The sequence below is a fragment of the Acinetobacter sp. PK01 genome, from assembly GCF_022819285.1.
Taxonomy (GTDB): Bacteria; Pseudomonadota; Gammaproteobacteria; order Pseudomonadales; family Moraxellaceae; genus Acinetobacter; species Acinetobacter tandoii.
This window is the reverse complement of record NZ_CP094643.1, coordinates 3,402,615-3,517,957: the sequence shown is the minus strand read 5'-3', so window position 1 is coordinate 3,517,957 and position 115,343 is coordinate 3,402,615. Positions and strand designations below refer to the sequence as shown.

105 protein-coding genes, 7 tRNA genes, 3 rRNA genes and 1 pseudogene (2 of these 116 cut by a window edge) are annotated in these 115,343 nt (G+C 41.0%); 52 read left to right on the top strand and 64 right to left on the bottom strand.

All coding sequences use genetic code 11. The annotated features are described in order from the left end of the window. The 5 genes from MP622_RS16680 to MP622_RS16660 form a co-directional block, all read right to left on the bottom strand. Positions 1-3,530, bottom strand: the 5' portion of a protein-coding gene (locus MP622_RS16680; protein WP_243791884.1) for a DUF11 domain-containing protein. Its footprint begins 310 nt before the window's first position; only the first 3,530 of its 3,840 coding nucleotides appear in the window; its start codon is at positions 3,528-3,530; the stop codon falls past the left edge of the window. 4 nt (positions 3,531-3,534) lie between these two features. Next, on the bottom strand, positions 3,535-6,192 hold the full coding sequence (locus tag MP622_RS16675) for a hypothetical protein (RefSeq protein WP_243791882.1): 2,658 nt from the start codon (positions 6,190-6,192) through the stop codon (positions 3,535-3,537). A 15-nt stretch (positions 6,193-6,207) separates the two neighbouring features. Beyond that, entirely contained in the window at positions 6,208-8,919 is a 2,712-nt protein-coding gene (locus tag MP622_RS16670; RefSeq protein ID WP_243791880.1) for an isopeptide-forming domain-containing fimbrial protein, read from the bottom strand. A 344-nt stretch (positions 8,920-9,263) separates the two neighbouring features. Continuing rightward, positions 9,264-9,668, bottom strand: a complete 405-nt coding sequence (locus MP622_RS16665; RefSeq protein ID WP_044739020.1) for a WYL domain-containing protein — start codon at positions 9,666-9,668, stop codon at positions 9,264-9,266. 748 nt (positions 9,669-10,416) lie between these two features. Beyond that, positions 10,417-10,503: transfer RNA gene (locus tag MP622_RS16660), tRNA-Leu, on the bottom strand. Positions 10,504-10,671: 168 nt separating this feature from the next. Between MP622_RS16660 and queA the strand changes: the two genes are divergently transcribed. Genes queA through MP622_RS16645 form a run of 3 tightly spaced genes read left to right on the top strand, consistent with a single transcriptional unit; the run spans position 10,672 to position 13,367 of the window. Beyond that, positions 10,672-11,709: a tRNA preQ1(34) S-adenosylmethionine ribosyltransferase-isomerase QueA gene (gene queA / locus MP622_RS16655; RefSeq protein ID WP_243791878.1), complete on the top strand. Its 1,038-nt coding sequence runs from the start codon at positions 10,672-10,674 to the stop codon at positions 11,707-11,709. Between the two features lie 24 nt (positions 11,710-11,733). Then, positions 11,734-12,762: a hypothetical protein gene (locus MP622_RS16650; RefSeq protein WP_243791876.1), complete on the top strand. Its 1,029-nt coding sequence runs from the start codon at positions 11,734-11,736 to the stop codon at positions 12,760-12,762. A gap of 38 nt (positions 12,763-12,800) precedes the next feature. After that, entirely contained in the window at positions 12,801-13,367 is a 567-nt protein-coding gene (locus tag MP622_RS16645) for a LemA family protein (protein WP_044739023.1), read from the top strand. 56 nt (positions 13,368-13,423) lie between these two features. Here the strand turns inward: MP622_RS16645 and MP622_RS16640 are convergent, their stop codons facing one another. Beyond that, the gene (locus tag MP622_RS16640) at positions 13,424-14,350 is read right to left on the bottom strand and encodes a sensor domain-containing diguanylate cyclase (RefSeq protein ID WP_243791874.1); all 927 of its coding nucleotides are present in this window, start codon (positions 14,348-14,350) and stop codon (positions 13,424-13,426) included. Between the two features lie 288 nt (positions 14,351-14,638). Between MP622_RS16640 and tgt the strand changes: the two genes are divergently transcribed. The 4 genes from tgt to secF all read left to right on the top strand — a co-directional run bounded on the left by tgt (position 14,639) and on the right by secF (position 19,127). Then, the gene (gene tgt / locus MP622_RS16635; RefSeq protein WP_243791873.1) at positions 14,639-15,769 is read left to right on the top strand and encodes a tRNA guanosine(34) transglycosylase Tgt; all 1,131 of its coding nucleotides are present in this window, start codon (positions 14,639-14,641) and stop codon (positions 15,767-15,769) included. Between the two features lie 98 nt (positions 15,770-15,867). Beyond that, on the top strand, positions 15,868-16,197 hold the full coding sequence (yajC, locus tag MP622_RS16630) for a preprotein translocase subunit YajC (RefSeq protein WP_016166200.1): 330 nt from the start codon (positions 15,868-15,870) through the stop codon (positions 16,195-16,197). Between the two features lie 51 nt (positions 16,198-16,248). Further along, positions 16,249-18,150 carry a protein translocase subunit SecD gene (gene secD / locus MP622_RS16625; protein WP_044739026.1) on the top strand — a complete coding sequence of 634 codons (1,902 nt, stop codon included), beginning with the start codon at positions 16,249-16,251 and terminating at the stop codon, positions 18,148-18,150. A gap of 11 nt (positions 18,151-18,161) precedes the next feature. After that, positions 18,162-19,127, top strand: coding sequence for a protein translocase subunit SecF (gene secF / locus MP622_RS16620; protein ID WP_151504761.1), 966 nt, complete (start codon positions 18,162-18,164; stop codon positions 19,125-19,127). A 48-nt stretch (positions 19,128-19,175) separates the two neighbouring features. On the opposite strand, the gene MP622_RS16615 is transcribed toward secF, so the two are convergent. From MP622_RS16615 to MP622_RS16520, 20 genes are all read right to left on the bottom strand, one after another. Then, complete coding sequence (locus MP622_RS16615) at positions 19,176-19,820, bottom strand: 4'-phosphopantetheinyl transferase superfamily protein (protein WP_243791871.1); 645 nt, start codon at positions 19,818-19,820, stop codon at positions 19,176-19,178. Between the two features lie 105 nt (positions 19,821-19,925). After that, positions 19,926-21,335, bottom strand: coding sequence for a ribosome biogenesis GTPase Der (gene der / locus MP622_RS16610; protein WP_016166204.1), 1,410 nt, complete (start codon positions 21,333-21,335; stop codon positions 19,926-19,928). Positions 21,336-21,500: 165 nt separating this feature from the next. Then, entirely contained in the window at positions 21,501-22,649 is a 1,149-nt protein-coding gene (gene bamB, locus MP622_RS16605; protein ID WP_016166205.1) for an outer membrane protein assembly factor BamB, read from the bottom strand. After that, positions 22,649-23,353, bottom strand: coding sequence for a tetratricopeptide repeat protein (locus MP622_RS16600; protein WP_243791869.1), 705 nt, complete (start codon positions 23,351-23,353; stop codon positions 22,649-22,651). Before MP622_RS16600 ends, bamB begins: the two co-directional genes overlap by 1 nt. Before the next feature lie 33 nt (positions 23,354-23,386). Then, the gene (hisS, locus tag MP622_RS16595) at positions 23,387-24,682 is read right to left on the bottom strand and encodes a histidine--tRNA ligase (protein ID WP_243791867.1); all 1,296 of its coding nucleotides are present in this window, start codon (positions 24,680-24,682) and stop codon (positions 23,387-23,389) included. Continuing rightward, positions 24,679-25,794, bottom strand: a complete 1,116-nt coding sequence (gene ispG / locus MP622_RS16590; protein WP_044739032.1) for a flavodoxin-dependent (E)-4-hydroxy-3-methylbut-2-enyl-diphosphate synthase — start codon at positions 25,792-25,794, stop codon at positions 24,679-24,681. The genes hisS and ispG overlap by 4 nt, the downstream gene beginning before the upstream one ends. Before the next feature lie 20 nt (positions 25,795-25,814). Continuing rightward, positions 25,815-26,609 (bottom strand): helix-turn-helix domain-containing protein, encoded by a 795-nt coding sequence (locus tag MP622_RS16585; RefSeq protein WP_016166209.1) that lies wholly within the window; start codon positions 26,607-26,609, stop codon positions 25,815-25,817. Continuing rightward, positions 26,600-27,364 carry a type IV pilus biogenesis/stability protein PilW gene (gene pilW / locus MP622_RS16580; protein ID WP_016166210.1) on the bottom strand — a complete coding sequence of 255 codons (765 nt, stop codon included), beginning with the start codon at positions 27,362-27,364 and terminating at the stop codon, positions 26,600-26,602. Before pilW ends, MP622_RS16585 begins: the two co-directional genes overlap by 10 nt. 66 nt (positions 27,365-27,430) lie before the next feature. Continuing rightward, positions 27,431-28,666, bottom strand: coding sequence for a 23S rRNA (adenine(2503)-C(2))-methyltransferase RlmN (gene rlmN / locus MP622_RS16575; protein ID WP_243791866.1), 1,236 nt, complete (start codon positions 28,664-28,666; stop codon positions 27,431-27,433). Between the two features lie 123 nt (positions 28,667-28,789). Then, positions 28,790-29,221: a nucleoside-diphosphate kinase gene (ndk, locus tag MP622_RS16570; RefSeq protein ID WP_016166212.1), complete on the bottom strand. Its 432-nt coding sequence runs from the start codon at positions 29,219-29,221 to the stop codon at positions 28,790-28,792. Between the two features lie 126 nt (positions 29,222-29,347). Beyond that, positions 29,348-29,548 carry a Fe-S cluster assembly protein IscX gene (gene iscX, locus MP622_RS16565; RefSeq protein WP_016166213.1) on the bottom strand — a complete coding sequence of 67 codons (201 nt, stop codon included), beginning with the start codon at positions 29,546-29,548 and terminating at the stop codon, positions 29,348-29,350. 79 nt (positions 29,549-29,627) lie between these two features. After that, entirely contained in the window at positions 29,628-30,179 is a 552-nt protein-coding gene (locus MP622_RS16560; RefSeq protein WP_044739035.1) for a phosphatase PAP2 family protein, read from the bottom strand. 28 nt (positions 30,180-30,207) lie between these two features. Next, entirely contained in the window at positions 30,208-31,491 is a 1,284-nt protein-coding gene (locus MP622_RS16555) for a glycosyltransferase family 1 protein (protein ID WP_243791864.1), read from the bottom strand. A gap of 152 nt (positions 31,492-31,643) precedes the next feature. Then, positions 31,644-32,054, bottom strand: coding sequence for a hypothetical protein (locus tag MP622_RS16550; protein ID WP_016166216.1), 411 nt, complete (start codon positions 32,052-32,054; stop codon positions 31,644-31,646). Positions 32,055-32,066: 12 nt separating this feature from the next. Then, positions 32,067-34,379, bottom strand: coding sequence for a fimbria/pilus outer membrane usher protein (locus MP622_RS16545; RefSeq protein ID WP_243791863.1), 2,313 nt, complete (start codon positions 34,377-34,379; stop codon positions 32,067-32,069). A gap of 18 nt (positions 34,380-34,397) precedes the next feature. Continuing rightward, positions 34,398-35,099, bottom strand: coding sequence for a fimbria/pilus periplasmic chaperone (locus tag MP622_RS16540; RefSeq protein WP_243791861.1), 702 nt, complete (start codon positions 35,097-35,099; stop codon positions 34,398-34,400). Positions 35,100-35,168: 69 nt separating this feature from the next. Next, positions 35,169-35,687: a hypothetical protein gene (locus MP622_RS16535; RefSeq protein ID WP_243791859.1), complete on the bottom strand. Its 519-nt coding sequence runs from the start codon at positions 35,685-35,687 to the stop codon at positions 35,169-35,171. Between the two features lie 917 nt (positions 35,688-36,604). After that, positions 36,605-37,621: a ketol-acid reductoisomerase gene (ilvC, locus tag MP622_RS16530; RefSeq protein ID WP_151504753.1), complete on the bottom strand. Its 1,017-nt coding sequence runs from the start codon at positions 37,619-37,621 to the stop codon at positions 36,605-36,607. A 105-nt stretch (positions 37,622-37,726) separates the two neighbouring features. After that, complete coding sequence (ilvN, locus tag MP622_RS16525) at positions 37,727-38,218, bottom strand: acetolactate synthase small subunit (RefSeq protein ID WP_004697653.1); 492 nt, start codon at positions 38,216-38,218, stop codon at positions 37,727-37,729. Continuing rightward, on the bottom strand, positions 38,215-39,942 hold the full coding sequence (locus MP622_RS16520) for an acetolactate synthase 3 large subunit (protein ID WP_243791857.1): 1,728 nt from the start codon (positions 39,940-39,942) through the stop codon (positions 38,215-38,217). Before MP622_RS16520 ends, ilvN begins: the two co-directional genes overlap by 4 nt. 626 nt (positions 39,943-40,568) lie before the next feature. Between MP622_RS16520 and MP622_RS16515 the strand changes: the two genes are divergently transcribed. The 7 genes from MP622_RS16515 (at position 40,569) to MP622_RS16485 (ending at position 50,393) form a co-directional block, all read left to right on the top strand. Then, positions 40,569-40,970 (top strand): DUF4124 domain-containing protein, encoded by a 402-nt coding sequence (locus MP622_RS16515; RefSeq protein WP_243791855.1) that lies wholly within the window; start codon positions 40,569-40,571, stop codon positions 40,968-40,970. 121 nt (positions 40,971-41,091) lie between these two features. Further along, complete coding sequence (gene leuS / locus MP622_RS16510) at positions 41,092-43,728, top strand: leucine--tRNA ligase (RefSeq protein WP_243791853.1); 2,637 nt, start codon at positions 41,092-41,094, stop codon at positions 43,726-43,728. Positions 43,729-43,922: 194 nt separating this feature from the next. Then, positions 43,923-44,447 carry an LPS assembly lipoprotein LptE gene (gene lptE / locus MP622_RS16505; protein WP_016166224.1) on the top strand — a complete coding sequence of 175 codons (525 nt, stop codon included), beginning with the start codon at positions 43,923-43,925 and terminating at the stop codon, positions 44,445-44,447. A 5-nt stretch (positions 44,448-44,452) separates the two neighbouring features. Further along, positions 44,453-45,439, top strand: coding sequence for a DNA polymerase III subunit delta (holA, locus tag MP622_RS16500; RefSeq protein WP_243791851.1), 987 nt, complete (start codon positions 44,453-44,455; stop codon positions 45,437-45,439). A gap of 203 nt (positions 45,440-45,642) precedes the next feature. After that, on the top strand, positions 45,643-46,983 hold the full coding sequence (locus MP622_RS16495) for a MacA family efflux pump subunit (RefSeq protein WP_243791850.1): 1,341 nt from the start codon (positions 45,643-45,645) through the stop codon (positions 46,981-46,983). A 2-nt stretch (positions 46,984-46,985) separates the two neighbouring features. Beyond that, positions 46,986-48,977, top strand: a complete 1,992-nt coding sequence (locus MP622_RS16490; RefSeq protein ID WP_016166227.1) for a MacB family efflux pump subunit — start codon at positions 46,986-46,988, stop codon at positions 48,975-48,977. 9 nt (positions 48,978-48,986) lie between these two features. Next, a complete protein-coding gene (locus MP622_RS16485; protein WP_243791848.1) occupies positions 48,987-50,393 on the top strand; it encodes an efflux transporter outer membrane subunit in 1,407 nt (468 codons plus the stop codon). A 60-nt stretch (positions 50,394-50,453) separates the two neighbouring features. Here the strand turns inward: MP622_RS16485 and MP622_RS16480 are convergent, their stop codons facing one another. The 3 genes from MP622_RS16480 to orn form a co-directional block, all read right to left on the bottom strand. Next, positions 50,454-51,257 carry an enoyl-ACP reductase gene (locus MP622_RS16480; RefSeq protein WP_016166229.1) on the bottom strand — a complete coding sequence of 268 codons (804 nt, stop codon included), beginning with the start codon at positions 51,255-51,257 and terminating at the stop codon, positions 50,454-50,456. A gap of 162 nt (positions 51,258-51,419) precedes the next feature. Continuing rightward, a complete protein-coding gene (locus tag MP622_RS16475; RefSeq protein WP_044739046.1) occupies positions 51,420-52,154 on the bottom strand; it encodes a Bax inhibitor-1/YccA family protein in 735 nt (244 codons plus the stop codon). 170 nt (positions 52,155-52,324) lie between these two features. After that, entirely contained in the window at positions 52,325-52,882 is a 558-nt protein-coding gene (gene orn / locus MP622_RS16470; RefSeq protein WP_016166231.1) for an oligoribonuclease, read from the bottom strand. A gap of 124 nt (positions 52,883-53,006) precedes the next feature. On the opposite strand from orn, the gene rsgA reads away from it, so the two are divergent. The 4 genes from rsgA (at position 53,007) to secB (ending at position 55,337) form a co-directional block, all read left to right on the top strand. Beyond that, positions 53,007-54,065, top strand: a complete 1,059-nt coding sequence (gene rsgA, locus MP622_RS16465) for a ribosome small subunit-dependent GTPase A (RefSeq protein ID WP_044739047.1) — start codon at positions 53,007-53,009, stop codon at positions 54,063-54,065. A 93-nt stretch (positions 54,066-54,158) separates the two neighbouring features. Then, entirely contained in the window at positions 54,159-54,566 is a 408-nt protein-coding gene (locus tag MP622_RS16460) for a rhodanese-like domain-containing protein (RefSeq protein ID WP_016166233.1), read from the top strand. An 18-nt stretch (positions 54,567-54,584) separates the two neighbouring features. After that, on the top strand, positions 54,585-54,839 hold the full coding sequence (gene grxC / locus MP622_RS16455; RefSeq protein WP_016166234.1) for a glutaredoxin 3: 255 nt from the start codon (positions 54,585-54,587) through the stop codon (positions 54,837-54,839). 39 nt (positions 54,840-54,878) lie between these two features. Next, the gene (gene secB, locus MP622_RS16450) at positions 54,879-55,337 is read left to right on the top strand and encodes a protein-export chaperone SecB (protein WP_016166235.1); all 459 of its coding nucleotides are present in this window, start codon (positions 54,879-54,881) and stop codon (positions 55,335-55,337) included. A gap of 62 nt (positions 55,338-55,399) precedes the next feature. On the opposite strand, the gene MP622_RS16445 is transcribed toward secB, so the two are convergent. The 4 genes from MP622_RS16445 to coaBC form a co-directional block, all read right to left on the bottom strand. Continuing rightward, positions 55,400-56,014, bottom strand: coding sequence for an alpha-ketoglutarate-dependent dioxygenase AlkB (locus MP622_RS16445; RefSeq protein WP_243791846.1), 615 nt, complete (start codon positions 56,012-56,014; stop codon positions 55,400-55,402). Next, complete coding sequence (locus tag MP622_RS16440; protein WP_243791845.1) at positions 56,015-56,869, bottom strand: methylated-DNA--[protein]-cysteine S-methyltransferase; 855 nt, start codon at positions 56,867-56,869, stop codon at positions 56,015-56,017. It abuts the gene before it with no gap. 168 nt (positions 56,870-57,037) lie between these two features. Then, positions 57,038-57,418 carry a cytochrome b562 gene (locus MP622_RS16435; protein ID WP_243791843.1) on the bottom strand — a complete coding sequence of 127 codons (381 nt, stop codon included), beginning with the start codon at positions 57,416-57,418 and terminating at the stop codon, positions 57,038-57,040. Between the two features lie 150 nt (positions 57,419-57,568). Beyond that, positions 57,569-58,831, bottom strand: coding sequence for a bifunctional phosphopantothenoylcysteine decarboxylase/phosphopantothenate--cysteine ligase CoaBC (coaBC, locus tag MP622_RS16430; protein ID WP_016166239.1), 1,263 nt, complete (start codon positions 58,829-58,831; stop codon positions 57,569-57,571). A gap of 112 nt (positions 58,832-58,943) precedes the next feature. Here coaBC and radC point away from each other — a divergent pair, with 112 nt between their 5' ends. The 3 genes from radC to MP622_RS16415 all read left to right on the top strand — a co-directional run bounded on the left by radC (position 58,944) and on the right by MP622_RS16415 (position 61,337). Beyond that, positions 58,944-59,636, top strand: coding sequence for a DNA repair protein RadC (radC, locus tag MP622_RS16425; RefSeq protein WP_044739051.1), 693 nt, complete (start codon positions 58,944-58,946; stop codon positions 59,634-59,636). A gap of 75 nt (positions 59,637-59,711) precedes the next feature. Then, positions 59,712-60,623, top strand: coding sequence for a bestrophin family protein (locus MP622_RS16420; protein WP_016166241.1), 912 nt, complete (start codon positions 59,712-59,714; stop codon positions 60,621-60,623). Positions 60,624-60,713: 90 nt separating this feature from the next. Continuing rightward, positions 60,714-61,337 (top strand): glutathione S-transferase, encoded by a 624-nt coding sequence (locus MP622_RS16415; RefSeq protein WP_243791841.1) that lies wholly within the window; start codon positions 60,714-60,716, stop codon positions 61,335-61,337. A 35-nt stretch (positions 61,338-61,372) separates the two neighbouring features. On the opposite strand, the gene MP622_RS16410 is transcribed toward MP622_RS16415, so the two are convergent. Next, positions 61,373-62,224, bottom strand: a complete 852-nt coding sequence (locus MP622_RS16410) for a PHP domain-containing protein (protein ID WP_243791839.1) — start codon at positions 62,222-62,224, stop codon at positions 61,373-61,375. A 45-nt stretch (positions 62,225-62,269) separates the two neighbouring features. Here MP622_RS16410 and MP622_RS16405 point away from each other — a divergent pair, with 45 nt between their 5' ends. Genes MP622_RS16405 through mnmC form a run of 4 tightly spaced genes read left to right on the top strand, consistent with a single transcriptional unit; the run spans position 62,270 to position 65,681 of the window. Continuing rightward, positions 62,270-62,884, top strand: coding sequence for a septation protein IspZ (locus tag MP622_RS16405; protein ID WP_016166244.1), 615 nt, complete (start codon positions 62,270-62,272; stop codon positions 62,882-62,884). Between the two features lie 27 nt (positions 62,885-62,911). Further along, positions 62,912-63,214, top strand: a complete 303-nt coding sequence (locus MP622_RS16400; RefSeq protein WP_016166245.1) for a YciI family protein — start codon at positions 62,912-62,914, stop codon at positions 63,212-63,214. Between the two features lie 5 nt (positions 63,215-63,219). Then, complete coding sequence (locus MP622_RS16395; RefSeq protein WP_243791837.1) at positions 63,220-63,735, top strand: hypothetical protein; 516 nt, start codon at positions 63,220-63,222, stop codon at positions 63,733-63,735. A gap of 32 nt (positions 63,736-63,767) precedes the next feature. Then, positions 63,768-65,681: an FAD-dependent 5-carboxymethylaminomethyl-2-thiouridine(34) oxidoreductase MnmC gene (mnmC, locus tag MP622_RS16390; protein ID WP_243791835.1), complete on the top strand. Its 1,914-nt coding sequence runs from the start codon at positions 63,768-63,770 to the stop codon at positions 65,679-65,681. Positions 65,682-65,752: 71 nt separating this feature from the next. Here mnmC and MP622_RS16385 read toward each other — a convergent pair whose 3' ends face one another. Beyond that, positions 65,753-66,067, bottom strand: coding sequence for a rhodanese-like domain-containing protein (locus MP622_RS16385; RefSeq protein WP_016166248.1), 315 nt, complete (start codon positions 66,065-66,067; stop codon positions 65,753-65,755). Positions 66,068-66,158: 91 nt separating this feature from the next. Here MP622_RS16385 and MP622_RS16380 point away from each other — a divergent pair, with 91 nt between their 5' ends. Next, positions 66,159-66,647, top strand: a complete 489-nt coding sequence (locus tag MP622_RS16380; protein WP_243791833.1) for a YajQ family cyclic di-GMP-binding protein — start codon at positions 66,159-66,161, stop codon at positions 66,645-66,647. Positions 66,648-66,681: 34 nt separating this feature from the next. Continuing rightward, positions 66,682-67,179 carry a DUF4442 domain-containing protein gene (locus tag MP622_RS16375; RefSeq protein ID WP_243791831.1) on the top strand — a complete coding sequence of 166 codons (498 nt, stop codon included), beginning with the start codon at positions 66,682-66,684 and terminating at the stop codon, positions 67,177-67,179. Positions 67,180-67,227: 48 nt separating this feature from the next. Here MP622_RS16375 and MP622_RS16370 read toward each other — a convergent pair whose 3' ends face one another. From MP622_RS16370 to MP622_RS16360, 3 genes are read right to left on the bottom strand one after another with little or no spacing between them, the layout of a single operon-like run. After that, the gene (locus tag MP622_RS16370) at positions 67,228-67,650 is read right to left on the bottom strand and encodes an acyl-CoA thioesterase (RefSeq protein WP_116760535.1); all 423 of its coding nucleotides are present in this window, start codon (positions 67,648-67,650) and stop codon (positions 67,228-67,230) included. A 34-nt stretch (positions 67,651-67,684) separates the two neighbouring features. Continuing rightward, positions 67,685-68,110, bottom strand: coding sequence for a thioredoxin TrxC (gene trxC / locus MP622_RS16365; protein WP_243791829.1), 426 nt, complete (start codon positions 68,108-68,110; stop codon positions 67,685-67,687). Then, complete coding sequence (locus MP622_RS16360) at positions 68,107-69,006, bottom strand: alpha/beta hydrolase (RefSeq protein ID WP_104441440.1); 900 nt, start codon at positions 69,004-69,006, stop codon at positions 68,107-68,109. Before MP622_RS16360 ends, trxC begins: the two co-directional genes overlap by 4 nt. 124 nt (positions 69,007-69,130) lie before the next feature. Here MP622_RS16360 and MP622_RS16355 point away from each other — a divergent pair, with 124 nt between their 5' ends. After that, positions 69,131-69,466, top strand: a complete 336-nt coding sequence (locus MP622_RS16355) for a TIGR01244 family sulfur transferase (protein WP_016166254.1) — start codon at positions 69,131-69,133, stop codon at positions 69,464-69,466. Beyond that, positions 69,459-69,884: a sulfur transferase domain-containing protein gene (locus tag MP622_RS16350; protein WP_044739062.1), complete on the top strand. Its 426-nt coding sequence runs from the start codon at positions 69,459-69,461 to the stop codon at positions 69,882-69,884. The genes MP622_RS16355 and MP622_RS16350 overlap by 8 nt, the downstream gene beginning before the upstream one ends. Before the next feature lie 150 nt (positions 69,885-70,034). Here the strand turns inward: MP622_RS16350 and MP622_RS16345 are convergent, their stop codons facing one another. Next, positions 70,035-72,065, bottom strand: coding sequence for an Ig-like domain-containing protein (locus MP622_RS16345; RefSeq protein WP_243791827.1), 2,031 nt, complete (start codon positions 72,063-72,065; stop codon positions 70,035-70,037). A gap of 150 nt (positions 72,066-72,215) precedes the next feature. On the opposite strand from MP622_RS16345, the gene MP622_RS16340 reads away from it, so the two are divergent. Beyond that, complete coding sequence (locus tag MP622_RS16340) at positions 72,216-73,598, top strand: dihydrolipoyl dehydrogenase (protein ID WP_243791826.1); 1,383 nt, start codon at positions 72,216-72,218, stop codon at positions 73,596-73,598. On the opposite strand, the gene MP622_RS16335 is transcribed toward MP622_RS16340, so the two are convergent. The 9 genes from MP622_RS16335 to rlmJ all read right to left on the bottom strand — a co-directional run bounded on the left by MP622_RS16335 (position 73,588) and on the right by rlmJ (position 84,124). Continuing rightward, positions 73,588-75,183, bottom strand: coding sequence for a Na/Pi symporter (locus MP622_RS16335; RefSeq protein WP_243791824.1), 1,596 nt, complete (start codon positions 75,181-75,183; stop codon positions 73,588-73,590). The genes MP622_RS16340 and MP622_RS16335 overlap by 11 nt on opposite strands. Before the next feature lie 268 nt (positions 75,184-75,451). Continuing rightward, a 5S ribosomal RNA gene (gene rrf / locus MP622_RS16330) occupies positions 75,452-75,566 on the bottom strand. Positions 75,567-75,773: 207 nt separating this feature from the next. Next, a 23S ribosomal RNA gene (locus MP622_RS16325) occupies positions 75,774-78,665 on the bottom strand. A gap of 384 nt (positions 78,666-79,049) precedes the next feature. Further along, positions 79,050-79,125: transfer RNA gene (locus MP622_RS16320), tRNA-Ala, on the bottom strand. 48 nt (positions 79,126-79,173) lie between these two features. Continuing rightward, positions 79,174-79,250 (bottom strand) — tRNA-Ile (locus tag MP622_RS16315). Between the two features lie 61 nt (positions 79,251-79,311). Then, positions 79,312-80,848: ribosomal RNA gene (locus MP622_RS16310) — 16S ribosomal RNA — on the bottom strand. Together the 16S, 23S and 5S rRNA genes with 2 tRNA genes alongside form the textbook arrangement of a ribosomal RNA operon. A gap of 442 nt (positions 80,849-81,290) precedes the next feature. Then, positions 81,291-82,364: a DUF6670 family protein gene (locus tag MP622_RS16305; RefSeq protein ID WP_016168541.1), complete on the bottom strand. Its 1,074-nt coding sequence runs from the start codon at positions 82,362-82,364 to the stop codon at positions 81,291-81,293. A 31-nt stretch (positions 82,365-82,395) separates the two neighbouring features. After that, positions 82,396-83,220 (bottom strand): CDP-diacylglycerol--serine O-phosphatidyltransferase, encoded by an 825-nt coding sequence (gene pssA, locus MP622_RS16300; RefSeq protein ID WP_016168542.1) that lies wholly within the window; start codon positions 83,218-83,220, stop codon positions 82,396-82,398. Positions 83,221-83,266: 46 nt separating this feature from the next. Beyond that, the gene (gene rlmJ / locus MP622_RS16295; RefSeq protein ID WP_243791822.1) at positions 83,267-84,124 is read right to left on the bottom strand and encodes a 23S rRNA (adenine(2030)-N(6))-methyltransferase RlmJ; all 858 of its coding nucleotides are present in this window, start codon (positions 84,122-84,124) and stop codon (positions 83,267-83,269) included. Between the two features lie 115 nt (positions 84,125-84,239). Here rlmJ and MP622_RS16290 point away from each other — a divergent pair, with 115 nt between their 5' ends. Both MP622_RS16290 and MP622_RS16285 read left to right on the top strand, forming a co-directional pair. Beyond that, positions 84,240-84,842, top strand: a complete 603-nt coding sequence (locus tag MP622_RS16290; protein ID WP_044739153.1) for a 2OG-Fe(II) oxygenase — start codon at positions 84,240-84,242, stop codon at positions 84,840-84,842. Positions 84,843-84,901: 59 nt separating this feature from the next. After that, the gene (locus MP622_RS16285; RefSeq protein ID WP_016168545.1) at positions 84,902-85,429 is read left to right on the top strand and encodes a hypothetical protein; all 528 of its coding nucleotides are present in this window, start codon (positions 84,902-84,904) and stop codon (positions 85,427-85,429) included. An 84-nt stretch (positions 85,430-85,513) separates the two neighbouring features. Here the strand turns inward: MP622_RS16285 and MP622_RS16280 are convergent, their stop codons facing one another. The 5 genes from MP622_RS16280 to MP622_RS16260 all read right to left on the bottom strand — a co-directional run bounded on the left by MP622_RS16280 (position 85,514) and on the right by MP622_RS16260 (position 90,151). Then, a complete protein-coding gene (locus MP622_RS16280) occupies positions 85,514-85,765 on the bottom strand; it encodes a DUF2789 family protein (protein ID WP_016168546.1) in 252 nt (83 codons plus the stop codon). A gap of 145 nt (positions 85,766-85,910) precedes the next feature. Continuing rightward, positions 85,911-86,168, bottom strand: a complete 258-nt coding sequence (locus tag MP622_RS16275; RefSeq protein ID WP_026441153.1) for a DUF2789 family protein — start codon at positions 86,166-86,168, stop codon at positions 85,911-85,913. Between the two features lie 163 nt (positions 86,169-86,331). Next, entirely contained in the window at positions 86,332-87,318 is a 987-nt protein-coding gene (locus MP622_RS16270) for a malate dehydrogenase (RefSeq protein ID WP_016168548.1), read from the bottom strand. A gap of 171 nt (positions 87,319-87,489) precedes the next feature. Next, positions 87,490-88,155 carry a ribonuclease I gene (locus MP622_RS16265; protein WP_158654342.1) on the bottom strand — a complete coding sequence of 222 codons (666 nt, stop codon included), beginning with the start codon at positions 88,153-88,155 and terminating at the stop codon, positions 87,490-87,492. Positions 88,156-88,192: 37 nt separating this feature from the next. Beyond that, positions 88,193-90,151: a lytic transglycosylase domain-containing protein gene (locus tag MP622_RS16260; RefSeq protein WP_243791820.1), complete on the bottom strand. Its 1,959-nt coding sequence runs from the start codon at positions 90,149-90,151 to the stop codon at positions 88,193-88,195. Positions 90,152-90,501: 350 nt separating this feature from the next. Here MP622_RS16260 and miaB point away from each other — a divergent pair, with 350 nt between their 5' ends. The 4 genes from miaB to MP622_RS16240 all read left to right on the top strand — a co-directional run bounded on the left by miaB (position 90,502) and on the right by MP622_RS16240 (position 93,960). Then, entirely contained in the window at positions 90,502-91,959 is a 1,458-nt protein-coding gene (gene miaB / locus MP622_RS16255; RefSeq protein WP_044739151.1) for a tRNA (N6-isopentenyl adenosine(37)-C2)-methylthiotransferase MiaB, read from the top strand. Between the two features lie 39 nt (positions 91,960-91,998). Next, the gene (locus tag MP622_RS16250; RefSeq protein WP_016168552.1) at positions 91,999-93,075 is read left to right on the top strand and encodes a PhoH family protein; all 1,077 of its coding nucleotides are present in this window, start codon (positions 91,999-92,001) and stop codon (positions 93,073-93,075) included. 18 nt (positions 93,076-93,093) lie between these two features. Next, positions 93,094-93,576 (top strand): rRNA maturation RNase YbeY, encoded by a 483-nt coding sequence (ybeY, locus tag MP622_RS16245; protein ID WP_104441436.1) that lies wholly within the window; start codon positions 93,094-93,096, stop codon positions 93,574-93,576. Between the two features lie 78 nt (positions 93,577-93,654). Then, complete coding sequence (locus MP622_RS16240) at positions 93,655-93,960, top strand: antibiotic biosynthesis monooxygenase (protein ID WP_104441435.1); 306 nt, start codon at positions 93,655-93,657, stop codon at positions 93,958-93,960. Here MP622_RS16240 and MP622_RS16235 read toward each other — a convergent pair. After that, positions 93,957-94,838, bottom strand: coding sequence for a TonB family protein (locus MP622_RS16235; protein ID WP_016168555.1), 882 nt, complete (start codon positions 94,836-94,838; stop codon positions 93,957-93,959). The two genes, MP622_RS16240 and MP622_RS16235, sit on opposite strands and share 4 nt — an antisense overlap. Positions 94,839-95,067: 229 nt before the next feature. Between MP622_RS16235 and MP622_RS16230 the strand changes: the two genes are divergently transcribed. After that, positions 95,068-95,751 (top strand): hypothetical protein, encoded by a 684-nt coding sequence (locus tag MP622_RS16230; protein ID WP_104441433.1) that lies wholly within the window; start codon positions 95,068-95,070, stop codon positions 95,749-95,751. Positions 95,752-95,874: 123 nt separating this feature from the next. On the opposite strand, the gene MP622_RS17415 is transcribed toward MP622_RS16230, so the two are convergent. Then, positions 95,875-96,009: a hypothetical protein gene (locus MP622_RS17415; protein WP_279577670.1), complete on the bottom strand. Its 135-nt coding sequence runs from the start codon at positions 96,007-96,009 to the stop codon at positions 95,875-95,877. Here MP622_RS17415 and MP622_RS16225 point away from each other — a divergent pair. The 4 genes from MP622_RS16225 to MP622_RS16210 all read left to right on the top strand — a co-directional run bounded on the left by MP622_RS16225 (position 95,948) and on the right by MP622_RS16210 (position 99,248). Then, positions 95,948-96,631: a DUF3108 domain-containing protein gene (locus MP622_RS16225; protein WP_243793567.1), complete on the top strand. Its 684-nt coding sequence runs from the start codon at positions 95,948-95,950 to the stop codon at positions 96,629-96,631. The genes MP622_RS17415 and MP622_RS16225 overlap by 62 nt on opposite strands. A gap of 89 nt (positions 96,632-96,720) precedes the next feature. Then, positions 96,721-97,296 (top strand): xanthine phosphoribosyltransferase, encoded by a 576-nt coding sequence (locus MP622_RS16220; RefSeq protein WP_243791819.1) that lies wholly within the window; start codon positions 96,721-96,723, stop codon positions 97,294-97,296. A 267-nt stretch (positions 97,297-97,563) separates the two neighbouring features. Then, positions 97,564-98,628, top strand: a complete 1,065-nt coding sequence (locus MP622_RS16215; protein ID WP_243791817.1) for a sensor domain-containing diguanylate cyclase — start codon at positions 97,564-97,566, stop codon at positions 98,626-98,628. A 251-nt stretch (positions 98,629-98,879) separates the two neighbouring features. Next, complete coding sequence (locus tag MP622_RS16210) at positions 98,880-99,248, top strand: hypothetical protein (RefSeq protein ID WP_243791815.1); 369 nt, start codon at positions 98,880-98,882, stop codon at positions 99,246-99,248. 62 nt (positions 99,249-99,310) lie between these two features. On the opposite strand, the gene wrbA is transcribed toward MP622_RS16210, so the two are convergent. Continuing rightward, on the bottom strand, positions 99,311-99,913 hold the full coding sequence (gene wrbA / locus MP622_RS16205; RefSeq protein WP_016168561.1) for an NAD(P)H:quinone oxidoreductase: 603 nt from the start codon (positions 99,911-99,913) through the stop codon (positions 99,311-99,313). A 112-nt stretch (positions 99,914-100,025) separates the two neighbouring features. Here wrbA and MP622_RS16200 point away from each other — a divergent pair, with 112 nt between their 5' ends. The 4 genes from MP622_RS16200 to MP622_RS16185 all read left to right on the top strand — a co-directional run bounded on the left by MP622_RS16200 (position 100,026) and on the right by MP622_RS16185 (position 104,306). After that, a complete protein-coding gene (locus MP622_RS16200) occupies positions 100,026-101,276 on the top strand; it encodes a YihY family inner membrane protein (protein WP_243791814.1) in 1,251 nt (416 codons plus the stop codon). Between the two features lie 257 nt (positions 101,277-101,533). Continuing rightward, positions 101,534-102,697 carry a TIGR00341 family protein gene (locus tag MP622_RS16195; RefSeq protein ID WP_104441431.1) on the top strand — a complete coding sequence of 388 codons (1,164 nt, stop codon included), beginning with the start codon at positions 101,534-101,536 and terminating at the stop codon, positions 102,695-102,697. Next, positions 102,694-103,743, top strand: a complete 1,050-nt coding sequence (locus tag MP622_RS16190) for a linear amide C-N hydrolase (RefSeq protein WP_243791812.1) — start codon at positions 102,694-102,696, stop codon at positions 103,741-103,743. Before MP622_RS16195 ends, MP622_RS16190 begins: the two co-directional genes overlap by 4 nt. A gap of 77 nt (positions 103,744-103,820) precedes the next feature. Next, positions 103,821-104,306 carry a hypothetical protein gene (locus MP622_RS16185; protein WP_151504333.1) on the top strand — a complete coding sequence of 162 codons (486 nt, stop codon included), beginning with the start codon at positions 103,821-103,823 and terminating at the stop codon, positions 104,304-104,306. A gap of 64 nt (positions 104,307-104,370) precedes the next feature. Here MP622_RS16185 and MP622_RS16180 read toward each other — a convergent pair whose 3' ends face one another. Then, a complete protein-coding gene (locus tag MP622_RS16180; protein ID WP_243791810.1) occupies positions 104,371-105,306 on the bottom strand; it encodes a DMT family transporter in 936 nt (311 codons plus the stop codon). Between the two features lie 117 nt (positions 105,307-105,423). Here MP622_RS16180 and MP622_RS16175 point away from each other — a divergent pair, with 117 nt between their 5' ends. Continuing rightward, complete coding sequence (locus MP622_RS16175) at positions 105,424-106,230, top strand: helix-turn-helix transcriptional regulator (protein ID WP_243791808.1); 807 nt, start codon at positions 105,424-105,426, stop codon at positions 106,228-106,230. A gap of 44 nt (positions 106,231-106,274) precedes the next feature. Here the strand turns inward: MP622_RS16175 and MP622_RS16170 are convergent, their stop codons facing one another. From MP622_RS16170 to MP622_RS16140, 7 genes are all read right to left on the bottom strand, one after another. Further along, positions 106,275-106,919, bottom strand: coding sequence for a fumarylacetoacetate hydrolase family protein (locus MP622_RS16170; RefSeq protein WP_104441426.1), 645 nt, complete (start codon positions 106,917-106,919; stop codon positions 106,275-106,277). 34 nt (positions 106,920-106,953) lie between these two features. Beyond that, positions 106,954-107,457, bottom strand: a complete 504-nt coding sequence (locus tag MP622_RS16165) for a YcxB family protein (protein ID WP_016168569.1) — start codon at positions 107,455-107,457, stop codon at positions 106,954-106,956. Between the two features lie 211 nt (positions 107,458-107,668). Then, a tRNA-Arg gene (locus MP622_RS16160) sits at positions 107,669-107,745 on the bottom strand. A gap of 100 nt (positions 107,746-107,845) precedes the next feature. Next, positions 107,846-108,460 carry an HAD-IB family phosphatase gene (locus MP622_RS16155; RefSeq protein ID WP_243791806.1) on the bottom strand — a complete coding sequence of 205 codons (615 nt, stop codon included), beginning with the start codon at positions 108,458-108,460 and terminating at the stop codon, positions 107,846-107,848. Positions 108,461-108,532: 72 nt separating this feature from the next. Continuing rightward, positions 108,533-108,609: transfer RNA gene (locus tag MP622_RS16150), tRNA-Arg, on the bottom strand. Positions 108,610-108,657: 48 nt separating this feature from the next. Next, positions 108,658-108,734 (bottom strand) — tRNA-Arg (locus MP622_RS16145). A 14-nt stretch (positions 108,735-108,748) separates the two neighbouring features. Continuing rightward, a tRNA-Ser gene (locus MP622_RS16140) sits at positions 108,749-108,838 on the bottom strand. Positions 108,839-109,103: 265 nt separating this feature from the next. Between MP622_RS16140 and rnr the strand changes: the two genes are divergently transcribed. The 6 genes and pseudogenes from rnr to MP622_RS16110 form a co-directional block, all read left to right on the top strand. Further along, on the top strand, positions 109,104-111,542 hold the full coding sequence (gene rnr, locus MP622_RS16135) for a ribonuclease R (RefSeq protein WP_243791805.1): 2,439 nt from the start codon (positions 109,104-109,106) through the stop codon (positions 111,540-111,542). Positions 111,543-111,592: 50 nt separating this feature from the next. Then, positions 111,593-112,480 (top strand): VanW family protein, encoded by an 888-nt coding sequence (locus MP622_RS16130; RefSeq protein WP_243791803.1) that lies wholly within the window; start codon positions 111,593-111,595, stop codon positions 112,478-112,480. A gap of 40 nt (positions 112,481-112,520) precedes the next feature. Beyond that, on the top strand, positions 112,521-114,578 hold the full coding sequence (locus MP622_RS16125) for a M3 family metallopeptidase (RefSeq protein WP_243791801.1): 2,058 nt from the start codon (positions 112,521-112,523) through the stop codon (positions 114,576-114,578). A gap of 38 nt (positions 114,579-114,616) precedes the next feature. Then, positions 114,617-114,823 (top strand): YheV family putative metal-binding protein, encoded by a 207-nt coding sequence (locus tag MP622_RS16120; protein ID WP_243791800.1) that lies wholly within the window; start codon positions 114,617-114,619, stop codon positions 114,821-114,823. 16 nt (positions 114,824-114,839) lie between these two features. Continuing rightward, the gene (locus MP622_RS16115; protein ID WP_044739613.1) at positions 114,840-115,283 is read left to right on the top strand and encodes a hypothetical protein; all 444 of its coding nucleotides are present in this window, start codon (positions 114,840-114,842) and stop codon (positions 115,281-115,283) included. A 57-nt stretch (positions 115,284-115,340) separates the two neighbouring features. Further along, positions 115,341-115,343, top strand: a pseudogene (locus MP622_RS16110) (DMT family transporter); it runs 873 nt beyond the window's last position.

Sequence of the window (115,343 nt, the reverse complement as noted above, 5' to 3'; positions counted from 1 at the left end):
TTACTCATGTTTAAACCTGCTGTACCAATCGTTGTAATATCATTCACACTATTACTTTCCTTGGTCGTCGCAGTACTATAAGTCGCCTTGCCATTGACCTTGAAGCTCGCAATAAAGCGATCACCACCTTGTGCCGTGGTAGGTGAATTTACTCGCTGAATCAAACAAATTTTTTCGTTGGCTTTTAATACACGACTCGAAAGTAAACTTTCACCTTGATCCAACTGCGCATTACAGTTGCTATCGACATAAACCAAACTCTGCCAAGGCTGATTGTTTGCAGGCTGTTGCTCTTTGCTTTCCGTTAAATTCAGCACATTCATCACACTTTTCGCACTGAGCTCATGTGGATAATCAACTACATCTCCTGCCACAATGGTTTTCTGCCCATTTTGGGTTAAGACCAACTGTAACTCGGCATCACCAAACAAGAAACCCTCATAGCTGGTCACATTTGCAGCTTTAGGAATAGTAAAGAAGTCATTACTGGTGTCAGCTGTCGCTGTCACACCACTGGCTTTCGCCGAACTGACCGAATCAAAACCTGTCAAATTCCGTTGTACCAAACAAACATTACTGCGCCCAGCAAACACATCATCTAAGGTCTGTATTTTAAAATCACCATTTGCGTTGCTGGTTGTAGAGGCTAAAACAGCCTTAGTACTACAATCTTGCAGCTCAACCACACTGCTCGCAATTCCCAATTCACCTGCATCTACAATTGCGTTATACGCCTTGGAAACATCCGAAGTTGTACCACTATTGTCGTTAAACACCCTCCCTGAAAACACATAGCCCGCTTTTTTACTGTTGGTCACGCGACAAACGAGTTTAGCGGCAAATTTTACATTCGCTGCTGGTATGGTTTGGGTCATACCATTAACGCCACCCAAATTTGCAGTACTATTCCCCGAAACAGCGGCATTGGTATCTGTACACTCAATACTTTTCAGGGAATATAAAGTTGATGTTGACTCAGTAAAACTAATTGCCGTGTTTGGTGTTGCATAAGCCAATAATGAGCCTTGCTCGACAGGTGATGTACTTTTCTTTAAACGAACTGATTGTGCAGCCCCTATTACAGTCGTCACCACTTCACCACTGGTAATGGTTTCGGCATTGGCATTGCTCAAGTTTGCAAAAGAGCTGAAGTTGAAGCTGTCTGTGCCATTTTCAGACACTTTATTCATTTCAAAAGTCGGCTTAAGACAAACATTAAGTTCATTAAACCCAATTCCAATATCATCCCCCACATAAGTGCTGGTATTTGGCCGAACATTTTGGAATTCGGTCCGTACTATTTTGGCCATTGTTACTGTTGTAGGCAAAGTAATCGTAAAATTGATAGCCACTGGGTCAGTACCATACGATCCAATCGCATAATCCGTAGTGTCCACTTGCGCACCATTAAACGCCGTAAATGAAGCTCGAGTATTTGAACTTTTCGCAGGCGTGACAAGCGTGGCATAGACAACACCATCGACCATAATTTTTAAAGTTGCCCCACTGGTACTTGTTTTAGGGCTACCATTTGACCAATTTACACGTCCTTTTAACTGCAATGCACCATTTGCGCCCGTACCATACATGACTGAATTTGGCACAATAGTCGGGTTAGCCCCTGCCGTTTTTAAAGCATTATCATAAGCAGTGCTCGCATTATCGACCAAATAGGCTCTAAAAGCGGTATCTGAAACCAAATTAGCCGATTGCCCAGATAAACATTGGTTTTGTGAACTACCGCCGGTAATCGGTGAGTTTGAATTAATAATAATATCTACCGAGGAAGAATTATTGGTTAAGTTATTCTCGAAAGTTGCTGTTGTCACCGAAGCCATATTGGTTACGGAACCACTTTTATAAGCTAAACCTGTAACTGTGAATTCTAGATAATTCACATCTTTACCATTTGCAGGTAAAGTTAGTCCATTTGCACTCAAACTATTTGTTTCAGTACCATTCGCTACGCTACTTGGGCAAACAGCCGTTCCATAACTTTTACATGACCAATATAAACTGGCAATATTATTTGGAACATTATCAGCCAGCACTGCATCTGTAACACCAGCAGCACCATTATTCCAAGCTTTAATGGTGTATTTCACAACATCGCCTACATCATAGCTTGTTTTATCTGATGTTTTTGAGACTTCTAGATCAGCGGAAGCAAGCACAGTATCTTGGTCTGCTGTCGTACATGCACCTGTGGTTGAGTTAAATGAACGGGTGATGCCACCACTATTTAAAGTTGTACAACTTGCCCCTGTAGATGAGCCCAAAGTTGGCACATCCACCGTAGCAGTGTTCGTTACCGTGCTGCCTGCCGCAGCATCTACACGTGCTGTGACTAAAATTTCGTAAAATTCGCCAGAAGCCAAGCTTCCTGTATCAACAGAAGCTAAACTATTTAAAGCTGGAGCTGTGGTACATTTATTGCCTGCAGCCATACTACAAGCAACGGCTGTAGCGGTTAATCCTGTCCCAACGACATCCTTAAGTAATGTTCCTGTATAAGTATCTGGACCATTATTAGTGACACGTACTGTATAAGTGGTTGTACTGCCCGAATACACTTGAGTAGTATTATTGGTTTTTGAAACTACCAAATCACCAACCATAGAGTCAACGCTGGCCGCACTAAATACAAATGCATCTCCAGAATCCGAACTCCAGCCTAATGTACTATTCCCAGTGTAGTCAGACGCAATATAAACTTTAAATCTTAAAGTTCTTATACTATTGCTATTTTCAACTTGGACACTACCACTGGCCCCACCATTTGCTCCAGTAGCATTGTGGTTTGAATTATTATTTCCACCAGTAGTCGCGCCGTATAATGAAGCCGAGTTGGTGATGTTAAATCCATTAACACTTAAATTACGACCCGATAAGCGCCTGATTGTCGTTCCGCTTGGAGGATTGGTTAATACAAAATTCGTGGTAATACCAAATGCCGTATTCCCACCCGAACTAACAGCAACCCCACCAATACCTGAGAGATTAATAACTGGATTTTTTACATCACGGTTAAATGTCACCACAACATCACCGAAATAATAACCTAACCCACCGTTTCTTGATGATGTATTACTTCCATTTGAGCTTCCTAAAACACTCGCTTGAAGCAAAATACGTGAACCATAGTTGAGGTCAGCATCAATACCCGTCCCCATACTAGGATTTAAACGACTCGAGGTGAAATCAGAACTAATTGGACTACCCTGACCACTTAAAGGAATAAAAATAGTTGATGAGTTTGTCCCCCCAAAAACCAATCCATTTGTATATTGTTGATTTTCTAAAGAGTAAGTAACGTTCGTCTTCGGGAAATAATTTTGACTAAAAGTATTTGCCGTCGGGTTATCAGCATTAAATAAATACGTATTAGTTTGTGCAACGGTACTAGGACCAGTTGTCGAGGTATTTCCACTGGCTCCAACAATTTCTAACGTAGGCACAGCAGCAGTTACAACGGAGTTGAACATTAATCCAAAACCTAGGCTAGCTGACAGCGCAATAATGCGTTTCATAGACTTAGTTCCCCACATACTTCACCCCAAACTCTAAGCTATGGCTTTCATTACTATTTATTGCTGCAACAGAAGCTTTAATTGCACCTGTTTGCCCCAGTGCAGGCGCACTAAGCGAACCAGTTTCACAGGTTGCACAAGTCGGTGCTTTACTCATCACCATCGCTTCAGGCGTATAATCATAGAAATTAAATCGACCAATCGCAGAAGCCCCTAAATTTTTTACGGTTAATTGATACAAAACACATTGTCCAGAACCATCTGTATTGCGTGTAATCGGCAAAACATTTGAGGTATACGCACTATCCGCAACACCATCACAATTATTATCTTTGGCTTGCAATTTCGTTAAACGCACAGGTGCACGGGTAATGGTTGTAATATCAGTTGCCGTATCTAGCACTGTACCCACACTATTTTTTAGACTAATCACAGAAGTGTTCACTACACCAACCGTGTTATATGCAGTATTTTCAACTTTATTAAAAATACGAATAGGTGCTTTGCTACTTAAAATCATGCTATTGACAACAGATAAATTCTGAATCATCGGGTCTGTAGCATCTAACTGCCCATCATTATTGGCATCGTAGTAAAGTGTCGTGGTAAAACCTGTTCGATCATTGGCAACGCTTAAACTATCCGTTGCAGCCAATACAGACGTTCCCCATGGTTTTAAAATATGGCTATAAACAATACTACCGCCCGGTGCAATTTGCCCACGTAAATCAGGCTCTAAACTCACCCCACCTTGACTTGCATTTGAGTTAATCGTAATGGCGTTCTGGATCACGTCATAACCATTACTTGGTGCAGAGGTAACTAAATTAGACGATGTGACTTTAAAATAAATCGGAATTGGCTGACTTGTGCTTTGAGCATCTGCACGAATTTCTACCACGGCGCAGTAAAGCTGTGATTCATCGTCATTTAACAAACGAGTTGAAGAGATTTCTGCCCCAAGTACTGAACAATCGGTGGTAGATGTCGAAAAGTAACGAACAGAACTAATTGCTGTAGGTAATGCAACCGTCGCAAAATTATTATCGGCATCAGCGCTAAAGTTATAGGTTGTCGCTTGACCTGTATGACGCACAGTTAATGGAAACACCACTGTTTTATTGTTGACCGCAGTTAAGGTTTTCCAAGGCGAACCACCATTCGATACATTGCCATTTCCCGTACCATTTGCTGTAGTTTCGGGGCTATTGATCAAGTCCACCAAACGAGAGGCCGTACTTTGAATCAGTGAGGTCCGATCTTGCACCGTATCTGTTTTGGTACTGTCTAAGATCGATTGTGCTTTAGGAACGATATTGTAAATTGTGTTGGCTGTATCGACATAATCTACTGGGAAGGTGACCTTCACGATAATCGGAAGTTTAGCACCTGCTTCAAGCGTTCCTGTATCAATAATGCCATCATTATTGGTATCAAATAATGGGGTAACGCCATCTGCACGATAGAATTCCAGTACACTGCCTGCGGGTAAATTATGGCTATTAAAACTTAAATTAAAACGGTCAGCGACTGTTCCTGTATTCCAAACATAGTTTTCAAAGCTAACTGTAGCTCCACTACTTACCGCAGACTTGGTGAGTAAATCCACGCCACTTATGCTATTTGCATCAGCATTAATCACCACACCATAAATGGGCTTAATGGTTAATACCGCAGTATTCGACTGCGTAGTTAAATTTGCTGTGCTGGAAAGACCATCATGGTCATAGTCCATATTGGCCAAGTTGGGAATTTCACCGGGCGCAGTACGTACAACGCGAACACGGAATTCAATGTAGCCTTGTGCATTGGCTGGTACATTGGTGATTTGCGCACGAATGGTTTTACCATCGGTATCGAGATAGTAGTTGATTCCCGTCGGGTCATTACTGCCGGTCGCTGCGTTAAGTGCCTGCCCATTCCAGTTTTCATTACCAGCCACATAGGTCAACTGAGCCGTATCCAACAAGTCACTGATATTGACCACGCCACTATTATTACCATTATTGAAATAGGTTAAACGGACGGTTGCAATATCACCATTTACGACAGTTGTTTTATCAAAACTCTTGGTTAAGTTTAAAACGGCCTGATCCGTAATTCGTGAAGTATCAATATTATTTTGAGTCAGACTAGGTTGCTGTGTCGAAGTGGCTGTCAATTGAAGCTGACTAGAACTATTTACGGCTGCCGATGAAGGAATAATGGCTTTAATAATCAGTGCAACCGAATCACCAGCATTTAAGCTATATTGAGTAATGGGTGTATTACTGTCTGCAACACCATTTCGATCGGCATCCAAATAAATTTCGATATTGTTATGAGTGAAACTGCCCCCAGCAATTTGACTGCCCAACAAATTATAAAGATCGCGCTCGTTCCCAGTGTTGGTTAAAACATGATGGTAATAAACCGCCTGTCCTGGGCGTACATATTCAGTACGGTTATCCTTTAAACTCAGGTTATACACAGGAATAACGGTGGTTTGAACCAAGTTCGAACGCGCCACTTGAACCACAGTAGAGCCTTCTTCTTTATATTCGCCCACAGCCATATTACTGATAACCAAAGCATCAGCAAAAACCCAAGTCGATGCTGTTACGCTCAATAAGCCGAACATCGCCATACGTAAATTTCGAATCATTTTCTTTTCTGTAAACATTTTCCGAACCTACGTTTAAGGGTTAACACGAATAACAAAGTAGAAATTGGCTTCTTGATTTGGATCTAAACTACTCACCAAAGCTGAAACTTTCTCACCTGAAGAAAGGTCTACTCCTGTCGGCACAATCACAGGTGTCCCAACAAGGCTGGTATAGGCAGGAACAACATCATTAAACTGAACATTCTTCACCACTGAACTACCATCATTTTTCAGTGTGAGTTTATAAGCCACACATTGATTTGGTTTAACTGAAACCAACTGAGTGGTATAGCTCAAAGCTGCTAGATTACTGGTGATACAGCTACTGTTGGCTGCTTGTGTTTTAAGTAACTGTAAATGCCCTGTTGCCACTGTGGTGACATCGGTATTTTTTAAGTTATCTAAATGAATGCCATTAAAGTCAGAAATCTCGATCCAAATATCAGCTTGGCTTACTACACCTTCTGGCGCTGAAGGAGCTGCTTGAACTTTGAGTAAAAGTTGGATGTCAGTTTGAGGGAGTAAACCTGCACTACCCAAGAGCTGATTTAGACTGGTTGTGGCACTAATAATTTGGTCTGTACTATCAATTTGACCATTTTTATTAGCATCATAATAAAGACTATAAACAAAGCCATCATTTTTCAGCGGAACCACTTTAAGGTTCACTTGAGAGCCTGCATTTGCCCCTTCTGCCATATTGCCCAAATTCTTTAATGTATGCGCATAGACAATCGTACCACCAACACCCACCTGCCCCTGCTGATCATTGGTCAAGGTGAGTAAGCGTGCAACATTACTTTCAATTTGGTTCTTAATGGAGTCCGCTTGTTGATTGACAGGTGATTGAATTGCAAACCAAATCGGGATTGAAAAATTCTGTTGACTGGCATCAACATCGATCACTGCACAATATGCCTTGCTTGCGCCTGCGGCTAAGGTTCCCGTATTGGTAATCTGTTTACCGACGGTCTGACAGCTAGCATCGCCTTCATAAAATTTGACACTAAAGCCTGTTTTAGTAGTAGGCACAATATTGGCGACATCAATCGCGCTAAAAGATGCGTATAAATTATAGTTGTTGGCTTGGGTGGAATTATTCTTTGCTACCAAAGGAAAAACGGCCTTAGCTGACGCTACTTTAACCGTACGTAAAGCTTGGCCTAAGTTATCTACAACACCGACACCCAAACCTGACTGATCCGCGTTATACAAATCACTGCTGCTCGATACGACCGTTAAGGCCGTGATTTGGTTACGAATCGGGTCCGAGACTAAGTTTGAAGCAATCGAGGTTGCGACCACATCAACATTGATATGACTGACACTGCTGTTACACCCTGTAGAAGCCGATACCCCAACCTGAATTTGTTTTACCGCTGCGCTTGAAATCGAACCTGTATCGACTTTACCGTCACCATTGGTATCTGTTAGTAAAGTTTTTCCATCTTGGGTGTAAAAATTAACTTTGGCACAACTCGGTAGATTGCTTGAGCTATAACTTAAGTTATAAACATCCGTAGTATTGCCGACGTTCCAAACATAGTTATTAAAAAAAACTTCTTGCCCAGGAGTCAAGCTGGCTTGAATAACCAAGTTATCGGGACTGCTGTTAGGGTTCCCCACGTTGGTTGCTGAACTAGATTTATTATTTAAAACCACACCATAAACAGCAGCCAAATTATAGATCACGGTATTGGAGAAACTGCTTAGTTTTACCGTCATGTTATCCGTATCATATTGAACAAAACCTGCCGTGTTTGGAATTTTATTGGCGGCACCTTGCTTCACCTTGGCTTTAAAACTCAAGGTTCCTGAGCTTAGAGGGGCAACAGCAGCAATACTGGCTTCCAGACTCTTACCATCAGGTTTGAGCTGATAAGTAATTCCTGTATTCTCCGAGGCTTCCGTATCATTGGCATCTGTGAGTGCTGTAGTATTTTGATTCCAGATGGCTGAGCCCGAAACATACTCTAGAGAATCATCCAATACATCTTGCAATACGACGCGACGTGTTGCCGTTCCTGTATTTCGATAAGTCAAGGTATAGGTAATCTGATCACCGATAATTCCCTCACTTGCACTTTGCGCCTTGATCAGGGAAATCACCGCATCATCTACAACGCGAATCGTGTCTGTAACCTGCGCAGAAAGCGTAGCATTTTGCTGGCTTACAGCTTTAAGGTCTAAACTGCTCAGCTGATTAAAAGCCACCGTGGTAGGAATACTCCCCACAATCACCACGGCTAAAGATTGCCCTGCATTCAGCTCAATTGAACCGAGCAACAAATCTTCAGTATTGTCAGGTAAACCATTTTGATCGCGGTCTGCATAAACCTTAACATTGCTTAAATCAAAATTATCATTGCTACTTTGTACCAAAGACAATGTATATCGATCTGTAGTATTACCTGTGTTGGTGAGGACATGTGGAAGATTCACTGTCCCACCGATAGCCCCATATTGATTTTGATTTTGTAAAAGTGTTAGGGAATATGTTTTTTGCACCTCTAATGCCACAGGATTGGAATTAACCAACAAGACATTCCCCATCTCATCGGTATAATCCCCAGACGCAACGTTGGAAATATAGCTTCCTGGTTGAGGAAAAGCGTGACAAACACCGACCAATAATAGTGATGCTCCCCCCAATAACGCACGATGTATTCTTGTTGTCATCCCCTGCATAAAGCAAACACTCACAAAATTTACAATAAATGATAAATAAGTCACAATATTATACATAAATGTATCATTTGTTGATTATTTTGCACACGCTTTTCGATAATTTTTATAATTATTTTGATGACAAAGCATACACTTGCTCAGCTTTAGCCTAACATCTCAAAACATTGAATGGATACTTCACTCGATTAGGCGTAGAAGTACAAATAAGATGCTGAATACACCCATAAGGAATCGAAATAAATAATTTTTATCAATAACTAACTTAAAACAATTTCAGAAGACCAAACATTTCGTCCAATATTAACTGCAAAAATCAAGCAAATTTATTTTCACTTTTACAAATTAAAAATCCCGAATTGAAATAAACCATTCATATTGAAGAAATAAAAATATTTCAACGGTCACTCAAGGTGCTTGGTTAAATATTCTATGATTTCAGTTTGGTTAATTAAGCGTGAACAATGCTTAGGACATTTTAAACATTTAATTTGATCAACAGCAAAAATACGCTGTTCATTTAACAAATGACAAAGTGCTTCAACATACCAATGCTGCTTTTCTTGATATACCCGAATAACATCAATATCTCGAATAGTCATTTGACCTTTTTGATTTTGATAAAGAATTTCTAGCGTTTTACAGGGTGCGCAAACACATTCAGACTCTAAAGAAACTTGATCTTGCTCTCGTGCACTCAGTGGGCATGGTCTATCATCCACATCACAAGATTGCTTCCGCATTCTCTTACTTATCAAAACGAAACCACCAAAGAAGATAGCCGCCAGTACAGCGCCCGCAATTTCCATCTTCAAACCACACCTCGTTATCTCTTTTAAATTCTTTATCTATTTTAAACAACCTTAAAGACGGGCCAATTGTAGCAAATCCATATCATTTTATTGATTCAATTTTCGCATTAATTTTTAATCAATTTAAAAGATAGATTTATAAATAAAGATAAATTCTATAATTTTCACATATAAGTACTTATTTATATTATGTTCATAAAATTATTATTAAAGTAAATTTCACTTTTTTAATAAAAAATTTTAAACAGATGTTGTCCTTTTAAACATAACCTTTAAACTTAAATACTCCTATAAAGTATCTGATTTAAAATACAAATACCTCATAACCTATAGTTTCTTCATTGATCAATGTAATTTAATTAAATAAAGAACCATTAAATTTGAACAACCATAAATTCAAGTGCTTATTTTTATAAAATTTTTATTTATACACTACTTTTTAAGCCTAACAAATACATCTCTTTCGCCTCCGCCTTTGGACAACCTTCCCCATCAAACAGGTTGTTTTCTTTTTCTATTGGTTTCACTTTTTCAACTTAGGAAGCTGTTAGAAGCTTAATTGTTCTAGCCTTGAGATTCCATAATGAGTACCCAAACCAAATTCAGGTATTCATTTTCTGAAGTAACCACTTAAAATTTGACTTATTTAACCTTAAAGATGAAATGCAGAATTTCATGCAAGCATTTATTTTTATGCAATAAAAAAGCCCCCAAGTCTTAATATGCTTGAGGGCTTCTTAATATATGGTCCCGAGGGTCGGACTCGAACCGACACGTCATCTCTGACAGCGGATTTTGAGTCCGCCGCGTCTACCAATTTCACCACCTCGGGTAGGTGTTGATGCGTATATTAACCTGTTTAAAAAACTTGTCAACGTAAGATTCGCACATTTGGTTACTTTTAAAACAGAATGGTTTTTTTAGATTCTTATTTAACCAATTTCGACTAAAAAATGAAAAAAAGCATATACTACAGCCAGTTTTTTTAGCGAAATGTGTCATGCAACTTTCTGACTTCAATTTTGATCTTCCTGATGAGCTTATTGCTCGATATCCCTTAGACACCCGCAGTTCATCACGCTTGCTCCATTTAGATGCGCAAGGTCAATATCATGATCATCAGTTTACCGATATTCTGGATTTACTGAATGACGGCGACCTGTTGATTTTAAACGATACTAAAGTGATGAAAGCCCGTTTAAAAGGTAAACGTGCAACAGGCGGCGCAGTTGAAGTTTTAGTCGAACGTTTGCAAGATGCGCACATCGCACATTGCCACATTAAAGCCAGTAACTCACCTAAAGCGGGTGCAGAACTATTTATTGGCACTGAAGAAATTAAAGTCACCGTCCAAGGTCGCCACGAGAATTTATTTATTGTTGAATTTTCACAACCGATTCTGGATGTTTTAGACCGTTGCGGTCAGTTACCCATTCCACCCTACTTCAACCGTGAAGCAGAGGCGATAGATACTGAACGTTACCAAACCGTATTCAATGACCCCAGCAAGTTAGCCAGTGTTGCTGCACCCACCGCAAGTTTACACTTCGACCAAGCGTTACTGGAAAAACTTGAAGCTAAAGGAATTCGCAAAGCTTTCGTGACCTTACATGTGGGTGCTGGAACATTTCTGCCTGTTCGTACCGATGATATTGCCAATCATGTCATGCACAGCGAATGGTGCGATGTACCAGCACATACTGTTGAATTAATTCGTGAAACCAAAGCACGAGGGAATAAAGTCATTGCGGTTGGTACAACAGCAACACGTGCTGTGGAAAGTGCTGCCCAAGCACATGGCGGTGTACTCGATGCATGGGTCGGTGATACCCAGATTTTCATTTACCCTGGCTATGATTTTAAAGTGGTAGATCGTTTAATTACCAATTTCCATTTACCCGAATCTACGCTGTTGATGTTGGTTTCTGCATTATCGAATCGTGACAATATTATCAATGCCTACCAACATGCTGTAGCTACGCAATATCGTTTCTTTAGTTATGGCGATGCCATGCTAATTGATCGTTTTACCAGATAACAATAACAAGGAACTTCCGCCCTTATGCCGATTGATACTGTGCGACATTCGATTCATATTCGTCGTAAAAAGAATCAGGTGGTCTTCCACAATATTGCTCGGCTTTGGGACATTGGGCGTCAGGCGCAAAGCCATCAACAAATTTTAGATGGCCTGCATCCTTGGAATGCTCCTGTCACCTTGAAGTTTGAAAATACCCTACCGTGGTTGCTTGCAATTACAGGCAGTCTTTTTATGCTTGCGATTTTGATTCAACCCAGTAGTATTTGGGCTCAAACTAGCCTGTTTTGTGGCGTGTTGATGGTATTTTGGGCTTATATTTCTTATGAAGATGATGACCCCATTGAAGAGGTGATTGATTATCTCGAACAACAAACCATTGCACAAAAATATCAGTTGGCTTACCACCGCCAACCACAACATATTTCCGTTCCACTCAATCCAGTTTTATTTATTGCCCACTTAAAACGCCTGTTTCCAGTATTTGAACAAGGCTCTGTTTCCAATGATTTTCCATTATATGCAAGCACTGTTTGGACAGATGAAGAAAACAAGGACCATCAAGTACTGGTATTTCAATATCACTTTGTGAATGAAGTACGTATGACTGATAAGGATGGCAATCAGGTCAAGGTTCAAGAAATACATCGCGATTTGTGGGGCGTATTTGTTTTTGGTCTAGACATGCCAGGCCTAGCAATCAGTACTGCGAGCAAATCCTTTAGTCACCCTTATTCTTTTGCATGGCATACCAGTGATATTCAGACCAATCAGCGACTCAAATTCTATGGCACAGATGAAATGCAGATGGCTAAAACGCTGACACCAGCCATGGTGCTTCGGCTATCAGACTTTTTTGAGTACCGTTCAGGGGATTTGTTGTTTCACCCCGAGAGTGATGTCCTGTGCTATCTAGGACCACATGATTTATTCAAAATTTCGAGCAAGGCTCAGAATATCCAAAATATTTCAAGTTTACGTGGACACTTACGTACATTTAAACTACCTTATCTAGAACATTTAAAGTCTGATTTATTAGAACTTTTAAAATAACAGCGACTAAAATGTACAACCATTAAACAGGGGGCAACATGGGACTTTTTATTTTATTATTGCTCATTATTATTGGCATTGTAGCCATTATTTTTATTCGTAATAATATTGTGCGCCATCATAATGCCACTATTCGCGCTTGGTCAGATGTTACCAGCTACGAACGTCAAAAAATTAAAATTTTAGATGCGCTTGCACCCTTGGTAGAGCAATATTCAAGTTTTGAAAAAGGTACTTTAGAAAAAGTGACGGAATTGCGTCAAAACATTTTAAATTTGAATGCAAACACTGCCGATGTATCTCAGCTACAACGGATTGAGAACCTAAACAAGGAACTCATGCACAGTTTAAATGTCGTAGTTGAAAACTACCCTGAACTTAAAGCCAATGAAATTTATCTAAAAATGATGAACGAAATTGAAGAACAAAACGAAAATGTAGGGGCTGCGATTACGATTTTTAATCGCAATGTTGAACTGTTTAACAACCAAATACAGATTTTTCCCAACAATGTCATCAATACTATGACTATTGGCAAAAAAGCCATTCGACCATTTCGTGATACGGCAGCTATGCAAAATTTTGATTATCGTCCGAATTTTTAATGATTTAGCACAAAAGACAGCATTGTGAATAAATTTCACAATGCTGCTAATTCCGATTAAGACAGAAAACAAACCTGATTCCGCCCTTCAGCTTTTGCTTGATAGAGCAATTGGTCTGCCGACTGTAAAAAACTAGACACGTTTAAATAGTTTTGCCCTGCGCCATGCGTATTTACCCCAATGCTGACCGTGATATCAGCATGCTGACTTGCCATCAGATTCGGGATGGTCAAATGAGCCACTGCCTTACGGAAGCGCTCAGCAGATGAAACAGCATCTTCAAGTGTAGTTTCAGGCAAAATTACTACAAACTCTTCCCCACCAAAGCGCGCCACAAAATCATAGGCTCGACTAAACTGAGTTTTTAATAACTGTGCAACTGCAATCAAACACTGATCACCTTGCAAATGCCCAAAATCATCGTTGTATTTCTTAAAATGATCAATATCAATAAACAATATCGACAATGGTCGTTTATTGCGCTCTGCTCGCTTAAACTCGAATTCGATCCGTTCATTCAAGGCTTTGCGATTTGCCACCTGCGTCAACGGATCTTGCAGTAATAATGCTTGATTCTTTTTATTCAACTCCTCAAGTTCCAATTCCATACTTTTACGTTCTGAAATATCAAACATGAAGCCAATAATGGCAATGGTTTTATCATTTTCACGAATCACATGCACAACATCACGTATCCAGACGTATCCGCCATCTTGGGTTAAGGCGCGATAATCAGCCTCATGATCCGTACCATCATCAGAGAGTTGAATACACATACCGACCGTCTTATCACGATCATCAGGATGTATACGATCAATCCAGTCTTGTGCAGATTTCCAACTGTCTTGCGGCCACCCCAATAAACTCTCAATTTGTGGTCCAATATAACTAAATTCTTTGGTATCCCAATTAATTTGCCATGGAATGGCATTTGTAGTTTCCAATAATGTTTTATAAAATTCCCATTCTTTTAGCTCACTCATTACCCCACCCCAAGAATGCATTGTTCACATGAAGAATTAGTAGATACCAATTCCCTTTACAATATAATCACCATTTTCAGGTAAAAGAGAAACAAAACATTACACAAATAAAAATAAAGCAAAATTCTGACCAAACCAGCGTTTCACTTTCATTTTGAAATGACGAGATCAGAATTAACAGTTCAATACATCACAAAACTGGCGTTTAAGCGCAGAATCGAGGAAAATAGCTCTCTTTTTAGCTCGAACAATCAGCGAACTGTTTTTTCGCCTTGATTTGGAATTTGTATGAAGTTTGAAAAACTTGCACAATCGGGGCGTGCCCGTCGTGGTCGCTTAACGCTTGAACATGGTGTGGTTGAAACACCTGTATTTATGCCTGTCGGTACTTATGGCACAGTCAAGGGCATGTTGCCGCGTGATATTGAAGACATTCAAGCACAAATTATTTTAGGTAATACTTTCCACCTATACTTACGTCCTGGCCTAGATGTCATTGAAGCGCATGGTGGCTTACACGAGTTCATGAAGTGGAACAAACCTATTTTAACCGACTCTGGTGGCTTTCAAGTCTTCAGCCTTGGTGCTATGCGTAAAATTAAGGAAGAAGGTGTAACTTTCCGCTCTCCGATTGATGGTTCTAAAGTTTTCTTATCGCCTGAAATTTCGATGGAAATTCAAAAAACTTTAAATTCTGACATCGTCATGATTTTTGATGAATGTACGCCATATCCAGCGACGCATGAAGAAGCACAAAAGTCATTGCAACTTTCATTACGTTGGGCCAAGCGTTGTAAAACTCATCACCACGATGAATTAAACAATAAAAATGCTTTATTTGGCATTATTCAAGGCGGCATGTACGAAGACCTTCGTGAAGAATCATTAAAAGGTTTACTCGAAATTGGTTTTGATGGTTATGCCATTGGTGGTCTTTCTGTCGGTGAACCGAAAGAAGAAATGATCAAGGTGTTGGATTATCTTCCAGTTAAAATGCCTGCCGATAAACCACGTTATTTAATGGGTGTCGGCAAGCCAGAAGACATTGTTGAAGGTATTCGTCGTGGCGTAGATATGTTTGACTGCGTTATGCCAACCCGAAATGCACGAAATGGTCATTACTTTGTGACGGATGGTTTAGTTCGTATCCGCAACAGTAAATACCGTCATGATCAACAACCACTTGATCCACACTGCGATTGCTACACCTGTACCAACTTTACCCGCGCATATCTATTCCATTTAGAAAAATGCGGCGAAATGTTGGGTTCAATGTTAGGTACCATCCACAACTTACGTTACTACCAGCGCTTCACCCAAGACATTCGTGATGCACTCGATAACGGGACGTTTGATGCTTTTGTTGAAGACTTTTATCAACGTCGTGGTTTAGAAGTACCTCCTTGTCCGCAAGATTAATTCTTTCAGCATTTGCGCTGAAGAAAAAGACAAGGTAAATTGCAGAACAAGTCTATTTATTATCAAATTGATACCAGTTTATTGTTTAGGAAATTGAAATGAGCCTTTTTATTTCTACTGCTCACGCAGCAGGTGAAGCTGCACAGCAACCAAGCCTCGTAACGAACTTACTTATGATTGCGGTTTTTGTCGCAATTTTCTACTTCTTGATTTGGCGCCCTCAATCTAAACGTGCTAAAGAACACCGCTCTTTGGTCGAAAGCTTAGGTGTTGGCAGTGAAGTTGTTTTTGCTGGTGGTTTGATGGGTAAAATTACTAAAATTGAAGGTGATTTTGCAGTGGTTGAATTAAACCGTGGTGTAGAAGTAAAAATTCAACGCGCAAGTGTGATTTCAGTTCTTCCTGAAGGCACATTAAATAACCTTTAATCAAAAATAGTCGTGCACCCGCACGACTTTTTCATTTTAAGAAGAAAACAAATGCGTTACCCAGCATGGAAATATCTACTGATTCTCGTGGTTCTCGTAGTCAGTACATTATATGCCCTGCCAAGTTTGTATCCTGATGAACCTGCTGTTCAAATTTCAGGTGCCAAAGCTGGTACTCAAATTGACCAAAGCATCATACAAAAAGCAGAGCAAATTTTAAAAAGCGAAAATATTGCAACGCATGACAATAGCTTTACCAATAACGCTGCATTACTCCGTCTAGATTCATCTGAGGCTCAGTTAAAAGCCAAAGATGCTTTGCGTCGTGGTCTTGGAGATAACTACGTTGTTGCGCTGAACCTTGCACCAACTACACCTGAATGGTTGCAAAAAATTGGTGCGAAACCAATGAAACTCGGTTTGGACTTACGTGGCGGTGTTCACTTCTTGCTTGAAGTAGATATGGACAAAGCCATCAGCCAACGTATGGAAACCTCTGCAACTGATTTACGTCGTCAATTGCGTGACAATAAATTGAAATTCAATAGTCTTTCATTGAATAACAATACCATTACTTTGCAATTTGCGAACAATACAGATCGTGATGCAGTGATGGATTTCTTGCGCAGCAACAACAAAGAATATGCTCAACAAGCGATTGCATCAGATTCAGGCTCTAGCTTACGTTTAACTTATACTGATGTACGTAAGCAAGAAATTCAATCTTATGCGGTCAACCAAAACTTAACCACCCTGCGTAACCGTATTAATGAGTTAGGGGTTGCAGAAGCACTTGTACAAACCCAAGGTAGCAACCGTATTGTGGTTGAATTACCAGGTGTACAAGATACCGCTGAAGCAAAGCGTGTTTTGGGCCGTACTGCAAACTTAGAGTTCCGCCTGGTTTCTGACCAGAATGATCAATATATTGATCCATATACAGGTAAATATAATGGTCAGCCATTACCTCCAGGTACGGAAGTATTTGCTTATCAGTCACTTGATAGTGGCCGTGAATTATTACTTAACCGCAATCGTATTCTTACAGGTGAGCGTGTTCAAAATGCCTCTTCTGGCTTTAGTCAGGACACTGGCGGTGCTGAAGTAAATATTACCCTCGATAGCGCGGGTGGTAAGCTCATGGCCGATGCGACACGGAATTCTGTGGGTAAACGTATGGCGGTGTTGTTTATCGAAAATAAACAAAAAATCAGCTATGTCACAGACCCGAAAACTGGTGCACAAACTGAAGTCCGTACACCGTATGCAGAATCTGTGGTTATTAATGCCGCCACGATTCAAGCCGTACTCGGCTCACAATTCCGTATTACAGGTTTAGACTCACCACAAGAAGCAGCCGAACTGGCATTGATGTTGCGTGCAGGTGCATTAGCCGCTCCAATGTACTTTGTTGAAGAACGTGTGGTTGGTCCTAGCCTCGGTCAAGAAAACATTGATAAAGGTGTCTTATCCACCCAAATCGGTTTCTTACTGGTTGCGATCTGGATGGTGGTGTTCTTCCGTCTATTTGGTTTAATTGCCAATTTAGCCTTAGTGATCAATATTGCCATGATCCTGACCGTAATGTCTTGGATTGGCGCCTCACTATCACTTCCAGGTATTGCAGGTATCATCATTACCATTGGTATGGCGGTCGATGCCAACGTCCTCATCTGTGAACGAATACGGGAGGAAATGAAATGGGGAGCTTCTCCTAAACAAGCCATTATTGCGGGTTATGATCGAGCCTATAACACCATTTTAGACTCAAACTTAACCACCTTTATTGTCGCGTTCATTTTATTTGCAATCGGTTCAGGTCCAATCAAAAGCTTTGCAGTCACCCACATGATTGGTATTGTCTGCTCGATGTTTACCTCTATTACGGTGACGCGTGCAGTCGTACAATTGATTTATGGCAAAAAGCGTGACTTGAAGAAGTTGAGCATTTAAGGAGATCGACGATGACTGACATGACTCAACCCAAATCAAAACAATATGGTCGTCCTGACAATGAGCGTGTAATTGGCTTCATGAAGATCAGCAAACCTGCTGCCTTCGCGTCAATTATAATTACCATTGCCAGTATCTTCTTCATTGCCGTGAATGGTCTTAACTTAGGTTTGGACTTTACTGGAGGTATTTCTGCGGAAGTCACCTACGCAAAACCAGTTGATCAAGATCAAATTGTTAAATCTCTTGAAGCTACAGGCTTTGAACATGCAGTAGTCCAAACACTAGGCAGTAACACAGACGTACTCATTCGTATGCCTGTGCAAAAAGCCAGTGTTGAAGATTTGAATAACACCTTGGCTCAAGCAGTACAAGTACCGAATAACACAGCTACATTACATAAAGTCGATGCTGTCGGTGGTCAAGTCGGAAATGAACTCTATGTTCGTTCTGCGGGTGCCGTTGCACTTGCATTGATCTTGATGTTGATCTACGTAACCATTCGCTTTGAATTCAAATTGGCTGTGGGCGCAATCCTCTCCCTCTTTCACGATATTTTAGTGATTTTAGGGGTATTTGCATTCATGCAATGGCCATTTGACCTGACCACTTTGGCCGCAGTGCTTGCCGTGATTGGTTTCTCGCTCAACGATAACATCGTAGTATCAGACCGTATCCGTGAGAACTTCCGTAAAATTCGAGGTGCATCCCCTCGTGAAGTGATCGATATTGCCCTCACTGAAACTTTACGCCGAACTGTCCACACCTCCATGACCTTGTTATTGGTTGTGGTGGCGATGCTCATTATGGGCGGTGAAGGTCTACGCTGGTTCTCGGTGGCAATGTTTATCGGTGTCTTTGCAGGAACATATTCTTCAATTTATATTGCAACTGCTTATGCCCTATGGCGTGGTTTAAACCGTCAAGACTTTATTGTTCAGATTAAACCTGAGTTTGATGAGGAAGAAATTCCTTAATCCCTAAACAACAGGCTCACACTGAAGCTCATCCTCGGATGGGCTTTTTTAATGCTGAATGATTTGAATTAGTGGCCACTGGAAACCCTGACATGATGGCTCTGCCTGCCAAGCCACCGTTAACATTATTTGACCCAAATGATAATTCTGATACGCAAAGCTACCAATTTCAGGATGCTGACACATCCCCCCATGATTGATAGCATGTACATGCGTATTTAACTCTTTTAAGCTTAAACGAATACCTAAACCCGATGCTTTTAATACCGCTTCTTTGGTGGTCCAAACCTTAAACCAATATTCAGATGAATATTCTGCTTCTGCCCAACCATGCAATTCTTCAGGATGAAAAGCATGTTGTGCCAATGTCTCAAAACGCACTTGTCGGTCTAAATCTTCGACATCAATACCCAACTGCCTCACTGTATGGCTAAGTGCTAAGGCGTAATGTTTATGACTATGACTATGATTGAATGCAACTTGAGGAAATTCAGTCAAATAGGGTTTGCCATATTCGGTCTTAGAAAGATCTGTATTTTGGATTTCACGTTGCATGTGTTGTGAAAGCAACTGATTCCGAAATTGGTAGATGGCCTGTTTTTGTTGTTGTATCTTGACTTTACGCTCCAAATCCGCAGGTAGTTTGATAATCTGCTCTAAGCGGCTGACATCGATATGAATCAGTTTCGTCACATAGCTCTCCTCTTTATATACAGCCTCATTCTAAAAGAAACTACACATAAAATAAAAAGCCCAAAGTCATCTTTGGGCTTTTTGATCTTTTAAATAAACTGAAAATTAACGTTTGAATTTTTTCTCAGCTTTTTTGAACTTCTGAACATAACGACGTTTACGTGCGGCAGTACGTTCATCCACTTGAGACTTACGCCCTTCAAATGGATTTTCTGAAGTTTTAAATTCAATTTTCACTGGTGTACCTTCAAGTTTGTACACACGACGGAAAACATTTTCAAGGTAACGACGGTAATCTGCTGGCGTTTTATCAACTTTGTTACCATGAATCACAATCGTTGGTGGATTTTGCCCACCCATATGCGCATAACGCATTTTAATACGACGACCGCCCACCATTGGTGGTTGATGTGCATCCACAGCATCACTCAAAATTTGCGTGATTTTGGCAGGTGAAACTTTCAAATGTGAAGATTCATAGGCACGGTGGATAGATGGGTACATATCCCCTACACCTGTACCATGCAGTGCAGAAATTAAGTGGATTTTTGCCCAAGGAATAAAATCAAAACGACGTTCAACATCTAGCTTACATTGCTTACGATCATACTCAGACATGTTGTCCCATTTATTGATCGCAATCACCATGGCACGCCCAGCTTCTAAGGCATAACCAATCAAGTGTAAGTCTTGCTCTACAATACCTTCACGAGCATCCACCACCACGACAACCACATGTGCATCTTTCATGGCTTGTAAAGTTTTTACAATCGAGAATTTCTCGATCATTTCATCGACCTTACCTTTACGACGCACACCCGCAGTATCAATCAGCGTATATTGACGACCATCACGCTCGAAAGGGATATAAATAGAGTCACGGGTTGTACCTGGCTGGTCAAATGCCACCACACGCTCTTCACCCAACAAACGGTTGACTAGCGTTGATTTACCCACGTTCGGACGACCAATAATCGCTAAACGCAAGCCAGTGTTCTTGTCATGCTCTTCTGGGTTCTCGTCTTCAGGCACATCCTGCAACACGTCTTCCAGCATTTGCTGTACGCCACGACCATGACTTGCCGCTACTTGCAGTGGCTCACCCATACCAAGTTTATAAAATTCGACGAGTGCGGCTTCTGCGTGTACACCATCCACCTTATTTGCGACAAGGTAAACTTTTTTACCTAAAGTACGCAGCTCACGTGCAATTTGTTCATCAGAAGCCAATAGACCTGCACGCGCATCTACCACAAATACAATGATGTCAGCCTCATGAATCGCAGTTTTAGACTGCTCTGCCATGTAAGAGTCAATACCACCTTCATTTTCGCCAATACCACCTGTATCGACCACAATGAAAGATTTATTTTGATAAACAGCATCACCATATTTACGGTCGCGTGTCAGACCCGCAAAGTCAGCCACCAAAGCATCACGACTTTTAGTTATCTGGTTAAATAGGGTTGATTTTCCGACGTTCGGACGACCAATGAGCGCAATTACGGGTTTCATAGTTTAACCTTTATTCAAGATCAGCCAGTGAGACTGGTCTGAACATCAGAAAAATGGAAGATATTTAAGAATAATACTAAATAAAACACGGGGCATTGAAATTTCTCAAATACCCCGTGTTTAAAAATACGGATTTGGCTTAGTTTAACATAAGGCAGACGAAAATTAACGATTCTGCCAAACGCTAAATGTACCCTTACGTGTCGCGACTGCGAGTTGACCTTCGATAACACGCAATGTACGTACAGCACCACTGGTTTTGGCACGACCGATTAACTGACCTGAATTTGGGTCAATCAGATGTAATACGCCATCTAAATCCCCTACTACAAGGTCTTGACCAAACAGTACTGGATTACTGAGTTCACGGTTTAAAAGTTGCTCATTTTGCCACAATTGTTGACCTGTCGCCAGATCATAAGCCGTCAACTTACCGTCTGCTTGTGCTACAAAAACTTTATTGTCTGCAACTTCAGGACGTTTGGTACTGCTAGCATCTTCACTCCAAATCACTTGTTGTGAAGCCAAGTCTGTTGCAGTCACTTGCCCTTGGAAACTGGTGGTCACTAAAAGCTGACCTGCTACCACTGGATCACCATCAACATCATTTAAACGCTGAATGTCAGAACGACCATCACTCACTGCCACACGACGTTGCATACGAGGTACGCCACTGAGTACATCTAAAGCATAGACATAAGCATTTGCAGAAGACACCAATACCGTACGTGCATCGAGAGCTACAGGCGTTGAAGTCCCACGCAAGCTAAATTGTACGCTTGGTAAATCATAGCTCCAAACTTGCTGCCCAGATTCTAAATCATGCGCATAAACAGTTCCATCATTACTGACGGTCACCACACGACCAGATTGCACTAATGAAGGTGCTAGAATTGCTCCTGTTAATTGAGCAGTCCACTTTTGTTCGCCTGTGGCTTGATCTAGAGCAAACAATTGACCTTTATGATTTCCAACAATCACTAGACCATCTTTAGCTTCCACACCTGAGCTTAGACCTTGTTTAGAGACTTTTTTGCTCCAAACTTTATCTTTACCACGATAGGCGGTGACTTCACCTTTAGGGCTAGCAATGAAAATTACGCCATTATCGATGTCCAATTGCAAACGTAATGGATCTGCTTCTGAGGTCGAAGAAACACTTTCAGAAAAAACTGGCGCTAAACTTTTCGATTGTTCAAGTTTAGGTAATGGACTTGGTTTGGCATCTTCAACTTTAATTTTATTACTTGAACAGCCAACTAAAGCCAGCGTCAAAATTGTTAGTGCAAACGGTATTTTATATTTTCTATCCATTAAGACTCATCCACGTGTGTTTCTAAAATTGGGCGTTCAATTTCAGGATCATCTACTAAAACGCCAACACTTTCGAGTTTAATTTGTAAAATTTGGCGCTCTTGTTTACGCTCAATTAATGCATCCCATGCACTTTGATAAGCTTTTTTCGCATTTTCTACATCATTTTTAGCAACATATACATCACCACGCGCTTCATCAGCCGTTGCTTTGAACGCAGGGTTGGTCACTAAAGCTAAAGATTTCAATGCATCATCATATTTGTTTTGTGCAAGCTGTGCATAAGCCAAACGTAATTTTACGATTTGTGTTAAACCCTCATCTTTAACTTTAGAGTTTTCCACCTTTTTCAAAGCTTTTTCTGCACCAGCATAGTCACCCTTGTCATAAGCCAACTTTGCCATCACAAATTGAGTTTGAATGGCTTGTGCAGAATCAGGGGCATCCTTCACAATTTTATCTGCAGCTTCTGTCAACTCAGTCATTGCATTTGGATTGCCTTGTACATTACGCGCATCATCCATCAATTGTTGGACTTTTGCAGTTTGCATTTGCGATTCTGCAAGGTTTTTCTTTTGCCAATATTCCCAACCGAAAAAGGCAATCAACGCAATTAAAATCCCACTAATCATGGCCGAACCATACTTTTTAGTGAAAGACTTTAAACTCTCAAGTTGTTCTTCTTCACTCAATGATGCGCTCATTTGATTACCCTTTTCCTAAATGTTATTTAACTCTTATTTTGAAGAAAATTTTTCGATGAAGAATGGTACGACATCAGCAATTGCGACTTCGCACTGTTCCGCTGTCGCCAAAGTTTTGACCAATAGCTGCTGTGCTTCCCACTCGCGCTCACCCAAAATCAAGGCATACAATGCCCCTGACTGGTCGGCCTTTTTCATTTGGCTTTTCATTGAACCTTGTGAACCAACTTTTAAACGTAATGAACTTTGCGCTGCGTCTAACTGGTTGCGGAGTTGTTCTGCCAATACCAAAGCCTTACCTTGAGAAGCAGGATCTGCCACCAAGAAAATTTCGCAATCACGAATTGGAGTCGCATCTTCAACTTGTTCAAGTAAAAGTAATAAACGCTCCATCCCCATAGCAAAACCAACCGCAGGTACAGACTGATCTGCCTTTCCTTTAAGCTGTCCAACCAAACCATCATAGCGACCACCTGCACACACTGTACCTTGTGAGCCTAAATGTGTAGTCGTCCATTCAAATACAGTTTTGTTGTAATAATCTAAACCACGAACCAGTTTCTGATTAATCACAAACTCAACGCCTGCATCGCTTAAATACTGCTGCAAAATCGCAAAGTGCTGTAAAGTGTCTTCACCCATAAAGTCATGCAATTTCGGTGCATTTTCTAAAATAGCTTGAGTTTTTGCATCTTTAGAATCAAGGATACGTAGCGGATTGGTGGTTAAACGGCGCTGTGAGTCTTCATCCAAATCACTTTTATGCGATTCCAAGAACTCAACCAAAGCCGCACGATAAGCCGCACGCTCATCAGACTCTCCGAGAGTATTCAACTCTAACTGAACTTTGTCCGCCACACCCATGCGTTTCCATAGACGCGCCGTCATCAAAATGAGCTCAGCATCCATATCAGGAGTTGCCACACCAAAGGTTTCTACACCAAACTGGTGGAACTGACGGTAACGCCCTTTTTGTGGTTTTTCATAACGGAACATTGGTCCGACATACCACACACGCGGTGTTGCGCCACGGAGTAAATTATGCTCAAGCATGGCACGTACACAACCTGCCGTTCCTTCAGGACGCAGTGTCAAAGACTCAGGCGGATTGCCTTTATCTAAGAACGTATACATTTCTTTTTCAACGATATCCGTCGCATCACCAATCGAACGTTTGAACAAATTAGTTTGTTCAACAATAGGCAAACGGATTTGTTGATAGCCATAGGCATCCATTAACGATGCTAAATGTTGCTCTAGACGTCTCCATGCAGGTGTTTGCGTTGGAAGAATGTCATTAAAACCTTTGATTGCGACAATTGAACTCATGATGAACTACGAATGATCTCTTTAGATTTAGCTTCTTCAAGCTCTTGAACACGCTGACGAACCATTGTTTCGATTTCATCAACTAACTGGTTGGTATCAATCAGATGGCTTTTCTCGCCATTACGATACACAAGCGAACGTGGACTTGCCCCCACCACGCCAATATCAGCCTCTTTGGCTTCGCCTGGACCATTCACCTTACAACCAATGACCGATACGTCCATTGGGGTACGAATGTCTTCCAAACGCTCTTCTAAAGCTTGCATCACTGAAATCACGTTAAATTCTTGTCGTGAACAGCTTGGGCAAGCAATAAAGTTAATGCCATTTGAACGAAGGCTGAGTGATTTTAAAATATCAAAACCAATTTTAACTTCTTCTTCGGGTTCGGCTGCCAATGAAATACGCATGGTGTCACCAATGCCTTCCATGAGCAAACCACCCAATGCAATGGCTGATTTTACTGAACCCGTACGATAAATCCCAGCTTCTGTAACACCTAAATGTAATGGGTTATCAATTTGTTGAGACAGCAAACGGTAGGCATCCATGGTCAAAAACACATTCGATGCTTTCACAGAAACTTTAAACTCATGGAAATTTAAACGGTCTAAGATATCAATATGGCGCATTGCTGACTCAAGCAAAGCTTGGCCTGTCGGCTCCCCATATTTCTTTTGAATGTCTTTTTCCAATGAACCCGCATTCACGCCAATACGCATAGAAATATCATGATGACGTGCCGCAGCAACAACTTCACGAATTTTCGCTTCCGAGCCAATATTACCCGGATTAATACGCAAACAATCCGCGCCCATATCTGCCACTTTCAATGCGATTTTATAATCGAAGTGAATATCTGCTACTAAAGGCACTTGTACGCGTTTACGAATTTCACCGAAAGCTTCGGCAGCTTCCATCGAAGGCACAGAAACACGCATAATGTCAGCACCCGCATCTGCACAGCGTTGAATCTGGGCAACAGTTGCTTCGACATCACACGTTTCAGTATTGGTCATGCTTTGAATGCTGATCGGAGCATCACCTCCGACGTAAACAGAACCCACACGAATTTTGCGGGTAGTACGGCGTTGAATCGGGTTTACAATCATGATTATTTACTCTGGCACCATTAACGAGATAAACGGAATTCTGCTTTCCCATTTACCGTATATGGTGACAATGAAATCTGCTCATTGTTCAAACTTAATGACACTGCGGCTGCATCATCCAAACGGATTTGGAATGGCGCCTCACCACTTAAAGTTAAAGTACTGGCTTGACGGCCTGTGGCTAAAACTTTACCCGTCGAATCCACAATATGAACTGAGGTCGGACGATTAAAATTCAAGACCAATTGATCGCCTGAAACTGCGGTCGCACCGCCCACTGACAACACTTCAACTTCAGATTTATTTGCATCTGCCGCACTGCTTTCTGTATTCGAACCCGATGAGCCCCAGTTTTGAATCGTGCCAACAATTGCAGCCAAAATCACCAAGATAATGATGATAATGACAGATCGCTTTAACCACTTACGGTTACGCTCACTGTTTGAGCCTGGCAACTTGCCCATGATCTTGATTGGCGAATTATCCAAGGCATGATTAGGCACCATACCTGTATCATTGGCATAGATTTCATCAAAACGCTGAATCAGTGAGGTTGCATCAACATTTAAATATTTTGCATAAGTGCGATAGTAACCTTTAATGAAGGTCGCTTCTGGCAAAGACTTATATTCATCTTGCTCTAATGCAGTTAAAGTTTTTACAGGAATTTTTAAATCTGCAGCAACTTGACTTAATTCACGTTTTTGAGCAATACGTTTTTGGCGTAAGTATTCTCCAGGACGCTGGACGTTTCCTAATGCATTAGGTACTACGCTTGAACCATTCGATTGCGGTGAATTAGGATTTACTTCCATACGGCCTCAGTACTGTACTGTAATTGCAAATAACGTGTGTATTCTTGGCTATCGGGGAACAATGCTCGCATTTGATTGACTAACACTTGCATCCCCATCTGATCGCCATTGGCTCGTGCAATACGAATACCAATCCATAATGCACGCGCACTCTGATTTTTCTGCCCAACCAAACGAACAAATTGTTCATATAGCTGTGTAGCAGCAGGAATTTGTTGTCTTAAATAAAATATTTCTGACAACTCTAACATTGAAACATAAGAATTTGGATTTACTTGCAATGCTTGCTTGAATGATTTTTCAGCATTTGCTGTATCATCCAATTTTAAGTAAATACGTCCTAAATTTTCCAATGCCTTGAATCGCTGATCATAACCCAAGGTCGAACCAGCAATTGCTAATTGTTCAATCGCCTCATTATAACGTTCTACGACGTATAAATACGTACCATAGTTGTTACGAGCTTGCGCATTATTTGGATCGGCAGAAATTGCACGTTTAAAGTGTGTCTCCGCTTTTTCCATATTGGCAGGGCTACCTTCTTGCTGTAGCAACACGCCCATCATCATATTCGCCGTGGAATCTCGTGGTTCCATTTCTAATGCTTGATCAAGTGCGCGTTTTGCCGCATCTAGGTCGCCCTTACGAATATATTCCGCTGCCAATTGAGTCCGCACTTCTACTGCTTTCTCGGGGTCTTTTTTAAACCCCGGTGCCGATGAGGTGGTTGTGGTAATACAACCCACCAACGACATAGAAAGACAAAACATTGTTATACATGCAAATTTGTAGGTGGGTTTACTCAATTGACAGCCCCTTTATTATCCTTTTGAGCGCAAAATCTCATTCCGCTCAGCCACTTTTTTCTTCCACTGCTCTGCACGACGTGTACGGTCGGCCACCTGACCAACCAACTGTCCACATGCAGCATCAATATCATCACCACGTGTCTGACGAATCGTACACACAAATCCAGCGTCAGACAAAGTTTTTTGGAAAGAAATAATACGGTTACGACTTGAACGCCCGTATGGTGCGTGTGGAAATGGATTAAAGGGAATTAAATTAATTTTACTTGGTAAATTCTTTAACAATTTCAATAGCTGTTGTGCATGTTCAGGTTGATCATTCACCCCATCCAGCATCACATATTCAATGGTGACATGACGGCGTGCACTTTCATTACCATCTTTCGCCAAATAGCGCTGACATGCTGCAATTAATTGATCCAACGGATATTTTTTATTAATTGGTACCAATTCATTACGTAATTCATCATTTGGGGCATGTAATGAAATAGCCAATGCCACATCAATGTCTTGTGCCAATTGGTCAATTTTCGGCACGACACCTGAAGTTGATAGGGTCACACGACGTTTCGACATACCATAAGCAAAATCGTCGAGCATTAGCTGCATCGAACTTAATACCGCATCGTAATTGAGTAATGGTTCGCCCATACCCATCATGACAACGTTAGTCACTGTACGCTCACGCTCTGCAACAGGCACCTCTTCCATGTAGGAATAGTTTGCCATCCACAATTGACCGATAATTTCCGCAGGTGTTAAATCACGCTGGAAACCCTGTTTACCTGTAGAACAGAATGAGCAATCCAGCGCACAGCCGACTTGTGAAGAAATACACAAAGTTTTACGCGCACCTGTTTTATCTTCAGCAGGAATAAGTACAGTTTCAACCAATGAGCCAGCACCATCACCCACACGAAACACCCATTTACGTGTGCCATCTTTAGAATAATTACGGTGTACGACTTCGGGCGCTTTAATTTCACATACGCGCTCTAATTTTTCACGCAACTTGCCTGAAATGTTAGTCATTTCAGCAAAATCGGTCACGAAATATTGATGGATCCACTTCATTACCTGTCCTGCACGGAATTTCTTTTCGCCCATCGCTTCAAAGAATTGTTCCAGCTCAGCACGTGACATGCCCAGTAAATTCACTTTTTCCACAGAAGGTTGCTGTGTTGGAGTGGACAAAGGTTGTTGCGATTCATCAGAAGTTGCAGATGAAACGACCACTTCAGTACTCATGTGTAATTACCTAAACCATGTCGAAGATAGAAGGAGATTGCTCAATATTCAAGCAAATAAATTTAAAGGGAATAAAAAAACCAGATAAGCAGTATAACACTTATCTGGTTTGAAGTGTCTCGATTAACGAGTGCGCGGGCAAACTTCAGTTTGAGCGAAGAAGTAGTTTACTTCGCGATCAGCAGATGCAACTGAGTCAGAACCGTGAGCAGCGTTTTCATCGATGCTTACAGCGAAGTCAGCACGGATTGTACCTGGAGCAGCTTCTTTAGGGTTAGTAGCGCCTAAGATTTCACGGTGAGCAAGAACTGCATTTTCACCTTCAAGAACAGATACAACAACTGGACCAGAAGTCATGAACGCAACTAAGTCAGCAAAGAAACCACGTTCTTTGTGTTCTGCGTAGAAACCTTCAGCTTCAGCTTGAGAAAGGTGTTTCATTTTAGTCGCAACGATTTTAAGACCAGCTTTTTCGAAACGAGCAAAGATGTCACCAATGTGGTTTTTAGCTACTGCATCTGGTTTAACGATAGATAAAGTACGTTCAATAGCCATGATCGGCTCCTTAAGTCAAATTAGACGTGAAAATTTTGCCGCATTATACCGAATAATGTGCAATTATCAGCTTTTGTAATGTAAAAAAACTGGATTTTTTCGATACACTGTTGGAAAAGTGCTGAATTAGCTAGCTTCGTCAATCCAAGCCATTTGAATTGCTTCAAGTAAACCTTCAGTCGACTTATTCGGATCGTCTTCAAAATCAGGCAAAGCGCATACCCACGCGTGTAAATCGGTAAAACGAATCCATTGCGGGTCAACATCTGGATGTGCTTCATATAATTCAATCGCGATATCCATGGTATCGGTCCAACGTAAACCCATGACTGTTCCTAATCTATGCTATGACAGTGCTACTTTAACAAAATTTAGGATTTCTGAAAAACAACTCAATCGATTCAATCTACAACAACACGTTAAACATTGGTGCACAGGCAATGATAACTGCCGCAACACTAGCCCCAATGACAGCCCCCACAGCAACATCACTTGGATAGTGCAGGCCAAGTACCATACGTGACAATACAACCAATACGGTAAAGGGCAACATCAAAACCAATAAGATGGGCTGAACATAACCAATCACCGCACTCGCCATCACTGCATGTAAGGTATGCCCTGAGGGAAAACTAAAATGATCTAAAGGACGTTCACAAAGGCGAATGACTTGATGCACCTGATAAGGTCGTGGGCGCACTGTTTTAGTTTTGAGAATTTTATAAATAGCCGTACCCAATAAAGAACCTAAAATCAGATACACCATTTGTAAGCTGTAAGACAAACCTTGCAACATCCAAAGGCTCATCAACATAGCGTACCAAAAAATACCATCACCTAAACGGCTTATCAGTTTAAAAAAATGTGCTACACGTTCTGAATGAGAAAAATGGTTCAGATATAAACAGCCTTTTAAGTCGAGATCGAGTATTTTTATTTTTGCATTCTTAAAATTCATAATTTCTCTCCTCAAGCTTTTATTTTGCTTATGCGATCATTCGGGTTTCCTTTGCCACGTGATATAGGGCTTGTTCTAGTTGATTCACAGGATGATTCCATCCCATTTCCATCACTTTAAGTCGGGCACTTTGTCCCATGCTGTTGAGTATGTTTGGACGGGGTAAACACTGCATTTGCGATGAAAAACTATTTACATCACCCAACGTGCTTAACCATCCCGTATTGCCATGCTCGATGTGAGCATGTGCACATGCATAATTATAAGCCACCACAGGCAAACCACTAGCCATCGCTTCCAAAACAACGTTACCAAAAGTTTCCACTTGACTGGCAAATACAAAAACATCTGCACTTGCATAAACACTAGCAAGATTCTTACCAGTTAAGCTTCCTGTAAAAATCACACCATGTGCTTTACCTAAATTTTCCAAGCGTTGACGGTCCGGCCCATCGCCAGTGATCACCAATTTATAATGTTTTTCACCACGTTGCAGCATACATATATAGTTACGAATCAATACATCGATTTCTTTCTCTGGCGATAACCGTCCCACGTAAAGCATAACAGTTGTATTGCTATCCGCCCCCCAAATGCACCGATATGCTTCAGAGCGGTAAAGAGGAGAAAATTGCTGAATATCCACCCCGCGTCCAACAACAACCAACGGACATTTAATACCAAATTGCTTTAATGCTTTTTCGGTATCTTTGCTCGGAACACAAGTCAGTTGAGTATTGTTATGAAACCAACGTAAATAATGCTGTATCGGTTTTATTAAAAATGCCAAATCAAAGAAGCGACTAAAATCCTGAAAAGGTGAGTGAAAACCACTCGATACAGGAATATCTCGACTTTTGGCAGCATGCAAGGCTGTAAGCCCTAATGGTCCTTCTGTCACGACATGTACCACATTCGGCATGAACTCATCCAGAGCATTAGCAACCTTCAAAAACTGTGGCCAACCAAATTGCAAGCTTGGATATTTAGGAATACTTTGGGCAGTAACCAAACATTCTTTGTTCGGAATAAAGTCTGTACATGATTGAGTCTGACTGGGACGAATCAGCAAGATTTTATGCCCCTGCTTTTGCAACCCTTTACAAAGCTGCATCAGAGATAAAGCCACTCCATTGACTTCTGGAGGCCATGTTTCTGTGACGATTGCAATTTTTAAACGTGGACGAACCAGATCTTTTAAAACACTTATTTCTTCTACGCTGTTTTTGTTTTTTTGTAATTTGAAATAAAACTTAAAGCTGTCTGGAAAATCTTGTTGTTTTAGCAGGCCCACAGTGGATATGTAAGACATATAACACCTATTGCTTGATTTTCTTCTAGCTTAGATGTCTTTGTTTACAGTTTGATGATTGTTGTTTGACATTCCCGTGAAATTCAAAAGGGAGGTAACATTTACCTCCCTTTTGTTGATCATTTACAAAACCTAAAAGCTTTACAACGAAATTAAAAATCCACATTAACATAGATTCGGTCACGATAAACTCCTGCAGGAACGCTATATAAAGGATTTTCTTCGAGTTGAGCTGAAATTATATACTTCTGATTAGTTCCTGCTTTTTGTCTCATTTGAACCCCCCATAGATTTTCACTCGCACCTCGAATATTCATTTGGGTTTTGACTTTATAGGGTCCATTCGATACATAACTTGACCCACTCGCATTTAATAAGTTCTGACTTCGGAATGAAATCGAATAACTGCGATCACAGGAAACGTTAAAAGATGTAGCAGTCTGACTATGATAGTAGTTTGCTAATTTCATTTCAGGGGCAGAAAAACCACTAACCGAACATCCTGCCGCATAAACCGCACTACAACTCATAGAAATTAAGCAAGCTAAAAAAATTGGTTTCATACCAACCTCCTATTACTTACAAACTAAATTGATGACTTGTGCATCATTGCTATTATCAATTTGAGTCTGCGAAATACTGAAAGATGTATTACAAGTTTTTCCCTCCTGCATTGCTAGTTTTAGATCATATTTTACTGGTTTTGAAAGATACAAATAAACTAAACCATTACTATCAATAAAGTAACTTTCATCCTCATTACCATTAAGTTTTACAACTGTCCCAACAGGAAAATTCTTATTATTTGAATCTTTTAAATTAACTACAAATTTCTTGGTTTTTGCAACTTTGAAATCTAGAATATACCCCCTTTGATTTAATGCACTTAATTTCTGTACTGGCTGATCAAAGGTATAATCCAAAGGTAACTGATTTTGATCATAAGAAATATCATAATTAATATAAGGAATAATATCATGTACAAAAAGATATCCTTTGTCATTTGTTTTACCAACAACTGACAATGACCTTAATACATCTACATCTTTCATACCATCGATATTAACCAAGGCAAAAGCATTATCCACATATTTTGTTGCTGACAACTTATTACCTAAAAGAACTGTTGCTCCACGATATTGAGCTTGAGTTACTTTATTATTTGTATATTCATCATAAGATGCTCTAAAATCACCAATATTAGTTTTATACAAACCATAACCATGATAATTAAATTTACTATCAATATTTGAAACAGCAACTGAGTAATCCAGACCATTTTGCAACAAGCTATTTTTAGAATAACTTAATACCGTCTCACCATTATCTGTACTATGTTCTAAATCAATATTTCCTCGAGTATCCCAATTATAACTAAAAACTATGTTAAAACTATCATCACCATCTTCAAAGTTTTTAAAATAATTCAAACTTGTGTATAAATTTTTAGTCAATATTTTTTGAACACCTACGTTTATAATTTTACTGTCTACAGACTCAAAGCCCTCAACTTTATAGTTTTTATTGTCAACATAACTTAAATTAAAACCATCAACAAATCCGAGATTAGAGAAATTTATATATGCAAGGTTAGATATCTTGGTATTAAAATCATACTCATCAAAACCTAGCTGTTGAAACTTTTCAGTGTAATAACGAGTGTTTAAACCAAAAGACCAGGTTCCAAAATTTCTACTCACAGAGGCTGAAGCAGCATGTCCAATGTCTCCATTATAATCACTCACTGCATATGCTGTATCAAGTAAAGCAAACTTACTTACACCTTGAGTCCACATAAAGCTGATATTGCTTACATCTTTTGAGTAGGTTGCATCAAATCCTAAGGTTGTACTTGCAGCAACCCCACGACGGAAAAATACTTTTGAAAAAAAATCACGATAATCACTATCATCCTCATCGTAGTTATATCTTAGCTTACCTAAAGAAACATCATATTCATTTAAACCCACACGCAATAATTGACTACTAATATAAATAGGAAAACTCTGTACCGTTTGATTTCCCAAAATATCTTGTACAACAACTCTCGCTTCACCAGCTTGATCAATTGTCGCTCCTGTTTGTAAAGAATAATTACCTGGGGTTATCGACTGTTTATACAAGTTTACGCCATTAATATATAAATCTACTGTTGAGGGTAATGCAGCACTTCCTTGTAAAGTTGGCATATTCCAATATACAAAATCTGGACGATCTGTATAGTTTGTACCAAAACTGATCCCCCCATATCGGAATGAGTTTGTTAATGAGTTATAAACACTTGTGTTATCACCGATTCTTAATTTTAAATATTTTTCAGGAAACTCTAGTTCAAACAATGAACTGACACGTAAAAACTGCTTTTGCCCCTCATCTGGAGAGTCTTTATACAAAATTGCATTATTCAATAACCAGTAGTCTTTAAAAATACCAATTTCTGAATAGGCATTAAAGTCATTTGAAAAATCATCTTTAGAATAAAAGAAATCATAATTAATGAACCCCCCAAAATTTGCTCTTGCTGGGGTAACAACTACGCTCTCATAATTATTATCTTTAAAATAAGATGCAGGTAAGTCAATTTTAATTACCTGAAGTGCATCATCTTTTTGAAATTTTATATCGGAACCACGCATTAAACAGAAACCATCTTGATCATGGTTCTTTACAAATTTGGAAGGATCAACACCTAATTCATTTAATGTTTTACATTCTATATATTCACCATCCTTAGTGACTAATAGTACTGTTTCAATATTTCTATCTACACCATTTAACCAAACATTTACAATTAGTGCCCCTGCATCCGTTTCTGCTAATGAATCAACATTTGCTTGCGCAATCCCAACTGCACTAAAAAAAACAAGAACAACTCTAAAACATTTCATAGAATCACCCTCAGAGATTTAATATTCCAATAAATCTCCATCTTTATCAGTTTTAATTTTCACTTTTATTTTATCATTTGGTTTCTTTGATAATTCACCTAAATCAAATGTATATTTTTGTCCAACAAGCAAATATCGATTAAAGCTTTTCTGTAATAATTCCTTATTCTGGCTATCTACCAATCGAATATCTGTAATTTGTACATGTGATTTTGCAATATTTTGAATATCGACCATCATATTATTATTTATCGTTTTAAGTTTCACATCTAGATTAGTTTTATCTTGTTTACCTACAAATAAAGGTAATGAAAAGTTAAACTGAAAATTTATCGCCTCATCATCTGCGACGGGAGTAACTTCATTAAAAATAACACGCCAGGTTTTTTCACGGTCTAGTTCATTAGCTGTAAATGGTTGACTAAAACCAACACGAACAATTTGTTTACTTTCTGGCTTTAACTCAAAAATCTTAGGATTAAATAAAATGTTCTTTTCTTCTTCAAGAACATCTTCTCCTTTTTCATTTTGACTCCATTTCACAGCAGACAACTCAAAAATTTTAGAACGATCAAAATCAGAACTTTCCACGATTACCGTGGTACTTCTCTGCTGCTTATTTTTATCACCTAAATAAAGTTGTACTGGTGTAAACTTGATTCCCGCAAATAAAATATTACTTAAGCTACTTAAAATTAAGAATAAAATTATTTTTCTCATATTTATTCCCTTTTAAAATTATTATAGTGGTGCATGTTACGCACATACACCACTATTCCCTATTTTTATTTAGAATGCAACAGCTACTTTATAAGTCCCTTTATAGGTACCCCAATGTGCCATGTCAGACACTGCACTTACAGTTTCAGCTTTAACTGTAAATGTTCTAGTTGATGAGGTATAAGGAAGTACTGCCCCAGTGTAATTAAATAAGCCAAGTTTAGTATCCACATTTACTGGAATTTTTTGTGAAGCATCTATTTCATTATCTAAAGTAGTTGGTTTAGTGATGTTGAGGCTATATGGCGCATTTGCACGGACATCGAACCCAGATTGTCCACTCCATTTACCACCTACAAGATTTTTTTGCATTACGATTTTTGATTTATCGATGTCTAAGTCGCAGTGTTTTTCAACAAATAATTCTATATCAATTTTACCATCACATTTGGTACCACATCCGTCACGACCTGGATGATGATATCCACCATCACCACCTTTTGCACCCTCCTCTCCATCTGCTAAAACTACTGTCGAACACATACCTAAAATTAATGCTGCCAATGCAGTTTGCACTTGTAATTTCATGGCCCTATCTCCCAGTTCCTTTTTCTTTAGGAAAGATTATAAATTATTTAAAAATAGCAACTTACACAGGATCACTTGTTATTCTTGAGCCTTTTCCGTAAGTGCATAGTTATCATATTCAATTTCAAAAGGAGCAACTTATATCGTGTAAGTTCACGTGAATATTATTATTTTTGGTCTAATTTAGAATACAAATTAACATGGCTGTTTTTCAGTTAAATATAAAAAAATGGTGATATTAGTTTTTCTTATTATCTAAAATATTTAAAGTAAACTTTTATAATATAAAAAAACAAGTTATTGATTAATAAAAACTTTATATAATCTTATAATTTACACAATATTACAAAAACCTACCATATACTTACAAAATAATTCATTTTCATGAATCAAATCACATTTTTTATAAGAAACAATAATTAAGATGCAAAATATACCAATAAAAAGATAAATTACACAAATTCCAATATTTATGCTAACAAAGCAAAATCACCAATTATTTAATTAATCTTACAAATCAAATTATTAGTTTTAACATTGAATTTACACATAATATGTTCGATATTTTTACCAATATCAGATGAAAAACTAAACATCACCTTAAAGATGCAATTTGTTTACCTATCACTTGTAATTTTCATTATTTATAAGCTTGTATAGTTCTTCTGGTTTAAATTATTAGAATGAATTTAATTCAGCTAAGCATTCAGATAAAAAAGCCTGCCAAAATACAGGTTATATTACCTATCGATCATTCGATGGTAGAACATTGGCTTTTTATTTTTTATTTTTTATGTTTTTTCTATTTAAATTTGAGATAAAAGCTCTGCTTTAAACAAACTACGAGGTAAACAACAACTACCCACAATAAAAAACCCTTGTAAAAACAAGGGTTTTTTAAAAGATTAAACTAAATCTTAGTTTTTCTCTTTATCAACAATCTTGTTTGCTTGAATCCAAGGCATCATGGCACGCAACTTAGCACCTGTTACTTCGATACCATGTGCAGCATTTTGACGACGACGTGCAGTCATTGATGGGTAGTTCAATGCACCTTCATTAATGAACATCTTCGCGTATTCGCCAGATTGGATACGTTTAAGTGCATTACGCATTGCTTCACGAGACTGTTCGTTAATAATTTCAACGCCAGTTACATATTCGCCATATTCAGCGTTGTTAGACACTGAATAGTTCATGTCCGCGATACCGCCTTCAAACATTAAGTCAACGATTAACTTAAGTTCATGCAAGCATTCGAAGTAAGCCATTTCTGGAGCATAACCTGCTTCAACCAAAGTTTCGAAGCCCATTTTAACCAATTCAACTGCACCACCACAAAGAACTGCTTGCTCACCGAATAAGTCAGTTTCAGTTTCTTCACGGAATGAAGTTTCGATAATACCTGTACGGCCACCACCTACGCCTGAAGCGTAAGAAAGCGCTACATTACGTGCGTTACCAGAAGCATCTTGATGAATCGCGATAAGATCTGGAACACCTGAACCACGTTGGTATTCTGAACGTACAGTGTGACCAGGTGCCTTTGGAGCAACCATGATTACGTCCAAGTCAGCACGTGGAACAACTTGGTTATAAAGTACAGAGAAACCATGAGCAAATGCTAAAGTCGCGCCTTGTTTAATGTTTGGTTCAATCACGTCACGATAAAGTTGAGATTGGAACTCATCTGGAGTCAAAATCATCACAACATCAGCTTGTGCTACGGCAGCAGGAACTTCAGCAACTTTAAGACCTGAATTTTCAGCTTTTTTCCAAGAAGTAGAACCTGCACGTAAACCTACAGTTACGTCTACGCCAGAGTCTTTAAGGTTAAGCGCATGCGCGTGACCTTGTGAACCGTAACCAATGATCGCTACTTTCTTAGATTGGATGATAGATAAGTCGCAGTCTTTATCGTAAAAAATTTGCATTGCTGTCTCCGCTAAAATGCTTGATATTCTGTAATTCCATCAAGAGATTTGTTTTTGATGAAATCCTCCTCTTTTCTCAAAAGGAGGTTGAATCGTGTTAAATAATTAAATGGTTAAAACTTTTTCGCCACGCGCGATGCCTGAAACACCTGAACGCACAACTTCAAGAATGGTATTCTCTGCTAGAGCATCAATAAAACCATCAATTTTTTCAGTTGTACCCGCGATTTGAATGGTATAAGTCGTTGGGGTGACATCAACGATTTGCGCACGGAAAATATCCGCAGTTCGTTTGATTTCAGCACGTGCAGAACCGAGTGACTTGACTTTAATCAACATCAACTCACGTTCAATATGAGCACCTTCAGACAGATCAACCACTTTCACCACTTCAACCAATTTGTTGAGCTGCTTGGTGATTTGTTCAATTTTATGGTCATCACCATAAGTCGTTAATGTCAAACGCGATAAAGTCGGATCTTCAGTTGGTGCAACGTTTAAAGTCTCAATGTTATAACCACGTTGAGAGAATAAACCCACCAAACGAGAAAGCGCACCAGCTTCATTCTCTACGAGTACAGAGATAATATGTCTCATGACGTGCGCTCCCCTTTACCTAACCACATATCTTTCATCGACTGACCTGCAATAAGCATTGGATAAACATGCTCGGTACGGTCAACCATGACATTAATGAATACACATTTGTCGTTAATCGCCATCGCTTCTGCAAGCTTAGATTCAAGCTCGTCTGCGTGGTCAATTTGAATGCCAACGTGACCGTAAGCTTCCATCAGTTTGGCAAAATCAGGCAATGACTCTACATAAGAACTTGAATGACGCCCTTCATAGTTCATGTCTTGCCATTGTTTTACCATACCTAAAGCACGGTTATTCAAGCAGAGAATTTTTACATTTAAGCCATATTGCTTACAGGTAGAAAGTTCTTGAATACACATCTGAATGGATGCTTCACCCGTAATACACACCACTTGTTGGTCTGGGAATGCAAGCTTCGCTGCCATTGCATATGGCAAGCCTACGCCCATGGTGCCTAAACCACCCGAATTAATCCATTGACGTGGACGGGTGTATTTATAATAAAGCGCACCAAACATTTGATGCTGACCAACGTCTGAAGTGATAATTGCCTGACTATTGGTAATTTTATCTAAAGCTTCAACCACTTGTTGTGGCTTCATTGAACCGTCAGTTGGTTTGTCGTAATTCAAACCATGTACTTTGCGCCATTCATTAATTTGTGACCACCAAGCTGCAATTTCTTCAGAGTTTGGCTTAGACACATTCATTTGTTTGAGCTGTGCCAACATTTCCTGAAGTACAGGCTCTACCGCACCTACAATTGGAATATGCGCAATAATGGTTTTTGAAATCGTCGCAGGATCGATATCAATATGAATGACTTTGGCATTCGGACAGAATTTTGCAGGGTTATTGGTTACGCGGTCATCAAAGCGCGCACCAACACACAAAATCACATCTGCATTGTGCATGGTCATATTGGCTTCATATGTACCATGCATGCCCAACATTCCAATGAACTGCTCATCATTCCCAGGGAAAGCACCTAAGCCCATAAGGGTATTGGTCACTGGATAGCCCAATAAATGTGCTAATTCAGTTAATAAAGCAGAAGCATTACCTTGAACAACACCACCACCTGTATAAATGACAGGACGTTTTGCATTGATCAGCTCATCAATCGCTTTACGAATTTGACCAGAGTGACCACGATGCGGTGGTTGATAAGAACGCATCTTCACTTTTTCTGGGTATTCGTAGGCAAACTTTTCTGCTGGGTTGGTTGCATCTTTCGGAATATCAACGACAACTGGGCCTGGACGACCAGAAGCTGCGATATAGAATGCTTTTTTAATAATTGCGGGAATTTCACTCGCATGACGCACTTGGAAACTATGTTTCACGATTGGACGCGAAATACCGACCATGTCTGTTTCTTGAAATGCATCTTCCCCAATTAAATGCGAAGCCACCTGACCAGACAAAATCACCATTGGGATTGAGTCCATATAAGCAGTTGCAATTGGAGTGACTGTGTTCGTTGCGCCTGGACCAGAAGTAACCAGCACTACACCTGTTTTACCTGTAACGCGTGAGTAAGCATCTGCCATATGACCAGCAGCTTGTTCATGGCGCACGAGATAATGATTGATTTTGTCTTGTTGAAAAAGCGCATCGTAAATATGTAAAACTGCGCCGCCTGGGTATCCAAAAACATGTTCAACGCCTTCGTCCGCTAATGCGCGAACAAGCATTTCACCACCAGATAAAAGTTCCAACGTGATTCACCCTAATCTTTTATCACCGCTTGATGGGAGACATCAGCAGTGTTCATTCATTAATTGTCTGCACTGTTATAGCACACATATTTCATAGTTTTCATGGCAATAGGAAAAAAATCCGATCCGTTTGCTGTTTAAGCAATATGGGATCTAAAACATGTTGGGATAAACATATTTTTATTTGCTTTGTTCACCATCTCGGCTAGAAATGACGCCCACTGCATGACATGACACTTCTTCGAAGGGTGATCGAGAGAAGGCATATAAAACTAAAGACAGCATTTTTCTTGTTTAACTCTTTATTGTCAAGTTGAAAAATCAGCTTTTTTTTGATTATTTACAGACCGTGTGTTTTTTAGACAAAAAAAGCTTTTTTGTGCGCTCAATCAAGCATTCAAGAAATTATGTAAAATCTTTATTAAATCTCATCTATCTCTATAATTTTTCGAGATTAAATGAGGACATTTTTAAACTATTTAGTGCTGGAGACGCTTGTTCAAATGAAAAATCGACCTATACTATTTTGAACACTTCATATTCTGTTCTAGAATCTATAAATTGACTTTTTTGTGGCAATTTCATAGAGAGAACTTTTCGCAGAAAATCAAACAGGACGAAATCTTATGTCATTTCCATTTCATTTGATCAGCGGTGTAGCGCTCTCTTGTGCCTTGTTATATTCGAGTACATCCCTTTGGGCTAAAGATTATTACAAATGGGTGGATGCAAATGGTTCGACCCATTACACCACCACTCCTCCACCGAAAAATGCACAAAAAAAAGGGAAAATTCAGACTTATGGCTGGAACAATTCCACTCCTACAGCTAGCCGCAACAATAATCTTCCTTTAGAAGCACAGCAAAATAACTCGACGATGCCTGCAGCTACTGCAACTGCATCCAAACCTGTACCAAACGTGAATGATGATGCTACCAGAGCACCTGTTTCTGCTACGCCAGCTCCTAGTGAAATAAAAGCAATTCCTGCACCTAGACCAAATGGAAAAAAATACCCAGCTGAATAAAATCAGCTTTTACGAAATAGTTTAATTTTTCTTACGGTTCAGCCTGCGCAAAATTCACATTTAGGTGCATTTTGCGCTATGCTGTGCAGCAAACTTTTAACCGTTGTTCTTTAATACGTTTATGACTACTCATATTGACCCTGAATATCAAGCTAGTGCGATTGAACCCACCGTCCAACAAGACTGGGAAAATCGTAAAGTTTTTAAAGTTGCCGACATTGTAGAAGGTCCTCGTCGTTACATTCTGTCGATGTTCCCTTACCCAAGTGGCAAGCTGCATATGGGTCATGTGCGTAACTATACCATTGGCGACGTCATTAGCCGTTTCCACCGTTTAAAAGGTGAAACTGTATTACAACCTATGGGTTGGGATGCGTTTGGTTTACCTGCTGAAAACGCAGCAATTGCCCATAAAGTTGCTCCGGCAAAATGGACATTTGAAAACATTGCCTACATGCGTGACCAATTAAAAAAATTAGGTCTATCTGTAGATTGGGATCGCGAATTTGCAACGTGTACTCCAGAGTACTATCACTGGGAACAATGGTTATTTGTTCAGCTTTATAAAAAAGGTTTGATCTACCGTAAACTTTCAACAGTAAACTGGGATCCGGTTGACCAAACAGTTTTAGCAAACGAGCAAGTTGAAAATGGTCGTGGCTGGCGTTCAGGTGCATTGGTTGAAAAACGCGATATTCCAATGTACTACTTCCGTATTACGGACTATGCACAAGAATTATTAGACGATCTTGACACTTTACAAGACGGCTGGCCTCAACAAGTGTTGACCATGCAACGTAACTGGATTGGTCGCTCTACAGGCATGGAAATTACTTTCCCATCTGCCAATACTGAAATCTATGCTGATGGTTTAACTGTTTATACAACACGTGCCGACACGCTAATGGGTGTGACATATGTTGCTGTTGCAGCAGAACACCCTCTCGCGCTTAAAGCTGCTGCCCTCCAATCAGAAGCAGGCAACCCTGAATTGGCTGCATTTATTGAAGAGTGCCGCATGGGTTCAGTTGCAGAAGCAGACTTGGCAACAGCCGAGAAAAAAGGCATGGCAACAGGTTTGTTTGTAAAACACCCTGTAACTGGTGAAGAGCTTCCTGTCTGGATCGCAAACTACGTATTAATGTCTTATGGTTCTGGCGCAGTAATGGCTGTACCAGCGCATGACGAACGTGATTTTGAATTTGCTAACAAGTTCAACTTGTCAATTAAGCAAGTGATCGATGCCAAAGGTGCTGACGATGCAGATTACTCTGCAACTGAATGGCAAGAATGGTACGGTTCTAAAGAAGGTAAACTTGTTAACTCTGGTGAGTTTGACGGTTTAGCATTCCAAGCTGCGTTTGACGCATTCCTTGTGAAATTAGAACCACAAGGTTTAGCAAACTCTAAAGTTCAATTCCGTTTACGTGACTGGGGTGTTTCTCGTCAACGTTACTGGGGTTGTCCAATTCCAATGATTAACTGTGATACTTGTGGTCAAGTCACAGTTCCAGAAGACCAGCTTCCAGTTGTATTACCAACAGACGTTGTTCCAGATGGTTCAGGTAATCCGCTGAACAAAATGCCTGAATTCTATGAAACTAAATGTCCGTGTTGTGGTGGCGATGCACGCCGTGAAACAGATACTTTAGATACTTTCGTAGAGTCATCTTGGTACTATGCACGCTATGCGTCTCCAGACTTTACTGGTGGTATGGTTAAACCTGAAGCAGCTCAAAACTGGCTTCCTGTAAACCAATACATTGGTGGTGTTGAACACGCAATTCTTCACTTACTTTATGCACGTTTCTTCCACAAATTAATGCGTGACGAAGGCGTTGTACAAGGTAATGAGCCATTTACCAACTTGTTAACTCAAGGCATGGTACTTGCAGATACGTTCTATCGTGAAGCAGAAAATGGCAAGAAAACTTGGTTCAACCCAGCTGATATTGAACTAGAACGTGATGAGAAAGGTCGTATTCTTTCTGCAAAATATTCAGGTGACGGCCAAGAAGTTGTAATCGGCGGACAAGAAAAAATGTCTAAGTCGAAAAATAACGGTATTGACCCACAAGCGATTATTGATCAATACGGCGCAGATACAGCTCGTGTATTCATGATGTTTGCTGCTCCACCAGATCAATCTTTAGAATGGTCTGATGCAGGTGTTGAAGGTGCAAACCGTTTCTTGAAACGTGTATGGCGCCTTGTAGCTGGCTTCCTTGAAAAAGGAAACGCTGCAACTGCAATCGATACAGCAAACTTATCTAAAGACGCTCAAGACTTACGTCGTAAAACTCACGAAACTATTCAAAAAGTAAGTGATGATATTGAACGTCGTCATGCATTTAATACTGCCATTGCTGCTTTAATGGAGTTATTAAATGCGAGCAACAAGTTTGAAGCAAAAGATGACAATGACATTGCTGTAGAACGTGAAGCAATCACAACACTGTTAACTTTACTCGAACCGTTTGCACCGCATTTAAGCCAAACTTTATTGGCTCAATTTGGTACAGATGTTACGGCAGCAACATTCCCTGTAGTTGATGCTTCTGCGTTAACACGTAATACGCAAACGATTGTTGTACAGGTGAATGGTAAACTTCGCGGTAAACTTGAAGTTTCTGTTGATATTTCTAAAGATGAATTATTGGCATTGGCAAAAGCTCTACCAGAAGTTCAACAATTCTTAACTGGTCCAACCAAGAAAGAAATTGTAGTTCCAAATAAATTAGTAAATTTAGTGGTTTAAAGCCTTAAAGCCTCCCTTTTATAAAGGGAGGTTTGGAGGGATTTTATTAGAAAATCTCCCCTAACCCCTCTTTCAAAAAGAGGGGGAAACGAAAAGGAATAAACAAAGCCCGTTGCCAGTCAACGGGCTTTGCACATACAATCACGTCATATTATTTTTTCTTTTTCTTAAAAAGAGTAAACAGAGGAAAACCCATGCATTTAGGCAAACGTTTCGCAACTCTTATTTTAACTTGCGGTCTAGGTGCAGGTTTGGTGGGCTGTGGTTTTCATTTAAAAGGAACTCAACCTTCTGCGAATCCAGTAGCATATGCACAGATGAGTTTATCTTTGCCTAAAGATACAGAGGAATTAGAAGAAAAATTATCAATTTATTTAGGGGCTGCCAATGTTCAGCTCAGTAATAGCCCCAATGCTTACCGTTTACATGTGTACAGTTATACACCTGTGCGCCAAGAGCTTCGCGGTAAACTGATCGAAACCCTACTGCGTTTAAATGTCACCTTCCGTATTGAAGATGCTCAAGGCAATCCTGTGACTGAAATGCGTACCGTCACGGCATCACGTAGTTACCAATATAACTTGGAAACGGTCAATACCGATGATCAAGAAGAAAAATTCTTAAAAGATGTCCTTGTTGATGACGTTGCACAACAAATTGTGCGCCAAATTTCATCGAATCGTTTACCTAAAGTTACTAGCACAACAACACAACCTTAATTGTTATGAAACTCGACTATTTGCAGGCCCTTAAACGCATCCCAGAAGCACGTGGTGCATGGGTACTGCATGGTCAAGAACCCCTCCTCGAACAGAATCTACTCGATGCTTTTCGTAAAAGTTGGCAAGAACAAAATATTGAACGTCAACGTTATGACATGTCAAATGTGAGTGACTGGAAAACGGTCTTCAATGCCTTGAACAGTTTGTCTTTATTTTCGACACAACTCGCGATTGAGGTACATGGCAATATCAAACCCGATGCCAATGGCATTAAATTATTGACCCAATATCTACAACATAATGAACAAAATTTGTTGTTGATTGTGATGCCAAAGCAGGACAGCAGCAGCTTAAAATCTGGCTTTTTTAAAGTGATTGATGCCAACGGCGTGAACGTCAGCTTGACTGCGCATTATCCACAAGATCGACAAAGAATTTTGGCTGTTGAAGCTGAAAAACTCGGTATTCAATTGGTCAGCAATGCATGGCAATGGCTTGAACAGCATCACGAGCATAATTTACTGGCGGCAAAGAACAGTCTAATGCGGGTACGAGATACCTTTCCTGATTTAGCGCAAATTGGTATCGAACAACTGCTTGCCTGCCTACAAGATCAGTCACGTTATACGACCTTTGACTTAAGTGATGCATTACTTGAAGGTAATTTTGCTCAAGCCGTGAAGATTTACCAATATCTGTTGGCTTCAGGCGAGCCAATGAGCTTGTTGCTGTGGAGTATCAGTAAGGAAATGCGTCTTTTGATGCAGCTTTTTGAGCAACCACAAAATGCACTACAACTCGGGATTTGGAAAACCAAAGTGAGCCTTTATCAACAAGCCTTACGCCGACTCAATCCGGAACAGTTTCTCACTTGGCCTACACTTTTATTAAGAATAGATGCATCAATTAAAGGTTTGAGTCAGGAAAACCCTGAACAACTCACTCTACAAGCAATTGCGCTGCTTTGCGGACGTCAGCTATTTCATTGATCTTGCTTTTTTGAGTAAGTTAACCTGTAGCAATTACGTCAGAAAATTAGAATGTTTTGCAGCATACTGATGAGTATGTTGACGAATTTTGATTTTAAAAATTACAAAAGAATAATTATCATTTACAAATTGATAGAAAATCCACGATTTATCCGCATTTCACTTTTATACTATGCATGATTATTTTTTACTCCCTCACTCCTATGCCAAAAATAAAATTTTTTAGAATTATTATCGCCCTGCTCTGTATCGCTTTACTCGCGTATTTGGCTTGGAGTTATTTCAAACCGAAACAAGAACAACCGCAATATATTACCGAAAGCGTGACACGCGGTGATCTTGAAAATACGGTATTGGCAACAGGCACTTTAGATGCCACCAAATTGGTGAGTGTCGGTGCACAGGTGTCAGGTCAAGTACAAAAAATGTATGTACAGCTAGGTGATGAAGTCAAACAAGGGCAGTTGATTGCGCAAATTGATTCCACCACACAAGAAAATAGCTTTAAAACAGCCGAAGCCAACATCAAAAATTTAGAAGCTCAACGCTTGCAACAAGAAGCCAATCTCAATGAGGCGCAACTGGCTTATAAACGTCAACAACAAATGTTTGCACAGGATGCAACGTCTAAAGCGGAACTCGAATCTGCGGAAGCGAGCTTTAAAACTGCACAAGCGCAAATTAAAGCCATTAATGCACAAATTGAATCTGCAAAAGTCACCAAGTCTACGGCACAAACCAATATCGGTTATACCCGTATTGTGGCACCGACTGATGGAACGGTGGTTGCGATTGTGACTGAAGAAGGTCAAACGGTGAATGCAAATCAAAGTGCACCAACGATTGTCAAAATTGCAAAATTACAAAATATGACCATTAAAGCGCAGGTCAGTGAAGCGGACATTATGAAAGTCGAAAAAGGACAACAAGTCTATTTCACGACTTTGGGTGATGACAGCAAACGTTATGCCACCCTACGTCAGATTGAACCTGCACCCGATTCAATTAGTAGCGAGAGCAGTACCAGCACTTCAAGTTCGTCAAGTACCGCAATCTATTACAACGCTTTATTTGATGTACCCAATAATGATGGCAAACTACGTATCGATATGACGGCACAAGTCTATATCGTGCTCGATTCTGCACAGAATGCACTGCTACTTCCTTCTTCAGCAATCTCCAATCGCCCTGTAAATAGTAAGCAAAATAGCGCTACAAAAGCACAAGCGGTATCGAGTACTCAAAGCAACTCAAAGACCGATCATCCACAAGGTCCTCGACTTGAACGCCTCAATTTAACTGCTGCCCAACAACAACTGATTAAAGATGGTAAAGCAAGCTTAAGTGTGGTCCGCGTATTACAGGCAGATGGTTCAGCCCAACCCAAACAAGTACTGATTGGGATTAATAACCGTGTAAATGCGCAAGTTTTGGCGGGATTAAAAGAAGGTGATCAAGTCGTGATTGCAGACAGTTCAGATACCTCGGCAGCCACAGCCAACAGCAGCAATAAACGTCGTAATGGTCCACCAATGGGAATGTAAGCATGACAAAAAAAGCCTTGCTTGAAGTCAGCAATTTGGTACGAGAATTCCCTGCTGGTGAAAGTACTGTTCAAATTCTCAAAGGGATTGATCTGACCATTTACGAAGGCGAACTGGTTGCGATTGTTGGTCAATCTGGTTCGGGTAAATCCACCTTAATGAATATTCTCGGTTGTCTAGATCGTCCTACCTCAGGCAGCTATTTAGTCAAAGGCAGAGAAACTGGACAACTCGAACCCGATCAACTGGCTGAATTACGCCGAGAGTATTTCGGATTCATTTTCCAGCGTTACCATTTACTAGGTGATTTAACGGCTGAAGGGAATGTTGAAGTTCCAGCCATTTATGCAGGCACCACACCTTATGCGCGTAAGCAACGAGCAACCGCCTTGCTCACGGAACTTGGACTGGGCAATAAAACCCAAAACCGTCCGAGTCAACTCTCAGGGGGACAACAACAGCGGGTGTCTATTGCGCGTGCGCTGATGAATGGTGGTGATGTCATTCTTGCCGACGAACCGACAGGTGCTTTGGACTCACACAGTGGTGTTGAAGTCATGCGAATTTTGCGTGAATTAAATGCTGCTGGACATACCATTATTCTGGTAACACATGACATGCAGGTGGCTAAAAATGCCAGCCGCATTATTGAAATCAGTGATGGACAAATTATTGCAGATCGTGTCAATCAGCCAGAACATGATTCTGAGCTACATACTGACCCTGATGCAGAAACTGCCATTTCGGCACATCAAGAAAAAAATAAAAGTGTTTCTGCATGGCGCTCCCTATTTGATCGCCTAGGTGAAGCATTCCGTATGGCCATTTTGTCCATGAATGCGCATCGTATGCGAACCTTTTTGACTATGCTCGGGATTATTATCGGGATTGCCTCGGTTGTGACTGTAGTCGCATTAGGCAATGGCTCTCAAAAGCAGATCCTAAGTAATATTAGTAGCTTAGGAACAAACACCATTACCGTCTTCCAAGGTCGCGGCTTCGGTGATAACTCCAAAACCGCAAACTTTAAAACACTAGTTCCTGCTGATGCTGAAGCGCTTGCCACCCAACCGTATGTCAGTGCAGTCAGTCCAATGGTGAGTTCATCGAAAACCATTCGCTACCAACAAAATGAAGCCAATGCCACCATTAACGGTGTCGGGGGTGATTATTTCACTGTTAAAGGCCTTACTTTCAAAAATGGACAAACCTTTGATCAACGTAGTATCCGTGATCGTACTCAAGATGTAGTGATTGACACCAATACCCAAAAGCAATTTTTTAGTGATGGTACTAGTCCGATAGGACAAGTCATTTTACTCGGCAGTGTACCTGGACGGATTATTGGTGTCGTAGAGCCCCAAACCAGTGCAATGGGTTCCGATGACACCCTAAACGTATATATGCCTTACACCACTGTCATGAGCCGCATGCTAGGTCAGACAAATGTGCGTAATATCATTGTACAAATCAATGATCAATACTCCACCAGTGCGGCTGAAAATGCAATTGTGAACTTATTGACCTTGCGCCATGGTCAGCAAGATATCTTTACCATGAACAGTGACAGTATTCGTCAAACCATTGAAAAGACTACCAGTACCATGACCTTGTTGGTCTCTGCAATTGCCGTGATTTCATTGGTGGTTGGTGGAATTGGGGTAATGAATATCATGTTGGTTTCGGTCACCGAACGGACGCAAGAAATTGGCGTACGCATGGCGGTGGGTGCTCGGCAAAGTGATATTTTGCAACAATTCTTGATTGAAGCCATTTTGGTCTGCCTGATTGGCGGAGTTTTAGGCGTGTTGCTGTCTCTTGGCCTAGGACAAATCATTCAAAAATTTGCAGGTGGTAATTTTGGGGTTGCCTATTCCACCACCTCGATTATTGCCGCATTTGTGTGCTCGACGTTAATTGGTGTGGTGTTTGGTTTCTTACCTGCAAAAAATGCCGCCAAACTCGACCCTGTTGCAGCGCTTGCTAGAGAATAAGGACAAATTATGCAGTTTTCATTTACACGTCTGTGTACGGCAATGCTACTTGGTAGTACTTTAGTGGGTTGTGCGGCTGTGGTTAAAACACCTTATCAAGCACCCAGTGTGCAAACACCTGCTCAGTTCCAATATGGTCATGCAACTACACAACAACGACAGCAAGCCATCTATGCTGATCAATGGTGGACCTTATTTGGTGATACGCAACTGAATCAATTAATTGATGAAGTCTTAGCAAAAAATACCGACTTGGCTGTTGCGGGTATCACCTTAAAACAAGCACGCTTACAAGCAGACTTAAGCGCGAATCAGCAAAAACCACGTGTTAGCTCTACAGTTTCCACAGGTCATACTTTCGATTTAAATTCAGGCGATGACAGCTCCAAAGGGCTATCGTTAGGTGCTGGGTTGAGTTATGAATTAGATTTATTTGGCAAATTGGCACGTCAAACCGAAGCTAAAAAATGGGAGGCACTGGCAACTGAACAGGATTTGCAAGCTACAGCACAAAGCCTGATTGGCACCACAGCCAAACTGTATTGGCAATTGGCTTATTATCATGAAAGTCTCAGCACCGCACAGCAAAGTCTTGCGACGTCGCAAAAGCTGTATGATTTAGTCAAAGTACAATATCAAGCGGGTTCTGTTTCTGGCTTGGAATTGACCCAAGCTGAACAATCAGTACAAAGTCAAAAAGCCAGTCTCAGTCAAATTCAGCAAAGCTTAGTCGAAACACGCACTGCACTTGCGGTACTGCTGCATATGCCTATCCAACAATTGAATATTCAAGAACCACAACGTTTGCCACAACTGGCTTTGCCAACTATTGCAGCAGGCTTACCTGCCGACATTTTGTCTCGTCGTCCAGACTTAAAAGCAGCTGAATTACGCCTGCGTGAGAGTCTGGCAACCAAAGATGCCACCACAGCAAGCTATTATCCTTCTATTAGTTTAACGGGAAATCTTGGCTCAAGCAGTACCTCTTTGACTCAACTTTTACGAAACCCTGCCCTGACTTTGGGTGCCAGTTTAAGCCTGCCATTTTTGCAATATAACGATATGAAAAAAGATATCGCGATTAGCCAATTAGACTATGAAAAAGCCATTGTGCAATATCGTCAGAGCTTATATCAGGCATTTGGTGATGTTGAAAATGCCTTGTCTGCACGCAGTGAGTTAGATCAGCAGGTCAAGCTACAACAGCGTAATTTAGAACTGGCAGAAAAAGCAGAGCGCTTAACCGATGTACGTTATCGTTATGGTGCAGTCTCCTTAAAGAATCTACTGGATCAACAAGAAACCACGCGTAGTGCTCGTTTGACCTTGGTTAACACCAAACAAAATCAATACAATGCTTATGTCACGCTGATGCAGGCTTTAGGTGGGAGTCCTATTCAACAATTACCTAAATAAATGAAATTTAAAGACGTAAAAAAACGGCACTTGAAGTGCCGTTTTTTATCGCCGAAGCAATCAGTCATCACCCATCATATCTGGGCTCATACCGACAGTATTGAAACCAGCATCAACGTACATGATTTCACCCGTAATACCATTTGCCCAAGGTGAGCAAAGGAACAATGCAGCATTACCAACATCTTCAATGGTCACATTGCGTTTGAGTGGTGAAATTTTTTCATTCGCGTCTAACATCTTACGGAATGATTTAATGCCAGAAGCCGCTAAAGTACGGATTGGACCCGCTGAAATTGCGTTAACGCGAATACCTTCAGCACCCAAGCTAGACGCCAAGTAGCGTACGCCCGCTTCTAAAGATGCTTTTGCCATCCCCATCACGTTGTAGTTCGGCATAACACGCTCAGAACCTTGGTAAGTCAAAGTCAATAAACAACCTTGACGAGCCAATAACAATGGTTTTGCTGCACGCGCCATTGCAATAAAGCTATACGCACTGATGTCATGCGCAACACGGAAACCTTCACGATCTGTAACATCAGTAAAGTCACCATCTAAAGTATGTGCTGGCGCAAAACCGATAGAGTGAACTACACCATCTAGACCATCCCAGTGTTTTGCTAATTCAACGAATGCTTGGTCAATTTCTGCATCCACAGCAACATCACAAGGAAACACCAATGTTGAGCCAAATTGCGCCGCAAATTCATCAACACGTTTTTTGAGTTTCTCATTCGGATAGGTAAATGCCAATTCCGCACCTTCACGATGCAATGCTTGAGCAATACCAAATGCAATCGATAACTTACTTGCAATACCCGCAATCAGAAAGCGTTTTCCCGCTAGTAGTCCTTGTGACATGTGAATCTCACTTAAAATAATTTAGGATGAATAATGCCAAGTCTGGCATCAGAACAAAATTGCAAAATGCGCCTTTTTTTAGCAAATCACAGATTCATAACAATTCACCCTGCCAAAGCAGGGTGAATTAGAGTTGAACTAAAAAATATTAACCCACATTAATTAGTCATCGCCTTGAATTAGACTCAATAAACGCATGAATGAGTAATACATCCATACCAAAGTGGCCAATAACGCAATGGCAGATAACCATTCCATTGACTTAGGTGCGTGTTGGGCTGCACTGCTTTCAATCAGATCAAAATCCAGAATTAAGTTTAAAGATGCAATCACAGCAACAAAAGCAGCGAAACCAATACCTAACCAGTTACTTTCAAAAATATACGGCACACTTGAACCAAACGCTAAACGCATGATCAGTTGCACCACAAACACGATGGCAATGGCAATGCTGGCAGAAAGAACAACCGATTTAAATTTTTCTGTAGCACGTACAATCTGCAAACGATATAAGGTAAACATCACCAAAGTTGTCACAAAGGTTGCCAATAATGCCTGCAACGGGACACCAGGAAATTTCAATTGGAAAATAACCGAAACGCCACCTAAAAAAGCACCTTCAAAAAATGCATAAGGAATGGCGAGAATTTTAGCGGTATCTGGTTTAAAGGTTGTAATGAGCGCCAAAATAAATCCACCAATAGCCCCCACAATTGCGGCGCTATAAGCAATAGAAATATTTAAGGTCATAAAGCTGTAAAAGAAAATACCTAAACCCAGCACCGCGGCAATTAAAGTCAACAATACGGACTTTTGAATCGCACCTTGAACGGTCATCGGTTGGCTGTAATCTGCGTAAACTTCTACGCGATTAAGTATTGGATTATTACTTTGCATATTTAAACTCTTTTTTATAATTTAAAATGAATAAAAACAAAAAATTGTACTTTACTTTAAATCTACTTAAAGCCGTACACCCTCGAGTTTGATGTAGAAAATATAACCTAAAAATATGACAGACTAAAATAAAAATGGGGTTGAACACCCCATTTTCAGCCAATATTGATTTAGTCTTTATTCATGATAAAGAAGTATTCACGATAATATTTCAACTCTGCAATCGAATCACGAATATCATCCATGGCCAAATGCGAGGCATTTTTCTTCAACCCACTCATAATTTCTGGACGCCAGCGTTTCGCCAACTCTTTCACTGAAGATACGTCCAAGTTACGATAATGGAAATACTGCTCCAATTCAGGCATTAAACGATGCAAGAAACGGCGGTCCTGACAAATTGAGTTACCACACATTGGTGAACTTTTTGGATTAACCCATTTTTTTAAGAACTCAATGGTTTGTTGCTCAGCATCTTGTGCCGTTAATTTACTACGACGCACGCGTTCAATTAGACCAGATTGGCCATGTTGACGGGTATTCCACTCATCCATAGCATTCAGGATTAAATCCGACTGATGTACAGCCAACACTGGACCTTCTGCCAAAATATTTAAATGGTCATCTGTCACAATCGTTGCAACTTCAATAATTTGGTCATTATCGGTATCTAGACCTGTCATTTCAAGGTCAATCCAAATGAGGCGAGTATCAGGCGTGCTGCTCATAAATGTGCAATCTTATTGGCTGTAAAAACATTTATAGTAGCAAATTAATACCCTGAATGCTGTAATTCATCCCCCGCTTCATGCTATTTTTGCCATCTTGAATTCATGGTTTTTTAGGATATGAATGGCTTTAATTCGTAAACGTCGCTTAACTGAACAGCAGCAGCGTCGTATTCAGAAACAGCAGAAAACACGTCAAGAAGAAATTGACACCTCAAATGATCTAGAAGGGTTGGTGGTTCAACACTACGGACGTCAGCTTGAGGTACAAGCCTTGTCGGTGCCAGACACGCATCCTGAAAAACCAAATGTGCTAGATGGTGAGCCTGAACCGTTTTGGAAACCGATTGAATTGGACAGTATTTGGCGTTGCCATACCCGTACCAATCTTGAGTTGCTGGTGACGGGTGATCGGGTTAAATGGCAAGCTGACCCGAATACGGGACTTGGGATTATTACGGCTATTCATCCACGTCGATCATTACTGACTCGTCCTGACCGCTACCATAAAGTGAAACCAGTGGCGGCCAATATCAGTTTAATTGTGATCGTGTTTTCACCTTTACCAGAACCTGCACCCACATTAATTGACCGTTATTTGGTGGCTTGTGCCGATGCCGATATTCCTGCCCTACTGGTATTGAATAAAACTGACTTACTCAAAGAAAATGATCCTATTTTGGACATGCTCAAAGAATATGAGAATTTGGGTTATGAAGTGATGCAATGCCAATCTACTGGTGATCTTAGTGCATTGGCCCAACGGCTTGAAGGTGAAACGGTGGCTTTTGTAGGACAGTCTGGGGTAGGAAAAAGCTCCTTGATTAATGCCATTGTTCCTGATGCGGCACAAAAGACCAACATTATTTCTGAAAACTCGGCTTTAGGTCAGCATACCACGACATCTACTCGTCTGATTCCTTTTGGTCAAAATGCATCGCTGATCGATTCACCTGGAATTCGTGAATTTGGCTTATGGCATCTCACCACAGAAAAAGTGCAACAAGGCTTCCCTGAAATTCAAAATCAGTTGGGTTATTGTCAGTTCCGTAACTGTACCCATAAACATGAAAAACAGTGTGCGTTGCGTTTAGCTGCAAGTAACGGTGAAATTTTACCCCGTCGTTTAGACAGTTTTTTACGTTTAATGGATGAAATTGCTGAAGCTCAGCAAAAAAATTAGACTTTCTGTCTGTCCTCCCCTTGAAGCGGTGATTTTGATCACCATATTTATGAGCTATACTCTAGACAATTTTGAATTGTAATTAGGTGATTTGTGGAACGTTGGTTGGAATTTATGGGGAATCACCCCTTCTTATTTGGAACACTTGGGGCATTAGTGGTGTTGTTCTTCGTTTTAGAAGGTCAGCGCAACGGTCGCAAAATCTCTCCACAATCTTTAGGTATTTTAGTGAAAGCAAAAAATGCCATGTTGATTGATTTACGTGATGCAAAAGACTTCCGTGAAGGTCATATCAGTGGCAGCCGTAACATTCCCTACAGCCAAATTGCAAGCCATGTTGAAGAGTTAAAAGCTGCGGAACGTCCATTGGTGTTTATTTGCAACCTTGGTCAAGTCGCAGGTACCGCTTTGCAACAGGTCGGTCATGCTGATAGCTATCGTTTAGATGGCGGCATTAGCAACTGGAAAGCGCAAGGCTTACCTTTGGTAAAAGCGAAATAATTGCTTAAGGAGACTCTAATGGCTGAAGTAACGATTTATTCTACAACTGTATGTCCTTACTGCGTTCGTGCGAAACAACTTCTTGAGCGTAAAGGCGTTGAATATAAAGAAATTAATTTATCCAATGAAGCGCCTGAAGTACGTGTAGAACTCATGCAACGCACGAATCACCGTACTGTTCCACAAATTTTTATTGGTGACCAATTTATTGGTGGGTTTGACCAGCTTTATGCTTTAGAGCGTGATGGGAAACTTGACGGATTATTGGCTTAACCATAAAGCATAGTTCAAATTTATATTAAGGATTTAAGAATGAGCGAAGAACAACAAGTTCAACCACAATTGGCACTCGAACGTATTTATACTAAAGACATTTCTTTTGAAGTTCCTGGTGCACAAGTTTTCACTAAAGAATGGCAGCCTGAACTCAATATCAACCTTTCTTCTTCTGCAGAAAAGATTGATCCAACCCATTTCGAAGTGTCTTTAAAAGTTGTTGTTCAAGCAAATAATGCGGGCGATACTGCATTTATCGTTGATGTTACTCAAGCAGGGATCTTCCTGATTGATGCAGTTGAAGAAGAACGCCTTCCATATATTTTAGGTGCATACTGCCCGAACATTTTGTTCCCATTCTTACGTGAAGCGGTGAACGATATGGTTACCAAAGGTAGCTTCCCTCAATTGCTATTAACACCAATCAACTTTGATGCTGAATTCGAAGCAAATATGCAACGTGCTCAAGCAGCTATGGCTGAAGGTCAAGCATAATTCCAGACTTTGCATAGCAAAATCATGGCATTATAAAAGGCTGAATATTCTATTCAGCTTTTTTATTGCGCTTCATTCATCATTCTGAAGGTTAGATTTACCCTCACATCAAGCACCTTCTTGGTCGGAGGTAACCGATGCAACCAATAACTTTGGGTTTCATCTTTCATGACCAATAAACTACCATGCGCCAACACCAACTCGACCTTTTCTTGAGTATGTTTATGCTTAAAAGCAAACTTTCGCTCGGCACCGAAACTTAAAGAAGCAATTGCAGCATGCTGTTTCAATTCCCGTTCGGCATCGCTATGCCATGCCATCCCTTCTTCACCAGAATGATATAAGTTTAATAAACAGGCATTAAACTTCTCCCCCGTTTTGGCTTCGACCAACGCTTTCAATGCCAACAACTCAGGTGTCCACGGCAACGCTTGTTTGGTGGTTTTGGAGTAGGTATAGGAAAAAGCCTGATCGGCATACCACGCGACTTTGCGTTTGGTCACAATGGTCTTGCCAAAAATCACCGCCAGATCATTTTGCCAAGCAATGCATTCTAATAGTCGATGTAAATACTGGTCTGCCAAAACAGTATTCATAATTTGACCGTAGTAATGTACACAGCCCTGATAGGGCAGTAAATTCAGGCTAGGATCAAATTCAACTGGAAATAATGACATTTAAAGCTCTGCTACATCGGCATAAAGCTGGGCACTTTCCCAACCAATCATCGCCATCTTGCGAGTTACTCCCCAATGATAATTGCCGAGCACACCTGATGCTTGAATGACCCGATGACACGGAATTAAAAAAGCCACAGGATTATGTGCCACGGCACTCCCCACCGCACGTGCTGCTTTGGGTTGGTCAATTTTTGCTGCCACATCACGGTAACTCGCCAATTGTCCCGCAGGAATTTTGAGCAAACTTTCCCAGACCTTTAATTGAAAGGCTGAGCCTTTTAAATGCAGTTTTACATGCTGTATGGAGTTTGGCTGTGCTGTCAACAAAGCCACTGCACGCTGCTGCATTTCATCCGACTGCTCAATATATTCAGCATGAGGAAACTTGGCTTTTAATTCTTTGAGGGCTTGCTCATTCTGTTCTACAAAAGCCAGTGCACAAACTCCTTTTTGTGTGGAGGCCACCAAAACGCGTCCGAATAACGTTTCTGCAAAACTATAAGAAATTTTTAATCCAGCCCCACCCTGTTTATATTCAGCGGGGGTCATCCCTTCAATTTGAATAAATAAATCATGTAAGCGACTACCACTGGATAATCCTGTTTCAAATGTCGCGTCTAAAAGTGAGTGAGATGATGTTGTGGTTAAAATCGATTTTGCATGTTCCACGCTGATATATTGCAAAAATTTCTTCGGACTGGTACCTGCCCATTCGCTAAATAACCGTTGAAAATATGCAGGACTTAAATGCACATGTGCTGCCACATCCTCCAGCGTCGGTTGATGCTGAAAATTTTGCTGAATATACTCAATCGCTTGAGCCACCCTCTGATAATGCTGTTGTGAAGACATATTCATTCATCCTTGCAGATTTCCTTTTCACTTTAGCAATTCTTCCTGTAGCTGAAAATCCGAATCATGCTCAATTCCAATAGCGACCCTAATGTATCAGACATAAAAAACTGCACCGATGAAGGTACAGTTTTAACAGCGAATAAACATGCTGATTCTAAATCAACATCAGTGGTGCATATAAGCCTTATGTCCTTGATCACGTAACTCGCCAATTTTTTTCCCTTGCTTTTTCGCTTCGTCTAGTTTCCCAGCTTGCGCGAGTGCTTTTGATTTATCAATTTCGACAATAATCTGGTCGAACAAAGCGCTTGAACTTGGCACTTTTTCAGCGGTATGTGCGGTCAATTTATATTGCTTAGCATGTACAGCAGCACCACGCATATTGTTTAAAGCAGCTGTCGCAGCTTGTGGGGTTGAGGCTTGGTTGAAGGCTTTATAATTTTTCCCAAGGGTTTTCATATAATCTTCTAAACCTGCTGCCATAACGGTATTGCTTAATAGCAAAGATGACAACATTACAACAGTGGCTAAAGTTTTTTTAATCATGATGATGTCCTATCAAAAACTGTGGCTATGGTTTATTTATCAGGGGTAAATATACAAAATGTTTATTTAAACACGCTGCTTTATTCTACTAAAGTAGCATACATAAAAAATGCAACGGATTCGTTGCATTTTGATAAAAATTTCACAGATCTATTTGGCTTTATGATGCTGTAATGCATCATGCATGGCTTCTACCAACTGTTGTGCGATCTCTTGTTTTGAGGCTTTTTCTAAATCACGTTTGTCCATGTCATATTGATTGGCAAAAAACACGGTCATGGCATTTTCATCCGACGCAAAACCGATATCAGCACGTGACACATCATTACAGGCAATCATATCCAGCTTTTTAGCGACCAGCTTGCCTGCTGCATATTCTTCCACGTTACGTGTTTCTGCGGCAAAGCCGACCATAAACGGACGCTTTTGTTGCTGTGCAATAGTCGCCACAATGTCTGGGTTTTTCACTAAAGCGACATTGAGCTCATCGCCCGATTTTTTAATTTTATGTTCAGCGACTTCAGCAACACGATAATCAGCGACTGCTGCTGTGGCTATGAAAATATCACAGCCTTCTTCCAACATTTGCATGCTGGTATTCAACATTTGAATCGCAGATGACACGTTCACACGGCGTACCCCATTTGGAGTATCTAAACTGACAGGACCTGCAATTAAAGTCACTTTTGCCCCAGCCGCATAACAGGCAGCTGCCAACGCAAAACCCATTTTGCCTGTACTGTGATTAGAAATATAACGCACAGGGTCTATTGCTTCACGGGTTGGACCTGCGGTAATCACCACATGTTTACTCGCCAATAGACCAAATTTTTCGGCAATGGCACGTTGTGCTTTATGGAAATACTCCGTGACTTGATAAGCCAAATCTTCTGGCTCAGGCATACGGCCTAAACCCACATCACCACATGCTTGTGAACCGGCTTCTGGCATAATCACATGCACGCCATCCTCAATCAACGTATTTAAATTACGCTGCGTGGCTTTGGCTGCCCACATCTGCTGATTCATGGCAGGCGCAACCCAAACTGGCGCTTTAGTCGCAAGATATAAAGTACTGAGTAAATCATCTGCCAAACCTGCGGCAAACTTGGCCAAGGTATCGCAACTGGCTGGTGCCACCAACAATAAATCTGCCCAACGCGCTAACTCAATATGTCCCATGCCTGCTTCAGCTTCTGGATCGAGTAATTCGGTATGTACAGGATTGCCAGACAAGGCTTGAAACGTCAGTGGTGTAATAAAGGCCTGCGCACCATGCGTCATCACGACACGAACATTAAATCCCTGATCTTTAAGTCGACGAACTAGGATGGCACTTTTATAGGCTGCAATTCCGCCTGTAACAGCCAAAATGATGTTTTTATTTGGAATTACACTTAAGTCAAAGCTCACAAACAGTATACCTTTCTGTTGCAGTGGCGCTCACAATAGCATTAAATATCCGCATACCCAAGTGATTGACTGGGGTAAAACTTGATAATAAACATGAAAAAGCTCAACAAAAATGAATCTATCGATCAAACATTGGCCCGAACAGGAGCGTCCTCGTGAACGCTTATTACAACAAGGGGCGAATAGCCTTTCAGATGCAGAACTCTTGGCCATTTTCCTACGTTCTGGTTCTCAACAACACTCAGCCGTAGAATTAGCCCGACTGCTGATACAGCATTTTGGTGGATTAGCCCCAATTCTAAATGCTGAACTTCCCCAACTCAGTCAGTTTCATGGCATTGGTGCCAGTAAATATTCACAACTCATGGCAGTCAAAGAATTGGGACGGCGTTATGTGGCACAACAATTACAACAACACAGTTTAGAAATTCAAAACTCCTCACAATTACTTGACTACCTACGCTTTGAACTCTTGGGAGAAACACAGGAAGTATTTGCCGTTCTGTGCCTAGACAGTCAATTACGCAAACTACATTTTAAAAAACTCTTCTTTGGCTCACTAAATAGTTGCACGGTCTCTCTAAATCAATTACTGCGTTATGCCTTGCAACAGCAAGCCAGCTCTATTGTCATTGCACATAATCACCCTTTGGGACATGCCCTGCCTTCAGCAGCGGATATTGCCTTAACCCAACAAATTACACAGGCCTGTAAACTGCTTGAAATACAATTGTTGGATCATTGTGTGATTGCTGCGACAGGTAGTTTTTCATTTGCTGAACAGGGCTTAATCAAGTCCACTTAAAGCCTTTCAGCAAATATTGACAAAAGCCAAACGACAGATGAAGATCAAGCAAAAATAAATGATGAATCCCACCCCATGATCGTGCGAGAACAACCCGACGTCTTTAAACTATTATTTTCATGGCGCGGAACAATCCTCCCAAAAGTTTTACCTCCTTTAGGCGTGGTTATGCTGATTTCCACCATTGTGGGTGGTGTATCGCACATGGGATATTTTCATTTTCCAGAACTGCCCTTGGTTGGCTTCACCTTAATTGGTGTTGTACTGTCTATTTTCCTTGGGTTTAAAAATACCGCTTGTTATGACCGCTGGTGGGAAGCGCGTAAACTTTGGGGCATGTTGATTGCCAATGCACGCCACTTTGACCGTAACTGTCGTATTCTTACACAGGCACGGCGCGAGCGAGTCATTCAGCATGTCATTGTCTTTGCCAACGTATTGCGTGACCGACTGCGCCATCAGACTGAGAACCCAACCGAACTGACTGAAACTACAGGCTTAAGCCCGCAAGCGTTGGCTCAACTGTATCAACAGGTCAACGCTCCGCAGTACACGCTCAGTCTGATTCAATGGGAACTAATGCAGGCCTTAAAAGAAGGTGAAATCTCAGACATTATTTATGCACAAATGAATGAACATGTGGCGGAAATGAGCTTGGTACAAACAGGCTGTGACCGAATTGCCACAACGCCATTACCTTTTGCTTATTCTGTATTGCTAAATCGTACCGTGTATTTTTTCTGTTTCATGCTCCCGTTTAGTTTAGGTGCAACTTTAGGACTGGCTACGCCATTACTGGTCGGTATCTTAGCCTATACCTTTTTGGGCTTAGATGCCTTAAGTTCAGAAATTGAAGAACCGTTTGGCACACAAAGTAATGATTTACCCCTAGATGCAATGGTACGTACCATAGAAATTGAATTACTTGGCACTTTAGGTAAGCCAACTCCACCACCAATCCAAGCACAGGATAACAATCTCTTATAAAACCAACCATTCAAAATCAACGGTCCTCTTTGTAGAACTAGAAAGACGAAATTAAACAAATATTTAAAAATCAAAAACAGGAGTCAGGCTGTGATTAAAATTTTAGGACGAACAGATTCCATCAATGTCAGAAAAGTCCTCTGGTTATGTGATGAGCTACATTTACCTTACCGACGTGAAGATTGGGGCCGTGGCTTTCGCTCCCCGAAAGAACAGGAATTTGTACAGTTAAATCCAAATGCCACGATTCCTGTACTCATCAATGAGGAACTGACGCTATGGCAATCTAATTCGATTATTCGTTACTTGGCGAATGCTTATGGTGGTTCAGCACTTTATCCGACAGAGCCGAAAACACGTGCACTTATTGATCAATGGATTGACTGGCAAGGGATTGAGCTCAATAACAGTTGGGTGTATGCCCTGATGCACATTATTCGAAACTCTCCTGAACATCAAGATCAGAAGGAAGTTGAAAAAAGTATTCAAGCGTGGAATAGCATGATGCTCATTTTAGAAAACCAACTCGCAAACAGTCAGGCGTATGTCGCGGGTCAGCAGTTTTCATTGGCAGATATTCCAATTGGGCTTTCTGTACAGCGTTGGTATTTAACACCATTTGAGAAACCTGACTGCCCACATGTAAAACGCTACTACGACCTTCTCAGTCAAAGAGAGCCTTACTTAAAATGGGGCAATAATGGTCAAAACTAGGACAGCATTTTTCCTTGGTCATTAAAATACCGAGGTTATTGAAACTGTTCCCAAATCCCCACTTGCCCTGCTTTCATGACAGGAACACGTCCTAGTTGAATCCACGGCATATTTTCACCATGAAAATCACTGCCAACCGATACTTTTAAACCCTGTTCCGCAATCATACGATCCACCATTTGACGCGTCGCAGGTGGATCAATTTGCGGTGGCAATTCCACAGCATCCCCACCAGACTGTGCAAACAATTCAATTAAATAACGAACATTGGTTGCCGATAAATCATATCGGGTGGGATGGGCCAAAACCGCAAAGCCACCACTGGCATGAATCACTTGTATGGTTTCTTCAAGTCCCAATCCATCAAACTTTACATAAGCCTTCTTGCCTTCTTTAATATATTTATCAAAAGCTTGTTGTACACGACTGACGATTCCCTTTTCTACCAAGGTTTTGGCAATATGTGTACGCGTGATACGATCTGCTTCACCATCAACTTTACTAAGTACATCGGCATAGATATCTTGACCAATCAGCGGTGTAAGCAAACGGCAAATCTGCTCTGCACGCTCGGCTCGAATCTGTTTTTGCTGTTCTAAAACCGCCAATAATGGCTCAGGATGCTGCATGTTCAGTGCAACAATATGTACGCTATAACTTTTTTTGGTGGCTGGACGCGACCATTGACTGGAAATTTCAACGCCAGAGATTAACTTCATGTCATAGCCATTTGCAATTTGTGCTGCCAAAGCTAGACCATCCATCGTATCGTGATCGGTCAATGCCAGCGTGTGGATGCCTTTTTCATGCGCGGCATGCACCAGTTGTTCTGGTGACAAAGTTCCATCAGAAATATTACTATGTGTATGTAAATCTACGCCAAGCATCACTTATACTAAGCCACTTTATTAAACAGATTCAGATACTCTAACATGAAAGCACTTTTAGACTTTGTGCCACTCATTATTTTCTTTTATTTATATAAGACGGTAGATCCAAAAGATACCCAGCATCCGTTACTCCAATTAATCGGTTCCGCAGGTGGTATAGACAATAATAATATTTTAGTGGCAACAACGGGCTTAATTCTTTCCATGCTGGTGGTGTATGGCGCATTGTTCATCATGCAAAAATTCCGTTTAGACAAACAACAATGGATTGTCTTGTTTATGACGGTGATTTTTGGTGGCATTACCTTGATGCTCAGTGATGACTTCTATATCCGCCTAAAAGCAGCCATTCTAAATATGGTCTTTGCTGGTGCTTTCTTGTTATCTCCGTATTTTAGCAAAGACCGTAGTCCGCTCATCAAACGCCTATTTGCCCCTATTTTCAATTTAGGTGAACTGGGCTGGAAAAGACTCAATTACGCTTGGGCAGGCATGTTTGCCGTCATGTCTGGCTTACATGTCTTTTTTGCTTTCTTATTTATGAACGGAAAATATTGGGGAGAATTTACCGCTTTTGGTGACATGCTGGTGATGTTTTCCTTTATCATTATCCAGTTTATTGTATTACGTAAACACTTCAAATCTTCTGAAGATTAATATTCGTTTCGCGCGCAGAGAATCATCATGCCATTATTTGTTGTGACTTGTACCGATCAAGACGGTACTGTAGAAAAACGCCTTGCGGTACGCCCTCAACATCTCGCACGTTTAGAGCAACTAGATGCTGAAGGTCGCTTAATTGTTGCAGGTGCGATGCCTAAAGATCCGAGCAATCCACAAGCAGGTTTTTATGGCAGCACCATCATTGTCGATTTTGACAGCCGTGAAGCACTCGATACTTGGCTACAAGATGAACCTTTCTTAAAAGAAGGCGTCTATGCTCAAATTGAGGTTAAACCTTTTAACAAAGCGTTTCCTAAAGGATAAAATTCATGCGCGCTGTTGTTCCTAGTTTACTAGGTCTTTCTTTATTGTGTTCTACAGCTTGGGCAGTAGAACCTGCACCAACTTCTCCAGCTCCTGCTGTAGCCTCTGCTGCCCCTACTGCACCAGCACCGACAGCGCCACCACAGACTCTTCCTGCGAACAAACAACGCGTGATTCCCGCAGTAGCAACGGTGAATCCAAATGGACAACCGCAAGAGGTTCAACCCCTTACAGCAGAACAACTTGCCAAAAATAAAGCCTTGCAAGATTTAAAAATCAAAGCTTTAGTCAAAGACCAATCCGTACGCCTGCAACAATTGGAAAAAGCCAATTTAGAAGCATTGGCTCAAAACCAAGAATTACAATTAAAAAACGATAGTTTAGGTGTTCAAGTTCAAGTACTACAAAGTGAACGTAGTGCGCAAATGTTTATTTACGGTGCGGTCACACTTGCTGTTGGCGTACTCTTGGGCTTTTTAATTGCCAGTTATGCGCAATCTAAACGTCGCCGCCAATGGTAATTTTCTGCGCTTCAATATAAAGGTTTTTACTTTTGTCACATGCAATACAAACGGCTGAGCTCGATTGGCATCTTGTCGATGGTATCGAGGTGCCTGTCTCTAAACAATTTGGCGATGTTTATTTTTCTAAAGACAATGGTTTATTAGAAACTCGCCATGTCTTTTTACATGGCAATGATCTCAGCCTGCGTTTGGCAAATTTAAGCGACTATGAATACTTTTCTATCGGCGAAACAGGTTTTGGTACAGGCTTAAATATTCTGGCGCTATGGCAAATGTGGCAACAATATCGTCCCGATAACCAGAGTCATTTACATGCCATAAGCGTGGAAAAGTTTCCACTATCCAAGCTAGACTTAATTCGTGCTTTAAATGCCTGGCCTGAACTCAAACCTTTAGCCGATCAACTGATTCAACAATATCCTTTACCTCTTGCCGGTTGTCATCGCCTCAGTTTCCCTGAGGAGCGTTTTAGTCTTGACCTGTGGTTAGGCGATGCGCATGAGGTTTTCCCACAAATGGAAAAGCTTCATCCTGTCAATGCATGGTTTTTAGATGGATTTGCACCTTCATGCAATCCAGATATGTGGCAAGAACAAGTGTTGAATCATATCGTAAGACTGTCCGACTACGGAACAACTTTTGCCTCATTCAGCGTTGCAGGTGTGTTAAAACGTGGACTAAAACAGCATGGCATTCAGATCACTCGTCCACGTGGCTTTGGGCATAAACGGGAAATGCTGAAAGCCTGTTGGATAAAGCCTGAATCCTCATCGGAAAGTGCTGCTACGCCTACAGCAACACCCAATCCAGTTGATGCAATGCGGCCTAAACAACGTCACATCGCGATTGTCGGTGCTGGCATTGCGGGTTTAAGCTGTGCTTGGGCTTTTGCCCAACGCAGACATTTAGTCACCCTGTATGATCAAAGCGCACCACTGTCGGGTGGTTCGGGCAATCCCTTGGCTTTACTCAATCCTAAACTGTGTCCGATTGAACAAAGCCATGAACACTTGATGACCTTGGCATGGCAGCATGCACTGCGCCACTATGCTCAATTTCAGGCTTTTCGCCCGATTCAAGTCAACCAAATGGCTTTGAAAAATGCCGATGATTTATTGGATTTAGCTACCGAATATCCTGAACATGTATTGAATACCTCAACCGCACAGGACTGCGCTATTGCAACTGATTTTCCGAGCTTAAATCTGCTGCAAGCAGGGGGAGTTTCTCCGCATGCATTACGTGATCAGATTCTTCAACATCCTCTCATTCAGTTTCAGCAAGCCACGATCAAGAGCTTTATTTCAAAACAAACTGTAGAAATCATGAATACTCAAGATCAGTGTCTGGGTGACTTTGATCATGTGATTGTGTGCTGCGCGCGCGAAAGCCAAACTCTTTTTGAACATTATCCGCTACTCAAACCCATTCGTGGTCAGGTCAGTTGGGTTAATAATCAGACTCAACCTTTAGCTGCCGATCAAGCCTATAGCTACGGTGGCTATTGTATGCAACTCGATGCTGAACATTTAATTCTAGGTGCATCTTTTTACCCAAATCGAGATGATTGCGAAGTGCTCGCAGAAGATCATGTGCATAACTTTAATCTTATCCACAGTGTGTTTCCAAGTTATGCACAATCCCTGCCTCCAACCTCGACTTGGCAAGGTCGTGCTTCAGTGCGTGCGCAAACCAGCGATTATTTCCCTATCTTAGGTCGCTTGGATCATTCGACTGAAATATATAGCCTAGCGGGATTGGGATCTAAAGGCTTTTTATTCGCACCACTGTGTAGTGAAATTTTGGCTGCAAAAATTCTTTCAGAAGCTTGCCCTGTTCCAAGTTCACTTTTGGAAAAGTTGGATATTCAACGTTTTGTAAAAAAATCTAAACCGAAGAAACCTTATTTTAAGGCTCATCCACATACGCAGACTGGAAATTAATTCTTTTTTATATTTCTGTTGTTTTTTCTTCTTCATTTACGAAAAAAGCGCCATAAGGCGCTTTTTTTGAATCAGGTTCCTTGTTCTAAAGGCAAACCCGCATCACGTGCCGCTCGTGTACCCCCCATCAGGACTACATACTCACGTGAATGATCTAAACTATCGAGAAGTTCAGCCGCACGTGGCGCCTTACTTCCACCACCACACAGAATGTAAATGGTCTGATCCGCAGACACCTGAGTCAAACAATCTGCTGACAAGTCTGCAATTGGCTGATTTACCGCACCTTTAACATGGGCTTCAGCATAAGCACTTGCGTCACGGACATCCCAGATGATGGCATCGTCTGGGAACTCAAATGTTGTAATTTCTTGTTTACGGATCATTGTGCACTCCTTTGATGTAAACAACACTTGGCAAATGAAGAAAACATCCCTAGCATCTCAGATATTCTTTCCCTTTGTAAAGGTCTATTCTATGCCATCGTTCGATATTGTTTCAGAATTAGAGATTTTTGAAGTAAATCATGCAGTTCAAAACACGCAAAAAGAAATTGCAACGCGTTTTGACTTCCGCGGACAAGATGTTTCTATTGAACTCAATGAAAAGTCTAAAGAAATTAAAATTAGTACTGAAAGTGATTTCCAATGCGAGCAAGTGTATAACATGTTGGAAAACCATTTTTATAAGCGCAAAGTGGATGTTCAAGCTTTAGATCCACAAAAACCAACTGCTTCTGGTAAAAATGTGATCCAAGTAATCAAACTGAAAGATGGTCTTGACTCTGATACTGCAAAAAAAATTAATAAAGCCATTAAAGAAAGTGGCATTAAAGCGCAATCTTCAATTCAAGGCGACAAAATTCGTGTGACTGATAAAAAGCGCGATACTCTACAGCAAGTCATGAATTTTTTGCGTGAACAACAATTCGGACTTCCATTGCAATTTAATAACTTTAAAGACTAATGTGAGGCCACCCCTAAACATCTAGAGGTATGATATGACTCAAAGCAATCGTTTATCCAAACTGGTCAACGCCACATCGAAATTCCCGCAAGGGATTCGAACTACCCTTTGGAGCAAAGCCTTTGGTCGTATTGTACCAATGGTCGGTACAGCCAATATTCGTTATCTGGAAGTTGACCAGCACCATGTGGTCGTACGCATTGAAAATCAACGTAATATGCAAAACCATATTAAAGGCGTGCATGCAGCAGCAATGGCGTTATTGGCTGAAACTGCAACAGGTTTTTTAACGGGTTTACATGTTCCAGATCATCGCATTTTATTGATTAAAAGCCTACATGTTGATTATTTAAAGGTTGCGCAAGGTGGACTCACTGCGACGGCAAGCTTAAGCCCAGAACAGCAAACGTTTATTGCAGAGCAGGAAAAAGGTGAATTGCTGATTCCTGTAACTGTAATTGATGATACAGGCAATGAACCGATTCAATGCCAAATGCTTTGGGCTTGGTTACCTAAGCGCAAGTCGGCTTAAAATAGAGACATAAAAAAACCAGCAATGTGCTGGTTTTTTTATTTAAGCTTAGGCAGATTGAGTGTTCATAAACTTCTGCTTCACTTCTTCAGGAATTTGACGTTTGTTGCCTTTCACATCTACAGCCACAAAAGTGAATACACCTTCTGTGACGCGTTTTGCCTCACGGGAGCTGTCATGGCTATCCCAGACTTCAATTTGCATTTGAATTGAAGTATTGCCAACTTTTAAAATTTTGGTATAACAACTAATCACATCCCCAACTTTTACTGGTACCAGAAAAGTCATTTGATTAATTGAAATTGTTGCACAACGCCCTTTACTAAAGCGTTCTGCGTGGATTGCTCCAGCCAAGTCCATTTGTGACACAATCCAGCCACCAAATACATCGCCACTCCAGTTGGTATCCGCTGGCATCGCGATGGTTTGAAGAGATAACGTCCCTTCTGGTTTTACATGAATATCTGACACGATTTCTCCAAGCCTATTGTGCTTTGACTAGGCATTAGACATTTGAATGTTGATCCAGCCACTGTTGTAGTTCACTCGATCTAAGTGCACCGCTTATTCTAGCAATTTCATTGGTTTTATTCATCAACACGAGAGTTGGAATACTGCGCACATGAAAAGCACTACTTAAACGAGGAGACTCTTCCGTATTAATCTTGGCAAAAATCACACGAGGGTTCTGTTTTGCCACGGCTGCGAAATGAGGAGCCATCATTTTACACGGTCCACACCAGTCTGCCCATAAATCAATCAAAATAGGTAAATCACTGTGCGTGATGAACTGACTAAAATTTTGTTCATTTAAATCAATGGGAGCTAGTGGAATCAAGGATTGATGGCACTGACCACAGCTGGGCTGGGCTTCAATTTTTTCTTCAGGCACGCGATTCTTGGCCAAACAGGATGGGCATACAATAATCATGAGCTGACTCCAATATGTTGATGTAAGAATTCTAATTGGGTCGAAATGGCTTTTTCAAACCACGGATGATGATAAATATCGAAATGTTTCATCTCCCATTCATAATATTGCACATAAGGTGCGATATTAGTAGCCGCTTCACGACTCGAAGCAATCGGCATTAAACTGTCTTCTTTGGCCGCAATAAATAGCACAGGAATATTGATTTTACGCACCTCCTGAATGGGGCGATAACGAATCAGATTAAAGAATACCCGTGCTGGAATTTCACCACTCCAAAAATAGTCTGGGTGAACAATCGACATATAACCTGAATAACTGTCCTCTGTCGGCATAAAACTAAGATCATCACGACTTACAACAGGTAAAGTTTTACAGGCCATCCCGACTTTACCCCCCATATAATCTTGACTGGAAATTTTTAGTGCTTTGGATAATTGAGGAATCGGGTAAAGTTTGGCCAGCTCACTACCATCGACCATTGGCACTTGCACCATCACCGCTTGAATATTTTTCAATTCACTGGCTAACGTCAAGACATAACCACCGCTCAGTGCTGTTCCCCACAAAATAATCCGTCGTGAATCAATCGACTTGCGTTCCTGAAGATGTGCAATCATCGTTCGCCAGTCGTCTAACTGAGAGCTAATAGAGACCAACTCACGTGGTCGCCCTGTACTCCCCCCCCAGTAGCGATAATCAAACAACACCACAGCGTAACCCGCTTGTGCAAATTGTTTCGCGTATTGCACCAGTTTAAACTGACGTAAGCCTGCCAAGCCATGTGCCATCAATATAACTGCTGGTTTATGTTCCGTTTTGGGCCGATAAAAATCTGCCGCAAGTACTTCCTGACCACTTTTGACATATAAAGGCTCGACCGTGTAAGCGTGCATACGCGCTCCAGTACGTTATTTTATGGTTGTAATCATTTATAAAAATTTCAACAGATTCAACAGTAGAATCTGCTTAATGCTATCATAAAGCATATATTGTTTAATTGGATGATGGAGTGACATAATGAGCGAAAATGTAGGCTTCGCAGGTCAAATCGGCCCTGAGCATGTAGAACAAGTTGTCGAAAAAGGATTCAAGTCTATTATCAACAACCGCCCAGATATGGAAGGTGGACCAGAGCAACCCACAAGTGCTCAAATTGAAGAAGCAGCACGTGTTGCAGGACTCGACTATGTCTATCAACCAGTCGTAGCAGGTCAAATTACCGAGCTTGATGTACGTACTTTTGCCAATCATTTTAATGAACTTCCAAAACCCGTTTTAATGTTTTGCCGTACAGGCAATCGTTCAAACAATTTATATCAACTGGCAAAACAAATGGATTTGCTGGATGATTAAGCAACTCTTGACTACATGCATTTTGTGTAGTGTTTTGCTGAATAGTACACCCCTTTTCGCTCAGAAAACTCAAATGCTTCAAGCACTGAGCGAAAACCTTACCGTGTCTGGTCAGCTTGATAACAAAACGTTTCAACTACTGTTAAAACAGGGATTTAAGTCTGTAATTGTGAATCGGCCCGATCAGGAAATGGGAAATAATGTTTCTGTCAGTCAGTTACGCAATATTGCGGAGCAATCTCACGTAAGTGTCATTTACCAACCTATTGAAAACGGTAAAATTACGCAAACAGATATCATTGAATTTTCAAAGTACTATAACGAACTTCCTAAACCCATTTTAATGATTTGCAAAAGTGGTCAACGCTCAAGCGAATTATTTAATGAAGCACGTAAACAAGGTTTATTACATGAATAAATTATTGATCCTTGTACTCTGTACTTCCATCCTATCTGCTTGTACATCTATGGATGTACGTCCTACGGTTGGTGTGAGTGTTGGAACATCAATTTAAATTTTCGCTCAAAAAAACAGCGCCGAAGCGCTGTTTTTTTATTTAAAACTCTTTTATTTGTAGTTGGTACATGTCGAATAATCTGTACCATAAGGACTCACATCATCTGGACGCCATTTACCATCAACATCATCCACATCAATATCAGCAACAGGCGGCATGAAGGATAATGCTGTTAAATTATCCTTAGTAGAAACCGTTGTGGAAGCATTAATATTAACTCGTAGCCAATTTGAATAATTACGTCCATAACGTACTTTAAAATCAAATTTCCCTTCCGAATTCGTTCTAAATGTTGCATTAGTCCCAAGAATTTTATTATCCGAACCTAAAATCGCAATTGGATTTGGAAATTCATTTGAAGGACATTCAATATATGTGGTTACTCTTTTCGCTACACTATTTTCATAAACAGTGTAATCACGCGACCAACGCCAATAAGCCAACCATGACCACATTCCATCACTGCCTTGTGAATAAGAATAATCACGCACCCAGTTAAAACGCCCCTTATAAAAACTTACTAAATCTAGAGAAATACTAATTTCTTGATTGGCAATAGGATTCCCTGCTGTATCTACTACAGACGCTGTAAATTCTTTATAATAATTGGTATTGTCATTCGCCTCTTTAATGACATTATGATTTTGCGCCACTGTAATGAAAGCAGACTGAGTTGAAACAGTTAATAATAAATTTGGTGAATATACAGGCTGAGGAGATGTTGCACTTGCAGTTGAGGCTTGAATTTCAACTCCACCGCCTAATGTTTGTGCTGAACCCGCTGTATAAATTACAGTTGCTCGACCTGTACTATCCGTTACTGCAGTTGGTTGTGACAGACTACCATCAGAAGATGTATCTTTAATTGTAGTAAATTTAACAACAACTCCTGGCACAGGTGAACCATTTTTATCTTTGACTAGTGCAATCACCTTGGTATTAGCTCTTGGGGCTAGAACACTCGCTTCAGATTGAAGTGTGATAATTGCTGGAGCACCCGCACTAATTTTCTGAGCAATATAAACGACATTAGACCCGAATTGCGCTGAAACTGTTGCAACAGATGAAATCGTACCAATTAAGTTTGTACTCGCATTACCCACCCATTTTCCATTTTCTTGATGCACATTTGTAATAGAAGCTTTAGTTGGAGTAACTGTTCCATTTGTGGTATCAAAATTCACCGTTTTACCAAGTAATTCCGCTTGTGATGAAGCATTTACTTGTACTGTTATTGTTTTACTTTCACCGACACCTACAGGATCTGTATTAGAAATAGGTTGAATTACATTATTAGAAACATTCGCAATTAAAGTGACTGAATCTGTAGTTAAAAGATTACTAATTGACTGATTACTGCCTGAAACAGTAATCTTACCCGTCAATTCTAACTTATGATTGGCTAATGCTAATACCGTGTTATATGGTACTTGGAATACAGCTTTACCAGCTGAATTAGTAACTAAGGTCGATCCAACCGTATTACCTACACTATCAATTAGACTAGCTGTTGCACCAACTAAAGGATTACCTACTGCATCTACTGCTGTGAGAGTTACATTGGCACTATTTCCTACTTCAAGTAAATTAACATCAGAAGTAATCGAAACAGTCGTACCTGTCACTGGAATTTCAATTTCTTGTTTTGCAGACCCAGAAGTAACAATAACCGTAATTGTTCTATTAATTCGTTGACTTAATGTAGAATTAATTAAGCTTACATCTATTGTTGTTATACCACTTTCATTACTAACGAGATTACTAGACTTGCTTAGGCTTGCACCAGAAGTTTGTGCATCTTTAATTTCAACTTTAACATTCGCATTTGCAATGACACCACCGCTTTTATCTAAAGTACGAATAGTTAAAGTTAATTTATCCTCACCACCTGCATTTAGACTACTTTTACTTTGTCCAATTGATAATAACTCTGCTGTTGGTGAAGTTACTGTTCCACCACTCGAATTTCCTCCAGAATTCTTATCTGGAAAATATCCATCACTCCCCCCTCCACCACAACTTGCCAATAATACTGCCAATGCAACAGTCGACAGTTTTAGACCAATCTGTTTATTATTCATCAAAATTCCCCGAATAACCTTTCTTCATTAAGTGGTAATTAAATTTTTAATTTGTCGTATGTAACCATATAAGTAGCTTTATGTAAATAAAGTCAGACCAAATGTTTTACTATGTTAATCTCAAGAGCATTAATTCAAATAATATCTATTATGTACGACATCATTATTATTGGTGCTGGAACAGCTGGACAGGCTGCATATAAAGAAGCAATCAAACACACATCAAATATTTTAATTGTGAATCATGGTCCTTGGGATACTACCTGTGCACGGGTAGGTTGTATGCCAAGCAAAGTACTCATTTCTGTAGCAAATCAACTGCATGATGCTCAATCATTAGATCAAATTGGTGTAACAACACATCTACATCCTGATTCCCAAAAAATCATGCATCATGTACAGAACTTAAGAAATCAATTTACACAAGCAGCTTTAAAAGATGTCGAACGCTGGGAAACAAGCCATAAAATAACTGGTCAAGCTCACTTTATTAATGCCTCGACAATTGAAATTAATCAAAAGCACTATCAAGCTCGGAGTTTTATTCTAGCTGTAGGATCAACGCCAAGTTTTGATCTTGAATGGAAAAAAGAATTAGGATCTAAACTCATTACTTCTGATGAAATCTTTGAACTGGAGCAACTGCCAGAATCTATCGCTGTGATTGGAAGTGGTGTTATTGCTCTTGAACTTGCGCAAGCATTACAGCGTTTAGGTGTTAAAACTACGATATTTGCACGTAGTCGAAAAGTCGGAACATTAACCAGCCCTTTACTACAAAAAATGGCGCAAGAGCTGTTAAGTCAAGAAGTTGAAATTAAATTCGAAGTGTTACCTACACACGTTGAAAATTCCAAAGATGGTGTACAAATCACCTATCAGGAATTTGGCCAAGAACACTGTCTAGTCGCAGATTATTTATTGGTTGCCACAGGACGTCGTACATTATTAGATAATTTAGAGTTAGAAAATATAAATGTTCAATTTACAGATCTAAAAAACTTACCTATCCATACAGCAACCAAACAGCTTGCACACTATCCTATTTTTGTTGTTGGTGATGCCCATACCAACACACCTATTCAGCATGAAGCTGCACATGAAGGTCGCAATGCTGTTTTAAATTGCTTAAATTTAAATAAGATCAAAAACATTCGAAATTTAACTCCACTAGGAATTGTATTCTGTGAACCAGAAATGGCTATTGTGGGTCAAAGTTTTAAGCAACTTGAAAGCAGTAAAGTTCCTTTTGTAATAGGGTATGTTTCTTATGCCCGACAAGGACGAGCACAAGTCTTAAGGAAAAATTATGGTGCCTTAGAAGTCTATGTCCATACAAAGAGCCGTAAAATTTTAGGTGCAGAATTACTAATGACTTCCGCTGAACATTTAGCACACTTACTTAACTGGATGATTTCTGAAGACTGCACACTTGATCAGCTACTGGAAAAACCATTTTATCATCCAACTTTAGAAGAAGGCCTTAGAACTGCATTAAAGCATGCTCGACGTCAATTAAATGCTATTCAATAGCATCTTGATCTTGTTGTTGCAACAATACTGCAACTCTTTGTGTATGGGCGATAAGATGAACAATCCAACGTTGTGCAGCCAATAAATCCAAGGTCTGAGAAACTGTAAGTTGATGATTTACTGAAGCATGCATAATCTTCTGACGAAGAAATTCTTGCTGCTCATTGCTCGCTTGCTCTAACTGAATTAAATCATTCACAAAATCTATCGGAAATTTTGGAAATGGTGTTGTTTGTAAATATTCAATTTGTCCTTCCAAATGCGTAACCAATGCTAAGGGAAGTTCTTGTAAGATTTGCTGCTTCTTAAGCAATTCAACTTGCGCAACATCTTGTAAATCATTTCTCAAAACTCTGATATATACCACTAATCTGAGCAAGAGAATTAGATGCTGCTGATCACTGTGAGACTGTGGAACGGACATGCGCTCTAAGTAGGATTCTACAGTTTTTATGGTTGCATCCATCTCATTGGTATTAATCATTGTAGAAATAATTTCACCACGAATAAATTTAATCAGTAAAGAATAGATATCAGTTAATGTTTGCAGCAAAACACGTTCTGTTGCAGCTATAGCCAGTGCAGGTACACTGTATAAACTATCATCCAAGTAGCGTGTTAATGAATTTTCTTGCTCAGGTAATAACCTTAATAGTAGGTGCTCAAATCGGCCAATAAACGGCATAAAAATTAAGGCACCGAGCAAGCTAAAGCACGTATGAAACGCAGCAACGATAAGAATAGGGTCCAAATGATGGATAAAGGCCATATACTGATAAGCCCATAAGAATCCAGGTAATAACAATAAAAAAGCAAAAATTGCAGTCACAACATTAAAAATGACATGTACAGCAGCAGTACGTTTTGCACTGGTAGTCGCCCCTACTGCGGCCAAAACTGCGGTAACAACAGTCCCAACATTTTGACCTATTACCAAAGCTAAGGTTTGCTCCAAGTTAATCGCTTGGCTCGCCAAAGCCGCTAAAGTTGCTGTAATTGCTGCACTCGATGATTGCAACAAAATCGTCATCACAAAACCAATCAGTACTAAAAGTAATTTACTTAAAAGACTTTCTGTTGGCCAACGACTTAAATCAACTGAAGCAGCAACCCCTGCCATAGCTTGCTGTAAAACATCTATTCCAAGAAATAATAAACCAAACCCAGCAATGGTCATTCCCATTAAAGCCAGACGATCTTTAGCCAGTAATTTTAAGATTGCTCCAATAGCAATTAAAGGTAAGGCGATTTTTGAGATTGAAAATTTTAAACCAAGTAATGCGACCATCCAACCTGTACTGGTGGTACCGATATTGGCTCCAATAATTACACCAATTGCATTACTAAATGTCAGAATACCAGCGCTAACAAATCCAATAGTTGCTAAAGTCGTTGCTGTAGATGATTGTACAGCAATCGTGATGGTAATACCCGAAAACATTGCTTTTAAGGGAGAGTCCGTGAAGCGCACTAGCCATCGTCTCAATGCTTCCCCCGCAATAGCTTTAAGGCTATCGGTCATTAAACTCATTCCTAATAGAAATAAGCCAATACCTCCACACAACTGTAATAAAATATTCAGCACAATCATTCTCGATTTATAGTTCTTATCATTTCACAGGTTTATCATAGAATATGAGAGAAATAAAATTTGATCTTATAATATAACTCTGTGTATTTCAGACTTTTAATCCTTAATTAAGAAATAGCCTTAAAGTTAGAAGCAGGGACTTTAAGGTTATCTATGCTAATCTTGAGCTATTTTGAACGTATTTTTTAAACCAGTTATTATTCATTATTTTCCATATAAAAAAACACCCCCTTCTTATTAGAAGGGGGTGTTTGAATTAATGAGCTGGCGATGACTTACTCTCACATGGGTAACCCCACACTACCATCAGCGCTAAGAGGTTTCACTTCTGAGTTCGGGAAGGGATCAGGTGGTTCACTCTTGCTATTGTCGCCAGCACAACTGTTTATGGATACTTGCTTGGTCTTAAGTTTACATTTCTGTATGTGCCAAGGTTTTTTCCAAATGAGTTATTAACGGATTAGTTAACTGAGTCGAATTTTATGTTCTAGCTTTCACTAAATCAAGTTTTTTGTTTCAGATCAGGGTTAACTGATCTTTTATGAATCGATTATAAGCTTTAAATACAACTGCTTGGGTGTTGTATAGTCAAGCCTCACGAGCAATTAGTATTGGTCAGCTTCACATATCACTATGCTTCCACATCCAACCTATCAACGTCGTAGTCTTCAACGGCTCTTTAGAGGACATAAAGTCCTAGGGAAATCTTATCTTGAGGTAGGCTTCCCGCTTAGATGCTTTCAGCGGTTATCCCTTCCGAACATAGCTACCCGGCGATGCGACTGGCGTCACAACCGGTACACCAGAGGTTCGTCCACTCTGGTCCTCTCGTACTAGGAGCAGATCCTCTCAAATTTCCAGCGCCCACGGTAGATAGGGACCGAACTGTCTCACGACGTTCTAAACCCAGCTCGCGTACCTCTTTAAATGGCGAACAGCCATACCCTTGGGACCTGCTTCAGCCCCAGGATGAGATGAGCCGACATCGAGGTGCCAAACACCGCCGTCGATATGAACTCTTGGGCGGTATCAGCCTGTTATCCCCAGAGTACCTTTTATCCGTTGAGCGATGGCCCTTCCATACAGAACCACCGGATCACTAAGACCTACTTTCGTACCTGCTCGACTTGTGGGTCTCGCAGTTAAGCGCGCTTTTGCCTTTATACTCTACGCGTGATTTCCGACCACGCTGAGCGCACCTTCGTACTCCTCCGTTACTCTTTAGGAGGAGACCGCCCCAGTCAAACTACCCACCAGACATGGTCCTCGTCCCGGATAACGGGACAGAGTTAGAACCTCAACATTACCAGGGTGGTATTTCAAGGACGGCTCCATTGGAACTGGCGTTCCAACTTCAAAGCCTCCCACCTATCCTACACAAGTAAGGTCAAAGTTCAATGTCAAGCTGCAGTAAAGGTTCACGGGGTCTTTCCGTCTAGCCGCGGGTACACTGCATCTTCACAGCGATTTCGATTTCACTGAGCCTCTGCTGGAGACAGCGCCGCCATCATTATGCCATTCGTGCAGGTCGGAACTTACCCGACAAGGAATTTCGCTACCTTAGGACCGTTATAGTTACGGCCGCCGTTTACTGGGGCTTCGATCAAGAGCTTCGCTTACGCTAACCCCATCAATTAACCTTCCAGCACCGGGCAGGCATCACACCCTATACGTCCACTTTCGTGTTTGCAGAGTGCTATGTTTTTAATAAACAGTTGCAGCGGCCTGGTTTCTGTGGCTGCCAATAGCTCAGGGAGCAAGTCCCATCACCGTCAGCAGCGTACCTTCTCCCGAAGTTACGGTACCATTTTGCCTAGTTCCTTCAGCAGAGTTCTCTCAAGCGCTTTGGTCTACTCGACCTGACCACCTGTGTCGGTTTCGGGTACGATTCCTGTGTAACTGAAGCTTAGAGACTTTTCCTGGAAGCATGGTATCAGCCACTTCACTGTACAAGTACAGCTTGCTATCAGTTCTCAGCATAGAGTACCCCGGATTTGCCTAAGATACATGCCTACAACCTTCCACCTGGACAACCAACGCCAGGCTGACTTAACCTTCTCCGTCCTCTCATCGCATTACACAGAAGTATTGGAATATTAACCAATTTCCCATCGACTACGCCTCTCGGCCTCGCCTTAGGGGTCGACTCACCCAGCCCCGATTAACGTTGGACTGGAACCCTTGGTCTTTCAGCGAACGGGTTTTTCACCCGTTTTGTCGTTACTCACGTCAGCATTCGCACTTCTGATACCTCCAGCATACTTCTCAATACACCTTCATCGGCTTACAGAACGCTCCCCTACCACTTGACTAATGTCAAATCCGCAGCTTCGGCACATAGTTTTAGCCCCGTTACATCTTCCGCGCAGGCCGACTCGACTAGTGAGCTATTACGCTTTCTTTAAAGGGTGGCTGCTTCTAAGCCAACCTCCTAGCTGTCTATGCCTTCCCACATCGTTTCCCACTTAACTATGATTTTGGGGCCTTAGCTGGCGGTCTGGATTGTTTTCCTCTTGACTACGGACGTTAGCACCCGCAGTCTGTCTCCCGGATAGTACTCATAGGTATTCGGAGTTTGCATCGGTTTGGTAAGTCGGGATGACCCCCTAGCCGAAACAGTGCTCTACCCCCTATGGTATTCGTCCGAGGCGCTACCTAAATAGCTTTCGGGGAGAACCAGCTATCACCAGGCTTGATTAGCCTTTCACCCCTATCCACAAGTCATCCCCTGGCTTTTCAACGACAGTGGGTTCGGTCCTCCAGTTAGTGTTACCCAACCTTCAACCTGCTCATGGATAGATCGCCTGGTTTCGGGTCTACACCCAGCAACTAAACGCCCTATTAAGACTCGATTTCTCTACGGCTCCCCTATACGGTTAACCTTGCTACTGAATGTAAGTCGCTGACCCATTATACAAAAGGTACGCAGTCACCGAACAAGTCGGCTCCCACTGCTTGTATGCATGCGGTTTCAGGATCTATTTCACTCCCCTCACAGGGGTTCTTTTCGCCTTTCCCTCACGGTACTGGTTCACTATCGGTCAGTCAGGAGTATTTAGCCTTGGAGGATGGTCCCCCCATATTCAGACAAGGTTTCACGTGCCTCGCCCTACTCGACATCATCATGTAAGCCCTTTCGTGTACAGGACTATCACCCACTATGGTTGCACTTCCCAGAGCATTCCACTAAAACTTACATGACTTAATGGGCTTTTCCCCGTTCGCTCGCCGCTACTGAGGGAATCTCAATTGATTTCTTTTCCTAAGGGTACTGAGATGTTTCACTTCCCCTCGTTCGCCTTGCAACACTATGTATTCATGTTGCAATACCTACCTTATAGTAGGTGGGTTCCCCCATTCAGAAATCTCCGGATCAAAGGATATTTGCCGCCTCCCCGGAGCTTATCGCAGGCTATTACGTCTTTCATCGCCTCTGACTGCCAAGGCATCCACCACATGCACTTAATTACTTGACTATACAACCCCAAACAGTCGCTAACACATACAAGTGAGTGTTATCGTTGCAAACTTAATTGCTACTGATTTGTTGTCTGTGCACTTAAGCACTGTACAGCTTCAATCTAAATTCATATACCAAAACGCTTGATTCAGTGTTTTTGCTAGTTCTCAATCAACTTAGATCAAAGAATTACTTCTTCTTTCTTCGTCATTGAGTGAACAATTTATTTCAGACTCAATTTTCTAATCTGTTAATGATTAACTACAGCCTCGTCAGCTTGCAGTAAACTGTGATAAATCACAGAAGTTAACAAGACGCGCATATTACGCTAACTTCTTATTAATTTCTATAATCTAATACTTCGTTTGCTTGTTTCTTAGCTCATTGCAATGCAATGTGATGGTGGAGACTAGGAGAGTCGAACTCCTGACCTCCTGCGTGCAAAGCAGGCGCTCTACCAACTAAGCTAAGTCCCCAGCTTATCAATAAGTCAATGTTTCTGATCTTCCGTACTTCGTCAGTAGTGGTGGGTCTGACAAGACTTGAACTTGTGACCCCACGCTTATCAAGCGTGTGCTCTAACCAACTGAGCTACAGACCCTCAGATACATCGTCATGAAGAACAACTTGTTGTGGATTCTTACCAATCGTCAATCTTTCGTTAAGGAGGTGATCCAGCCGCAGGTTCCCCTACGGCTACCTTGTTACGACTTCACCCCAGTCATCGGCCACACCGTGGTAACCGCCCTCTTTGCAGTTAGGCTAGCTACTTCTGGTGCAACAAACTCCCATGGTGTGACGGGCGGTGTGTACAAGGCCCGGGAACGTATTCACCGCGGCATTCTGATCCGCGATTACTAGCGATTCCGACTTCATGGAGTCGAGTTGCAGACTCCAATCCGGACTACGATCGGCTTTTTGAGATTAGCATCCTATCGCTAGGTAGCAACCCTTTGTACCGACCATTGTAGCACGTGTGTAGCCCTGGTCGTAAGGGCCATGATGACTTGACGTCGTCCCCGCCTTCCTCCAGTTTGTCACTGGCAGTATCCTTAAAGTTCCCACCCGAAGTGCTGGCAAATAAGGAAAAGGGTTGCGCTCGTTGCGGGACTTAACCCAACATCTCACGACACGAGCTGACGACAGCCATGCAGCACCTGTATGTAAGTTCCCGAAGGCACCAATCCATCTCTGGAAAGTTCTTACTATGTCAAGACCAGGTAAGGTTCTTCGCGTTGCATCGAATTAAACCACATGCTCCACCGCTTGTGCGGGCCCCCGTCAATTCATTTGAGTTTTAGTCTTGCGACCGTACTCCCCAGGCGGTCTACTTATCGCGTTAGCTGCGCCACTAAAGCCTCAAAGGCCCCAACGGCTAGTAGACATCGTTTACGGCATGGACTACCAGGGTATCTAATCCTGTTTGCTCCCCATGCTTTCGTACCTCAGCGTCAGTATTAGGCCAGATGGCTGCCTTCGCCATCGGTATTCCTCCAGATCTCTACGCATTTCACCGCTACACCTGGAATTCTACCATCCTCTCCCATACTCTAGCTGACCAGTATCGAATGCAATTCCTAAGTTAAGCTCAGGGATTTCACATCCGACTTAATCAGCCGCCTACGCACGCTTTACGCCCAGTAAATCCGATTAACGCTCGCACCCTCTGTATTACCGCGGCTGCTGGCACAGAGTTAGCCGGTGCTTATTCTGCGAGTAACGTCCACTCATCAAGGGTATTAACCTTAAGAGCCTCCTCCTCGCTTAAAGTGCTTTACAACCAAAAGGCCTTCTTCACACACGCGGCATGGCTGGATCAGGCTTCCGCCCATTGTCCAATATTCCCCACTGCTGCCTCCCGTAGGAGTCTGGGCCGTGTCTCAGTCCCAGTGTGGCGGATCATCCTCTCAGACCCGCTACAGATCGTCGCCTTGGTAGGCCTTTACCCCACCAACTAGCTAATCCGACTTAGGCTCATCTATTAGCGCAAGGTCCGAAGATCCCCTGCTTTCCCCCGTAGGGCGTATGCGGTATTAGCATTCCTTTCGGAATGTTGTCCCCCACTAATAGGCAGATTCCTAAGCATTACTCACCCGTCCGCCGCTAAGCTAAGGTGCAAGCACCCTCGCTCCGCTCGACTTGCATGTGTTAAGCCTGCCGCCAGCGTTCAATCTGAGCCATGATCAAACTCTTCAGTTTAAAATCAATAGTGCTTTATTCTAAACACCAAATCTGGCTCATCAATTTTCTGACATTAATTTCTCAAATAAACTTCGAGTAATTTCTACCATCAATCAATGAAAATAATTTCGATCAATCAATCAGTAAAAATCCACACAAGTTGTTCTTCATAATCTCTTAATGATCTTCTCGATGATTCGTCATCATCAAGCTAGGTCGGCTATGTTACTCTAATCTAAATCAAAGTCAACAGGTAATTTCGATATTTTTAAAACTCATTCAATCAATCTAAAAATTTAACTACCAAGCTAAATCCTTGTTAATCAACAAGTTTTTATCTGCATCACCGCCGATGGATGTGCATTCTACAGCATTCTCAACTCAACACAACCCCTATCCGAAAATTATTTGAAAAATATGGTTTATAAGCTCATTTTATAATCAAAATTCGCATTTTAAGTTATTTTTTAAGCATAAAAGGTACGGTATTCATCAAATCATCGAGTATTTTTTCATCTTGATTTTTTTCTTGCCACTTTAATGCTCGACAATCCACATATTCACAATAGCCTGCTTCACCATATTCTTCTCGAGCATTGATTTTAATTTGATATTTAAAACTCCCCACATAACCCGCAGCCAATCCGAATTTAAAATCTCCTCGGCTTTGCGCTTGTATTTGAATGATATCGCCAGTTTTATTTTGATAATTCCATTCAAACTCTCTTGGTAAATACATGACTTGTCCATTTGGAGTTACTACTTTGGGATAGACGCGATGTACTTTGAACTGTACTTGTTCATCAAAAAGTTCTGTGCGTTCAACATTGGCATATTTAAGATAAATACGAGATTGAACAATTCGATTAAAGTGATCTCGTGTTTGCGCCATCAACACTTGATCACCATTGTTGAGTTGAATAATTTGATAAGTAAAAAATGCTAAAGGTAGGTAAGGAAACTGGACTGCACGCGCAAACTCGAATACGCCATGCTGTGCAATCGAAAAAATTTGTTCTTTATAAGCAATACGCCCCTCAAAAAAACACCGTGTAGACCAATGTTCTCCAAGTCCCAGACGCATTTTATTAAAGTAACTGACTTGCGTCGTGATCTGAACAGAAAGTTGACAACTTAATTCATCATCATCACGTTGGATTTGGAAGTTTGGTAAATTTCCTAAAATTTGCTCATGATTTGAAAACTGCCACAAGTTTTTGGAAAAATGACAATCTCGTTGCATGGCATAACTGTGCAATTGCCCCACCATGTGTGGACTGCTACTACACAAAATAGTTGCCGTATCTATTGCAGTGCTATGAATTGCACTCTCATTGCGTAACATCGGCGCATGTGCTGCCCCCATCAATCCAATAAAATTAAAGTAATGCAGGGGTGCTGGAAGATTTGGCAGAATAATGCCGAAATAGACAAACGTATATTGACGTGTAGGGATATGAAAGTTTAAGTGTGACTTTTTCGGAGCCAGATTCAATTGTTTGGAACGATCTAAAAAATCTTGAAACAATTGCATAACCTAGCTCCTCATCACAATTATCTCATGTTTAGCTCGCAGTTTGCTTACGAGCTAGAAAGGTAGTGACAAAACCAGAAAGTGCATAAATGATTGAAATCACTAATATGCCTACAGGAATATTGTAAGTCATTGCAGCCAGAATAAATACCGCGATTGGTAATACCGCAAATGGGACTCGCTTACGGTCGACCGTTTTAAATGAATAATATTTGATATTAGAAATCATCAACAGCCCAACTGCTACAATAATGGCAGCATTGACAATCTGAATACCTAACTCATTTAGATCAAAAATATTAGGAAAGTCACGACCAACCCAAACCATTGAAATAATCATAACAGCAGCTAATGGGCTGGCGACTCCAATAAAGTAACGCTTATCGACGACACCGATTTGCACATTAAATCGAGCAAGACGAAATGCGGCACAAGCTGTGTAAATAAAACAACAAGCTAAACCAATACGCCCCAAGTCATGCAAACTCCAGCTATACATAAGGATAGCGGGCGCAACACCGAAAGCTAACAAATCGGAAAGCGAGTCAAACTGCTCTCCGAATGCACTTTGCGCTCCAATTGCACGTGCAACACGACCATCTAAACCATCAAACAATGCTGCAATAAAAATGGCATAAATAGCTTGAGTAAATTCACCATTCATACTGGCAATAATGGAATAAAAACCCGAGAGTAATGCGGCTGTGGTAATTAAATTCGGCCACAGATAGATACCACGACGTTTGACCTTTTGCCCTTCTTGAGTATGCTCCTCTTCAACAACTTCGAAGGTAATCCCATCGTAGTCATGGTCTGGAGCATGTAACTCACCTTCGGGTTTAGAGCTATTTGTCATTCTTTTATGTCCTAATCTGCAACCTAATTTATTTTATCTAAGGCAATTATTCGCCAACTAACCAACGTACTGCGGCATGACCGCCATTTTCTTGCATACGTAAATGCGGAAACAACCATTGTAGTGCTTCGTCAGCATCTTCAGAGAACTTCCATGGTGGATTGATGACCAATAAACCGCAACCATTTAAGCCCATTGGGGTGTCGTCTGGCCATACACATACTTCACAAACCAACTGACGGCGAATACCGGTTTTAAACATTTTTTTCTCAAAACGTTCAATCATGGCACGATCTTTAATCGGGTACCAAACTGCGAAGATACCTGTCGGCCATTTTTTATAAGCTGCAACCAACAACTCCACCAATTGTGGGAAGTCTTTACGTTCAAGCTCGTATGGCGGATCAATCATGACCAAACCACGTTTTTCTTTCGGTGGAATTACGCCCAGCAGACCTTCGTAAGCATCGCGTTCATGCAGTCCTGCACGTTTGTCATGAATGTTATGGCGCAATTGTTGAAATACATCACGTTGCATTTCAAAAATGGTCGCTTTATCAATATCGCGCATACCTTCCAGTGCAAACCATGGTGAACCTGGATATGCACCTTTACCAAAATTCGCACGCATTTTTTCAACAATTTTTAAATATTGTTGAACGCCTTCTGGCGCAGTACGTTTAACTGAATCATCCAGTTTAACTAAACGGTGAATACCATTTAAAAACTCACCTGATTTTTGTGCTTCTGAGGAAGATAAGTCATATTTACCCGCACCACCATGCGTATCAACATAGCGATATGGTTTATCTTTTGCATTGAGTCGAGTCAAAAGCTGTAGCAATAAAACATGCTTCATGACGTCGGCAAAGTTGCCTGCATGGAAATGGTGACGGTAATTCATTTCTATTTAATTCCTAAAATCAATGGATATTTTAGCATGAAAAATAGTTTCATTCCGACGGATATGTTGTTCTAGAATAAAGCAGTTCAGTTTTCTAGTTTTGAGTTGTGCTTCTATGCTTGTTTCCAAGCTTCCTGCATCGTGGAATATCAATCAAGTTCTCGATGATCTTGACCAACATGGTTTTGCACTGATTGATCACGCCTATCCTGCTGACTATGTGACCAACTTAGTCAATGAATGTACCACTCACTTAAATCAGTTTCGTGAAGCTGCCATTCAAAATGGTGTAGTCAGTAAAATTCGTAGTGATCATATTTTATGGATTCATCCAGAATTAGCAGTGGCTCAACACCATGTTGCAACCCTATCGCTTTTATCTGAACAATTGAATCAAGCCTTTTATCTCGGGATTCGTGAAGTTGAAGCGCATTTTGCTTGTTACCATGCAGGTGAGTTTTATGCGTTACATCGAGACAATCCACAACAGAAAAATGATCGTGTTGTTTCAACAGTTTATTATTTACATAAGCAATGGCAAGATGATTGGGGTGGGCAACTTCGACTTCAGGATAAAAATGGTGAGTGGCATATTATCCAGCCTCAACCGAATCGAATTGCCCTGTTTCAGAGTGATCTTCTGCATGAAGTCATAGAAGCCAAACAACAACGTCTTTCAATTACTGCTTGGTTAAGAAGTGGTAATAGCATTTGGTAGACCTTTAAATCTTTCTAAACGACCTTATATAAATGGCTTAACTTGAGAGGACTGCACGAATGCTAAAAGATGCAAAGCAAATTATTGCGCGAATTGGCGAGACTGACCAAATATATTTGGAAGGCAACACACCCGATTTAGCACTAGAACGTGCAGACTTACGTTTGGCATTGGTAACCTTAAGTCGTGTACGTCAAGAGCAGATTCACTTTTTACAAGAAGCGATTGTATTGCTTGAACAAGGTCGTATTGAATTTGAAGAAATGCCACTACGCACCTATTTAAATTTGTCCTTGCATTTAGCGAAGGCTTATATGCTGTACTTTGAAATTACCAAAGAACAGCGCTTTGCTTTAATTACTCAGCAAATTTTAAAGCCTTTAACTGTACATGAGCATGGTGATGTCTATTTCTTCCTCGCCTACGCCAGCGCATGTAAAAATGATACTGCCCTGAGCCGCCATTGGTTAAAGAAATATAGTCAAACCTCCGAATTTGATGCGTTCTTGTTACAGCAACATGCTGCATTTGCACCTTATCATGAAGCACTCTGGTTCATACAACTTACCCAACAAAAACCACATTAAATATCAAAAGCTGTATTTAAAAAGCGCCCTTCTTGGCGCTTTTTTATTGTAGAGAGTGGACATGCATACAAGTAGCTTGAGGTTTTAAGCCGTTTGTAATTTATAAGCATCCATATGCAGTTGCTGGTTGAGTTCATCAATCCAGATCGCCCAATCATCATCTTGTACCAAATGACTAATGAGAAAATCACGTTGTGAGCGATTCCAGAATGGTGCTTCATGCAAAGATAAATGTGCTGGCAGTTGATGTGTACGAACATACAGCTCTATTGCAGCCAGACTGTTCGCCAGACCTAATTGTGAAAACAGTAGCTCTAAGGATGGATTATTTTTCATTCTTCCCCGCCCCTTATCAATTCATCTGTAATTTATTATTTACTTAAGTTATAAGAATTCTGTAGGCAAAAAAAGAGGCTGTGGCGATTTTGTTGTAGCTTTTTGTGAACTACAGGAAAGCGCGACAGCCTGTATCTATTTGTTATTAACCTGAGAAATTCATGCCTCCAACATCTTCATGTAATTGCTCATTTAAAGTATCAATCACAATCGCCCATTCATCATCTTTATCCCAGTGGCTATGTAAAAATTCACGCTGTGCTTCTGTCCAAAAACTGGCTTGATGCAGTTCAACGCCTGCAGCCAATTGATGCTCACGTATAAATTGATCGATATCACTTTCACTGGCGTTTAAACCTAACTGTTCAAATAGCAGTTCTAAGGTGGGTTGTACATCAAACATCATTCTGTCCTCGCATCCTTGTTCTCTTTTCAAGGTAACTGAATAACATCACAAAATCATTCTGTATATTTTTTCAGCATGTTATTTTTTGTTGGTTCTATTCATCCATAAAAAAAGCACCCCTAAATGGAGTGCTTTTTTAACTTAATCATTAAAGATTAAATTAGTTCACCATGTCAGCAACTGCTGCACGTTCTTCTTCTAACTCATTTAGAGTGAAGTTGATACGCTCACGGCTGAATTCGTCAATTTCTAAACCTTGAACGATTTTGTATTCACCGTTTTCAGTTGTTACAGGGAAACCGAACATTACGCCTTCAGGGATACCATAAGAACCGTCAGAAGGAATACCCATTGTTACCCATTTGCCGTTTGTGCCAAGAGCCCAATCGCGCATGTGGTCGATTGCAGCATTCGCAGCAGATGCAGCAGAAGATAAACCACGTGCTTCGATGATCGCAGCGCCACGTTTACCTACTGTTGGAAGGAATACATCTTTGTTCCAAGCTGCATCGTTGATTTTGTCTTTTAAGCTTTCGCCGTTTACAGTTGCAAAACGGTAGTCAGCATACATTGTTGGAGAGTGGTTACCCCAAACTGTCATGTTTTCGATGTCAGAAACTGCAACACCCGCTTTTTGCGCAAGTTGAGTTAACGCACGGTTGTGGTCAAGACGTAACATTGCTGTGAAGTTTTTCGCTGGAAGATCTGGAGCAGATTTCATTGCGATGTAAGCGTTAGTGTTTGCAGGGTTACCTACAACCAATACTTTAACGTCACGGCTAGCAACTTCGTTAAGTGCTTGACCTTGACCAATAAAGATTTCGCCGTTCACTTTTAACAAGTCAGCACGTTCCATACCAGGACCACGTGGACGTGAACCAACCAATAACGCGTAGTCAGCATCTTTGAATGCAACTTTAGGATCATCAGTACCGATCATGCCAGCCAATAATGGGAAAGCACAGTCATCTAATTCCATCATTACGCCTTTAAGCGCAGCTTGAGCTTTCTCAAATGGAACTTCTAACAATTGCAAAATAACGGGTTGGTCTTTACCAAGCATTTCACCGCTAGCGATACGGAATAATAAGCTGTAACCGATTTGACCAGCTGCGCCAGTAACGGCAACGCGAACAGGTTGCTTCATGTAATTATCTCCAATTGAGGATCGTTAATATGATTAAACGGGTCTGTCCGTTTTCATCGAATTATCATAAACGGCAAAGATTGTACTCCAATCCTCAAGCATATGCATAAAAAAGAGCATGAATTTCAACAAAAGTCTGATAGGAAATATAAATCGCCAGTCATAAAAAACTTAGTATGACCCTTTAATTGTGATCTGACTTGGGCAATTACCAACTACAGCAGTAGAGCATTGTTTATATTGCCCATTGGTTTTATAGCAAATATTGACTTTGGTTAGATAGTTTTCACCACGATAACTCTGGCACCCCAACTGTATTCCATTACTTGGCAAAGTCGGGTTTAAACGCAAAAACTGTAATTTGATTTGATTCTGCGGCAAAGTTCGTGTTTCTGGGCTTGATAGTTCCGCTGGAATCTTTAAACGTTCTGCATAATTAATAATGGTGCGGAAATACTGACTCGCTCCCATCGGTACACAACCACCAATAGACTGCCAGAGCTGAACGCGTGCATTTTCATCTGGCATGACTCTAGCTACGACTTTGGCTTGTAATGGTGACAAGTTTGCTGAAGATGAGGTTTCACATTCTCGCTGTGCTGTTTCAGGCAATAGTCCGAGAATATTTAGCGAATACCCCTCTAAACATTTACGGCGTTTATTGCGTTGACTGTCCATCATACATGCCGCAGGCGTCATTTGGATTTCCATGACATAGCCATGTGGTGCAACAGAGGAAGCGGCATAGGTGAATTGCGTACAAACAGCCAGAGCAAAGCCACCTACGATTAGGCAGGACACTTTAATCTGAGTGTTTTCAACTACATCAAACCACATGAATACTCGCCCTTCTCATGCTGCTTACACAATAAATTTATGGCGTACCGCGATAAGGAATAACCTGCATACGATTTCCAATAGACTGTGCTCCCTGCCCCAACAAGACCCCATAATGCGTGGCATTGGTCATGACTTGTTTGACATAGTCTCGAGTTTCGTTCAAAGGAATGGTTTCCGTATATTGATCTGCAGCCAGTGGTTGATCATCAGGTTGCCAACGACGCGCCCGATTCGGTCCAGCATTATATCCTGCAGTCGCCAACACTGGGTTACTGCTTAATTGGCTATTAATCATCGACAAATAAAACGTTCCATAACGAATATTGGTATTCATATCCGATAACGCGGCAGGATTATAAGTTTCCCCCATTTGCTTGGCAACCAATCTCGCTGTATCTGGCATGATCTGCATTAAACCACCTGCGCCGACATGTGAGCGAGCACTCGAAACAAAACGACTTTCTTGACGCATTAAGCCATATGCCCATGCTGGGTCAATTCCTGCATTCTGGCTATGGCTAACCACATAACTTTGATGAGGCATCGCATAACGATAGGCATAGTTATGCTTACTCTCGGTACGATCTGCTGCATAAATGGCACGATCATACCAGCCCATATCGGTTGCACGTTTCGCTGCTGCTAATAATAGACCATCATCATGTTTTAAATAGGCTTGGCGCACCGCCCAGTTCCATTCACGATTCACATAGCTATCAGGTGCATTAACATTACGTAAAGCAAAAGCCCGATTAAAGTGAATATCTTGACTTAAACGCTGCACGTCACTGTTACTTGGCTGTACATTATTCGGAATCGTACTGTATCGTTGCCCTACATGGTCTTTGGCCAGTAAATTATGATACTGGTCTCCTTGAGCCAATTTGCGGAAAATTTCCTGCGCGCTACGTTTTGCATGCGCATCATTACGCTGTTCATAAGCACGAGCCAACCAATATTGCCAACGATCTTCTTGCTTTTGATTGACACTCATGGCATCAATGGCACGAATCAAACTTTCCCAAGCACTGAAACGGATGGCTTGACGCGCATAGATTTCTGCTTCTTCTGGACTAAATGGCAAGCCGTAACTGGCATCCAAATTATTTAACACTTCACGTTTGAAGTTATTTTTCATTACAGTCGTACCACCAATATAACCGACTGCACGATACAAAGCTTTTTGTATAGCTTCTGGTGTTCCCTGCGCAGCACGCTGTACAGATGAAATTGCTGCATCCAAATCACTGTCTGCCATGCGTCCCATTGCAAAGATTAAATACGCATGGTCTTCTGCGGTTGCTTTAGGCGCAGACCAGACATAATTCAATGGATCGGCTTGAATCTTGTTCAACTGTGCAAGACTTAAATTCAACCCCAAGGTTTGTGCTGTGGCAATAGCTTGTCCAGATTGACCCGCACGTAACAAGCTCCATAAGCGTTGTTGCTTATCTTGCTGAGTCATTAAAGGACTCGACAGCATTTGTCGAGCTAAACCTGTACAGGATTCAGGTTGAGAATTTGTTGTTAGCCAAACATCTTTGTATTCTGCAAAAACTAAACTATCCCCTGTTTTCGCCCGCACTTGTGCAACTGCACAACTTTCTGCCTGATCTGGATTGGTCACATAAGGTAAAACAGGCTGTGCAGTACTAAAATCGGCTTGCTTGACTTTTTCTTCAACATAATCGGCGGCTAATTTTTCCGCCATCGCAGATTGAGGATAACGGCGAGCAAAATCAATAATATTATTTGCTGGCTGAAAGCCCAAATTGGCGTTTAAAGCCCAATATTCTGGGTAATAGCCCAATACATCATTTTGCATGGACATTTGATATTGTTGTAATAATTGAGTATTGCCAGAATTGGCCGCTTGCAAAGCATCATTAAATTGTTCATTTGCTGCATAGGCATGACCCAATATGCCCATTGAAGCCACACTCCATGCAAGTACGTGATAATAATTTTTTTTATGTATCCACCGATTTAACATATGTGCGCCTTCATCCTTTATTTTAACCTATTCGACCCAATCTCAATATAAACACTTCGTTCATGCAGCTAGTTTAGAATATTCTCCAACCACTCTGTTGTTGTGTTATGTAACCTTCTGATAAGACAATATTAATTTTCAAACATTTTTGCTTCATAAATCAATATTTTTGCTTCGATATTTAAAGCTGACCGTTTTTCTGTAAATCCTGCTAAAATATGCGCCTTCCTTATATTGCTCTCGTGTTTAACCGTGTTTCTGCGCTCGTCAAGGTCGATTTTTTATCGCCAACGCATCACGCAGATACAGTTTTTACACGTTTCTCCGTTTTATCCCTGTTAGGAGCCTACATGACGGTTCAAACCTTCATCCCGAATGGTGCCAACGCTGCCTCAGAAAACACTGTTACCCAGCCACAGCACACCCCAGCCACCGATGGATCAGTTAAAAAACTGTATATCGAAACGCAAGGGTGTCAGATGAATGAGTATGACAGTCACCGTATGGCAGACTTACTTGGCGACTCACACGGCTATGTACTAACTCAAGACCCGAAAGAAGCGGATATTCTATTGATGAATACCTGCTCTATTCGTGAAAAAGCACAAGAAAAAGTGTTTTCCGAGTTGGGTCGCTGGCGCAAGCTGAAAGATAAAAATCCTGACCTAATTATTGGTGTAGGTGGTTGTGTTGCTTCTCAAGAAGGCGACAACATTCAAAAACGTGCCAATTATGTCGACATGATTTTTGGTCCACAAACTTTGCACCGTTTGCCACAAATGCTTGATCAGCATTTCGAACAAATCGAAAAACCCAAGAAAGAAAAAATCAAACTGGTGGATATTTCTTTCCCTGACATTGAAAAATTCGACTTTTTACCTGAACCGCGTGTAGAAGGTTACAAGGCTTTTGTTTCAATTATGGAAGGTTGTTCAAAATATTGTTCATTCTGTGTGGTGCCTTACACCCGTGGTGAAGAAGTTTCACGTCCACTTGATGATGTTTTAGCAGAAATTGCCACCTTAGCCGAAAAAGGCGTACGAGAAATTTCTTTGCTCGGTCAAAATGTGAATGGTTACCGCGGTGAAACTTTCGAAGGTAATATCTGTACTTTTGCAGACTTGTTACGTCTTGTTGCAGAAATTCCAGGTATTGGCCGTTTGCGTTATACCACCTCACATCCGCTTGAGTTTAACGATGATTTGATTCAATGCTACCGTGACTTACCACAAATGGTATCGCATCTGCATTTGCCCGTACAAAGTGGTTCAAACGATGTACTGCAAGCAATGAAACGTAACCACACCATTGATGTCTATATCGACAAAATTGCTAAGTTACGTAAAGTGCGTCCTGATATGCATTTATCAAGTGACTTCATTATCGGCTTCCCAGGCGAAACTGATGCTCATTTTGAAGAAACTTATCAATTTATCAAAGATATGGACTTCGACCATTCTTATAGTTTCGTGTATTCAAAACGTCCAGGTACACCTGCATCTGACCTTGAAGATACGACTCCTGAAGAGGTGAAAAAAGAGCGCTTAGCCAAGGTTCAAAAGTGGATTAAGCAATCTAGTATTGAAAAGACCGATGCCATGCTCGGCACCATTCAACGGGTTTTAATCGAGAAAGTTTCGGATAAAGATCCAAACTTATTGATTGGTACGGCAGATAACACCCGTTACGTGAGCTTTATTGGTGATGCAACATGGGTTGGACGTTTCGCAGAAATCGAAATTACCGAAATTAAAACTTTGAATTTTGTTTATGGTGAACTCTTGAATCTTGAGCCTGACGTGGCGTAATGTAAGGGTATAGATTCAAGCTACCATAAAGGAACTCTCTTGACTGCAGCGATTCGACGTACAGTAACTTTTCCTGGTATTTCAATGGAGCGTTTAAAGAGCATGCTCGGTGCTTATAACGGTCACTTGAAACAAATTGAACAACGTCTAGATGTCCAAATTTCCCATCGAGGTGATTATTTCTACATCGATGGGGAGATTGATGCAGTCGAAAGAGCCGAGACACTCTTGCAACGTCTGCATGAAGAAGCTGAAACCTCTCAACAAATTACTGCCGACGTCATCCACATGATGATTCAAGGCAGTCAAACTGACCGTGAAATTCAAGAAGACTTTTCTGATAATGGCCACACAGGTTTAGAGGACGTTTATCTACAAACCCGTAAAGGTCGGATTAATCCACGCGGTGCAAACCAACGACGCTATGTTCAGCGAATTCTGCAAAGCGATATTTCATTTGGTATTGGCCCTGCGGGGACAGGTAAAACCTATCTTGCCGTTGCTGCCGCAGTCGACATGTTAGAACGCAATGAAATCCAACGAATTTTACTGGTGCGTCCTGCGGTTGAAGCAGGTGAAAAACTCGGTTTCCTACCGGGTGACTTAAGCCAGAAAATCGATCCATACCTCCGCCCTTTATATGATGCCTTGTATGAAATGCTCGGTTTTGAAAAAGTGGCGAAACTGATTGAACGTCAAGTGATTGAAGTCGCTCCACTGGCCTACATGCGTGGTCGTACCTTAAATCATTCTTTTGTCATTCTGGACGAAGCTCAAAATACTACGCCCGAACAAATGAAAATGTTCCTGACTCGTTTAGGCTTTGGTTCACGTGCGGTGATTACTGGTGATGTCACGCAAGTCGATTTACCACGTGGTCAGCAGTCAGGTCTCGCACATGCACTACGTGTCATTGAAAATGTGAAAGAAATTCACATCACCCGCTTCCATTCACGTGATGTGGTCCGTCATCAACTGGTACAAAAAATCGTAGAAGCTTACGAAGGTTGGGATAGCGAACAACAACGCCTGAGTGCCGAAGCACGTGCAGAACGTAAAGCGCGTCAAGAAGCCTTAATTGCTGAAAATGATGCTGCTGCGGATGCACAAGATTAACCGCTTTAAGGATTCATTTTGAAACTTAGTCTTTCTCTACAACAGTCGTTTCAGTCCCCAGCGTTGGTACTGAAACGCGCTTATCTCAAAAAAATCGTGGAAACCAGCTTACGCCATATCGATACACAAAGTGACTGTGAAATAGGTATTGCCTGTGTCGATAATGATGAAAGCCATAAATTGAATTTGGAATACCGCGGTAAAGATAAACCCACCAATGTCTTATCTTTTCCAAGCGACCTACCTGATGAAATGGCTCAAATTCTTGATTCATTTCCGATTGGTGATTTAGTCATTTGTATTCCTGTTGTGCTTTTAGAAGCACAGGAGCAAAACAAAACCCCACTCGCACATTTCACGCACATGCTCGTGCATGGTACTTTGCACTTAATGGGCTACGACCATGAAACCTCTGAAGCAGATGCCGAAGAAATGGAAGCTCTAGAAATAGAAATATTGGCGAAACTGGGTTTTGACAATCCCTATTTAGAACAAGCATAGATCCTAAAATGCGAGCTTCGGCTCGCTTTTTTATGTCAACAATAATGACAAATATCAATTAGCGAAGACAGGACAACCATGAAGTACGTAGTCATTTTTAAAGCCAAAATTAAAACCCTAGATGAACAATATTCTCAAACAGCGCAGTTGTTACGCGAAAAAGCACTGAGTCAGTTTAATTGTCAAAAGTTTGAAGCCATTTCCGAGCAAGACTTTGAAATTGCATTGTCTTACTGGAACAGCTTGGCAGACATTCAAGCATGGCATCACGATGCCGAACATCAAGTGGCACAGCAATTAGGTAAAGAACAATGGTATCAATCCTTTAGTGTAGAAATTTGTAAGATTGAACGCCACTATACCCATTCAGTCCATTCAATTTAATGGACTTCAAACTCGGCTTCCGCAGGGTCAAAACGCCATGTTCGGACAATGCGTAACTCGGAGATATCTTTCATATTACGGTCAAATCCAGTAAATGGTGCCGCTTTACGTACCGATGCTTTCGCGGCTTCATCAAGTAAGTCATGTCCAGAGCTTTCAATTAAACGAATGGCCCGAATCCCACCATTACGGTTCAGAATGACCATCAAACGAACTTCACCTGCCAACCGCTGTTGTTTTGCTTGATCTGGATAATAACGGTTGCCGTAAAATTCAACTTTCTGTCTAAATTTTTCTAAATATGCCGCTGTAACGTCTTGCTTGGCTTGAATACCATCGACCGTTTTAATTTTCTGTTGGCGGCTAAAATTCTGTTGACGCTGTAAATATTGTGCTTCCAGACTTGCTACCATGGCAGCTTTGGCTTGAAACTGACTGTTTAGTTCATCCATCGCTTTTTTCCGACGAGTTTGTTCAGCCTGCTTTTGCCAACTCAGCGTGGTCATCAAGACTTTTTCTTCAAAATTCAGTTCACGCTTTTGTTGGGTTTTTTGCAGGGTTTCCATCTGCTTTTCACCCGCACTTTGCTCCAGCATGGGTGCTGGCATGTCACTCGACATTCGATGTGCTTCGCGGAATGTTCCTGAACCTTTCTGATCTGCTTGTGCTAGAAAATCAGCTTGTTCAACCTTCTGTTCGCTCGGTCGCAACGTCACTGCAATTTCCTTCACCGCCGCATCCTGTTGTGTGGGTGCAGCAAATTCAATAGCTAAAACAGCGAGATGTAAAGCCAGTGCAAAGCCCACCGCAGTTGTAAAAATCGGGTCTTTCCACCACGTGCGCAATAAAGGCGTATAATTTATTTTATTCAGGATCATAACTAACCGACAAACTGCCTTCCCCACACTGCATATACAGTAAAATTTTGACTTGGTTGCTATTATGTTGATAAAACCCAAAGTTCATCAATACAACAGAATCACGGCCTTAAAATACTGAAAATGGTGCAATTAATTTTGCTAAACTGCAAGATTGAATTTTTGTATTTTAAATACAATTCAGCAAAATTAATCAAAAGCCAGTAGATTCACTTGCTAGGATGCCTTTATGCAAACGCTACTTTCCAATATTTCTAAACGGCTACATCAAGTGTACCAAAAAGCAGAAGGCTTTATTGAAGATGAACGTGAATTTCCACTTTCACAAGTCTTTTTAAATGCGACTTTCCAACGCTTTGTCACAGACAATGTGAAAATGCTAAAAGATTTGCATGCCGACCTACATGATGACTGGTTACGTTTATATGCCACTTTAGAGTTTAAAGGGATTTATACCACCCTTTCTGTAGATCTAAAGCTGGTACAAATGGAAATGAATAGAGACATTCAACTGATTGTATTCGAGCAAATTAGCGATACACAGGTCATAGAAGCTAAATTTCAAAATGTGTTCCATAAACTTGGTTTTAATACTGCGATCTATTTCTATCAAAAAATTCTAAATAAAGATCCTTTAGGCATGATTCTTGAAAAATTGAATGTGATTAAGGTAAAAGATGATTTATTACATCTAGATTTGAATCGCTGGCTAGGTAAAAAACGCTCGATTCTGGATACACTCAATAAAGTGCATGTCAATCATGCAGTCTTGCGCGAAGCTGAACTGGTCGTTTTAGGCAATGTGAATTTAGCCGCCTTATTTGGCAAAATGACTGAAGATGAAATTGAAGATTGGGCACATGAAGGTATTCCTGAAAACCAAGTCACACCTATTAAACAAAAGCGCAAATAGGGACAAATTTCATGTCTAAATTGACACGAAATACCAAGAAAAAATGCTACAGGAAAGATACACTTTGCACAAAAAAGCAGATTTTATCTTCATAATACATAGGCATAATAAACGGGTGTAATTTTACACTGCACTTATTTTAAACTTCACAGGAACACTTTCACTAATGGCTAAAAATGTTTTGAAAACAATAGCAATGACGACAGGTATTGCCTCTACATTGTTATTTACTGGCTTTTCCAGCCAAGCATTCGCCATGAGTCCCTTCCAAGCAAGTTATCAATTTAACTACAATGGCAAGAACATGGGCTCGGCAACTCGTACCTTAAGCAAATCAGGAAATACCTGGACCTATGTTTTTGCAGCCAAAGCTGGGGCAATTGCCTCTGCATCTGAAACCAGTCGCTTTGGTTTCAACGCAGGCAAAATTAATTCCAATAGCTTCAGCCGAACCAGTAAAATTTTGGTGCACAATAACACCATGAACATCAACTTCAATCCAAGTGCCAAAACCATTAACACCAAAAAAGATGATAAAGCGCGTTCATTTGCTTGGAAAGCTGGCGTACTGGATGAACTGAATGCTGAATTACAAATCCGTGAGGACTTGAAAGGTGTTGGCATGAAATCGTCTTATTTGATTGCTGACGCCAAAGAAGTCGAATCTCGCCAGTTTGTTAAACAAGGTTCTGAAAAAGTTAAAACTTCTTATGGGACCTTCGATACAGTTAAAGTAGTGATGAAACATGATAAGCCAGGCCGCGATACAACGTTCTGGTTAGCTCCTAAATTGGATTATCTTCCAGTGAAAGTGACCCATCAGGATGGAAAATCATCTTACGGTCTACTGTTAACTGGATATAAAGGCCCCACTAATTAGACCATTTAGTCAATTTTACTTGCATTTTTTCAGGTGCTTTTTAAAATACGCTTTTGCTTGAAAAAGCACCTGCCCCCGAGGATTCTCCCGTGCATGCACTAGAACAGAAAATCTTAGCAGAAGGTATCGTTCTCTCTGATCAAGTTCTGAAAGTCGATTCTTTCTTAAACCACCAAATTGACCCAGTTATGATGCAACAGATTGGTCAAGAGTTTGCGCGTCTATTTAAAGATGCGGGAATCACCAAAATCATCACAATTGAAGCATCAGGTATTGCACCTGCTGTTATGGCTGGTTTAGAACTCGGCGTGCCTGTCATTTTTGCACGTAAATATCAGTCTTTAACTTTAAAAGATGATTTGTACCGCTCAAAAGTCTTCTCTTTTACCAAGCAAATTGAAAGCACCATTGCAATTTCAAATAAACACATCAGCTCTACTGATAAAGTATTAGTGATTGATGACTTCTTGGCGAATGGTCAAGCTGCTTTAGGTCTTGCTGATTTGATTCACCAAGCCCAAGCTGAAGTTGTAGGTATTGGTATTGTGATTGAAAAATCATTCCAGCCTGGTCGTGCATTGTTATTGGAAAAAGGTTACCGTGTTGAATCTTTGGCACGGGTAAAATCGTTAACCAATGGTACAGTTGAGTTTGAACGCAACTAAGTGCAAATACTGTATTTAAAGAGCGCTTAAGCGCTCTTTTTTATTTTGCCAGACTGAGTTCGTACACACGAAAATGCTTTACCCTGAACAGTTTGATTTATTAAATAAACAGAAACTATGCTTTGTATATAAGTAGATTTATTTCAGATATCTGAAAATTAAATTCGCGCTTTAAATCCCTCTAGAGAACAACTAATTTGGTCAACACTTCAATTCCAATCAAAAAATCGCTTAAACTGACCGCTGGACTTAGAGAAACATCCCACGATGAACAACAAAAAGATGGTTGAACGGATATACCCACCAAATCAATTAACTCCACTGAATGAACACGATTACATTCAACTTCCAATCAATTTCATTCATGATCTTGCACAAGCAGATTGCCTACAGAGTCTTTTAGATAAAATCGCGTTCTGGATTTCACAGATCTTTCAAGCTGAACGTACGAGTATTACCCTATATGATCGGGCTCATTTTCTTAAACTGTATTCCATATCAGGTAATCAGGCGATTCCGCTTGAATTTAAAGTTCCCATTCAACAGACATTTGTTGGACGTGTTTTTAGTACCGCTACACTTCGAATTTGCGATGATGTCACCTTATTTGAAGAATTAGATTGCCATATGTTGGCTCAAAATGGCATGGGGTCATGCATGGATGCGCCTTTAATGCATAAGGGGAAATGCTTAGGTACATTAAATGTTGCCGACCGTGCCAAGTTTCATTACACAAAGCAACAAGCCATATTATTACAATGCTTAGCAAACTGGATTGGACTAAACATTAAGTTGCACCTACAGGTGCAAGAAATGCAAAAACTCACTTCTACCGATGAATTGACTGGTACTTTTAACCGACGTATGTTTACTCAGCAAAGCAACCATCACATGCTGCTGTTTTTTAATACCCAGACCCCTTTTAGTATGAGTATCCTCGATATTGATCACTTCAAAACTTTAAATGATTTTTATGGTCATCAAGCTGGAGACTATGTGCTTCAGCAAATGTGTGAACACATTCAATCTCATTTAAATGAGCATGATTTTCTTGCACGAATTGGGGGGGAGCAATTTGCCATTATTTTTCCTACCCATGCTGTAAAAGATGCAGTAAATCGATTTAAACAAATACGTACTGCCATCGAAGATATGAAACTTCCATATCAAGAAGAAATCATCTGTTTTACCGTCAGTATTGGGGTAGCCGAAGCACATATCACAGACTTGAATGCAGAAACCGTCTTCAAACGTGCGGATAAAGCGTTATATCAAGCTAAACTGGCAGGACGCAATCGAGTCCACTTCGATGTGCCTACTCTTAGCATATAAGTTTAAATACAAAACCAAATGTTCTTATACTTGCTTCATATTTTCTTCATTATTAATTATAGAAGAGCGCTGTGCTTACAACTCAATTAAACACATTGCCGTTCTTTTTCGCTAGAATTCACCTTAGATTTACAGACTTAGTAAATTCATACAAGTCACAGCAGCACATGGTGGTTCTGCTAAAACGTGAATCTTGACGAAAATTGCTGTATCTCGTGATTGAGTTTACGGCACGCAAAGGCAAATCATCTATGGAAAATACGATTCTCTGTCCTAAATGTGGTTCAAACGAAGTTGAAAAACGTGACCATGACCAACACCTAAAAAAAGCCAGTGGAATCTTACTCGGTTCAGCAGGCGTTGCAGCAGGAACTGTCGGTGGTGCTGCAACTGGAGCCTCAACAGGCGCCGCTATTGGCGCTGTAGCTGGCCCTTTGGGCGTTATTGTAGGCGGTACAGTAGGTACTTTTATTGGTGGAATTAGTGTCGGGATTACAGGGGGCTTTCTAGGCAACTATTTTGGCAAGAAAGCAGGTGTCGTGATTGATAAGAATATTTTTCTCGATTACAAATGTTCAAAATGTCATTATCGCTTTAAGCAAAAAATTGAGAACACTTAAGCTATTACTCACTAGGCTTTAAAAGTAAAAGGTCAACATTCTGATGATGCTGACCTTTCAAATTAAACTTGCGTCGTCTGTAGTTTTTGTACGATAGTGGCTAAACGGCGTCCTTGTTCAGTACAGAGCACTTTTTCATCTTGACTCAATTGCTGATCATGGCGTGGACCACTCACATGACTCGCACCATAAGGTGTTCCCCCTGTTTTGGTATTCGATAATGCAGCCTGCGCATTGGTTAACCCCATCACCATCATCCCATGATGAAATAATGGAGGAAGCATCGTCAACAGTGTACTTTCCTGTCCGCCATGCATAGAACCCGAAGCCGTGAAAACACAGGCGGGTTTATCGTGTAAAGCACCATTTAGCCATAAACTGGTGGTCTGATCCCAAAAATATTTCATTTCTGATGCCATATTGCCAAACCGCGTTGGTGAACCTAAAGCCAAACCCGAACAATACTGTAAATCCTCCAAAGTACAGTAAATATCTCCTTCAGCAGGAATGCTTGCTGCTGCCTCCGTCACCACTGTAGCCAAATTGGGAACAGTACGAATCTTGACGGCTATCCCTGTCGACTCGACACCATTGGCAATCAAATGCGCCATTTCTTTAGTTGAGCCATATTTGCTGTAATATAAAACAAGGACATAAGGTTGCATGACATTTATGATCTAAGCTAAAAATGAAAACTATACGGTATTTTTCCCACTTTTTGGTTAAGCTTGTGTTTGAAAAATATATAAAGTGATTAAGAATTGAGACTAGAAACGCATGATAGAAAAGTATTTAACAAGACTGCCTTTTTACAGCAAGACTTGGTTTCAGTTTGTTTTATTTGTCCTTCGACGTTTTGAAGCAGACCGTTGCCGCGAACAAGCAGGTTCTTTAACCTATACTACATTGTTTGCGGTAGTTCCGATGTTAACCGTATTTTTAGTCATTATTTCTTCGATTAAAGCTCTCGAACCTGCGCGACAACAATTACAGCAGTTGATTTATAGTAATTTTTTACCTAAAACTACCATTGCTTTTGACAAAGTCCTAACCGCATTTACCGATAAATCCAGCAACCTGACGGTCATCGGGATTTTATTTCTGTTCATTACCACCGTTATGATGCTGACCAGTATCGAAAACGTGTTTAATCGTATTTGGCGTGTTCGTGAAAAACGGGGTGGCATGATTGGTTTCATGCGTTATTGGACCATTATTTCTTTAGGTCCAATTATACTAGGCAGTGCCTTTGTATTATCTTCTACTGTAGCCTCCATGAATCTGCTAAGTAGCCATTTGGCAGGCTATGAAGTCAATGGTGCCTTCTTGCTCTGGCTTATCTCCTTTACACTCTCGATTCTAGGTTTTTTTATTTTATATTGGACCATTCCCAATCGTAGCGTTCCAATTAAAGCAGCCCTATTTGCAGGCATATTCAGCGCCAGTATTTTTGAATTATTAAAAAACTTATTTGGTTACATCATGTCTAATTTCACCAGTTATGAAATTATTTATGGTGCATTTGCCGCGCTACCTATTTTCCTATTATGGATTTTTCTATCGTGGAATATTGTACTGCTTGGCGTTGAAATTAGTTATGCACTGACTGCTTTTTATACAGGAAAAGAACAGCGACGACATCCTGTGATTATGCTGCTCGATATCCTACAACTTTTTCATCTCAAGCAACAAAATGGCGAGAGTATGTCAGACAAAGAAGCGCTAGATGTTTTAGGTCGAGAAGAAATTGGCCACTGGCCAAGCTATGTTTTATTACTAGAACAGCAAAATTTAGTGAAACGTACCGATAACAATGAATATGTGTTGGTCCGTAATTTAACGCAGGTGGATTTTTGGAGTTTTTACAAATCACTTCCCTACCCACTACCACGTCGACCTGATGTTAAAAATATTCATCTCGATGATCATGAGTGGATGCAGCGGATTGGCCCCATGTTTGAAGAAGCTGATGATTATCTGGCTGCCAAACTTTCTCTACCATTGGCGAGTATTTTTGAGCAGCGTTAAACCTCATCAGACAAAGGAGATGAAATCATATTTCATCTCTCGTTTGACCAATCATTCATACCAGTCTTCTCATTTTATTAATCCATTCCCCCCTGTCGATTACGTAATTCTCCAAATTTCAAACTACAACTCGTTTAAAAAATAAGCTAATATAAGTTCTAAACCAAATGATAAAATGATTTAAAAACATGATGTAGAAGAAGAACCTCTCATCACAAGCAAGACTTTTGTTTGCGTGATTCAGTTGAGAATTCACTATGACGGACCCAAAAAAAGAAACACCGACCATTATTATTAATGAAACGGAGCCTGAGAAAGAGCGCTTTGAAACACTAAAAGAAAAATTACGCTATCAACAGGCACTTCGAGAAAGCTCTAAACAAATTGACCATAAGCAAGTCCGTCTGAATATTCAGGTCGATGCCCTCCCCAGCAAAACCTTTTTTATTATGAATGCACTAGCAGCAGTAATTGCTGCCTATGGGCTACTTAGTGATTCTACAGCAGTGGTCATTGGTGCCATGTTGGTTGCTATGATGTTAGGGCCGATTGCAGGTATTTCTTTGGCTTTAATCGATAGCCGCTGGATATTGTTTCGTACCGCTTTTCAAACGTTAACATTGGGTATTTTGATGATTTACGGGATTGGTTTTCTTATCGGAATTATCCATCCCAATATTGCCATTACCAACGAAATCATGGCGCGTACACACCCAAATTCGCTCGATTTAATGATTGCTCTGGCAGGTGGTGCTGCAGGTGCCTTTGCCTCAGTTTCACCACGACTTTCGGTTGCTGTAGTTGGGGTTGCTGTTGCCACTGCGTTAGTTCCACCTTTAGTCGCCAGTGGTATTTTATTATCCAGAGCTGAGTTTTCTCTTTCTGCCAATGCCTTCTTGCTGACCTTTACCAATATCATCGCAATTCAAATCAGTTCAGCAATGGTGCTCTGGATTGCTGGTTTTAGACGTGGTTCTAATGAGGAAGTTTCCAGTAAATACCTAGAGTTTGCAAAACGTAATTGGGTCAGCTTAATCATTCTACTTATATTGGCCGTATATTTGACCCTTAATTTACTCCATACCGTTCAGAATGAATTATATAAATCTCACATCAGCGACCTATTGAGTCAAAAGCTTAATAACGAAACCAATATTATTGACACAGTGGAGTTCGAAACACATTCAAACTTTACCTTAGCTAGGGTGTTTATACGTGGGGTTACTCCGCCTTCAACGAATCAAATTGACAAATTAAACCGAGCACTAAGAACGGATCGCAATGGTCACCCGACCTATGTACAAATTCGTTTTATTCCTATTCAAATTATTCAAACCCAACCAACAAAGATTGTACCTTTGAACACAACCGAATCTGAAAAATCCATCATTCAAATGTTAAAACAACAGGATCCATCATGACAAAAAAATTATTCCTTATTGCAACTTTAACCAGCGGTCTTTTGATTCATTCATCGCTTCAAGCCTGTACCCGCGTTGTTTTTCATGGTGATAATCAAAACATCATGACAGCACGTTCTATGGACTGGAAAGTCGACATCGGGACCAATCTCTGGATCATGCCGCAAAACATCGCCCGAAATGGTTTGGCAGGCCCCCAATCCATTCATTGGAAAGCTAAATATGGCAGTGTGATTGCAACAGGTTATGATATTTCCACAACCGATGGCATCAATGAAAAAGGTCTTACAGCCAATTTACTTTGGCTAGTTGAATCCGAATATCCAGAAGTAAAAAACAATAAAAAGCCCACTTTAAGTATTTCACTGTGGGCACAATACGTGCTGGATAATTATGCGACAGTGAATGAAGCCATTCGTGCACTGGAGAAAGAGCCATTTATTGTGGTCACGGATGATGTCCCTGGGGAAAAACGTCTTGCGACCTTACACCTTTCTCTTTCAGATGCATCGGGAGATAGTGCCATTGTAGAATACATTAATGGTCAACAGGTCATTCATCATAATTCTAAATATCAGGTCATGACCAATTCACCGACTTTTGACGAACAGCTAGCACTGAATGAATATTGGAAAAAGATTGGAGGTACAACCTTCCTACCTGGTACAAACCGTGCCTCGGATCGTTTTGCCCGCGCCTCATTTTATATCAATGCTATTCCTAAAAATGCCAACAGCAAACAGAGCCTTGCCAGTGTCTTTAGTGTGATTCGCAATGCATCCGTTCCCTTCGGTCTCAATACTGAAGAAGAACCAAATATCTCATCAACGCGCTGGCGGACGGTTGTTGACCATAAGAATTTGTTATACTTTTTTGAATCAGCGGTTTCACCCAATACGTTCTGGGTAGATTTAAAGAAAATCAATTTTAAAACTACACCCTTCCAGAAACTTGACTTAGGTGCAGATCAAGCCAATGTCTATGCTGGGGATGCCACACCATACTTTAAGACCACGAAAGCATTTGAGTTTTTAGGAAAAGAATAAATACTGCACAGCGCATTACGTTCATTTATGAAAATGTTGCGCCGTCAGTTTTCTATCGATATCAATAAAGGTTAAACATGAATATTTTAAAAACCAGTCTATTCGCAATAGTAACGACTATGGGGCTAGCAGGCTGTGCCACTTCAAACACACAACCTCAAAATATCGCTTCAGCAGGGCTGCTGATCTGTGTACAAAATGAACTTTGCCCAACGGTGAAAGTGACGTGGAACGAACAAAATCGTAACAATTTAAAAGTTACGGCATATTTGCCAAGTGCCAAAGATGATTATGATATTCAGCAATTTGTCTTTTTAATTGATCAAAAGCCCTATAGTTATGCTCCTACGACAGCAACCACACATGAATACATCAATCGTATGGTTCCACATCGCTCATCCAATTATGTTGTAGTACCCAGCGCTTTCTTAAGCACCTTCAAAAATGCCAAAGATATTGAATTAAAACTAGTTACAGACAAAGGTAATATTACTCGTCCTGTATATCGCAATGGGCAACAATCTTCAGCTTATCGTGCTTTTATCAATTTATATCAGCCTTAATTTTCTGACTAAATGCAAAGCCTGTCTTCATGACAGGCTTTTTTGCTAAATACCTAAACAAGGATTAGTCAGATTTTAAAACTTTTGTGAAACCTCGTGATTGCACCCAGCCTTGCATACTTACCACCATAATCCCCAACATCACCAATACCGTACCAATAATAAAGTTCAGTTCAATTTTTTCATTGAGTAGTAGTACTCCAAAAAGCACACCAAATAATGGTGTTAAAAAGGAAAACACACCCAAACGCGAAGCCAGATACTCTTTTAATAGCCAGAACCAAATTAAATAACTAGTGAAAGACACAATAATGGTATGGAACAGCAGACTGCCAATCGCAAACGGAGTCCAATGAATACTGGCCTGCCCCATGGCAAATGCCAGAGGAAATAACAGTAGAAATGCAATCAAAAGTTGATAGAACAAAGTCTGGGTGGCAGGTGCTTCCGCCAACTTAGTTAAACGAACTGCAATCGTGGTTGCCGCCCATAAAATTCCCGCCAGTAACGCCAAGGCATCTCCCCACAAAGCAGTGCTTGATGCCGCCGCCGAACCAACAGGATGAAATAGAAAAGCAATGATAATACCGAAAAATGCAAGCGCGATCCCAGACCACTGCAATACACTCAATCGTTCAGAAGGGAGCTTCCAATGCAGCCCCAAAGCCACAAAGATTGGTGCGGTATACAGCAAAACCACGGTGTGTGATGCCGAGGTAAAACGTAATGCTTGTGCCACCAAAAAGAATTCAGAGGCAAATAACACACCAACAAGAATACCAGCAGCCAGATAATCCCGGCTCCACAGAGAAACTCCATCGGCAAGCTTAATCATGGGGTAAACCATCAGCGCAGACAAGCCTGAGCGCAATGCAATTTGCATTACCGCAGAAATATCTGGTGCAGCCATTTTTAAAATTACTTGCTGCAAGCCCCAAATAATACACAGTACAAACATAATGCTTGCTGCTTTACTGTCTAGTGCCCGACGCTCACTCACGGTCTACTCCCGCTCAATTCATAAATGACCACTATAGACCTGTCACTTTTAAAAGATATACTTCAAAACAGACAACTCATACTATTATTCAGGCAAAATGAGCAACGGGAGAAATAGATGCATACACGTTTACAACATGACTATCATCCCATGCCGACCAATGATGATATTCCTGCACCGCTATGGTTTCGCATTTCCGATGCACCCGCAGAGTCTTGCTATCCCACGCATGAACATGCTTGGGGAGAGTTTGTCTATGCCCTCAACGGCGTGCTCGAAGTCAAAGTGGATCAAATTCATTTTCTGACCCCTCCGCCTTATGGCATTTGGTTACCCCCGCATTTAAAACATGCAGGCATTAACCGTACCGAAGTGACTCATTCCACTTTGTATGTACATGAAAGCCTGTGTGAAGGATTGCCAAAACAGGCAGGTATCTTGCTGACCTCGGCCTTAGTCCCTGCACTTTTACATCATTTACGTCATCATCCTTTGCCTGACCATGACCCTGAACACTTACGTTTGTTGCATGTATTATTAGATCAACTGCGACATGCCAAATGGGTTGGCAGTTATTTACCCTCAAGTAAACACCCAGCACTACAAACTTTACTGGATTATTTACAACAGCATCCCGCCGATCAAAGCACTCTGGCACAATTGGCTCAACGAATTAATATGACCGAACGTACTCTCGCGCGTTACTGTCAGCAAGAATTAGGCATGTCATTAAATGAATGGCGACAACGGCTGAAAGTGATTAAAGCCATGTCGATGCTGAATGAAAACAAAACGGTAGAAAGCATCGCACTGGATTTGGGTTATGCCAATGCCTCAGCCTTTATTAACTTATTTAAACGCTGGATGCGCTGTACGCCTGATCAATTTCGCAAGGACTATGCCGCAGCAAATCAATCCAGATGAAAAAAAGGACTGTATTGACAGTCCTTTTTTAACTTCAACTCAACTTAGGCCTGTACAAAAGTAGTCCAAACATAGTCTTGTTGCTGACCTTGCAAAGTCATTTTAAGTTGGTCACCTGCTTGCAATGCAGCAACACCCGCTGGTGTACCTGTCATGATCACATCACCTACTTCTAAGGTAAAGACTTGACTCATATCTGCCAATAAAGTACCAATATCAAAAATCAGATGCGAGGTATCCCCTTTTTGGCGAAGTTCATCATTCACATGCAAGGTGTAATGCACATCATTCCAGTCCTCTATCACATCAGCCACATCAACCCAATCCGCCAACATACATGAACCATCAAAAGCCTTAGAACGTTCCCACGGCTGACCTTTCTTTTTCAAGTCATCCTGTACATCACGTAAAGTTAAATCCAATCCTAAAGTCACAGCACCCACCGCTTGCAGGGCTTTTAGCGGATCGGTTTCGGCTTTCAATTCACGATCAATTCGCAGGGTTAGTTCACACTCATAGTGACAACTACCTAATGCTGAATTCCACGAAATGCCATCTTCCAGTGCCTTTAAACTACTCGGTGGCTTAATAAACAATACAGGACTGTCAGGAATAGCATTTCCCAACTCTCTCGCATGGTCTGCATAGCTACGACCGACACAAACAATTTTAGATGGACGTGTACTCATGATCTTCCCTTCGACTTTTGTGACAACAAATCTTTTACTTAGAATGCTTGAATGTGTTTTCAAATATGCCTTGATCTTCGGCTGTTGCAAAGGCACGTTTGGGTACAATCACCACAGTACGATTTTTTAATTCGAGCATGTAGGTCAGCTTACCCACTGCAAAATTCTGTACTTCATGATAGTTCACGACTTTTTTACGCCCATTGGCATAAATATCAGCATGTTCCTGATATAAATCGATGCCTTGCTCACTTTTCCCAAATTGATATTTTACAAACTGACGCTTAAACATCATCGGTAAGAACCAATAGCGCAAAACCAGTTGTAGAACTAAGAAAAATACGCCCAGCGCAACGTAATAACGCCCCACCCCTGTAAAACCCAAATAAATACCCCAACCAATAATAGCAATACTAATTAAAGGGGTAATAAAACGTGTGAACAGCTTTTTACCAAAGGTGGCTAAGGCAAAGCCATCCTGAGACTCTTCAAGGTTTAAATAGTAACGTAAAGATAAGGCAGGCTTGCTGTCTGACATAAATCCATCATCAATCTGAAAACGAGACTACAGCATAGTACACCAAATTTCCGATTTTCTTTATGCTTTTCACCAATACTCAGCGACAACAGATTTTGGAATTTTCACAAAAACGACATGCTTTTACGATATTTTAGGCACAAAAAAAACCGCAATAAATGCGGTTTCTTTTTTATGCGATAGAACAGATAAATGATCTATGCAATCAAGTTGGTGCGCTCAGAGAGATTCGAACTCCCGACCCCTTAGTTCGTAGCCAAGTGCTCTATCCAGCTGAGCTATGAGCGCGACGTCTTGATGGTTGGGCATTATACGCAGTTATTTTAAAATACCTAGTCTTTTTTCAAAAAATGATTCTGAATGTGTAGTTATTAAGCAAATTATTTTCTTAAACCGACAACTCATTCAAAAAGTTTATTTCTTTTCCCTGATAAAACTTGTAATCGGCTAATGCTAACATAGCATTATCATTCGGACTATCCCCATAGGCATACACAGCATCAAAATCACTTAAACAATACTTCTGTTGTATACGCTTAGCTTTTTCCATATATCCACAATCCCCCTGTTGTAACTCTCCTGTATAACAGCCCTCTTGTACTTCTAACTGATTACAGATCAGATCAATGCTCTGTTGCTGACACCAGTGGCTTAAATACACATCCAAAGAAGAAGAGACCACCACCACTTGATCTCCTTTTTGTTGATGAGCCAGAAGTTGTTGCAGCGTATGTTTATTCATTAAATTGGGCAAAATTGTTTTCGAAAATTGCTGACCTTGTTGCTCAAGCATTATGGCAGGATAGTTTTTAAAAGCAGCACGACAAAGTCGGATTCTAATTTGCTGATCGTTGACATAGCCCATGCGAAAACCAAGCAGCCATGGTGCTACTTTTAAGCCACCCAATAACTGTTTTCGATAGGACAATGAATATTTTAAAAAATGACTAAAACTGTCGGAATGGGTAATGGTGTTATCGAAATCAGAAAGTGCAAGGTTCATATTATTTAATCTACTATTTTTATAAATTTCACGCACAAAAAAACCGCAACATGTGCGGTTAATTGTTCAAGTTGGTGCGCTCAGAGAGATTCGAACTCCCGACCCCTTAGTTCGTAGCCAAGTGCTCTATCCAGCTGAGCTATGAGCGCATTACTTGTGTGCCAATTCAGGCGATACGTTACATACAGTTTACTCATTGGTGCGCTCAGAGAGATTCGAACTCCCGACCCCTTAGTTCGTAGCCAAGTGCTCTATCCAGCTGAGCTATGAGCGCGACATAAGTAAAGTTGGCGGTGAGAGAGGGATTCGAACCCTCGATACAGTTGCCCGTATGCATCCTTAGCAGGGATGTGGTTTCAGCCACTCACCCATCTCACCGTAACGTGCCGCCATAATACAAACTTAACCCTAGTACTGCAAGCACAGCTGCTATTTTTTTTGCATTATTTTGCTCAATTAAATATTTTTTAAACAATTTACTCAGATTTGAGCAGAATTTATCCTACACCAGCACTTTTCACTTACTAAATTTAGCTTGCTGACCACTATTGCTCGTGGAAAAACACATTATTGCAATCATTTACGTGCAGTCTGACGCTGCATGTCTTATGCTAATCCTATCTTCTGACACAAAACCAAATCCATGATGAAAAATTGGGTCGATCCTGAAGCCAAAGCGGAAGCTGAACGCTACGAAAATCCTATTCCGAGCCGTACGCTCATTTTAGAAACCATAGAACAATTAAACTCGCCACAATCACATGCCGATTTAGTGGAACACTTCCAAATTGCCGATCAAAAGAGCATTGATGCGCTAAGCCACCGACTGATTGCGATGGTACGTGATGGTCAACTGATGAAAGATGGCTTTAAATTTCAACGTATGGCAGATCAACCCAGCCATGAAGCCACGGTTTATATCAACAGTAAAGGCTTTGGTACGGCCAGTATTGCAGGTCATGACGATTTACTCTTACCTGAACGTGAACTCCGTCAGGTGTTTAATGGTGATCGGGTAAAAGTGCAACAAACTTCGGTCGACCGTAAAGGTAAAGCTTGGGGCTTTATTTCTGAAGTTGTACAACGTCGCGTCAAACAAATTATCGGTAAAGTCTCGCAACACGATGGTGAATACTTTATTCAACCTGCAAATCCGAATGCGCATCAGCCGATTACTCTAGAAAAAGAGTTAATTGAGCATGCCAAACTTAAACTGGGCGATTCAGTTCGTATTGCGATTGATGATTATCCAACCCGCGAAGAATTTGCCACAGGCCACGTGATTCAATCTATGGCAGACAAAGCGGATACTGAAATCATTATTCCGCAAACCATTTTAGAATTTGGTTTACCTTACGAATTTCCAGAAGAAGTCCTCAAAGAAGCGGAAAGCTTTAAAGAGCCAACGGCCAAAGATCGTGAAGGTCGCATCGACTTACGTGACTTGCCTTTAGTCACGATTGATGGTGAAGATGCCCGAGACTTTGATGATGCTGTGTATGCTGAAAAACGTTCTGGCGGAGGCTATCGTGTGGTGGTTGCCATTGCCGATGTCAGTCATTATGTGCGTATTGGAAAACCGCTGGATGATGAAGCGCAAGAGCGTGGAACTTCAGTTTATTTCCCTCACTTTGTTTTGCCAATGTTACCCGAAGCCCTCTCGAATGGATTATGTTCTTTAAATCCCCATGTCGACCGTTTATGTATGGTCTGTGATTTAAAACTTTCCCGTGCGGGTCGCGTGACAGACTTTGAATTTTACCCTTCAGTCATGCATTCCAAAGCACGCCTGACGTATACACAAGTGGCACAATATTTCGATGGCGATAGTGCAGCGGTTCCTGAAGACCGTGACGTACGTAAATCACTGAATACCCTGTTCCAACTGTACCAAGTTCTGAAAGATTTACGTGGCAAACGTCATGCGATGGAATTTGAAACCGTTGAAACCTATATGACCTTTGATGACTTGGGCGGTATCAACGAAATTCTGCCACGTACACGTAACGATGCACACAAGCTGATTGAAGAATGTATGTTATTGGCGAACGTGGCTGCGGCAGAGTTTGCTCTCGAACATGATATTCCAATGTTGTATCGTGTGCATGAACCACCTGAGTTCTCACGCATTCAAAAAGTCCGTGATTTTGTCAAATTATTGGGTTTAAAATTCCCCGATCAGCCAACTCAAGCCGACTATCAGGCGGTAATTGAAGCGACCAAAGACCGTATTGATGCACCGAGTATTCATGCGGTGTTATTACGTTCTATGATGCAAGCCTATTACGGCGCGAAAAATGCGGGACATTATGGTTTGGCTTATGAAGCCTATACCCACTTCACATCACCAATTCGTCGCTATCCAGATTTACTATTACATCGTGCCATTAAAGCCAAATTAGCCAACAAGCCATTCCCGCTGTCAGGTGCGGCATTGGATGATGCAGGTGAACATTTCTCGCAGACTGAACGTCGTGCAGATGAAGCGTCTCGCTCCGTAACCATGTGGTTAAAATGTCATTATATGCAACAGCACTTGGGCGATGAATTTGTCGGTGTAATTTCTGCGGTAGCCGAGTTTGGTTTATTTGTCACCCTAAAAGACTTGTATGTGGATGGTATGGTACATGTCAGTCAATTGGGCGATGACTTCTTTGTCTTTGATCAAGTTAGCCAAAGTCTAGTGGGACAAAACCGTGGGCAAACGTTTGGTTTAGGCGATGAAGTTAAAATTAAAGTGGCTGGTGTCAATTTAGAAGAGCGTAAAATTGATTTTGAGCTGATTCAACAATTGACGCATGCAGGACGTGCGATTCGTAGCCGTGCACCGCGAGTGGCCAAAGCTGGGACTGCTCAAGTGAAGGAGGAAACCTTTAATCCTCGCACAGCAAAAGCGCCTGCTGAAGCACGTGAGTCTGGCGATCAACCTGTTGCGAAGAAGAAAGCCAAGTCTAAGCCAAGTTCTTATGCTAAAAAAGCCGATAAGAAAGCATCAACCAAGACTGATGTAAAAGCTAAAGACAAGGCCAAGAAGAAAAAGGCCAAAAAGAAAAAAGCCAACGCAAAAGTGCGTAGCGAATAACTTCAGATAGGTGTTAAGTCTCTAGGCTTAACACCTTTTACTCCAAAAGTATGAAATTCATTCGACGTTTTATCAATAAACCGATTAGCCAGTATCATCCACTGTTTTACTTCTTATCGACCCGCACCCGACGGGCATTACGCTATTGGCAATGGAAAACTGATGGTCAAGATTATGCTCAACAAAAGTGCCCAACTCCTTTGCCCTATCGAGTTAAAAAGCATCAATCAGTTTTAATCCGAAAATTAGGTGACAGTGAGCAGCACTGGCAACACAACAAAGTCATTAATCTAAAAATAGCCAGCCCTTGTATTTCAGGCATTTTGATTGCGCCCAAACAAACATTTTCTTTCTGCCAATTGGTTGGACAACCTACACAAGCCCAAGGCTATGTTGAAGGAATGGAGCTGAGTTTTGGCCAAGCACGAGGCGGGATTGGCGGTGGAATTTGCCAAATTGCCAATCTGATTCATTGGTTGGTACTCCATAGTCCACTACAGGTGGTACAACGCGCACAGCACTCTTTTGACCCCTTCCCCGATCAAGGACGAGTTTTACCTTTTGGCAGTGGTGCCGCGATTTTTTATAACTATATTGATTATCAATTTTATAATCCAACGCCGCATACCTTTCAAATTCGCCTATGGTTTAGTGACAAATGTTTGGAAGGAGAGCTACGCTGTTCGGCAGATTTGGGTTACGTCTATCATGTATTTGAACAACAGCATGCTTTCTTAAAAATTGGGCAAGACTACTATCGACAGAATGAAATCTGGCGCCATCGCAAAGAAAAATACAAAAGCGGTGAAATTCTGGAAACGGAATGTATGACCCGTAACTTTGCCAAAGTCTTGTATATTCCTCAGCATATAGATCAATCTTTTAGCTCTTGGACTGAATTTAGGTCTGAACAGCAAACTCGATCAATTAAAACTTGATTTCCCGCCCAAGAGTCCCTACATCTAGATTAAGTTTAAAATGAAATGGCGACTGCACATGCACTTAGATCAAGCAACACTACCTGTTCCTCAGTTTGATCAAATTCAACTTAGCGACTTAAAACAACAAATCGAACAAGCCATTCAACACGGTCAGCAATTTTTAGCTGAACTTACTGTCGTACCTGAACAACATGCAGCACAACTGCAAGTCTTGAGCCAAGTCGATGAACTTGAAAATAACATGAGCGAATCTTGGGGAGTGTTATCCCATTTGAACGCCGTGATGAATAATACTGAAACTCGTGATGTCTATCAGTCTTTACTGCCTGCACTAAGTGAATATTACACAGCGCTTGGGCAACATACGGTGCTCTATCAGACCTATCAACAGATTCAAGATTCGACAGAATTTAATCAACTGCCTGCGGCGCAGCAAAGTGCCATCAAATTGGCATTACGTGATTTCAAACTCTCTGGGGTTGCCTTAGAAGGTGAAGAGAAAAAGCGTTATGCTGAAATCTCAGCACGTTTATCACAGTTATCTTCAGACTTCTCCAACCATGTGTTGGATGCCTCTCAAGCTTATTTTAAGCCTTTAAGCGAAGAGCAACTCAAAGGTCTACCTGCCAGCAGCATTGAATTATTAAAACAATATGGTCAACAACGTGAACTTGAACAAGCAGTTGCCACTTTAGATATTCCTGCTTACTTGGCAATAATGACCTATGCAGAAGATCGTACTGTGCGCGAAGAATTATATCGTGCTTATACCACTCGCGCTTCCGATCAGGCAGAACAAGCTGAATTTGATAATACGGCGGTGATGGAAGAAATCTTGAGCCTACGTCAGGAAATGGCACAGTTGCTCGGTTTTAATAACTATGCAGAATTGTCCCTTGCGAGCAAAATGGCACCTGATGTCGACACTGTCGCCAACTTTTTAATCGAGTTGGCTGAACATGCACGTCGCCCTGCTGAGCAGGAAATTGCCGAGCTGAAAGCGATTGCACAACAAGATGGGGTTGAAAACCTAGAACCGTGGGATACAGGTTTTTACTCAGAAAAGCTCAAAGTTCAGCAATTCAATCTGTCTCAGGAAGATTTAAAACCCTATTTCCCAGCACCGAAAATCATACAAGGCTTATTCAGCATTGTTGAACGCTTATACGGCATTCAAATTGTGCAGCGTGAAGCTCCAGTTTGGCATCCAGATGCACAATATTTTGAACTGGAAGATCATGGTAAAGTGGTTGGTGGATTCTATTTCGATCTTTATGCGCGAAGTGGAAAACGCGGTGGCGCATGGATGAGTGGTTTCCGCTCACGCATGCAAACTGCACAGGGTTTACAAAAACCAATCTGCTATATGGTATGTAACTTTACTCCACCCGTTGCAGGACAAGCGGCTTTGCTCACCCATGATGAAGTCACCACGCTATTTCATGAATTTGGGCACGGCTTGCATCACATGCTCACTGAAGTCGATCATATTTCTGTGGCAGGGACACATGGCGTTGCTTGGGATGCGGTAGAATTGCCAAGTCAATTTATGGAATTCTGGACATGGGACAAAGAAAGTTTGGATTTGCTTAGCGAGCATATTGAAAGCAAAGCTGTTCTCCCTGAATCTTTGCTCAAAGCATTACTCGATGCCCGTTTCTTCCAGTCTGGTATGCAAACCTTACGTCAAATCGAGTTTGCCTTATTTGATCTGAATATCCATCGTACTGCCCCTGCTTTAAATTCAGCGGGCATTCAAACAACGTTAGATCAAATTCGTCAGAACTATGCCGTTGCCCCAACAGCATCTTATAACCGTTTCCAACATAGCTTTAGTCACATTTTCGCGGGTGGTTATGCTGCGGGCTATTATTCTTATAAATGGGCGGAAGTTTTAGCCAGTGATGCCTTTGATCGTTTCGAAAAAGAAGGTATTTTCAATACCCAGACTGGCAAAGAGTTTCGACAGTTTATTCTAGCAGTTGGCGGAAAAGATACGGCACTTGATGCATTTATCAATTTCCGCGGTCGCGAACCAAAAATAGATGCATTATTACGCCATCAGGGTTGGACGAACGCAGATAAAACCGCTTAAACTACGTCATTATTGTTCACAGGGTGTTATTAACTGACATGAAAAGACAGTTTATCGCAGGCGCAAAATGTCCTAAATGCGGAACTTTAGATCGTGTGGTTAAAATCATCACTGTGGATGACGAGTGGATTGAATGTATAACGTGTGAATATACAGAAAAGCGCCCGACCCATGTCGAGTCTGCTGAACCTGAACATCCAGACGAAATTGGGGTCATTCAATTCAAACCTCGTCAGCCTGAATAACAACAAGGTTCAAGTCATGACGTTAGATCAAAGACAAAATTCAAAACTTTTAATGGGGATTATTGCTGGACTGGTGGTATTGGTGGCTATCTTTTTAGCTTATCAATGGATGTCGAGCCCTCAACCAAAACATGAGATTGAGCAGCAAGTTGTACATGCTCCTGCAAAACCAGTCGTTAAAGAGGCTGCTCCTGTGGTGGAAAATTCGGCTTCTACGGCGGTTGCAAATACGACGGCTGAAGCACCGATTCAATTGGTCGATGAAACCATTTTAAAACAAGATGTACCGAAAAATGCCAGCTTGGCCAAAGAAGAAATTGCCAAATTGGATGATATTCAGACACAACTGAATGAACAAGAGAAAACATTGAAAGCGCAACATACTGATGCAGATGACCTAATTGCCTTGAAAGAAGAACAAATTAAGTTACTCGAAGCACAACTCGCGCAAGCTCAATAACTTATTTCTTCAAATTCGGCTAGAATAGATCGGCTTATGATTATGCCGAATTTTCGTATG

Excerpts from the sequence above, each read along its gene's own strand:
- MP622_RS16515 (WP_243791855.1), top strand. The coding sequence starts at position 40,569 with ATGTCATTTCCATTTCATTTGATCAGCGGTGTAGCGCTCTCTTGTGCC.
- ispG (WP_044739032.1), bottom strand. The coding sequence starts at position 25,794 with ATGATTGTAAACCCGATTCAACGCCGTACTACCCGCAAAATTCGTGTG.
- MP622_RS16275 (WP_026441153.1), bottom strand. The coding sequence starts at position 86,168 with ATGTTTGATGTACAACCCACCTTAGAACTGCTATTTGAACAGTTAGGT.
- MP622_RS16440 (WP_243791845.1), bottom strand. The coding sequence starts at position 56,869 with ATGTCTTCACAACAGCATTATCAGAGGGTGGCTCAAGCGATTGAGTAT.
- MP622_RS16545 (WP_243791863.1), bottom strand. The coding sequence starts at position 34,379 with ATGAAATGTTTTAGAGTTGTTCTTGTTTTTTTTAGTGCAGTTGGGATT.
- MP622_RS16200 (WP_243791814.1), top strand. The coding sequence starts at position 100,026 with ATGATAGAAAAGTATTTAACAAGACTGCCTTTTTACAGCAAGACTTGG.
- hisS (WP_243791867.1), bottom strand. The coding sequence starts at position 24,682 with ATGAGTTCAATTGTCGCAATCAAAGGTTTTAATGACATTCTTCCAACG.
- MP622_RS16175 (WP_243791808.1), top strand. The coding sequence starts at position 105,424 with ATGCATACACGTTTACAACATGACTATCATCCCATGCCGACCAATGAT.
- MP622_RS16600 (WP_243791869.1), bottom strand. The coding sequence starts at position 23,353 with ATGAGCGCATCATTGAGTGAAGAAGAACAACTTGAGAGTTTAAAGTCT.
- MP622_RS16115 (WP_044739613.1), top strand. The coding sequence starts at position 114,840 with ATGACGTTAGATCAAAGACAAAATTCAAAACTTTTAATGGGGATTATT.
- rnr (WP_243791805.1), top strand. The coding sequence starts at position 109,104 with ATGATGAAAAATTGGGTCGATCCTGAAGCCAAAGCGGAAGCTGAACGC.
- MP622_RS16675 (WP_243791882.1), bottom strand. The coding sequence starts at position 6,192 with ATGTTTACAGAAAAGAAAATGATTCGAAATTTACGTATGGCGATGTTC.
- MP622_RS16305 (WP_016168541.1), bottom strand. The coding sequence starts at position 82,364 with ATGCAATTGTTTCAAGATTTTTTAGATCGTTCCAAACAATTGAATCTG.
- MP622_RS16400 (WP_016166245.1), top strand. The coding sequence starts at position 62,912 with ATGCCATTATTTGTTGTGACTTGTACCGATCAAGACGGTACTGTAGAA.
- MP622_RS16380 (WP_243791833.1), top strand. The coding sequence starts at position 66,159 with ATGCCATCGTTCGATATTGTTTCAGAATTAGAGATTTTTGAAGTAAAT.
- MP622_RS16210 (WP_243791815.1), top strand. The coding sequence starts at position 98,880 with ATGGAAAATACGATTCTCTGTCCTAAATGTGGTTCAAACGAAGTTGAA.
- MP622_RS16650 (WP_243791876.1), top strand. The coding sequence starts at position 11,734 with ATGCCGATTGATACTGTGCGACATTCGATTCATATTCGTCGTAAAAAG.
- secB (WP_016166235.1), top strand. The coding sequence starts at position 54,879 with ATGAGCGAAGAACAACAAGTTCAACCACAATTGGCACTCGAACGTATT.
- MP622_RS16640 (WP_243791874.1), bottom strand. The coding sequence starts at position 14,350 with ATGAGTGAGCTAAAAGAATGGGAATTTTATAAAACATTATTGGAAACT.
- MP622_RS16120 (WP_243791800.1), top strand. The coding sequence starts at position 114,617 with ATGAAAAGACAGTTTATCGCAGGCGCAAAATGTCCTAAATGCGGAACT.
- MP622_RS16340 (WP_243791826.1), top strand. The coding sequence starts at position 72,216 with ATGTACGACATCATTATTATTGGTGCTGGAACAGCTGGACAGGCTGCA.
- MP622_RS16350 (WP_044739062.1), top strand. The coding sequence starts at position 69,459 with ATGATTAAGCAACTCTTGACTACATGCATTTTGTGTAGTGTTTTGCTG.
- MP622_RS16420 (WP_016166241.1), top strand. The coding sequence starts at position 59,712 with ATGATCGTGCGAGAACAACCCGACGTCTTTAAACTATTATTTTCATGG.
- leuS (WP_243791853.1), top strand. The coding sequence starts at position 41,092 with ATGACTACTCATATTGACCCTGAATATCAAGCTAGTGCGATTGAACCC.
- MP622_RS16395 (WP_243791837.1), top strand. The coding sequence starts at position 63,220 with ATGCGCGCTGTTGTTCCTAGTTTACTAGGTCTTTCTTTATTGTGTTCT.
- MP622_RS16560 (WP_044739035.1), bottom strand. The coding sequence starts at position 30,179 with ATGAATTTTAAGAATGCAAAAATAAAAATACTCGATCTCGACTTAAAA.
- ndk (WP_016166212.1), bottom strand. The coding sequence starts at position 29,221 with ATGGCTATTGAACGTACTTTATCTATCGTTAAACCAGATGCAGTAGCT.
- tgt (WP_243791873.1), top strand. The coding sequence starts at position 14,639 with ATGAAGTTTGAAAAACTTGCACAATCGGGGCGTGCCCGTCGTGGTCGC.
- MP622_RS16360 (WP_104441440.1), bottom strand. The coding sequence starts at position 69,006 with ATGCACGCTTACACGGTCGAGCCTTTATATGTCAAAAGTGGTCAGGAA.
- yajC (WP_016166200.1), top strand. The coding sequence starts at position 15,868 with ATGAGCCTTTTTATTTCTACTGCTCACGCAGCAGGTGAAGCTGCACAG.
- bamB (WP_016166205.1), bottom strand. The coding sequence starts at position 22,649 with ATGGATAGAAAATATAAAATACCGTTTGCACTAACAATTTTGACGCTG.
- MP622_RS16585 (WP_016166209.1), bottom strand. The coding sequence starts at position 26,609 with ATGGAAGTAAATCCTAATTCACCGCAATCGAATGGTTCAAGCGTAGTA.
- MP622_RS16535 (WP_243791859.1), bottom strand. The coding sequence starts at position 35,687 with ATGAAATTACAAGTGCAAACTGCATTGGCAGCATTAATTTTAGGTATG.
- MP622_RS16165 (WP_016168569.1), bottom strand. The coding sequence starts at position 107,457 with ATGTCAGACAGCAAGCCTGCCTTATCTTTACGTTACTATTTAAACCTT.
- iscX (WP_016166213.1), bottom strand. The coding sequence starts at position 29,548 with ATGGGTTTACGTTGGACCGATACCATGGATATCGCGATTGAATTATAT.
- MP622_RS16385 (WP_016166248.1), bottom strand. The coding sequence starts at position 66,067 with ATGATCCGTAAACAAGAAATTACAACATTTGAGTTCCCAGACGATGCC.
- MP622_RS16130 (WP_243791803.1), top strand. The coding sequence starts at position 111,593 with ATGAAATTCATTCGACGTTTTATCAATAAACCGATTAGCCAGTATCAT.
- MP622_RS16190 (WP_243791812.1), top strand. The coding sequence starts at position 102,694 with ATGACAAAAAAATTATTCCTTATTGCAACTTTAACCAGCGGTCTTTTG.
- MP622_RS16125 (WP_243791801.1), top strand. The coding sequence starts at position 112,521 with ATGAAATGGCGACTGCACATGCACTTAGATCAAGCAACACTACCTGTT.
- MP622_RS16280 (WP_016168546.1), bottom strand. The coding sequence starts at position 85,765 with ATGAAAAATAATCCATCCTTAGAGCTACTGTTTTCACAATTAGGTCTG.
- MP622_RS16230 (WP_104441433.1), top strand. The coding sequence starts at position 95,068 with ATGCAAACGCTACTTTCCAATATTTCTAAACGGCTACATCAAGTGTAC.
- holA (WP_243791851.1), top strand. The coding sequence starts at position 44,453 with ATGAAACTCGACTATTTGCAGGCCCTTAAACGCATCCCAGAAGCACGT.
- MP622_RS16375 (WP_243791831.1), top strand. The coding sequence starts at position 66,682 with ATGACTCAAAGCAATCGTTTATCCAAACTGGTCAACGCCACATCGAAA.
- MP622_RS16215 (WP_243791817.1), top strand. The coding sequence starts at position 97,564 with ATGAACAACAAAAAGATGGTTGAACGGATATACCCACCAAATCAATTA.
- MP622_RS16195 (WP_104441431.1), top strand. The coding sequence starts at position 101,534 with ATGACGGACCCAAAAAAAGAAACACCGACCATTATTATTAATGAAACG.
- MP622_RS16540 (WP_243791861.1), bottom strand. The coding sequence starts at position 35,099 with ATGAGAAAAATAATTTTATTCTTAATTTTAAGTAGCTTAAGTAATATT.
- MP622_RS16260 (WP_243791820.1), bottom strand. The coding sequence starts at position 90,151 with ATGTTAAATCGGTGGATACATAAAAAAAATTATTATCACGTACTTGCA.
- trxC (WP_243791829.1), bottom strand. The coding sequence starts at position 68,110 with ATGATTATTGTATGCCCATCCTGTTTGGCCAAGAATCGCGTGCCTGAA.
- MP622_RS16435 (WP_243791843.1), bottom strand. The coding sequence starts at position 57,418 with ATGATTAAAAAAACTTTAGCCACTGTTGTAATGTTGTCATCTTTGCTA.
- MP622_RS16410 (WP_243791839.1), bottom strand. The coding sequence starts at position 62,224 with ATGCTTGGCGTAGATTTACATACACATAGTAATATTTCTGATGGAACT.
- ilvC (WP_151504753.1), bottom strand. The coding sequence starts at position 37,621 with ATGCAAATTTTTTACGATAAAGACTGCGACTTATCTATCATCCAATCT.
- MP622_RS16485 (WP_243791848.1), top strand. The coding sequence starts at position 48,987 with ATGCAGTTTTCATTTACACGTCTGTGTACGGCAATGCTACTTGGTAGT.
- orn (WP_016166231.1), bottom strand. The coding sequence starts at position 52,882 with ATGAGCAGCACGCCTGATACTCGCCTCATTTGGATTGACCTTGAAATG.
- MP622_RS16490 (WP_016166227.1), top strand. The coding sequence starts at position 46,986 with ATGACAAAAAAAGCCTTGCTTGAAGTCAGCAATTTGGTACGAGAATTC.
- MP622_RS16345 (WP_243791827.1), bottom strand. The coding sequence starts at position 72,065 with ATGAATAATAAACAGATTGGTCTAAAACTGTCGACTGTTGCATTGGCA.
- MP622_RS16240 (WP_104441435.1), top strand. The coding sequence starts at position 93,655 with ATGAAGTACGTAGTCATTTTTAAAGCCAAAATTAAAACCCTAGATGAA.
- MP622_RS16480 (WP_016166229.1), bottom strand. The coding sequence starts at position 51,257 with ATGTCACAAGGACTACTAGCGGGAAAACGCTTTCTGATTGCGGGTATT.
- MP622_RS16670 (WP_243791880.1), bottom strand. The coding sequence starts at position 8,919 with ATGTATAATATTGTGACTTATTTATCATTTATTGTAAATTTTGTGAGT.
- MP622_RS16285 (WP_016168545.1), top strand. The coding sequence starts at position 84,902 with ATGCTAAAAGATGCAAAGCAAATTATTGCGCGAATTGGCGAGACTGAC.
- secD (WP_044739026.1), top strand. The coding sequence starts at position 16,249 with ATGCGTTACCCAGCATGGAAATATCTACTGATTCTCGTGGTTCTCGTA.
- secF (WP_151504761.1), top strand. The coding sequence starts at position 18,162 with ATGACTGACATGACTCAACCCAAATCAAAACAATATGGTCGTCCTGAC.
- rlmN (WP_243791866.1), bottom strand. The coding sequence starts at position 28,666 with ATGAGTACTGAAGTGGTCGTTTCATCTGCAACTTCTGATGAATCGCAA.
- MP622_RS16665 (WP_044739020.1), bottom strand. The coding sequence starts at position 9,668 with ATGGAAATTGCGGGCGCTGTACTGGCGGCTATCTTCTTTGGTGGTTTC.
- MP622_RS16355 (WP_016166254.1), top strand. The coding sequence starts at position 69,131 with ATGAGCGAAAATGTAGGCTTCGCAGGTCAAATCGGCCCTGAGCATGTA.
- MP622_RS16170 (WP_104441426.1), bottom strand. The coding sequence starts at position 106,919 with ATGAGTACACGTCCATCTAAAATTGTTTGTGTCGGTCGTAGCTATGCA.
- rsgA (WP_044739047.1), top strand. The coding sequence starts at position 53,007 with ATGGCTTTAATTCGTAAACGTCGCTTAACTGAACAGCAGCAGCGTCGT.
- MP622_RS16445 (WP_243791846.1), bottom strand. The coding sequence starts at position 56,014 with ATGTCATTATTTCCAGTTGAATTTGATCCTAGCCTGAATTTACTGCCC.
- MP622_RS16235 (WP_016168555.1), bottom strand. The coding sequence starts at position 94,838 with ATGATCCTGAATAAAATAAATTATACGCCTTTATTGCGCACGTGGTGG.
- miaB (WP_044739151.1), top strand. The coding sequence starts at position 90,502 with ATGACGGTTCAAACCTTCATCCCGAATGGTGCCAACGCTGCCTCAGAA.
- queA (WP_243791878.1), top strand. The coding sequence starts at position 10,672 with ATGCAACTTTCTGACTTCAATTTTGATCTTCCTGATGAGCTTATTGCT.
- MP622_RS16475 (WP_044739046.1), bottom strand. The coding sequence starts at position 52,154 with ATGCAAAGTAATAATCCAATACTTAATCGCGTAGAAGTTTACGCAGAT.
- wrbA (WP_016168561.1), bottom strand. The coding sequence starts at position 99,913 with ATGCAACCTTATGTCCTTGTTTTATATTACAGCAAATATGGCTCAACT.
- MP622_RS16270 (WP_016168548.1), bottom strand. The coding sequence starts at position 87,318 with ATGAAGCAACCTGTTCGCGTTGCCGTTACTGGCGCAGCTGGTCAAATC.
- MP622_RS16155 (WP_243791806.1), bottom strand. The coding sequence starts at position 108,460 with ATGAACCTTGCACTTTCTGATTTCGATAACACCATTACCCATTCCGAC.
- lptE (WP_016166224.1), top strand. The coding sequence starts at position 43,923 with ATGCATTTAGGCAAACGTTTCGCAACTCTTATTTTAACTTGCGGTCTA.
- MP622_RS17415 (WP_279577670.1), bottom strand. The coding sequence starts at position 96,009 with ATGGCGAATGCTTGGCTGGAAAAGCCAGTAAATAACAATGTAGAGGCA.
- MP622_RS16405 (WP_016166244.1), top strand. The coding sequence starts at position 62,270 with ATGAAAGCACTTTTAGACTTTGTGCCACTCATTATTTTCTTTTATTTA.
- MP622_RS16290 (WP_044739153.1), top strand. The coding sequence starts at position 84,240 with ATGCTTGTTTCCAAGCTTCCTGCATCGTGGAATATCAATCAAGTTCTC.
- pilW (WP_016166210.1), bottom strand. The coding sequence starts at position 27,364 with ATGTCGTTGGTGGGTTGTATTACCACAACCACCTCATCGGCACCGGGG.
- MP622_RS16185 (WP_151504333.1), top strand. The coding sequence starts at position 103,821 with ATGAATATTTTAAAAACCAGTCTATTCGCAATAGTAACGACTATGGGG.
- MP622_RS16265 (WP_158654342.1), bottom strand. The coding sequence starts at position 88,155 with ATGTGGTTTGATGTAGTTGAAAACACTCAGATTAAAGTGTCCTGCCTA.
- MP622_RS16550 (WP_016166216.1), bottom strand. The coding sequence starts at position 32,054 with ATGAAACCAATTTTTTTAGCTTGCTTAATTTCTATGAGTTGTAGTGCG.
- radC (WP_044739051.1), top strand. The coding sequence starts at position 58,944 with ATGAATCTATCGATCAAACATTGGCCCGAACAGGAGCGTCCTCGTGAA.
- rlmJ (WP_243791822.1), bottom strand. The coding sequence starts at position 84,124 with ATGAATTACCGTCACCATTTCCATGCAGGCAACTTTGCCGACGTCATG.
- ilvN (WP_004697653.1), bottom strand. The coding sequence starts at position 38,218 with ATGAGACATATTATCTCTGTACTCGTAGAGAATGAAGCTGGTGCGCTT.
- MP622_RS16225 (WP_243793567.1), top strand. The coding sequence starts at position 95,948 with ATGACGACAGGTATTGCCTCTACATTGTTATTTACTGGCTTTTCCAGC.
- MP622_RS16645 (WP_044739023.1), top strand. The coding sequence starts at position 12,801 with ATGGGACTTTTTATTTTATTATTGCTCATTATTATTGGCATTGTAGCC.
- grxC (WP_016166234.1), top strand. The coding sequence starts at position 54,585 with ATGGCTGAAGTAACGATTTATTCTACAACTGTATGTCCTTACTGCGTT.
- MP622_RS16555 (WP_243791864.1), bottom strand. The coding sequence starts at position 31,491 with ATGTCTTACATATCCACTGTGGGCCTGCTAAAACAACAAGATTTTCCA.
- der (WP_016166204.1), bottom strand. The coding sequence starts at position 21,335 with ATGAAACCCGTAATTGCGCTCATTGGTCGTCCGAACGTCGGAAAATCA.
- MP622_RS16495 (WP_243791850.1), top strand. The coding sequence starts at position 45,643 with ATGCCAAAAATAAAATTTTTTAGAATTATTATCGCCCTGCTCTGTATC.
- pssA (WP_016168542.1), bottom strand. The coding sequence starts at position 83,220 with ATGACAAATAGCTCTAAACCCGAAGGTGAGTTACATGCTCCAGACCAT.